We start from the raw sequence: 115343 nt of genomic DNA, 5'->3' as shown, positions 1-115343 counted from the left end.
ACAACAATACGGAACATATCCAGGCTATGGAGGTTATTATCCGTCTCACCATCACTACCCATATCATCATCATTATCCACATTATCCGCATTATCCATATCACCATCATTATCCGCACTATCCACACTATCCGCATTATCCGCACTACCCATATGGTCATTATAGAGAATATTGATAAGCATATTAGGGGGCATGACGTGGTGAGTACAAGAGGAGATTTTTAAGGCGAAAGAGTCCTGTTTCGGGACTCTTTTTTACTTTGGCGCTTCTTGATATATCAACGAGTTGCCATGAGCGAAGAGAAACGACATCATGATGATGATGAGGTAGCAGCTCATTCGAACAAGAGAGGGCATTTTCACACTAGATCGTCGATTTTCCAAGAATGAGTTCAGCAATGTCCAGTATTAGCCTAACTTTGACAAAATGCGATCACAGCACTTGATATTCTCAAATGTACTATGGTATGTTCTTTCATGAACAAACAAAATATCAAAGTATAGAAAGGGACGTTTGATAATGGCAAAACAACAAATTGGCGTGATTGGGTTAGCTGTCATGGGAAAAAACCTCGCGTTAAATATTGAAAGCAGAGGGTATTCCGTTGCGGTGTATAACCGTTCGCCTGAAAAGACAGATGAATTTTTAAAAGAAGCGGAAGGAAAAAATATTGTCGGTACATACAGCATTGAAGAGTTTGTCAATGCACTTGAGAAGCCGCGGAAAATTTTATTAATGGTAAAAGCAGGAGCGCCGACGGATGCGACGATTGAACAGCTGAAACCGTATTTGGAAAAAGGTGATATTTTAATTGACGGTGGAAATACGTATTTCAAAGATACACAGCGCCGTAATAAAGAATTAGCGGAGCTAGGCATTCACTTTATCGGTACGGGCGTTTCCGGCGGTGAAGAAGGCGCATTAAAGGGTCCGTCCATCATGCCTGGCGGTCAAAAAGAAGCGCATGAGTTAGTACGTCCGATTTTTGAAGCGATTGCAGCAAAAGTGGATGGCGAGCCTTGCACAACGTACATCGGTCCGGATGGTGCGGGCCATTATGTGAAAATGGTGCATAATGGTATTGAATACGGAGATATGCAGTTAATCGCTGAGGCGTATTTCTTGTTAAAACATGTGCTTGGTTTAGGAGCACAAGAGCTTCATGAAATTTTTGCTGATTGGAATCAAGGAGAACTCAATAGCTATTTAATTGAAATTACGGCCGATATTTTTACAAAAATCGATGAGGAAACAGGAAAACCGCTTGTCGATGTCATTTTAGATAAAGCTGGTCAAAAAGGAACAGGAAAATGGACAAGCCAAAATGCGCTTGATTTAGGGGTACCGCTACCAATTATTACAGAATCGGTATTTGCGCGCTTTATTTCGGCGATGAAAGAAGAACGTGTCAAGGCAAGCCAACTTCTTTCTGGTCCGCGAGTGAAGCCGTTTGAAGGCGATCGTGCGCACTTTATTGAAGCGGTGAGACGTGCGCTTTATATGAGTAAGATTTGTTCGTATGCCCAAGGATTTGCACAAATGAAAGCTGCTTCTGATGAGTATAACTGGAACTTACAATACGGCAATATCGCGATGATTTTCCGCGGCGGTTGCATCATCCGCGCGCAATTTTTACAAAAAATTAAAGAAGCGTACGACCGCGATCCAGAGCTTCCGAATTTATTGTTAGACCCTTACTTCAAAGACATTGTCGAAAACTATCAAGAAGCGTTGCGCGAAATTGTCGCCATTGCGGTAACGCGCGGCATTCCAGTTCCGGCGTTTTCAAGCGCTCTTGCTTATTACGACAGCTACCGGATGGAAACATTGCCGGCGAATTTAATTCAGGCGCAGCGCGACTACTTCGGTGCGCACACCTATGAACGCGTCGATAAAGAGGGCATCTTCCATACGGAGTGGTTGGAGAAATAATGAAAGTCCCCTTATTGCACTATGCAATAAGGGGACTTTTTGTTTATAAGAATTTAATTCGTCTTACGAAAACAGAATAAAAGATAGATAGGATGGCAATGAGCATCTTACTGCACATTCTCCAACAACAACACTCGCGCTGGAGCAGCGTCCGTGCCAACGAGTTTTAACGGAGCTGCCACCATGAAGTATTGCCCTTCTGGAACGTCTTTGAGACGTAATCCTTCGATAACGATGACGTTGGCTGCGAACAATGTTTTATGGGTTGGATGTCCCGGTTGATTTCGTTCCACGCCTAATGCGTCAATGCCGACACCGCGCACCTTTTTCTCAGCAAGATACCGCGCCGCATCTTCGGCAACATAAATGAACTCGAAATTGAACGCATCTTCAAGGGAGTTTTTCGTTTTGAATAACACAAAATCTTGTTCTTGAATATCAAGGTTAGCGATGTTTTCTTTCGTAATTTTATCGTTTACATGAGTGAGATCGAACACTTTGCATGCGCCGACAAGATTTTCAAGAGGAATTGTTTCAAATGTTTCCCCGCCTTTTACCATATGAAGAGGGGCATCGATATGCGTTCCTGTATGTACGTCCATATCGATGCGGGATTCTGTTACATAGTCATTAGTAACAGTGGCTAATTTCGGTTGTTTTTCCGGCTTGTTTTTATATACTGGCATTCCTTCAAAAATCGGCGCGGTTACATCATATAGTTTCATTTTCGCTTACCCCTTTCGCCTTTTACTCATGATAGTGGATTGGCCACCAATGGAAGCCGTCTTTATGCAACAGTTCGTCAGCCGCTTTTGGCCCCATCGAGCCGGCTTCATAGTTCGGGAAGTCGACAGCTTTTGTGTTTTCCCATACTTCGGAAATCGGGTCGACAAAGCTCCAAGAAGCTGCGACTTCATCCCAATGCGTGAAATTCGTTGCATCGCCGCGCATGCAATCGTACAATAGTTTTTCATACGCTTCCGGAGTGTTGATGCCGTCGATGCAGTTGTTGCAGTAGTCGAGCTTGATAGGTGATGCTTTCATATTTTCGCCGCTTTTTTTCCCGTTTAAATGAAGCGTGATGCCTTCGTCCGGTTGAATGTGGATGACGAGCAAGTTTGGCTGAATGGTCTCGCTTGTCCGATAATACAAATTCATCGGTACATCCTTAAATTGGACGACAATTTTCGTTGACTTTTCCGTCATTCGTTTGCCGGTACGAATGTAAAATGGCACACCGGCCCAGCGGAAATTGTCGATCATCAGTTTCCCGGCGACGAACGTTTCTGTGTTCGAATTTGGATCGACATTATTTTCTTCGCGATAGCTGATCACTTCATTTCCTTTTACAATTCCTCTTCCATATTGACCGCGCACAAAATATTGATCGACTTCATCATGAGAAATCGGACGAAGCGCGCGAAGCACTTTCACTTTTTCGCTGCGAATGTCGTCAGTCGTCAATTTAATTGGCGGTTCCATCGCAAGAAGTGCCACCATTTGCAGCATATGGTTTTGTACCATATCGCGCAGCGCTCCTGAATGGTCATAGTAGCGTCCTCGATCTTCGACTCCGAGTGTTTCGCTTGATGTAATTTGGATATTTGAAATGAACCGGTTGTTCCACAGCGGTTCGAAAATCGCATTGGCAAAGCGAATAACTTCGATGTTTTGCACCATTTCTTTGCCGAGATAGTGGTCGATACGGAAAATCTCGCTTTCGGAAAACGCTTGACGAATTTCTGTGTTGAGCTGTTGTGCACTTTTTAAATCATGACCGAACGGTTTTTCGATGACAAGACGTTTCCAACCGTTTGTTGCGGTTAGTCCTTCCGATTTTAAACGGGAGGTAATCGTCCCGAAAAATTCTGGTGCCATCGCTAAGTAGAAAATGCGATTACCAGGGATGTTGTATGTCTTGTCTAAACGTTCAAGCAATGCTTTTAATTCTTGATAAGAAGCGGTGTCTGTCACGTCAAAAGGATGATAATAAAAATGAGAAACAAAGTGTTGGTCGCTCAATTCCTGCTTGGTAGAATCTTCGACCGATTGTTGGACATAATTCCGAAACTCATCATGGGATAGCGGGCGACGTGCTACTCCGACAACCGCAAACTCTTCAGACAATTTTCCTTTTTCGTATAGTCGATAAATGGAAGGAAATAGCTTGCGTTTCGCTAAATCTCCGGTAGCGCCAAAGATAACGATCAATGACTTCGGATTCATGTTGTTCACGATATGTACCTCGCTTCAGCTAAATTTATCTCTTCAAGTATTTAATTGTAGAGATTTCTGATGCTGAACGCAAACATTTTAGCACTAAATTGCAAAAGGATGTTGAAATTGTTCTATAAACATTGGTACGCTAACAACAGAAAAAACGGATAAGGAGTGGACGCGTTGGAATTGTTGTTTTTAGGAACGGGCGCAGGGGTGCCGGCAAAAGAGCGAAACGTGTCAGCGATTGCGTTGCAACTGCTTGAGGAGCGAGGAGCAACGTGGCTATTTGACTGTGGAGAAGCGACACAACATCAAATTCTGCATACATCGATTCGTCCGAGACGAATTGAAAACATTTTTATTACTCATCTTCATGGAGATCATATTTTTGGATTGCCTGGTTTGCTTGGAAGCCGCTCGTTTCAAGGGGGAGATACGCCGCTAGTGGTCTATGGCCCAAAAGGAATTCAATCGTTCATCGAAACAGCGTTAACGGTGAGTTCAACGCACATAAAATATGAATTGCATGTGGTGGAAATCGATGAAGGAGTTATTTTTGAAGACGAGCGGTTTATGGTCATTGCTAAGCGATTGGATCACGGGATGCCTTCGTATGGATTTCGCGTCGTCGAAAAAGATTTGCCGGGTACGCTTCTGGTTGACAAGCTACAGCAACTAGGCATTCGTCCTGGACCAATTTACCAACAAATTAAGCTCGGTAAGACGGTGGAGCTTGATGATGGAACGGTAATCGATGGACGTGACTTCGTTGGTCCGCCGCAAAAGGGGAGAATTGTCACTATTCTGGGCGATACGCGTTATTGCGAAGCGAGTATTGGACTAGCACAAGAAGCGGATGTTCTCATTCATGAGGCGACGTTTGGCGCAAGGGATGGAGAGTTAGCGTACGACTACTATCATTCCACGACAGTCCAAGCGGCAGAAGTGGCGAAGCGTGCCGGAGCGAAAAAATTGATTTTGACGCATATTAGCTCGCGTTATCAAGGAGCGATGTGCGATGAATTGCTCAATGAAGCGAAAGCAATTTTTCCAAACGTAGAACTGGCACGCGATTTTGCTTCGTTTTCCGTACCTCGAAAAAAATAGAGCTGCCGATTGTTCGGCAGCTTTTTTCAATAAAGATACGGTCTAGCTAGGCAGCTATCCTCTCACAATACTTCAGTTTTACTGCGGACTTTGTTCGTCTGTTCCCAGATCCTTCAGTGTGCGTTCGAGGATAGACGCCCCCGCTTTTTTTCATTACCATCCGCGTTCATATTGTACAGGTGCTTTAATCTCGACTCCGAGCTCTTTTGCAGCAGTGCGTGGCCAGTACGGGTTGCGCAACAATTCGCGTCCGATAAAGATTAAATCAGCACGCTCGTTGCGAAGGATCTCTTCTGCTTGCAATCCAGAAGTAATGAGACCGACCGCACCTGTGGCGATGTCAGCGCCATGGCGAATAGCTTCCGCAAACGGAACTTGATAGCCCGGATAGACGTTGATTTTTGCCGGGACCACAGCACCTGAGCTAACGTCGATTAAGTCTACGCCTTGCACTTTCATCCGTTTTGCGTACTCAACATAGTCTTTTACCGTTAATCCTTCTGGATGATAATCGGAAGCCGATACGCGAACAAAGAGAGGACCATCCCATACTTCGCGTACCGCGTCAATGACTTCGCTTAAAAAGCGATAGCGGTTTTCAGCAGTGCCGCCATATTCATCTTGTCGCTGGTTCGTTAGCGGAGATAAAAATTCGTTAATTAAATAACCGTGCGCAGCGTGGATTTCGATGATATCAAATCCCGCTTCTTTTGCGCGGCGTGCGCCGTTTTGGAACGCTTGAATCGTTTCTTCGATGTCTGATTTTGTCATTTCTTTTGGTATGCGCATTCTTTCGTTAAAGGCAATCGCCGAAGGAGCGAGAATCTCCCCAGTGACCTCAGCTTTTCGACCGGCGTGAGCGAGTTGAATCGCGGTTTTAGCTCCATGCTCTTTCATGAGAGATACTAATTCTTGAAAACCGCTAATATGTTCATCGCTCCAAATCCCTAAATCGCGCGATGAGATTCTTCCTTGGGCGGTGACGGCCGTTGCTTCGACGACGATTAATCCAACTTGGCCGACTGCGCGCGTAGGATAATGAATTTTATGCCAATTTCCTACTTTACCATCTTCAGTTTCGCAAGAGTACATACACATCGGTGACATGACAATCCGGTTTTTTAATGTGACTCCTCGTATTGTGTACGGTGAAAAGAGCAAGGTTTCCATTGTTTTCCCTCCAATGTATATCGGTTTTTCAGTTTGAATGATAACACGTCTAATTGGAAAAGAAAAACAATTTGCACTATTGATGAGTTCGCTCACTGTAAAAGCTGATCTTTCAATCGAAAGGGATTTTAAGCGGTTTGATAAATCTTTTTTCAGTGAATCAAGTGTAGGGGCATTACGACATATGGTTGACGTACCATCTAGTGGACAAGTCTTTCAAGATCTCTAAATGTTCTAAAAAACTATGTGTTGCTCCGTCGATCACTTTTAATCGAGAATCTTTAGACAAATATTGCATCCCTTGTTGCGATCTTTCTAAAAGAAGTAATTCTTCTTCATCCTTTTTACTATTTCCGTGGATGATGAGAACAGGGCACGTCACACGTTGCAGTAATTCAGGCTGGCGAATGTCTTCGAAATCCCTCAACATTTGCTTGTCAACAACGATAGTATGTCTCCATGTTCCTGTTCTTTGTATCGTGATATATCCTTTTTCTTTCAGTTCCTTCATTTGTTCTTTCGTAAAGTACTGCTCCCAATCATATTTCATTGCGTTCGTTAACGCTCCGGATAACACCATTGTTTTGATGTCAGATGTATAGCTTTTTAAACAGATGAGACTACCAAGACTATGGCCATAAAGACCGATTGTTTGATAGCCTCTTGATTTGACAAATTGAATGGCACTTTTTAAATCATCCACTTCTTTTTCCAATGTTAAGCGGTCGTCATCGCTTTCGCCACAACCGCTAAAATCAAAGGTGAGTACAGAAAATCCAGCTTTGGTAAACGCGTTAGCTAATATGTTAAATCTTCCATTTGAATTTTTATCTGAGGTAAACCCGTGCGCCATGACAATGATGGAAGTGGAAGAGGATCGATAAAAATGACCGACTAATGTTTGATTTCTTGAGTTGAGGAAACAAACGCGCTCTATCGTTTTTGTTCACTTCCTTCCATCAGCATCGAAATGTTGTTGATTTGAAAATGAAAGATAATTAACAATCCATCGGCGTTGTTTGTTTTAGCGTGATGAGGAAGCGCTGGTGTGGTTGATCGCTGTCGGAACAAGCGCTTTTCCTAATTCCGCCGATCGTTCGGTTGCACGCTTAATGCAGGCAATGACGGCTTCTTGATAATGATACTGTTCCAATACTTGAATGCCAGCTTCTGTAGTTCCCCCAGGGCTTGTTACTTCTTTGCGCAATACGGAAGGGGGCTTATTCGTTGTTTTTAACATTTGCGCCGCGCCGATGATCGTTTGTAAAATAAGCTCTTTAGCGATAGAACGATCAAGCCCGATTTCATTTGCTGCTTTTTCCATCGCCTCGACTAAATAGTACACATAGGCAGGTCCGCTTCCGGAAAGCCCGGTGACAGCATGCAGGTCGTCTTCGGAAACGACGGTGACGATGCCGACGGTACGAAAAAGTGTTTCGGCGATTGCTAAATGTTCTTCATTTGCAAAGCGCCCTAATGCCAGTGCCGTAGCCGATTGACCGATCGTTGCCGATGTGTTTGGCATCGCCCGAACAATGGAGACTTTTTTTCCGATAAGGGACATGATCGTATCTGTAGATACTCCCGCTAACACGGAAATAACGAGATGATGTTCAGAAACGTCAGTGGCAATAGATACAATCCCTTCCATCGCATCTTTTGGTTTCATTGCCAAAATGATGATGTCAGCTGCTTTTAGTGCTTTTTCTTTATTTGTTTCAATTTGTACCCCATATGTCTCTTTCATGTATCGAAGTCGTTCCTGATTACAGCGATTCGTCACGATAATTTGTTCAGGCCGGTACAATGTTTTCGTCATCCCCGCAATTAGTGCTTCTGCCATTGAACCGGCACCAATAAAGGCGATCGTCGTTTCTTTTTTCATGGTGACTCCTCCTTGTTCATGTTCAAATAAAAAAGACCTTTCGTCCTAGAAAAGGACGGAAGGTCTTATATTTCCGCGGTACCACCTTTTTTGGCTTTAACGGTATGAGTTGACCGTCGAAAGCCCGTCTTTGACCGATAACGCCGGTTTCGCGTTTAGGTTTTCCTAACAGCTCATGGGATAGGTTCAACCATCAAGAGGGTAATGAAACCTTCCAGCCTATGGGTCTCACTCTCTGATACCATTCATGGTTTACTGGTCCCACTCATCGCCAATTTGCAATCTTTAGTTTGTTTGCAATTATGCACTGAAAAAGGTAGTGTTGTCAATAGAAAGTTTCTTGATTTTCGCTAATTTTTCACGAATTATTCGAAAAAAATGACAAATGAAAGAAATCGGTGTAAACTGTAAAATACATATCGAAAAAAATGTTATTACGATATAATGCTAAAAGGAGAATCGACAAATGGAAAATGAAGATATTTATCGTTTCGTTGTCCCGACACCGTTTTCGGTCGGGAATGTGAACATGTATCTCATTAAAGGAGACAGTTTGACGCTTGTCGATGCCGGTGTGAAAACGGAAGAGGCGTGGCAATCATTCAAGAAACAATTGCATGAGCTCGGATATGAGCCGTCCGATATTGATCAAGTCATTGTAACGCACCATCATCCTGACCATGTCGGATTGCTCGATTATTTGCCTGAGGGAGTACCTGTGATTGGTCATGAAAAAGCGGATCGCTGGATTCGGCAAGATCCTGTCTTTTTTGATGAGCATCAGCGGTTTTTTGAGCAATTTTTTCTTGAATGTGGCGTGGAGCGTGCGTTTTTGGAAGAGATTCCGAATTGGCGCCGTTCTCTTCGCTATTCGTGCCGTCGTTCGCTGTCAGGAACGGTGAAAGAAGGAGATTCGCTTCCGGGACTGACGCATTGGAAAGTAATTGAAACGCCCGGCCATGCGCAAAGTCATATTGTGTTTTATCGAGAAACGGACGGATTGATGCTTGGTGGCGATCATTTGCTGCTGCATATTTCGCCCAATCCGATGTTAGAACCGCCTTTCGAAGGGGAAGCGGAGCGGCCGAAGCCATTATTACAGTACAATGCTTCGTTACTCAAAATGCGCAATTACGAGATTACAAGGGTAATGACTGGCCACGGGGAAGATGTACAAGATGTGAATTCACTCATTGAGAAACGGCTGGCGAAGCAACGAGAGCGCGCTGAACATGTGTTAGACATGCTAAAACAAGAGCCGCTCACCCCATTTCAAGTATGCCAACGACTTTTTCCAACCGCCTATGAACAAGAATTTATGTTAACGATGTCAGAAACAATTGGACAGCTTGATTATTTGGAGGACGTTGGGGCGGTCATAAAACAGAAAATCCAAAACCAATATGTATACGAGGCGGTGGAGGGATCGCATTGAGGCTAGAAGGGAAGCATATTGTCATTACCGGAGCGTCCAGCGGAATCGGGGAGCAAATTGCGTATGAGGTTGCCCGGCAAAAAGCGATTCCGATTTTGGTGGCGAGAAACAAAGAAAAGTTGGCAAATATGGCCAAACAGATTGAAACAGCATATCATGTTTCTTGCCGTTATTATTGCTTGGATGTGAGCGATATGGCGGCGGTGGAAACGGTGTTTCAGCAAATTTTTAACGATATTAAAACGATCGATGTGTTAGTGAACAATGCTGGATTTGGCGTGTTTAGAAACGTGGAAGAAATTGATTTGCAAGAGATGAAAGACATGTTTGAAGTCAATGTGTTCGGTTTAATTGCGTGTACGAAAATGGTGTACCCGCATATGATCAAACGAGGAAGCGGACATATTATCAACATCGCTTCACAAGCGGGAAAAATCGCGACACCAAAGTCAAGCGTGTATTCCGCTACTAAACATGCGGTGCTTGGATTTACGAACAGTCTGCGCATGGAAGCTGCACAACATGGAGTGTTTGTTACCACTGTAAATCCCGGGCCGATTCAAACCAACTTTTTTACGATTGCTGATGCGTCAGGAGATTATGTCAAAAACGTCGAAAGATGGATGCTTTCTCCTGAACATGTGGCTCGACGCGTCGTTGAAGTAATGATGACACCGACTCGTGAAGTGAATATGCCTATCTGGATGAATCTCGGCAGCAAAATGTACCAACTGTTTCCAACACTGGTTGAAAGGCTTGGCAAAAACGCCTTCTTCAAAAAATAAATCTCCTTGCGCACGGCAAGGAGATTTATTTTGTAAGATAATCATAAACGACATCGTGAACGATCTCATATAAATCTAGATTGGGCTGTTTTTGTTTTTCTAACATAATAGTCTGACAGAATTCGTACCATTCCGAGTTCGTAAGTGGAAAGGTCTCGATGTCATGACCATAATGAAGAAAACAGTTACGAATCAGTTTTTTGAGCCATTTTTCGTCCAAATGGTCCACTTCCTACTGTTGTAATGGGTTTGCGCGAACGACCGATTGAAAATTTCCTTTATGCAAGCCGTCACAGAACGGCATGTTTTGTGACAAACCACATCGGCATAAAGAAAATGTTTCTTTTGTTTCAAATTTATTGCCTTCTGCGTCGATTAATTCAACGTCACCTGTCACGCGAAATGAACCGTTGTCATTGACTTTAATTTGTACTTTCGCCATGTACATTGTCCTCCTTTATTCACTTATTCATTTTTGATAGTATAAATGGTGCGTATGTGAAATTCAATAAGCCATGACAAAATACGAAATAAAAGGGAGTAGACATCAACGTGAACATTGCATTTACAGATAAGGCAATCGAAAAACTGAAACCGATTTTAACAAGTACGAATAAACAGTTAAAATTAAAGTATGATACAGATGGTTGCGGATGCGTTGTCAGCGGGGTGACGGCGCTGTGGTTAGTCAAGCAAGCCGATGCAGACGATGTTGTCGTTGAGACGAATTACGTTCCGGTTTTGCTTGAAAAATCGCGCCTCGTATTTTTCGACGATGAAATGACGATCGATGTCGTTGAAGGAGCGGGATGCTTTCAGTTAAAAAGCCCAAGCCAAATTCTCAATCCGCGCATGTCGTTAGTAGAAATGAGTGAAAGCAATGAGTGATAAATTAAAACAAGTTGCCAATATTGCCAAACAGAAAACATGGGTATCGTTTTTGTACGGAAACGATCCATACAGTTTGCTTCATTGGTCGATTGCCGGCATATACCAAGAGCCAAAAGATGTATGGCTCTTGCAAGATGAGATGACATTTGAAACTAAAGAGTTTGCTACTCTTGATGAAGCGATTGAATGGATGGAAAAAAATATGAAAAACATTACGGAAATTCTATGATAAAACCGTAACCATTTTGGTTACGGTTTTTGTACATAAGGGTATTAAAAATTTCCTCTCTTCCTTGGATTGATCTACTTTTTTAAGGTACAGCGCAAACACTTGAACGGTCTGTTCTTCCATATATTCCTCGCACTCATATACTTTCTTTGGCGGCTCAAGCAAAATTTCCGCTGGACTTTGCATCATGCTCTCATTTCTCTTGACTATATACTAAGAGTTTGAAAATTATGTTATAATTAATTGCGGTATATTCGGAACATTATGTTGTTAAATTTTTGTAAGCGAATTCAAAATTGGTTATTTTATTCTTCTTTCACGTTAGGCATCGTTCGCATAATTGTCGCTTCCTGTTCATCCATTTGCTGTCCGCGCTCAAGACAAACTGTTTTGAATGATTTGTATTAAAGCTTCGATCTAAAAATTTCTTTTCTTAGGATAATAAATTTAATTAAAATGTTTAAAAACTTGGTTTCTTTTTTTTAGTTTTCTGACTATAATAATGAATGAGAACATTTTTTCATATTTAAATGAAATTTTGAAATATCATAATGAGATTGAACAAATATAACAGGGTGAAACTATGGAAAACAATAAATTATCACAAATCATTGAGGCGGCCAAGTTATATTACCAGCTTGATTACAATCAGCAGGACATTGCTAAAAAGTTGGGGATTTCTCGTCCCACAGTGTCCCGGTTGCTTCAGCAGGCAAAAAAGATGGGGATTGTCAAAATTGAAATTATAGATCCATCGGAAACGATGGAGGAATTGGCAGAACAATTGAAAGAAAAATATCAGCTAAAAAAGGCTTTTGTCGCTGCTGCATCACAAAATGAAGACGCGGCCGTTAAAACAGCGATAGGAAAACGAACGGCCGATTTTTTACATGAAATCGTAAGCGACGGTGACATCATCGGCGTGACGTGGGGGAGAACCCTTTACAATGTTGCGCTGGAATTAAAACATAAACCGGTCAAAGATGTCAAAGTGGTCCAATTAAAAGGAGGAGTAAGTCACTCCAAGATCAATACATATGTTTCGGAAATTGTTTATTTATTTGGGAAAGCGTTTGATACCATTCCACATCAACTACCTCTGCCGGCCATTGTCGATCATGTGGCGGTCAAAAAAGCGATCGAAGCAGATCGGCACATCCAAAAGTTGTTGGAATTAGGGAAAAGATCTAATATCGCCCTTTTTACAGTTGGAAGTGTGGACTTTAACTCTTTGCTGTTTCAATTAGGATATTTTAGTGATGAAGAATTGGAAATGCTGTCGAGGGAAGCGATAGGAGATATTTGTTCCCGATTTTTTGATAAAGATGGAAAAATTGTGAGTGAAAGTTTAAATAATCGAACAATCGGAATTGATTTAAGTGAATTGCAAAAGAAAGAGCATTCCATTCTTGTTGCTGGAGGAAAAAACAAAATTAAAGCGATTAAAGGAGCATTAAAAGGAAAATACGCCAATATTCTGATTACGGATCAATACACAGCCAGAGCATTGCTAGATGAAAAACATCAACTTGTATAATTGGACAAAATCACCCGTACTTAGTTTGTGCGGGTGGTTCATTTTTTAATGGGTATGCTAAGCGTTAGTTCTGAAAATACCGTTTCGAACATCACCAGATCGGTCGAAGTTCCAATTTCTTTCTTAGTGTCCGTTTTCGATTGGCCTGCCTTATCAAAATTTGAATGAAATTTTGATAAATTAATCAAGAAAAATAGTTTATTTTTTGACGGAATTAGAAAAATTAATGAAATAGTTTTACCTTTTTTCAAAAATATATTCACATTTGTTCAAACACCTGCTATAGTTATGGTGAACGCGATCGCGAATAAATCAAAAAAGGCTGGCAGCGACATGCAAAAGGTTTACTGATCCAGTGATCTGTTTGAAAGCGTTGTCACCGTTTCGTTTGGAGGGAAATGACATCATGAGATTTTTGTTTTTTGCCACTGGTTTGCTTCTTGTATTTATTTTGTCTTATCTTGTAAGTAATGACAAAAAGAATATTCGTTATCGGGCAATTTTATCTATGCTCGCCGTTCAAATCATTCTTACGTTTATATTGCTGAATACGAAAGCAGGTATTTTAATCATTAGTTTTATTTCAAAAATGTTTAATAAACTCATCGAGTTAGGCATAGACGGCGTGAACTTTGTTTTTGGTGGTTTGGAAAATAAAGGATCGTCCACGTTTTTCCTTAATGTTTTATTGCCTATTATTTTTATCTCGATCCTTATTGGAATATTGAATTACTTAAAAATATTGCCTCTTATTATTAAATACGTCGGTATGGCATTAAGCAAATTGAACGGAATGGGGAAATTGGAAAACTATATTGCTCTTTCATCCGCCGTATTAGGACAGTCGGAGGTTTTTTTGACAACCAAAAAACAAATCGGGCTAGTCTCGAAAAAGCGTCTTTATACTTTATGTACTTCTGCCATGAGTGCGGTCAGCATTGCCATCGTTGGTTCGTATATGACGATGCTTGAGCCAAAATATGTTGTCATTGCCATCATGCTGAATATCCTTTCTGCTTTAATCGTTGCTAATATTGTGAATCCTTACGAAGTCACGGATGAAGAAGATCTATTAATCGTAGAAGAAGATCATAAAATGAGCTTTTTCCAAATGATCGGCGAAAGCGTAATGGATGGATTGAAAGTCGCTGTGATTGTAGCGGCGATGTTAATAGGATTTATCGCTTTAATTAACCTTATTGATTATTTATTCACGATCATTTTCCATATTTCGTTCCAGACGATATTAGGATACATCTTTGCACCAATTGCCTTTTTAATGGGGATTCCTTGGGACGAAGCAGTCAAAGCAGGCAGCATTATGGCGACAAAATTAGTGACCAATGAATTTGTTGCGATGTTGAATTTTAAAGATATCGCTGGAACATTATCCGAGAAAACTGTTGGAATTGTATCTGTATTTCTTGTGAGTTTTGCTAATTTTAGCTCCATCGGGATTATCACAGGCTCCGTCAAAGCTCTTGATACAAAACAGGGAGATGTCGTAGCCAAATTCGGTATGAAACTTTTATATGGTTCAACACTCGCTTCGATGTTATCGGCAACGATTATGGGATTATTTTTATAAAACCGTTTTGTTTGTATCCTGCCATATTCGAGTTCGTTCGGCATGGAAGTTTTATATTTACACATTCATCTAATGGGAGGCACCTCTTTATGCGAATGGTCGATTTAATTGAAAAAAAACGCGATGGGAAAGAACTAACAAAAGAAGAAATAGATTTTATGATAAAAGGTTACACTGATGGTACCATCCCTGATTATCAAATGTCCGCCTTCGCGATGGCCGTATTTTTCAATGGAATGACACCTGATGAAATCGCGAACTTAACGATGGCAATGGTCGAATCCGGAGATCAGGTCGACTTGTCGGCCATAGAGGGAATAAAAGTGGATAAACACAGCACTGGAGGAGTAGGGGACACCACTACTTTAGTGTTGGCACCGTTAGTGGCATCATTGGGGGTTCCCGTTGCCAAAATGTCCGGACGCGGTCTTGGCCATACGGGAGGAACATTAGATAAACTTGAATCTATTCCTGGTTTTCATATTGAAATCAGCGAGCAAGAATTTTTTGATTTAGTCAATAAAAATAAAGTTGCAGTAATTGGACAGACAGGCAATTTGACTCCTGCGGATAAAAAACTATACGGATTACGGGATGTTACCGCTACCGTCAATTCCATTCCTCTTATCGCAAGTTCGATCATGAGCAAAAAAAATTGCTGCAGGCGCTGATGCGATTGTGCTGGATGTTAAGGTAGGAAGCGGAGCATTTATGAAAGATCTAGATTCCGCACGAAAATTGGCGAAAACAATGGTGGAAATCGGAAATAATGTGAATAGAAAGACAATGGCTGTTATATCCAATATGGACCAGCCTCTCGGATATGCGGTCGGCAACGCTCTAGAAGTAAAAGAAGCGATCGACACATTAAAAGGGCAAGGACCTGAAGACCTGTACGATCTATGTTTAACATTGGGCAGTCAAATGGTTGTATTGGCTAATAAAGCAAAAACGATTGATGAAGCAAGACAAATGCTAGAAGAATCCATTCGAAGCGGAAAAGCGCTCGAAAAATTTAAAACTTTTGTAGCAGCTCAAGGGGGCGACCCATCCGTTATTGATGATCCATCCAAATTGCCGTCTGCAAAATTCACGTTCGAAGTACCGGCAAAAGAAGACGGTTATGTTTCAAAAATTGTTGCAGAAAGTATTGGAACAGCCGCTATGCTTTTAGGAGCAGGAAGAGCCACAAAAGAATCAACGATTGATTTAAGTGTCGGTCTCGTGCTGCGGAAAAAAATCGGTGATAAAGTGGAAAAAGGCGAATCACTTGTAACTATTCACAGCAATACTGAATCAGTCGATGAAATCGTGAACCGGATTTATCACGCTTATACGATATCAAAAGAATTTGTAAAACCTGCTACGCTTATATATGACGAAATAACCGAATAAAAGACAAGGAGTTGACATAAATTGTTAAGAGAAAAAGCGAGAATGATTGATCACACTCTTTTAAAACCGGAAGCTACAAAAGAACAAATTGTAAAGCTTGCCGAAGAAGCCAAGGCCTATCATTTTGCTTCTGTTTGCGTTAATCCAACATGGGTTAAAACCGCTTATGAGATATTAAAAGATACGGATGTGAAAGTGTGTACGGTCATTGGTTTCCCTCTTGGGGCAACGACACCGGAAGTAAAAGCCTTTGAAACAAAAAATGCGATTGAAAATGGCGCGAGCGAAGTTGATATGGTTATTAATATCGGAGCCCTAAAAAGCGGGAATGATGAATTAGTCGAAAAGGATATTCGTGCCGTAGTAGAAGCTGCTAAAGGAAAGGCTTTGGTCAAAGTCATTATTGAAGCATGCCTTCTTACTGATGAAGAAAAAGTTCGTGCTTGTCAGTTAGCAGTGAAAGCTGGTGCAGATTTTGTCAAAACTTCGACAGGTTTTTCAACAGGAGGGGCTACTGTCGAAGACGTTGCATTAATGAGAAAGACAGTTGGACCAAACTTTGGCGTTAAAGCTTCTGGCGGAATTAGAACCGCAGATGATTTGTTGGCAATGGAGAAAGCAGGGGCCAACCGTATCGGGGCAAGCGCAGGTGTTCAAATTATAAATGGGGAAACAAGCACATCCAGCTATTAAAATTATTCATTGAGTGAGCAAATGGAAGCAGAATCATGATTGAAATGACAACTTCAAACAGAAGGGTCGGAACGAAATGGATAAAAATCAATTAATCAATGAAGCACTTTCCGGAAGAGAAAAAGCTTATGTTCCTTATTCCCGCTTTCAGGTAGGAGCAGCTATTTTAACAAAAGAAGGAAAAATTTATAAAGGGTGCAACATAGAAAATGCTTCTTATGGACTAACCAACTGCGCTGAACGCACTGCCATTTTTAAGGCCGTATCAGAAGGACAAAAAGAATTCGCCATGATGGCTATCGTTGCTGATACCGATGGTCCGGTATCTCCATGCGGAGCCTGCCGGCAGGTGATCGCGGAATTTTGTGACCCTGATATGCCCATCATTTTAGCTAATCTGAAGGGGAACATTCAAGAAACAACCGTTAAGGAATTACTTCCATTTGCCTTTTCATCCAAAGACATATAAGAAAAAACTGGACTGACCTACTTTTTTGCAATCAAACCCCTAAGCTGCCTGTTTCCTGAGTTTTACAGGAGACGGGCAGTTTCATTTTTGCTGAATTCGTATTGGATGATCATCATGAAAATCACCTTGTACCGTTTGTTTTACAATAGAGTTAATGAGATTTTACTTTTCTTGTGAATCGAATCATGAAATGCTTCGATGTTCCCATAAGAAAAACACCTCCAAACATTGATTTAGCTATACGTTCGATTCTGGAGGTGTTTTTCCTAGTTTCATTTTATGGGGCATTTCACCTTATTGAGGAGAGTTTTGTCTTTTCGTAGGATGGGCCGCTTTTTCCAATTCTTCTTTTGCGATGACCGGATTGACTGTATCGGCATTCGGTTTGCCTTTTTGTCCGCGATTTTTCGCCATAATGCTTAATCTCCTTTACATATTTGGATTTTTGCTATTATCATGAAGAAAAAATCATGTTTTTATTCATGGAGGGAATATCGTTGCAAAAACGTAAACAACAACCCGAAATGCAAAATAACGATAAAATGACATTAATGGATCACTTAAACGCTGATTTGTTTGCACAGCTCAAGGCGAAAAAGAAAGAGTTAGAAGCAGAACAACAGCGGAAAAAAGAAGAGGAAGAAGCGCGTAAACGCGAAGAGAAGCGGCGGCGCGAGGAACAAAAAACGTTTGAAGAGCTATTCAATGAAAGCAACTTAGATTGGCGGAAGTTTAAATAATCGAGATAGCCGCTGAATAAACAGCGGCTTGATCTGTTTTTATCGATGCAGTTCATAAATAGAAGATTTCGTATGTTGTTTTAACCATTCGTATTCTTCGGCTGTTAAGCTTGGAGAAGAAGCGGCCTCAACATTTTCAGCTAATTGCTCTACGCTGCTTGCGCCCGGAATCACTGCAGCGACAACCGGGTCGTATAAGCAAAATTGCAGTGCTGTCGCTGTAAACGAGCGGTTTTTGGCAGCTCGTTCTTTTAATGTTGGAAGAAGCGTCTTTAACTCCTCATATGTATAGTCAAGATAGCCGTTTTCTTTGATTGGATTGCTTGCGGCTTCTAACGGTCGTTCGGTAAGTAATCCTTTAGCGACAGGACCGCGGGCGATCACGCTAATTTGATGTTCGCGCAAAAGCGGAAACAACTCTTCCGGACGGCGGTCTAAAAGGCTATATTGCATCATGACGCTGACGATATTGGAACGTTTTACATATTCGCGAATAACATTGGGGCGAATGGAAGAAATACCGTAATAGCGAATGACTCCTTCTTGTTTTAACTCCTCAAATGCTTCAATCGTTTCATCAATCGGATCATCGATCGTTCCGCCGTGCAGCTGGTATAAATCAATGTAATCGGTTTGCAGGCGGCGTAAGCTTTCTTTGACTTCCTTTTTAATGTACGCTTTCGACGGGTCCCAAAACCATCCATCTTTTCCTTCTTCCCAACGATTTCCAACCTTTGTAGCAACGATGACTTGGTCGCGCTTTCCTTTGATTGCCTTGCCGACAAATTCCTCGTTCAAGCCGCGGTCGTAAAGGTCAGCGGTGTCTAGATAGTTAATGCCGCGTTCTAGTGCTTCATGAATGATGCGAATCGCTTTGTTTTCTTCTGTTCCGAGTGACATGCAGCCGAGCCCGATTTCGCTGACATATAAATCGGACGAACCGATGCGCCGTTTCTTCATTATTTTTTCCTCCTTGAAAAAAATGTTTTTAAAAACTAAGAAAGGATAAATTTTAAAGGATAACTACCAGAGCAAGCGCCTAGATCTCTTGTGCCAAATAACTTTCCTTCTTCAAATCTGCGGGGGAAGAAGCATTTGCCCATGGAGGGAGCCAGGATGGCGGCATTTCGCTGGTTGCTCACAAGACATGGGCAGTTTTTAGGCGGAATTAGGGCGCTTTTGCTTTTCTTAATTTTACAACGAAATGTAAAATTGTCTCAAACAATGTAGTACAATAAAGAGGAATTAATGTAGATGGGAGAGAGATGAATGGAACATTTAATCGAAAAAACGTTAGCGAAAGAAAAGATTTTTAGCGGCAAAATCATTGAAGTGTATGTCGAGGATGTGCAGTTGCCGAACGGAAAAACGAGCAAGCGGGAAGTTGTGAAGCATCCGGGGGCGGTGGCGGTCATTCCTGTAACGAATGAAGGAAAAGTCGTGCTTGTGCGCCAATATCGAAAAGCGATGGAGCGCGTATTAGTTGAAATTCCAGCGGGAAAATTAGAAAAAGGGGAAGAACCGCTGGCGACCGCACATCGAGAACTAGAGGAAGAAACAGGATATCGATGCGGCGCAATGCGTCATGTTGTTTCGTTTTATACCTCACCAGGTTTTGCTGATGAATTGATCCATTTGTATGTAGCGGAACAGTTAACGAAAGTCGAGAACGCGGCATCGCTGGATGAAGACGAATTTGTTGATGTATTAGAAGTGACGTTAGAGGAGGCATTGGCATTGCTAGAGAGACAGGAGATTTATGACGCAAAAACCGCCTATGCACTGCAATATTTACAACTGCAACGAGCGTTAGGAGCAAAGCATGAATAACTATTATGTTGATTTACATATTCATATTGGTCGCACCGCTTCAGGCAGACCAGTAAAAATTACGGGAGCGAAAACATTGACACTTGCAAATATTTTACGGGAAGCTTCCGAAGTAAAAGGATTGGATGTCATCGGCGTTATCGACTGTCATGTGCCGGAAGTTCTGGATGAGTTGGAGCATGTAATGGCGGCCCAAGGATGGACAGAGCATCGGGAGGGAGGCGTTTTCGCTGACAATGTGACGCTCATATTGGGAAGCGAAATCGAAGTATATGATGAGCATTGTCAAGGACCGATTCACGCGCTTGCGTTTTTGCCTACCATAGAGGCGATGCGCGCTTTTTCCGCATGGCTGCATAAGCGTGTCAAAAATATTTCGCTCAGTTCGCAACGAATGTACGGGACAGGACGCGAGCTGCAAGCGATAGTGAAGCAATTGGGTGGGTTATTTGTGCCGGCCCACGCCTTTACGCCGTTTAAAAGCCTATATGGAAAAGGTGTGAAGAAAAGCCTAACCGAAGTGTTTGACCCCGACTTCATCGATGCGATTGAATTAGGATTAAGTGCTGATACCGCGATGGCTGACCAAATTGCCGAATTGCATCGCTATCCGTATTTATCTAATTCAGATGCTCATTCGCTTCGCAAAATGGCGCGGGAATATCAAATGATGCGCATGGATGCTCCGACGTTTATGGAGCTAAAAAAAGCACTACAACACGAGAATGGACGCGCGATCATCGCAAATTACGGATTGAACCCGCGACTTGGAAAATATCATCGAACCACGTGTGAAAATTGTTTTTATCCAGTTCAGCCAAATGATGAGCGCTGTCCGGCATGCGGACATCACAAACAAATTAAGGGGGTGTTTGACCGCCTGCAAGAGCTCAAAACGAGCGATAGAGCCCCGCGCAGGCCTCCTTATATTTATCAAGTACCGCTTGAGTTTATTCCGGGACTTGGGACGAAAACGTATAAAAAATTGCTCGCCCACTTCGGCATGGAAATGTATGTATTGCACAAGGCATCAGAGGAGGAGCTAACAGAAGTCGTCGGAGAAAAGATTGCGAAACTCATTGTTCTTGCGCGGCGCGGCGAGCTCTTGATTCATGCGGGCGGCGGCGGAAAATATGGAAAAATCGCTTCTGAATAAGGAGCGATTTTTTTGTTTATGTCACCACTATCATCACTCATTCAAACGGCTTTTTTCTCTCTTTTCTCGTAAATGTGTCATAGATGCAATATTCTTTCATACAATCTACTAAGAGCATGATAGGAGGACGGAAAAGATGAGAAGACAGCCATTATTGAAATCAGCGCTTGCGTCGCATATGCGTGAACATGCTTCGATTTATTTATTTATCATTGTTTTATTTTTAATGGGTGTCATTTTTGGAGCGGTTGTTGTCAATAGTTTAAATTTTAGTCAAAAACAAGACCTATACTACTACTTGATGCAATTTTTTGGACAAGTATCAAAAGGAAATCTCGCCAGTGCCTATGATATGTTTCAACAAAGTTATTTTCATAACTTGAAATACGTAGGACTAATGTGGGTGTTAGGCATTTCGATTATTGGACTACCGATTATTTTAATCTTATTGTTTTTAAAGGGGATTGTTATCGGGTTTACGGTCGGATTTCTTGTTAATCAAATGGGATGGCAAGGATTTGTATTATCGTTTGTTTCGGTCATGCCCCAAAACTTCATTATTATCCCTGCTTTTATTATCATGGGAGTGGCTTCCGTTACATTTTCGTTAAAAATGGTGCGTAACCAATTTATGAAGCGAACGCATGAACCAATTTTTCCAATGATTATGCGCTATGCTTTGGTGATGGTGATAATCAGCGTTTCTTTACTCGCCTCCGCGTCCTTAGAAGCGTATGTATCTCCAGTATTTATGAAACAAGTCATTCAAATGGTTAATCACTGATAATTATTATCATTTAGTAACCATTTTATTTATTTTCTAATAATGATTTTACTTTGATACTTCCCTCTGTCTTTTGTTATAATGGTAGTTGAATGACGAGGGGAGGGAATAAACATGGAAGATCGAGTAGAAAGAATCAAAAAACTATTGCATACCGCTGGCTATAAATTGACACCGCAACGCGAGGCGACGGTGCGAGTCCTTTTAGAACATGAGGAAGATCATTTAAGTGCGGAAGATGTCTACCTCCTCGTTAAAGAAAAGTCTCCGGAAATCGGGTTAGCGACGGTCTATCGGACACTTGAGTTATTAACGGAGTTAAAAATCGTCGATAAAATTAATTTTGGGGATGGTGTATCGCGATATGACCTTCGACAAGAAGGAGCAGCCCATTTCCATCATCATTTAGTTTGTATTGAATGTGGATCGGTAGCGGAAATTCAAGAAGATTTGTTAGAGGAAGTAGAAGCGATTGTCGAGCGGGATTGGAAGTTTAAAATTAAAGATCATCGGCTAACATTTCATGGAATTTGTTACCGTTGTCAAGAAAAAAAGGATCAACAAGAGAAATAAAAAAACCTTTTCCAACGGGAAAGGTTTTTTTATGTATAAAATGAAAAAATTATGGCATATCCTCATACTAAGTACGTATCGTTAACGGACGGAGGAGAGCCGATGGTGAAAACATTATGGCAAGCGATTAAAGTGTTTCTTTTATTTACGGGCTGTACGATTTTATTTTATTATAGTATTATATGGATCAATAAAGAGTACGAGAACTATCATCGTTACGATGAGCCACAAGGATCAGCGATAAAAGTATCTACGGTAGAAGAGCCGCAAAATGAATGGCTTGATAGGTTACTATTTTTTTATCGCGATGGGGAGTAGAGAGCGTTGGAACATGAGATGAAAGATTTTCTTCATTATTTAACAGTGGAACGGAATTTGGCGAAAAATACGATTGTTTCGTATGAGCGCGATTTGAAAAAGTATGCCCATTACTTAATCCATGTTGAACAAGTTTGCTCGTGGAACGAAGTGTCACGCCTTCACATTATGCAATTTTTAAAGTTTTTAAAAGAAAAAGGAAGTTCCGCGAAAACGATCGCAAGGCATATTGCATCGATTCGCTCGTTTCATCAATTTCTTCTTCGTGAAAAAGTGACGGAACAAGATCCTTCCGTTCATATTGAATCACCGCAAATGGAGCGGACGTTGCCCAAAGTTCTATCAATGGAAGAAGTCGAGGCGCTGTTGGAGACGCCGAAAACGAATACGCCGTTTGGCATTCGCGATAAGGCGATGCTTGAGCTGTTGTACGCAACGGGCATGCGCGTCAGCGAGCTCGTTCATCTCAATGTAGCTGATGTACATTTGACGATGGGATTTGTCCGCTGTTACGGAAAAGGAAATAAGGAGCGAATTGTCCCGATCGGTAGCATGGCGCTAGACGCATTAAAGACGTATATCGAAACGGCGCGCCCGAAACTCATCGATCCGAAAAAGCGAGCGACCGATGCCTTGTTTTTAAACCATCATGGTGAACGCTTAACACGGCAAGGTTTTTGGAAAATTTTAAAAAAGTTAGCGAAGGAAGCCAACATTGAGAAAGAGCTAACACCGCATACGTTACGTCATTCGTTCGCAACCCATTTGCTAGAAAACGGCGCCGATTTACGCGCTGTGCAGGAACTATTGGGACATGCCGATATTTCCACGACGCAAATTTATACACATGTCACAAAAACGCGCTTAAAAGATGTGTATAAGATGTACCATCCACGCGCGTAATTCTGTTTCATCGTTTTTGAGGGAAAAGTCCGCTGTTCAAGAAAGGAGCGGGCTTTTTTTGACAAAGTAAGTTCTTTGTTGCTTCTTACTATGAAACCGTTTTATAATGAGGTTGTCAGACTTCTGACCAATGAATCATTTGCGTGTTTCCATGAAAGTTCGGGAATGATAGTAGGAGACATGACTTTTAAAATGGCAGGAGGAATTTACGTGAATCATACATATAAACGTGTGTTTTTAATTGTGATGGATTCGGTCGGAATTGGTGAAGCGCCAGATGCCGAAAAGTATAACGATAAAGGGGCAGATACGCTCGGACATATTGCTGAATATCGCGGTGGCTTGAACATGCCGAATATGGCGAAGCTTGGTTTAAGCAACATTCGCGAAATTAAGGGGATTCCAAAAGCGAAACAACCGCTTGCCTATTATACGAAAATGCAGGAAGCTTCTGCTGGAAAAGATACGATGACCGGACATTGGGAGATTATGGGGCTCAGAATCGATACGCCATTCCAAGTGTTTCCGAACGGTTTTCCGAAAGAACTTATCGATGAACTCGAAAAAAGAACAGGCAGAAAAGTGATTGGGAACAAACCAGCGAGCGGTACAGCGATTATCGAGGAGCTTGGAAAAGAGCATATGGAAACGGGGGCCCTTATTGTCTATACATCGGCGGACTCCGTATTACAAATTGCCGCTCATGAGGATGTTGTTCCGCTTGACGAGTTATACAGCATTTGTAAAATCGCTCGCGAGCTGACATTAGACGAAAAATATATGGTCGGTCGCGTCATTGCTCGCCCGTTCATTGGAAAGCCTGGTCAGTTTCAACGTACGGCAAACCGTCATGACTATGCGTTAAAACCGTTCGGTCGCACCGTGATGAACGAGTTAAAAGATGCCGGCTATGAAGTGATTGCGATCGGGAAAATTTCCGATATTTACGATAATGAAGGCGTAACGACATCGTTGCGGACAAAGTCGAATATGGATGGCATGGATAAACTTGTCGATACATTGCGTATGGATTTTACTGGTCTTAGCTTTGTAAATCTTGTTGATTTTGACGCACTTTACGGCCACCGCCGTGATCCAAAAGGATACGGCGATGCGTTGGAGGAATTTGATGCTCGCCTTCCTGAAGTGTTTGAATTGTTAAAAGACGATGATTTGCTGATCATTACTGCTGACCATGGGAATGACCCAGTGCATCATGGAACGGACCATACGCGCGAATATGTGCCGCTTCTTGTGTATAGTCCAAGCATGAACGGGGGAAATGAGTTACCGATTAGAAAAACGTTCGCTGATATCGGTGCGACGATTGCCGATAATTTCCGCGTGACGATGCCGCCACATGGCACAAGTTTTTTAGCGGATTTGAATAGGGAGGAGTATCAATGAATAAGCAAGCGATTGACAAAGCAGCGACGTATTTACAAGAAAAGTTTCCGACACCTCCTCAGATTGGCTTGATTCTTGGATCTGGACTGGGGGTGTTGGCGGAGGAAATTGAACAAGCGATCAAAATCCCATATGAACAAATTCCGGAATTTCCGGTTTCGACAGTGGAGGGGCATGCCGGTCAGCTTGTCTACGGTCAGCTTCAAGGAGCGACTGTCGTGGCGATGCAAGGTCGCTTCCATTACTATGAAGGGTATAGCTTTGATAAAGTAACGTTTCCGGTGCGCGTTATGAAAGCGCTAGGGGTCGAACAACTCATCGTGACCAATGCGGCTGGGGGAGTGAATGAACGCTTTCAACCGGGAGATTTAATGATTATTACCGATCATATTAATAACATGGGTAGCAATCCGCTCATCGGTCCAAATGATCCTGATTTAGGAGTACGTTTTCCTGATATGACCGAGGCCTACAGCAAGCGGTTACGGCAGCTTGCGAAAGACGTAGCTGATCGTTTAAACATTCGAGTGCAAGAAGGCGTTTATGTCGCCAATACCGGTCCGTCATATGAAACACCGGCGGAAATCCGCATGATTCGCACGATCGGCGGTGACGCTGTTGGAATGTCGACCGTGCCAGAAGTAATTGTGGCGCGGCATGCACAGATGGAAGTATTGGGGATTTCCTGCATTTCCAATATGGCGGCAGGGATTTTAGATCAACCGCTTACCCATGATGAGGTCATCGAAACGACGGAAAAAGTAAAAGCGGACTTTTTGCGTCTTATAAAAGCAATCGTGGCGGAAATGGCGAAAAAATAGAAAAAAGGTGATAGCATATGAGAATGGTTGATTTGATTGCGAAAAAACGCGATGGTTACGCACTTACAAACGAAGAAATTCAATTTATTATTAATGGGTATACAAATGGCGATATTCCTGATTATCAAATGAGCGCGTTTGCGATGGCTGTTTTTTTCCAAGGGATGACCGAAGAAGAAACAACTGCGCTGACGATGGCGATGGTTCATTCCGGAGATGTGATTGACTTATCGAAAATTAACGGCATTAAAGTTGATAAACATTCCACAGGCGGTGTCGGGGATACGACAACGCTCGTACTCGGTCCACTTGTTGCTTCCGTTGGTGTGCCGGTCGCAAAAATGTCGGGGCGCGGGCTTGGTCATACAGGAGGTACGATTGATAAATTAGAGTCGGTGCCGGGATTTCATGTGGAAATCGATAACGATGAATTTATTCAGTTAGTGAATAAAAACAAAATTGCTGTGATCGGGCAAACGGGGAACTTAACACCGGCTGATAAAAAGCTGTATGCTCTTCGTGATGTAACTGCAACGGTCAACAGCATTCCGCTTATCGCTTCCTCGATCATGAGCAAAAAAATTGCCGCAGGCGCTGATGCGATTGTTCTCGATGTCAAAACAGGTGCCGGGGCATTTATGAAAGAGTTAGACGGAGCGAGACAATTAGCGAAAGCGATGGTGGAAATCGGGAAACGTGTCGGGCGGAAAACGATGGCGATTATTTCCGATATGAGTCAACCGCTTGGATACGCCATCGGCAATTCGTTAGAAGTGAAAGAAGCGATCGATACGTTAAAAGGACAAGGTCCAGATGATTTAGAAGAATTATGCTTAACATTAGGTAGCCATATGGTGTATTTAGCGGAAAAAGCGTCTTCATTAGAAGAAGCGCGCGCCATGTTAGAAAAAGCAATCAGAGACGGCGATGCACTTGAAACGTTCAAAACATTTTTACGCGCTCAGGGAGGCGATGCGTCGGTTGTGGACGATCCTTCGAAATTGCCGCAAGCGAAGTATCAGTTTGAGTTAGAAGCAAGAGAAGATGGTTATGTAGAGGAAATCGTTGCCGATGAAGTCGGAACGGCGGCAATGCTTCTTGGAGCGGGACGGGCAACAAAAGAATCGACGATCGATTTAGCAGTTGGTTTAGTATTGCGGAAAAAAGTCGGTGATGAAGTGAAAAAAGGAGAGTCGCTCGTGACCATTTACAGCAATACTGAACATGTCGATGAAGTCAAACAAAAGCTAATCAACAGCATCCGCATCTCACCGAACCGAGTCACACGACCAACGCTAATTTATGATAAAATTTCGTAACAAAGAGGCTGATAGCAGCCTCTTTTTTTTATGGTCAAAATCCAATGAATTTATTTCATCTATTGTATAAAAATATATCATTTGGAAAAAATGGCATGTATAAAGAATGGAGGTTTGGGAGATGAAGAGATTATTCATTCGTTTATTTGTGCTTACATTTGCCTTTGCGCTTACGATTTCTGTCAATGTGCATGCGGAGGAAAAAGCCAAAAACGTTGACCTTGTTACGAGTGCTCGGTCAGCCGTTCTCATTGAGCGCGATACAGGAACGATTTTGTATGAAAAAAACGCGCATGAAAAACTATCGCCGGCAAGTATGACAAAAATTATGACAATGTTACTAATCATGGAAGCGATTGATAAAGGGGAACTCACCTTCAATGAAAAGGTGCGTACCAGTGAATATGCGGCTTCGATGGGGGGATCGCAAATTTTTCTAGAACCCGGCGAGGAAATGACCGTCGATGAGTTGTTGCGCGGTATTGCGATTGGTTCTGGAAACGATGCCTCGGTTGCTATGGCGGAGCGAATTGCCGGGTCTGAGGAAGCATTTGTGGACATGATGAACAAAAAAGCAAAGGAACTAGGATTAAAGGACACATCATTTAAAAACGCAACCGGCTTGCCAGCTCAGGGGCATTACAGTACCGCCTATGATATGGCGATGATGGCAAGAGAATTACTGAAATATGACAAAATTACAAAGTACACTGGAAAATATGAAGATTATTTGCGGGAAAATACGGACAAAAAATTTTGGCTTGTTAATACGAATCGACTTGTAAAGTTTTATCCGGGAGTGGACGGGCTGAAAACAGGATTTACTAATGAAGCAAAATACTGCCTAACTGCTACGGCGAAAAAAGATGGCATGCGCGTCATTGCTGTTATTTTTGGTGCTCCGACGTCAAAAGAGCGCAATGCCCAAATTACGAAAATGCTAGATTATGCGTTTAGCCAATATAAAACCCATCCGGTCTACAAGCGAAATGCAGTCATTACCAATGTCAAAGTAAGTAAAGGGAAGAGAAAAGAAGTTGAACTAGTGACGGCTGAACCAATCTCTGTTTTAACGAAAAAAGGAGCGTCCGTCGATCAAATTAAAAAAATTATTAAAGTGAAAGAAAACGTTAAGGCACCGATTCGAAGAGGGGACGAGCTCGGAACACTGATTTTAAAACAAGACGGTAAAGAGCTGTTGAAACGTCCGCTTGTGGCGAAAGAAAATGTAGCCGAGGCAAGCTGGTGGGATTTATTTAAGCGGACGTTACAATCATTTACGAAATCAGCGTAAGTGCTGTCAGTTTTTGTAGCCTGATTTCTACTTTTAGCGAATCGTCACTAGTTTTGTCACGAAGCAGGACTTCCAGCGCTTTTTAGCGAAACATTTCCCTATCCGAATGACAAGAGGGGGAAAGTGCAGTGAGTCTTGTAATGGACTTTGAAGTGAGACATGATGTATTGCTCATTCGACTTTCAGGAGAGTTAGATCACCATACTGCTGAAGAACTTCGTGCAAAAGTGACCGATATGATTGAAAAAGAACAAATTCGCCATATCGTGTTAAATTTAGAACATTTAACATTTATGGATAGCTCTGGCCTAGGTGTCGTTTTAGGGCGGTATAAGCAAATTAAAAACCTCGGCGGAGAAATGATCGTTTGCTCGATTTCTCCGACGGTGAAACGCTTGTTTGAAATGTCAGGACTGTTCAAAATTATCCGCCTTGAAAGCGATGAACAATTCGCATTAAAGACATTGGGGGTGGCGTAATGAGAAACGAAATGCACCTCCAATTTTCCGCACTCAGTCAAAATGAGTCATTTGCTCGTGTTACGGTTGCTGCTTTTGTCGCTCAGCTCGATCCGACAATGGATGAGCTAACTGAGATTAAAACGGTGGTGTCCGAGGCGGTGACAAATGCAATCATTCACGGCTATAACAATGACCCAAACGGTGTTGTGTACATTTCTGTCGTCATTGATGATGGAGTTGTCCAGATGACGATTCGAGATGAAGGTGTAGGAATTGCCAACATTGAGGAAGCACGTCAACCATTATTTACAACAAAGCCTGAATTAGAACGATCAGGAATGGGCTTTACGATTATGGAAAATTTCATGGACGAAGTTGTTGTTCATTCCGAAGTGAATAAAGGAACAACGATTCATTTAACGAAATACTTAACTAAGAGCAAAGCGCTATGTAATTAAGGGAGACATGCCTATGGATGTCGATGTCAAGCAAGATCAGACTCAGGTGAAAGATCATGAAATGAAGGAGCTTATCCGCCGTAGCCAAGAAGGGGACCAAGAAGCGCGAGATGAAATTATTGAAAAAAATATGCGGCTTGTATGGTCGGTTGTGCAACGGTTTCTCAATAGAGGCTATGAACCGGATGACTTATTCCAAATTGGCTGCATTGGTTTGTTAAAGTCTGTCGATAAATTTGACTTATCGTACGATGTAAAATTTTCCACGTATGCAGTGCCGATGATTATTGGTGAGATTCAGCGGTTTATCCGTGATGATGGAACAGTAAAAGTGAGCCGTTCACTAAAAGAAATGGGAAATAAAATTCGCAAAGCCAAAGACGAATTATCAAAAAAATACGGCCGCGTTCCGACTGTAACGGAAATTGCCGCCTATTTAGAGATTTCCCCTGAAGAGGTCGTTCTTGCTCAAGAAGCAAGTCGCTCGCCTACTTCCATTCATGAAACGGTCTACGAAAACGATGGCGACCCGATTACGCTTCTTGATCAAATTGCCGATCAAAATGATATATCATGGTTTGATAAAATCGCGTTAAAAAAAGCGATGGAAGAACTTGATGAACGGGAGCGGCTTATTGTGTATCTGCGCTATTACAAGGACCAAACGCAATCAGAAGTGGCATCTAGATTAGGCATCTCTCAAGTGCAAGTATCGCGGTTAGAAAAAAAGATTTTACAACAAATGAAAGAGAGAATGGATGGATAGCATCCATTCTTTTTTATTTTTATGAAACTATTGGTAATCCTTTGATGTCCGTATGATTGCTTTTTTGTCCAAACATACTAAAGAAAAGCGGAGGGCGCTGGTTTATCTTTATTGGTAAAACTCGCTGGTGGGTCCTCGAGGAGGTTGTTGTCGCCGCAGCGGGATTGAAGCGCCGCGATCCGATAGCGCCCTAGAGCTAGACAGTAAGAAAAGCGGAATTGGTCCGATTTCGCCTAAATACTGCCTACGTCCTGTAGGCAAGAGGCGAAATGTCACCATTCTAGCTCCCCTGAAGCCAAATGGTCTTCAACTTGCAGAGGTGCTTGTCACTTCAAGCGGAAGGGGGATTAGGCAAAAGAGAGCTAGATAATCCGAAAAGTGGAGTCATACAGTTTGGATTAAATGAAATTTTTGTCTTACATAAAAACTAACAGGCAGGATGTGATGCAGATGGAAAAAACCGTCTTTGTCAAATTGCGCCATCGCGTTCAAGTAAAACCAAATGCGACCGTCTCAATCGGGGACATTTCCCAACTTATAGGAAATGACCGTCACACGATTGAACGATTAAAAGAGATTCCTTTATATCGAATTCAACCGAGTGACAAAAATATTGTCATCCTTGATGTGATGCGAGTCGTCGATGCTATTGTTCACACGGATGCGTCTTTAGAGGTGCAAACGATTGGTCCTGCGCAAACGATTATCGAAGTCATCTATAAAAAGCGGAAATTTTCACTTGTTTATTTTTTGCTTGTCTGGTTGCTTCTTTTTATCGGCTCAGGAATGGCAATTATGAATTTTCACGAGGATGTCAGCATGCAGCAAGTGCACCAACGTCTTTATACGATGATTACTGGTGAGAAGATCGATAAGCCATTGTTGCTTCAAATCCCGTATTCACTTGGGTTAGGAATAGGGATGATTTTATTTTTTAATCATGTGTTTCGCAAGCGGATTAACGAAGAGCCTAGCCCCCTAGAAGTCGAGATGTTCAACTATCAACAATCGCTGGATCAGTACGTCATTTTACATGAAAACAAAGAGAGTATGAGGAGAATTGCCGACGATTGAAGCTATTTTTGTCATATTTATCGGCTTTGCAGGAGGGCTAGCAGTCGGAACAGGTTTTATCGCCTTTTTAGTTGTTCTTGGCGTCATCCCCCGCCTAACACAACTGACAAAAACAATGAAGTGGATTCACGCCTACGAATGGAGTGCTGTATTGGGGGCAGTCGTCGGCGGTTGGATGAGTTTGCGCAATTCCGTTTTATATACCTCGAAATATTGGCTTATTCCGATTGGGTTATTTCATGGTGTGTTTATTGGAATGTTAGCAGCCGCATTAACAGAAGTATTAAATGTATGGCCGATCTTAGCCAAACGGATCGGTGTCGCTGATAAAATCGTCGTTTTATTAATGGCCATTGTGTTTGGAAAAGTGTTTGGCTCGTTATTTCATTGGATTTATTTTATTGATCATTAATGATCAAGGAGGGATGCACGATGAAGTTAAAGGAAAACTACCAGCAAGCAGTCAAGGTGTTTCAGCCTAAACCGCCATATGTTTTGAATGGGATAAAAGCGTTTTTCATCGGTGGTTTGCTTTGTTTAGCAGGAGAGGCGTTGCAAAAAGGGTATGTTTTCTTATTTGATATGTCGTTACTAGAGGCTCAGCATCTTATGCTCCTTACCTTCATTTTTCTTGCTATTGTACTTACAGGTATAGGGATATACGACAGTTTTAGTCAATTTGCTGGTGCAGGGGCAACGATTCTCATCACAGGTTTTGCGAATGCTTTAGCTAGTGCAGCTCTGGAGCATCGAAGTGAAGGATGGATCACAGGAGTGGCGAATCATATGTTTAAAATTGGCGGCGCTGTTATTGTCTACGGGATCGTTGTGGCCTATCTCTTTGGAACGATTCATTTGATTTTTTAATGTGAAAGAGGGAGTTCCGATGAGGCTTGCCGGAAAACAAACATGGGTGTTTGAAAATGACGTCTATATTCAAGCAACTGGAACGGTAGTTGGTCCATTTGAAGCGGAGGGACCGCTCGGTTCTCAATTTGATGTAACCTATCGTGATTTGTATTGTGGTGGAAAAACATGGGAACTGGCAGAGCGTCGCTTAATGAAAGAAGCGATTGACATTTGCTTGCAAAAAGCAAACGTAACGGCCGATAATGTTGACTTTTTTTTAGCAGGGGATTTGTTAAATCAAAATGTGACGTCCAATTATACCGCTCGTGACATTCCCGTTCCATTTTTATGTATGTTTGGTGCCTGTTCCACCTCGATGGAAACACTGGCGGTAGGAGCGGCATTAGTAGATGGAGAATTTGCACGAACGGTCTTGACAGCGACAAGCAGCCATAATGCGACGGCAGAAAGGCAGTTTCGCTACCCGACAGAGTTAGGCGTTCAAAAACCGAAGACGGCCACATTTACAGTTACAGGAGGAGCTGCTGCACTGATAGGTCGTGAAAAAAGTTTATTTCGTATTTCTGCTGCAACAATTGGGAGAGTGATCGATGCCGGAATGAAAAATCCATTAGACATGGGCTCAGCGATGGCTCCCGCCGCTGCCGCTACCATTGAGCAACATTTTTTAGATTTAGGTGCTTCCCCAGATGATTACGATTTAATTGTGACTGGCGATTTATCGAAGGTAGGCAGCGTCATTGTAAAGGAACTGCTTAGCGAATCAGGCTATGATGTAGCAACTAATTACAATGATTGCGGTTTGATGATTTACCGACCTACTCAAGGAGTACTTGCTGGAGGCAGCGGGTGCGCTTGCTGCGCCGTGGTGACATACGCCCACTTATTAAAAGAAATGCAGCAAGGGAGATTTCAAAAAATATTGGTCGTTGCAACAGGAGCGCTTTTAAGTCCAACAATGATTCAGCAAAAACAATCAATTCCAGCGATTGCCCACGGAGTAGTCATTGAAGCGGTAAGGGGGTAAAAAAGCATGGATTATTGGATGGCGTTTTTGATCGGCGGTATGATTTGTGGAATCGCTCAACTAGTTATGGACATCGGGAAATTTTCACAAATTCATGTGATGAGTGGGCTTGTAATTGCTGGGGTCATTCTCGGAAGCATCGGTGCATATGATTCTCTTATCGACATCGCTGGAGCCGGCGCATTATTACCCATTAGCGGATTTGGCTACTTATTGATTAAAGGAATACTGTCTTACAAGATGGAAAATGGGTGGATGAGTATTGGATCCGGTATCTTCCAATTGGCGGGACTAGAGCTTTCGTTTACTATCGTTCTTTCCTTTTTCATCGCACTGATTTGTAAGCCGAAAGGATAATCAAGATGAAGCAAAGACGTGCCATTTTAGTCACAGACGGTGATGAGTTTGCATGGCGAACGATTCAATATATTGCTAAACAAATCGGTGGGCGCTGCATTTGTCGCTCGCACGGAAACCCGACAAAGTTAACAGGAGAACAATTGGTCGATCTCATTTTGCAAACCCCGTACGATCCAGTTTTTGTCATGTTCGATGATTGTGGAGCCATTGGAGAAGGAGCGGGGGAAAAAGCGCTCAAATATGTTGCAACACATGAACAAATCGAAGTGCTGGGAGCGATTGCCGTTGCATCTAATACGCATAAGCGTGAATGGACGAGGGTAGATGTCAGCATTGATTGTGACGGAATTTTAACTGAGTACGGGGTAGATAAAGACGGAGTACGCGAATGGGAAGTGGGGCGCATTAACGGAGATACCGTTTATTGCTTAGATCAACTCAATATTCCGATTATTGTCGGCATTGGTGATATTGGCAAAATGGGATATCGCGACCATGTGAAATACGGTTCCCCCATTACACGCAAGGCGGTGGAAATTATCCTAGAAAGGAGTGGATATGATGACAGCACAAACAAACAGCATTCCGATTTTCGAGAAACTTGTCGAGAATGAAAATTTTTTAAAACAAAAAATCGGGATTGGAACGAGTTTTGATTTAGGAATACGGAAAGTGAAAGTATTAAAAAAAGAAGTACATATTTATTATTGCACCGGTTTGTGTGATACGCAGTATTTGGTTGAATTGTTAAAACAGATAGTGCTCATTAATGACCATGAAAGACAAACGGCGCAAGCAAAACAAATTATTGAAAATCGTCTCGTTCACCAACAAGTCAGTCCGGTTGAAAATTTAGATGAGGCCGTTGATAAGTTATTGTCCGGGTTAATTATTATTTTAATCGAGGGAGAAGCGAGCGGATTTGTTGTCGATGTGCGCAGTTATCCTGGACGGCAGCCGCAAGAACCGGATACGGAAAAAGTCGTTCGTGGAGCCCGTGACGGATATGTCGAAAATATTATTGTGAATACGGCTTTAACGCGGCGGCGCATTCGTGATGAACGGCTTCGCTTTGAAATCATCCAAGTCGGAGAACGATCGAAAACAGATATATGTATTGCGTATATTAAAGATGTGGCTGACCCGGGACTTGTGGAATTAGTGAAAAAAGAACTTCAACAAATCAAAATTGACGGCCTTACGATGGGCGATAAGACGGTAGAAGAATTTTTAGTAAAGCAAGGGTACAATCCATACCCGCTCGTCCGTTACACGGAACGGCCGGATGTTGCGGCAACCCATCTTTTAGAAGGGCATGTCCTTATTATGGTTGATACGTCTCCCAGTGTCATTATTACGCCTACCACTTTGTTTCATCACGTTCAACATGCAGAAGAATATCGGCAAAATCCTGCTGTCGGGACGTTCGTGCGCTGGGTGCGCTTTTTAGGTATTTTAGCATCGCTATTCCTTTTACCACTTTGGACTTTATTTGTCATTGAGCCATCGTTATTACCAGACAAATGGGCATTTATTGGACCAAATAAGCATACGAATATTCCTGTCATCGTTCAAATATTTATTGCTGATTTTGGGATTGAGTTTTTGCGAATGGCAGCCATTCATACACCAACACCGTTATCGACTGCGATGGGCTTGATTGCAGCTGTGTTGATCGGGCAAATTGCCATTGATGTTGGATTATTTGTACCCGAAGTCATTTTGTATGTGTCTGTTGCTGCCATTGGCTCATTCGCCACGCCAAGTTATGAATTAAGCATTGCTAATAAAATTGCTCGGCTATTACTCGCATTAGCCGTTGCTTTATTTAAAGTACCGGGGCTTATCATTGGTACAACGATTTATTTGCTTTTTTTAATCCGCACTCGCTCGCTCAATACACCGTATTTATGGCCGTTTATTCCGTTTGATCCGGCAGCGTTTATGCAAATTGTTGTTCGACGCTCTGCTGCCGGTTCAAAAGTAAGACCGAGCATTGTTCATCCGCAAAACCGCCAAAAACAGCCGACATAAAATTGTAAAAATAAGTTGAAACTTTTGCAGAATTATGGTAAGTTATACGTAATCTTTTTTCCGCAGAAAAGGCAGTTAATCACCTTATGTTAACTGTCTTTTTTGCTTTCTATATGTATAAAAATTGATATCGTTGAATAGTTTATCTCGCAGGAATGAGGGATTCGCATGTTTTTCCATGGGACAAGTCGTGTCAATGATAAAGGACATTTAGAGATTGGCGGTGTCGATGCTGTTGAGTTGGCAAAAGAATACGGAACACCGCTGTATATTTATGATGTGGCGCTTATTCGCCAGCGTGCTCGCGCGTTTAAAGAGGCGTTTGAAAAACATGGAGTAAAAGCACAAGTAGCCTATGCCAGCAAGGCGTTTTCAACGATGGCGATGATCCAGTTGGTAGAAGAAGAAGGGCTTTCGCTTGATGTTGTCTCTGGTGGAGAACTGTATACAGCGTTAAAAGCAGGATTTCCTCCTGCGCGCATTCATTTCCATGGCAATAATAAAAGCCGTGATGAATTGGCGATGGCACTTGAGCATGGGGTAGGGTGCATCGTTGTTGATAATTTTTATGAACTGGAGCTGCTTGATGATTTAAGCAAGCAATACGGAGTAACTACCTTTATTTTGCTAAGGGTAACGCCGGGAATTGAGGCACATACACATGATTATATCTTAACGGGACAAGAAGATTCAAAATTCGGCTTTGATTTAAATAACGGGCAGGCAGACGAAGCGCTTGAAAAAGCATTAGCTTCGGCATCTCTGCATGTGTTGGGTCTTCACTGCCATATTGGTTCACAAATTTTTGAAACGACAGGTTTTGTATTAGCAGCACAGAAAATCTTTAAGAAAATCGGCAGCTGGAAAGAAAAATATAAATTTGTTCCGGAAGTCGTCAATCTTGGCGGCGGATTTGGGATTCGCTACACAAGCGAAGACGATCCAATTCCAGCTGCAATGTATGTGGAACAAATTATTCAAGAAGTCAAGAAGCAGGTTATCGAAATAGACATTGCAATGCCAGAAATTTGGATTGAGCCGGGACGTTCGCTAGTCGGTGATGCGGGAACGACAATTTATTCGATCGGTTCACAAAAGGAAGTGCCAAACGTTCGAAAATATGTTGCAGTGGATGGCGGCATGAGCGACAATATTCGTCCGGCGTTATATGAAGCAAAATATGAAGCGGTATTGGCTAACCGCATGCTTGATGAAAATGAAGAAGTCGTTGCAATTGCCGGAAAATGTTGTGAATCAGGAGATATGTTGATTTGGGATTTGCCGCTTCCAAAAGCGGAAGCCGGTGATTATTTAGCCGTATTTTGCACAGGTGCATACGGTTATTCAATGGCTAACAACTATAACCGTATTCCGCGTCCGGCTGTCGTCTTTGTGGAAAACGGGGAAGCTCAGCTTGTTGTGAAGAGAGAAACGTATGAAGATTTGGTGCGCCTAGATGTGCCATTGAAGGCAAAAGTAAATAAATAGGTCACGGGATGGGCCCGTGACCTATTTATTTTTGTTGATCTGTTGAGGTAAATGCTGATTTAATGGCATTCCAAATTTCTTTTAGAATGTCAATGATATTTTGGATAAACGTTTTTCCTTCTTCAGATTGTAAAAATGTCGAAAGTTTGTCTTTTGCTTTGCTTAATTGGTCATTGACTTGATTCCAATCAATGTTTAGGTTTTTCATTTTGTTAAATAAAGAAATTAAGCTGTTGATTTCATCTTCTGTTAAGGTGATCCCAAGATCATTGGCGACTTTTTCAATGATGGAACGCAAGTCCGCATCGGTTTTTGGCGGATTTTTGGCAATTTCTTCTTTTATTCCGGCAAGTAAGGCAACAGCTTTGTCATTGCCAATTGATTCGCCAAGCTTTGCCGTTTTGACCATTTCTTCATTGGCGACTTTTTTCACTTCATCCGGAATGACTTTGTCGGAAGACACTTCGTACGCTTTCATCAGCCCTGTTAAAGCGGCCGTTCCAGATACACGGAATGGAGCGGTAATATAAATTTTTGCATCTTTTACTCCGGCGGTAATGAGTGCGTTCGTGTACATTTCCTCCGTTACCCATGAGATGTTATGCGTTTCTACATCGAGCCCAGAGTCTTTCGGGCCGATCGTAATCATTGATGAGGAAATCGCTCTTGTCCCGATTTGCGCTTTTGGAACAACGCCATCTAGATATTTATGCTCTTCCGCATTGGAAACCGTAATTATTTGCGCATTTTCTGGAGCGTTCATTTCGCTTAATATTTGTTGTTTTTGTTGTTCCGTTAAATTTTCGCCTAATGTAATAATGACATCGCCTTCTGCTGCGTCCGCCGCCGCCATCGCCGGGTACATAAACAGCAGTGACGTTATAAACAATCCAATCAATGTGCGTTTCAAGAGAACAACCTCCTTTTCATTCTTCGTTGTTTTCCTTGTCACCATTCTTATTGTACATAGAATGGATGGAATATAGAAGCAAAATATAGTAGAATAAAAAAGCTCGTTTATTTAGACGATTCAAACAAGATGGAGGTTTCATCATGAAAAAAGCGTTAATTGAAATGGAAAATGGCGATCGTATCGTGATCGAATTATTCCCAAACGAAGCACCAGGAACAGTAGCTAACTTTGAAAAATTAGCAAACGAAGGATTTTATAACGGATTAACATTCCATCGCGTCATTCCGGGATTTGTTAGTCAAGGAGGGTGCCCGCGTGGAAACGGGACAGGTGATGCGGGTTACACGATTAAATGCGAAACAGATAACAATCCGCACAAACATGTGACAGGGGCGGTTTCGATGGCACATCGTGGCCGCGATACAGGTAGCTGCCAATTTTTTATTGTTCATGAACCTCAACCGCATTTAGATGGGGTACATACGGTATTTGGACAAGTAATTGAAGGAATGGATGCTGTGTATCGCATAAAACAAGGCGATGTCATGAAAGAAGTTAAAGTGTGGGAGGAAGAATAAGCTTCTGTTGAAAAAAGACTTAACAGATTAGCGGCTGTTAAGTCTTTTTTGTATAGCTAAAAAGCGAAAAAATGAACCGAAGCATTGATTTATTGGTTATTTATTATAAAGTAAGAACCACGGATAATGGTTTCTGTAAATTCAATTTTTACACTTAGGGAAATGGCGGAAGATACGACCCTAAGTGTTTTTATTGAAAGAATGAAATAGATGAGCAGAAGTTAGTCTAATAAAGGAAGAAATAGCAAACTGATAAGAAGAAGAATAGGTAGTGCCGTAAATACCCAAGCACCTGGCCGAGCAAAATTGACTGTCAAGCCAATCCCAAACCGTTTTTCTACAAAAAGGGATGGATCGTTGCGATTAAAATAAAACATCCCCCATTTCCAATACTCGTCATTATCGTAGTCAACCCAAAGTGTTTCTTCTCCTTTTTCAGTTGTGATTCGACTTCCACCCTGTCCGATTTTAAATGCTAGCCATAATATCCAAATGAATTGTGAAGCAAGTACGATGATAGTTGTTATCATAAGCGCAACTTTAGGAATGTGGGTGATAACAGCCAATTGAATAACGAAAAACAACGTAACCGTTAAAATCGAAGAGCCGATCATGAATAAAGACAAGTGACGTCTAAAAACAATATTTTGTTTTTTTGACTTTTCTGGATTCGCTGCGTTTAATTCTTGTTTCGCTTTTTTTATAGCCGTATTGACAGCCATCATTAGTATAGTGACAAATATTTGGACAATTGGCAAAATAGAAACAGTATATATCGATTTATTTGTATAACGGGTAACATTTCCTTGTAAATCAAAATGGGCCGGTAAACGATCAGGTAGTTTTGGATACGTGCCAATAGTGATTAAGATGGTTAAAAAGGAAATAAAAATAGGGATTAGAAACCATCCGTTTGAATAAACAAGGTGATTTTCCCTAAATTTTATATCGATAATGACACGTTCCTTCCGTTCTACCTTCCAGTTATACTCCTTTTTTAATTGTTTCATCCGTTTATGAAATGGGAGATAGATGAGAAAAGGAGTCAATATGAGCAGGAAGCCGAACAAAACAATAACTATCGCCATTATCGTTTCAGACTCAGGAAAAAATGGGAGAAAAAGGGTAGAGAGTAGCAATAAACTTGTGGTAATTCCTGCTCGGATGGCATACTGTTTTCGTAAATGTTTTATGACTGGTAATTGAGATGCTTCTTCTGGGATGGAGACCCCGAAGCATTGGGTCGGTTTTGTTAAATAAGGAATTGCTGAAAGTAAAATGATTGCAGGAAGAAAAGAAACAATCAAAAGAATCGCATCAGCAATAGACATTAACATTTGCCTCCCTTGAGTTCGATTTCTTCGAAAATTTCTGAACAAAGTGTTAAAAACTGACTTTTGGTTAAATGCCGACAAACGGATTCCATTGCCAAAGGCCGAAGAGAAGCAAATAATCGCTTATAAAACTTATCATCCGCTTTTCTTATTTCTTCGCTGTTAATGACAGCTCCTTTCTTACGGTGAATTTGAATGAAGCCCAGCTGTTTTAAATGTTGGTAAGCTTTGTTCACTGTAAGCATATTTACTCCTAAATCAGCGGCTAATGTTCGTACAGGAGGTAGTTTGTCACCTGGCTTTAATTCCCCGGTAGCAATGCCTTCTATAATAGCGTGAACAAGCTGCATGTAAATCGGAATGTCTGATTGAAAATCTAATTCGATCAACATAAAGTGTCCTCCTTAATATTATTGTTATACATATAGTATAACAAATAAAATAAAAAAATATATAATTTTCAGTAAAAAATTCTTTGGCCACAGATAGTATTTTTTTCGCGCTATAAACTAACTAGTAATAAATTAAAAATTGAAGTTTCCTATGTCCATTGCCCACAACAATTGGTTTGCTTTTGTTGGAACGATAAATGACTAAAGACTTTAACAGATTCGCTTCTATTAGGTCTTTTTTGTATAATTGAACTAAGAGGTGAAGCAAATGAATCGCAAAAATTGGCTGTTATTTTTTATTTTACTGGGAGCAAGTTTGCTCTGGGGGCTTGCATACTGGCTGTTCATTGCTGGCTGATGAGCATTTGAGAATAGACAAATGGCTTTATTGTGCTATAATGATAAAAAATTGAATATAGGGTATCCTTCGGGGCAGGGTGAAATTCCCGACCGGCGGTAATGAAACGAAAGCGTTTCTCAGCCCGCGAGCCGTATAGGCACGATCCGGTGCAATTCCGGAGCCGACAGTATAGTCTGGATGGGAGAAGGATCACACAGCACACGCAATGGAAAAGCTGCTTTCAAAGATTGCTGCTATTAGTGCATGCTTTTCAACCAGTACAGGCAACCTTTTGTTTGCTGTCGTGTCACGTTTGCACGTGATATTGATCGAACAACGAACGGTTTGGCGGACAAATTCATTTATCTGCAGACGTTCTTGTTCGATCAGGGGGGGGCGAACAGCTTTCTTTAGGAGACAGCTATATCACATTTGGTTATGTGCTGTTGTTTGACATTCAAAAAATGTAAATGTCATTGTGATTCTTACATAATCCTGCCCTAGGACTTTTGACCTAGGGTTTTCTTTATGCCAAAAAAGGGGGCGGACGTGATGCAACACGACGAACAGTATATGCGATTGGCCATTGAGTTAGCGAAAGCGGGAATCGGACAGACATCTCCGAACCCGGTCGTCGGTGCTGTTGTTGTGAAAGATGGGGAAATTGTCGGCTTGGGTGCGCATTTAAAAGCGGGGGAGCCACATGCGGAAGTTCACGCGATTCGCATGGCAGGAGAGAAAGCGAAGAACGCAACCGTGTATGTGACGCTTGAGCCATGCAGTCATTTCGGAAAAACGCCCCCGTGCGCGGATTTATTAGTGGACACAGGGGTCAAACGAGTCGTCATCGCAACAACAGACCCGAATCCGCTCGTTGCTGGAAAGGGAATAAAAAAACTGCAAAATGCAGGCATTGATGTAGAGGTTGGCGTGCTCAAAGAGGAAGCGGATGAGTTAAATCGCATCTTTTTCCACTATATCGCGACAAAAACACCGTTTGTCACGTTGAAATATGCGAGCAGCTTAGATGGGAAAATCGCGACGACGACCGGGGAAAGCAAATGGATTACATCGGAAGCAGCACGCCAAGATGCCCATCGTTATCGCGCTATGCATGATGCGATTCTTGTCGGAGTGAACACTGTGATTGCCGATAATCCAAGTTTAGCGGTGAGACTTCCCGAAGGAGGAAAAAACCCGATTCGCGTCATTTTAGATACGCACTTACGCACGCCGCTTGAGGCAAACGTCGTCAATGACGGAGCGGCAGAAACGTGGATTGTCGTTGGGAATCAAGTAAAAGAGGAAAGCATCATGCCATATCGCAGGCGAAATGTACAAGTGATAAAAATGAACGAAGCGAACATCGACATTCGTAAATTGTTAAAAGTGCTTGGCGAAAAGCGGGTAACGTCTTTGTTCGTCGAAGGGGGAGCCAGCGTGCATGGGAGCTTTCTTCAAGCAAAGGCAGTCAACGAAATGGTGGCGTATATCGCGCCGAAAATCATCGGTGGAAAAGAGGCACCAGGTCCTATTGGAGGCAGCGGCTTTGCAAGCATGGCTGATGTGATGAAACTAAAAATTAAAAGCGTCGAAACGATCGGGCCGGATATCAAAATTGTGGCCATACCAAATCAAAAGGGTGAGCGATGATGTTTACTGGAATTATTGAAGAAGTCGGTACGATTGAACAAATGAAGCAGTCGGGAGAAGCGATTGTCATCACGATTGGCGCAAAAAAAATTTTAGAAGATGTTCGGCTCGGTGACAGCATTGCTGTCAACGGGGTTTGCTTGACGGTCACTTCGTTTACGAACCGTTCTTTTACCGTTGATGTCATGCCGGAAACGGTGCGAGCGACGTCGCTGCGCACATTAACGCGAGGGGCAAAAGTGAACTTAGAACGAGCAATGGCGGCAAACGGACGGTTCGGTGGTCATTTCGTTTCTGGACATGTCGACGGAATTGGGGAAATTATTCGTAAAGAACCGGTGGCGAATGCTGTTTATTACGATATTAAAGTGCCGAAAGAGTTGCGTAAATATATGATTTTAAAGGGATCGGTGGCTGTTGATGGAACGAGCTTAACGATTTTCGGGCTCACCGATGACACCTTTACAATTTCACTGATTCCGCACACGCGCGCGGAAACGATTTTAGGCGACAAACAAGTTGGAGATATTGTGAATATTGAGTGTGACGTTATCGGAAAATATGTGGAACAGTTTCTTGCCAGAAAACAAGAACCGGAACAACGCTCACGCATTACTCTCGAATTTTTAAAAGAGCACGGTTATTAAGAAAAGCGGGGCGGCGAAATGCCGCCATCCTGGCTCCGCGGTGAGTAAATGTTCTTCGTCCACAGAAGTGCTTGCACTTCAAGGGAAAAGATTATTTGCCACAAGAGAGCTAGCCGCCGGGCTGGACAGTAAATCAAAATTTATCCTTTCATAGCTATTAAAAAAGGGGGGCTTGTATGTTCAACACGATTGAAGAAGCGATTTACGAATTAATGCAAGGAAATGTCATTATTGTTTGCGATGATGAGGATCGCGAAAATGAAGGAGATTTCGTCGCATTAGCGGAAAAAGCCACACCGGAAGTCATTAACTTTATGATTAAGTACGGACGTGGTCTTGTATGTGTTCCGATTACCGAGGAGCTCGCTGATAAGCTCGATTTAGCGCCGATGGTTAACCATAATACGGATTCTCACGGGACAGCATTTACGGTGAGCGTCGACCACAAATCAACGACAACAGGCATTAGTGCCTACGAACGGGCAACGACGATTCAGGAGCTTCTTAACCCGAATGCGAAAGCGAGCGATTTTAAACGTCCAGGTCACATTTTTCCGCTCGTTGCGAAAAAAGGGGGCGTGTTGCGTCGCGCTGGTCACACGGAAGCAGCGGTTGATTTAGCTCGTTTATGCGGAGCGAAACCGGCTGGAGTCATTTGCGAAATTATTAAGGAAGATGGAACGATGGCGCGCGTGCCGGACTTACGGCAAATCGCTGATGAATTTGATTTAAAAATGATTACGATTAAAGACCTAATTAAGTATCGAAACCGAAAAGAAAAACTGGTCAAACGTGAAGTCGAAATTACGCTTCCGACTGAATTCGGTGAGTTTAAAGCGATCGGATATACGAATTCAGTGGACGGAAAAGAGCATGTAGCACTTGTTAAAGGCGAAGTTATTCCAGATGAACCGATTCTTGTCCGCGTTCATTCCGAGTGCTTAACAGGCGATGTGTTTGGTTCGTATCGTTGCGACTGCGGTCCGCAGCTTCATGCTGCGCTTCGGCAAATTGAAGAAGAAGGTCGGGGCATTTTGTTATATATGCGTCAAGAAGGTCGCGGTATCGGCTTGATCAACAAATTGCGTGCGTATAAACTACAAGAGCAAGGATACGACACGGTAGAGGCAAACGAAAAGCTCGGTTTCCCTGCTGATTTGCGTGATTACGGAATCGGTGCACAAATTTTAAAAGATTTGGGCGTAACGAAAATGCGACTCCTTACGAACAATCCACGAAAAATTGCTGGGTTAAAGGGATATGACCTAGAAGTTGTAGAGCGTGTACCACTACAAATGCCGGTGAAAAAGGAAAATGAAAAATATTTAAAAACAAAATACGAAAAATTAGGCCATATGTTGCATTTTTAAGAAAACCTTGTCGCGATTTTGTAAAAATTGTATTATGATGAAAACAGTTAGCGGAAATGAATTTAGGAGGGGTTTTGGATGAGAATCATGGAAGGAAATCTAGTAGGTACGGGATTAAAAATCGGAATTGTCGTTTCACGATTTAATGAATTCATTACAAGCAAATTGTTGTCGGGAGCATTAGATGGTTTAAAACGACACGGTATTGAAGAACAGGATGTTACCGTGGCATGGGTGCCGGGAGCATTTGAAATTCCGCTTGTAGCGAAAAAAATGGCAGAATCGAAGCAATATGATGCAGTGATTGCCCTAGGTACGGTTATTCGCGGCGCAACAAGTCATTATGATTACGTGTGCAACGAGGTAGCCAAAGGAGTTTCCCATGCGTCGTTATCAACAGGAACTCCGGTCATTTTTGGCGTACTAACGACAGAGACGATTGAACAAGCGATTGAACGCGCCGGAACAAAAGCGGGCAATAAAGGTTGGGAAGCAGCGGTTAGCGCCATCGAAATGGCGAACCTTCTCCGTTCTTTTTCATAAACCATGTGTAAAAAGGCAATGAGGAGTTCACAATAATAACAAGAACGTTTATAATACGTAATGAGAAAACGACTTCCGTACTTTTCTGTCGAAGAAAAGTCTTGTCAGTAATGAGGGATTCTTTATGTTAATTCGTTACCGAAAAAATTACGAAAAAATCGCGATGGGTCTTCTGTCGTTTATGCCGACAGAAAAAGACTTAAAAAAGTTGCAGCAAACGATTAAACAGTACGAAACAGATGATGATTGGCAACTCTTTTTATGGAAAGAAGAGGAGGATATCATCGGCATTATTGGTATTTTAATGCGCGATGAAAATGTTGCCGAAATTCAGCATATTAGTGTCAATCCTTCGCACCGCCACCAAGGTGTTGGAAAACAAATGGTAAAAGCGCTGAAAGAAATGTTTCCTCACTACGTGTTTCAAGCAAACGAATTGACTGCTTCATTTTTAGATAAGTGTGAATAAGAGCATAGAGGCCGTCTATAAAGTAAAATGATTTACTTGTTAGACTGCCTCTTCGCTTTTTTCTTCTGTTCGCGTGCTTCTATGACATCGGAGCGGTCGCGCAACTTATGTTTATGCAGCAAAAATTCGTTATGAAGATCGCTTTCTTTTCCCCATACAAGCCCGCGCTCGCGGCATATCATCTGGCACGTTTTTAACAATTGAACGTCGAAAATCGGAAGTTCAATGCTTCGATACGGTTCACCTTTATCGAGCCGTTCGATGTAGTGCTGCAGTTGCTGTTTTAGCTGTGAATAATCCAGTCCTAACCGTTCGATTGCTGCTTTTTCCCCTTCGAGAAGCGACAGCGCTTTTTGCATCATTCGCCGCGCTCCTCGATCATTCCCGCGCCGATGATGGTACAGAGCCACAGCGATTTGAATAAGAACGACCCACACCTGTTTTCGTCCATCTTGTTTCCAATGCTCTTCTAGTATTTCGTGACATTCAAAATAATCACGGTCTGTGTGAAAATGAAGCAAATAGTCGATATAGGCGTTCGGATACATCATTACACGACCTTTCTATTCATTGTAATCGTATTGTATCATATTGTGCGTAGTGTGTAGGAATTTGAAAAATCATATTGGACAACGCTGTATTATCGTCTATACTTAACGGTAGTGTAGTTGAAAAATGGTGGGATGAATGTGCAATACAATGTAAAAATTGAGGCGTTTGAAGGTCCGCTCGACCTTTTATTGCATTTAATTAACCGCTATGAAATTGATATTTATGACATTCCTGTCGCGGAAATTACGGAACAATATATGGCGTATATTCATGCGATGCAAGAGCTTGAGCTTGATATTGCAAGCGAATATTTAGTGATGGCAGCGACGCTTCTTGCTATCAAAAGCAAAATGTTGTTGCCAAAGCATGAGGAAGAAAGATTGGATGAAGGAATGGAACCGATCGACGAGGATCCGCGGGAAGAATTAATGCAGCGGTTGTTGGAATATAAAAAATTTAAAGAAGCGGCACATGAACTAAAAAAGAGAGAAGAAGAGCGCGCGCTTTTATTTACGAAACCGCCGAGCGATTTAAGCGCCTATGCCACAGCTGTTGAAGTGGAAAAACGGCCGCTTGATGTGAATGTATACGATATGCTCGGGGCTCTTTCAAAATTATTGCGCCGGAAAAAATTACAAAAACCGCTTCATACGAAAATTACGCGTCAAGAGATTTCCATCGAAAAACGAATGGATGAAATTTTAAGCGAATTGCGAAGAACACGAAAGCGGAAAAATTTTTACGACTTGTTCCCTCACTATGACCGCGAGCATATTGTTGTGACATTTTTAGCGATTTTAGAACTCATGAAAAAAAACTTAATCATCATTGAACAAGAACGAAATTTTGCCGATATTTTCATCTCTAGCAACGAAAGGATGACACAAAATGGAGATGAGTGAATATAAAGCGATTGTCGAAGGATTATTATTCGCTGCCGGAGATGAAGGACTGTCGCTCAAACAAATTGCGTCCGTGCTTGATGTCAACGACGAACAAGCATTGACCATCATCGAGGAGCTCAAAGAGGATTATAACCAGCAAAGCCGTGGTATTCATCTTATTGAGCTGGCAGGCGTGTTTCAACTGGCGACAAAGAAAGAGCATGCTCCTTATTTAAAAAAGCTAGTTGAATCACCGGGTTCTTCGTCTTTATCGCAAGCAGCGCTCGAAACGTTAGCCATTGTTGCTTATCGCCAGCCGATTACAAGAGCGGAAATCGAAGAAATTCGCGGCGTAAAAAGCGATAAGCCGTTGCAAACGTTAATTGCCAAGGCGCTCGTGAAAGAAGTGGGAAGGGCGGAAGGAACAGGCAGGCCGATTTTATACGGAACGACAAAGGAATTTTTAGACTATTTTGGTTTAAAAACGTTAGAAGAGCTGCCACAGCTGCCGGAATTGAGTGAAGACGAAAACATGGAGCGAGAGGCGGATTTATTCTTTGAAAAATTTGAAGAAACTTTTAACGAACAGACGTGATTATGATAAGATAGAAGTAGCTTATTTTGTCTTTGTTCTCGCGGTTAAAGGGGGCTTAGTGTATGCGGATCCGCCGATGTCAAGGATACGAATTAGAAAAAGCGCAGCCGAATACGTCCGAAGACTTTTTTAATCGGTCGGAAGTGACGTTCGTGGAAGACGGAGATGAGAAGACACTGCATGTGTTATATGTACGTTATTTTGAAGAGGCATTTCCGTCCTTTACTCCATATGAACAAGACCCGATTTTTTCCGTTCAAGGGCGCGATGTCTATTTCAAGGATATTGTCGCACTCGTTTGCTTGTTGAAAAATCCAAGTTTCCGTCATCGCAAGCGTGTCTATGTCAATGAAGAAAAGGAATTCCGCCGCTATTTTGAGCATATTGAATTTACAAAGCTTCCCGAGATTTTTGCAGCCTTAGAAACAAAAGGAGAATATGAATTAACGTCACCTCTCCTTTTTATTACACAGCCATCTTAAACGGATATGGGGGTCTTTTCGTATGGGAAATTCCATCGTCATGAGCCAAACGAAACAAGTTGAAGCGTTTTTGCAACAAACGGTGAAAGCCATTTCTGACTACTTGAATGAAACGACGATTACTGGATTGCTCCATGAGCAAGAAGGTGGACGCAAAGCGTATTATGAACAATTGTTTTCGAATTTACGGCGCCTTGTTGTTTATTGTGAAGAAGGCTTAGAAGCATGCCGAGTTGTGTTAAGCGATGAGCCGTTTCGCAAAGCTGCGGCAGAAAAGGTCCTTTATCGCATTTATCATTCGTGCATTTCCGAATTTTTTGCGCCAAAAGGCGATACTTGGTATGAGGATAGCCGCTCAGCATACACAGGGAGAAATTCCATTAAATTCCGGCAAACGCCACCTTCTTCATTCAAAAACCTTCTCTCATCGCTCGAAAGTGGATTTCAAACGATTCGCGAGGAGCTCGAATTTTACGAGACTGATTATCGCACGAAAATCATTCAATCGAAATAACAATCGGAGCTGTCTCCTTATGTGTCGGGAGACAGCCGTTTTAATTTTTGTGCTTTTGTTTGTTAGCGTCCTGTACTTTTGAGCATCCAAACACTTCGATACGGGAGAAACGTTTGATTTTCAAAGCAGGCCTATACCGCTTTCATTTTTTACTCTGTTCTCGGTTTTATCGGGGTACAAGCTGGCTGGTTCACAACGTTTGTAGACTCTGCGAGCTTCTGCAAGTAATAACATTCTTCTCTTGCCATGTGGTCCGCCATGAGCGGTGTTAACACCCCTAATATTTCTTTGTTTAACTCCATCTCTTCTAATTCGTGTAAAAAGTTTTGGAAGATGACCATCTCTAATTCAATGTCCCGATGAAAGCGGGCTAATGCTGGGAAATCGTATAGATTCGTTCGCAAATATCCAGCCATCTCAATCGCTTTTAAGTAAAAGGCTTCCCATTCTTTTGTAAACGTATCACTTTGTTGCTTTAATTCTTTTTCGACGCTATCCAAATGATCGTTAATCGCCCCTGCGTGACCTGCAGCGTCAAGTAGCCATAGTAGGTCATGGTGAAGTGGATGAACGGCAGGAGGTAGTTTCCTCTGTACGAGATAGCTAGCGATTCGCAACCATTCATCCAGTTCGTTGACCATATGATTTAAAAACGATGGGGGCAAAGAAAAGCTGATTTTATCTGTTAACAATCTTTTTAGTAAATGAAGTTTAAATACCCGCAATTGTTCGCCTGCTTCTTTTCCCCGCTTAACAAGCTCTAGTAAACTTGCATATCCTCCACGTGCCTGTTCTAGCAGTTCATCAAACAGAAAAATAAATTGTTTGGCCCGTTTGATTTCATTTGTTTCTTTTTCAGCAAGGGATTCATCAATAAATCGGCAATGGTCGCCGAGAATTTGCATCCAAAATTGCAGCTCAAATGCCGCCTCTTGTTCAAAGGTTTTTTTCACTGTTTCTCACCTCGTTTTTATATGTATGAACATTGGTGAATTGGGGTGCGCAAAGACAAGAACGATTTTTAGGCTCACGGCATACGATATGGCGACAAACGAAGAGGAGGTTTTTTATGGAACAACAAGAACGTTTTCAACAATATGTCAATGACGTAATCGAATGGGGAAAACAAATGGAGCAGCGATATGCGGAGCGCGGCGAAGAAGAGATTCACGCTGATATTGAAGCGTTGCTCTCTCGCCTTAAACAACATGAAGAGGTATGGACAGAAGAGGACATTTACGACATTCAAACAATGGTGGATGATTTGTATGAAAAAGCAGAGCGAAGGGAAGACAGAGATCGTCAAGGGCGTGTTCCGATCGGCGGCCATAAGCTTCCGCCGCTTCCGTATCGATATGATGCGCTTGAGCCGCATATTTCGGAGGAAATTATGCGCCTTCATCATACGAAGCATCACCAAAGTTATGTTGACGGATTAAATAAAGCGGAAAAAATGATGCAAAAAGCGCGAGAAACGAATGATTATGAATTGTTAAAGCATTGGGAGCGAGAAGCAGCGTTTCACGGCTCCGGCCATTACTTACACACGATTTTTTGGAACAATATGACACCGAAAGGAGGGGGAGAACCGCGCGGAGGATTGTTGGAGCGAATTAAGGCCGATTTTGGCAGTTTTGAGAGATTTAAAAGACATTTTACGGAAGCAGCCAAAAGCGTCGAAGGGGTCGGCTGGGTGATTCTTGTCTGGTCGCCACGCTCACACCGATTGGAAATTTTACAAACGGAAAAGCATCAATTGATGACGCAATGGGATACGGTTCCGTTACTTGTGTTAGATGTGTGGGAACATGCGTATTATTTGCAATATAAAAATGACCGTACCGCTTATATTAACAGTTGGTGGAACGTCGTTCATTGGCGGAATGTGGAACAGCGTTTTGAACAAGCGAACAAGCTTCGGTGGAGACCATTTTAAGTTGATAGCGGGAAGGAATTTCCTTCCCTTTTATGCGGTTAGATGAGACTTGTACATTTTCAAGCATATCCATTCATTTTGTGCATACACTTGTACAAAACGGAAAAAGGGATGGGATTACATGGAGCTAGGGAAACGGTGTATGGTACTCATCATAGCGCTTACCATGTTTTTTTCATGTATTCCGAACAAAACAGAAGCAGTCGGAGAAGTTAGCGCGCAAAGTGCGATTTTAATGGAGCAACATTCGGGACGAGTACTATTTGAAAAAGACGCACATACGAAGAGACGCATTGCAAGCATCACCAAAATTATGACGGCCATTTTAGCGATTGAATCGGGAAAAATGGACGAAACGGTAACGGTGAGCTCTCGTGCTGTTCGTGCGGAAGGATCGTCCGTTTATTTGAAAGAGGGAGAAAAAATCAAGTTGCGCGATCTCGTATATGGACTGATGCTTCGTTCGGGGAATGATGCGGCAATTGCTATCGCTGAATATGTCGGGGGAAGCGTTGAAGGTTTTGTGTTTTTGATGAACCAAAAAGCGGCAGAAATCGGAATGAGAGATACTGAGTTTGCGAATCCCCACGGATTAGATGATGCGGAGAATCATTACTCTACCGCCTACGATATGGCGTTATTAATGCAGTATGCGATGCAGAATAAAGAGTTTCGGAAAATTGCAGGAACAAAAGTATATCGTGCCCCCAATCCCGGGGAAAAATGGGATCGAGTCTGGCGCAATAAAAATAAATTGCTCACGAAACTTTATGAGTATTGCACAGGGGGAAAAACGGGATATACGAAACGAGCGAAACGCACGCTCGTCACGACTGCTTCCAAAGACGGTTTAGATTTAATCGCGGTGACGCTGGATGCACCGGATGACTGGAATGACCATATTGCAATGTACGAATACGGGTTTGAAGATTATGTCATCGCCAAAGTAGACGACAAACGGATGATCAACAAAATTAAGGATGACTTTTATCATAATAAGATTCGCGTGAGCCGCGATTTAATGTATCCTGTGACAGAAGAGGAAATGAAACAGCTACATGTTAAGATTCAACTCATCAAACCAAAAAAAGAATGGAAGAAAGATGAACGCGATATCCCTGACGTTGTTGGCAAAGCGGTGCTTTATTTAGACGACGAAGCGGTTGATGAGGTACCAATTTTGTACGAGCATTCATCAAATGCTGTGTCTAATGATTCGATTGGGAAGTTATTTTTCTTTTTAGGTGTGGGGAACGATGGTTAACGTAATTTGGGTAATGATGGCGATTATCGGAATTTTCTTTGCGATGGCCCATGGAACGATGGATGAAGTGAACGAAGCGGTATTTAAAGGTGCAAAAGAAGCGGTGACAATCAGCATCGGTATGATTAGTATTTTAGTGTTTTGGCTTGGATTGATGAGAATTGCAGAGGAAGCAGGATTGCTTGCTAAGCTTTCTAATTTATGTAAACCATTTGTTCGCCGCCTTTTTCCAGAGGTGCCGGCAAACCATCCGGCGATGGGGTATATCGTCTCGAATATGATTGCGAATATGTTTGGTCTGGGGAATGCCGCAACACCGATCGGAATTAAAGCAATGGAAGAGCTGAAAAAATTAAATGGCTATAAAGACGAGGCGAGCCGCTCAATGGTCACATTTTTGGCGATTAACACGTCAAGCATTACGCTTATTCCGGCGACGGTTATTTCGATTCGGATGACATATGGCTCTGCGGCTCCTGGAGACATTATCGGCACGACTCTTGTTGCTTCCACCATTTCCACGATTGGTGCCATTTTCATCGATCGATATTATTATTGGAAGAGAGTGCGGAAAGGTGGGAAGAGGAGATGAGCCTGATTCAGCTAATTTCCATTTGGCTGATCCCTGTCACCATTGCCTTTATTCTTTTATATGGGACGTTTAAAAAAGTGCCGACATATGAAGCGTTTGTCGAGGGGGGAAAAGAAGGCATTCAAATCGCCTTTTCCGTGATTCCGTATTTAGTCGGCATGCTTGTATCGATTTCGATTTTTCGAGCCTCCGGGGCCTTGGACTATATAATGAATTTCATTGAGCCGCTCGTTAAAACGATTGGCATTCCCGTAGAAGTCGTGCCGCTGGCGATGATTCGCACCATTTCCGGCACAGCCGCTTTAGGCATGACGACCGATTTGATTGCCACATACGGACCGGATTCGTTTATCGGTCGGCTTGCGTCGACGATTCAAGGGAGTACGGAAACAACGTTGTATGTGTTAACCGTTTACTTTGGCGCTGTCGGTATTAAAAAGATGGGAGATGCGTTGAAAGTAGGGATTTTAGCCGATATCCTTAGTTTTATCATTTCGTTTTTTATTGTATTATTTGTATTTGGTAGATAGGAAAAGCAGAGAAGAGCCGTTAAGTGCAATGGACAAATATTCTTTCTTTGAAGAAGTGCCTGCATTGCCGAGAGGGCGGGGGTGTTTTCGAGTTACATAAAGCATCACTTTTTAAATCATATTTTGGGCAAGTGTGGCATGGAAGACAACTAGCTGCGAGCCGGGCAAAACGGTTTTTCGTTAAAATGGCTGCGTTCTTCACCTTTAAAAAAGTGACCTACCTGTGAAGTGACCCCTGTCAAGTAGACAGGAATAAAAAAGCACATTTAAGCAGCCTGAGTCCTATATTCATAAGGACTCAGGTTATTTCACTTCTTTTGGAAACGTTGATGGTTATAAAAACGAATATATTGGTGTACGGCATCCTTCACCTCTTCGGCCGTGCGGAAAGAGTACAGATGGAAACATTCTGCCTTGAAATGGCTGAAGAAGTTTTCCATGCAGGCATTGTCCAAACCGTTTCCTTTTCTGGACATACTGGCCTTTATATTGTATCTTTTTAGTAGGTTGTTGTATTGACGGGATGTATACGGGAACCCCTGATCACTATGTAGGAGGAGTCCATTTACATTCCGTTTTTTTATGGCCTTTTTTAGCGTGTCGATGACCAGTTTGATGTCATTTCTTTGACTGATATGATAGGCCACGATTTCATTGTTGTATAGATCTTTAATGACGGACAAATAGAGCTTTTGCCCATTAAAAATGAAATAGGTAATATCTGTCACCCACTTCTCGTTTGGCTTTGATGCGTGGAAATCTCGGTTTAGATGATTGTCCGAAATCACATAAGGCTCTTTCTTTCCGTAATAAGGCCGTTTCTTCCGAATCACCGCCCGGATTCCCATCTCCCTCATCAGCCTTTGTACTCGTTTATGGTTGATATCCAGTTTGTATTTCCGTTTCAGCCAAACTTTGACTCTCCGATACCCGTAGATTCCTTTCACTTCTTCATGGCACTCTTTGATTTTTTCCTTTAGCTGCTCGTCTTCCAAGTGCTTCCGAGAAGGGCGTTCCTGTCGTTTTACCCACTTGTAATATCCGCTTCGAGACACGCCTGCTATAGTTGAATCGAACTATAACACCCAGCCATTTCTTGAATGATCGCGAACTTCTTATGAGCTGGTACTGCTTCCATTCCCCCTTTCACCTCTTTAAGAGCTTTTTTAGCATCTCTACTTCCGCCTCAAGACGCTTGATTTTCGTTTCAGGATCTTCCGGACGAGTTCTTGGTCTTCCTTTGCCTGGTCCTTTTGCCTTTCCTCGTTTTTCCTCTAGCCCTTTCATTCCTTCCTGTTCATAGCGTTTCACCCATCGACGTACCATGGAATGACTAATTCCCAATTCTTTTGCCACCGCTTTGTATCCCATGCCCTCTTTCAAATATAAATCCACAGCTTTCTTTTTAAACTTTGCATCATATGTTTTTCGTATTTTCCCCATAGAAAAATCCCCTCCATAGTAGACAGATTAATGGGCTTTCTTTTTTCTGTCTACTATAAGGGGATCATATCACTGTTGGGTTGCTTTTTTTGTTTGTCGAAAAAAGGTGTGTATGATAAAAAATAGTGAGGGGACATGCTTGTATCTTTTTCATGGAAAGAGTAAGATGATTGAAGAGGTGACAACAACAATGGAACGATTGCAAAAAGTAATTGCACATGCAGGAATTGCATCAAGACGAAAAGCGGAAGAGCTTATTTTACAAGGAAAAGTGAAAGTGAACGGTCAAGTTGTGACCGAACTTGGTGTAAAAGTAGGTCCTCAAGATAAAATCGAAGTGGAAGGTATTCCGGTTGAGAGGGAAGAACCGGTTTACTATCTTCTTTATAAGCCGCGCGGTGTCATTTCCAGCGTCAAAGACGAAAAAGGCCGGAAAGTGGTTACCGACTTTTTTGAAGGACTTGATAAGCGCATTTACCCGATTGGACGATTAGATTATGATACGTCAGGGTTATTATTGTTGACGAACGATGGCGATTTCGCGAACCTTTTGATGCATCCTCGCTATGAAATCGAAAAAGTGTATATTGCCAAAGTGAAAGGAATTCCGACACGAGAGCAACTAAAGCAACTAGAGAAAGGTATTATGCTTGAGGATGGCATGACGGCGCCGGCGAAAGTGAAAATGCTTTCACTCGATAAGCGAAAGCAAACGGCCATTATTGAAATACGCATTCATGAAGGACGCAACCGCCAAGTGCGCCGTATGTTTGAAGCGATCGGCTGCCGGGTAATGAAATTGAAGCGGGAACGTTATGCGTTTCTCGATTTAAAAGGGCTCAATCCTGGAGATTACCGAGAGCTATCGCCACATGAAGTCAAACAACTTCGTGCACTGGCCTTATCCGGCGGCAGGAGGTAAATTTTTCTTACGTTGTCACATAACATTCATATAATTTTCATGTTGACAACCGTGAATATTGCTATAATGGAAAATGGAATATTTTGATTTCAGGAGAGTCAGAACAATGAAAAAACAACGACTTGTTGTGCGAACTGTGATTTTATTATTGCTTCTGAGCGCAGTGGGCTATACGATTTATTCCAACTTTTTTACCGAAAAAACAAGCATCAAAGTTGGTGCCACCGCTCCCGATTTTGTGCTAACGGATTTGAATGGGAAATCCCATCGCCTTTCCGACTATCGCGGTAAAGGAGTATTTTTGAACTTCTGGGGAACGTGGTGTAAGCCGTGCGAACGAGAAATGCCGTATATTAACCGGCAGTATGAAGCGTATAAACAGCAAGGGGTCGAAGTATTGGCTGTAAATGTCGGCGAACCGAAATTGAGCGTACAAAAATTTATCGACCAATTTGGTTTAACGTTTCCGGTTGCAATTGACCGGGAAGATCAAGTGATGAATGCCTATGACATCGACCAGCTGCCGGCAACATTTTTAATTGACAAGAACGGGAAAATTAAAAAGATTATTACCGGAACGATGACAGAAGAGATGGTTCAGCAATATATGGAAAGCATTAAACCATAGGGAGTTTTGGCAATGGAACAAGTAAAATGTGAATGTGGTCACGTCAATCCGCACGGGACTGTTTTTTGCGAATCGTGCGGAAAGCCGCTCGAAGAGGATACATCGAAAAAATTATTGGACATGCGTTATGAGGGAAGTGCGCGCCGTTCGCAAACGTATAATAAAACAATCATTGATAAAATTTGGAATTTCTTTTCTTCCGTCAAAGTCGGCGTCTGGCTCATTGTAATTACGCTCGTTGCATCCGCGATCGGAACGATTTTTCCACAGGAAATGTATATTCCGCCGAACGTCAGCCCTGCCGAATATTACAAAGACCAATATGGTTGGGCTGGGAAGCTTTATTATGAGCTTGGTTTCAATAATTTGTACGGCTCTTGGTGGTATATGCTTCTGATTGCTTCCATCGGCGTATCGCTGGTCATCTGTAGTTTAGACCGCGTCATTCCGCTTTATCGCGCTTTACAAAAGCAAGGGGTAACACGCCATCCGACGTTTTTGCAGCGCCAACGTTTATTTAGTGCTTCACAGGTGGCTGATGAAAACCGAGTATTCAGCCAAATGAAAGAGCGATTAATCAAGCGCCGCTATCACGTTCGTGAGGAAAACGGTAACATTTTGGCGGAAAAAGGACGTTTTTCGCGTTGGGGACCGTATGTGAACCACATCGGCTTAATCATTTTTTTAATCGGTGCGATGCTTCGCTTTGTCCCGGGCATGTATGTCGATAAAGTGCTTTGGATTCGCGAAGGTGAGACAAAAGAAATTCCGGGTACAGGCGGAAAGTATTTTTTGAAAAACGAAAAATTTATTTTTGAAGTGTATGAGAAAGGAAAAGATAACGAAGTATTTAATGCAGCCATCGATCGTGTCGGAAACGGAACTGTGGCGAAAACGTATCAAACGAACGTTGTGCTTTATAAGCGCGTTGGTCCGATTGTGCCGGGGGAAGAGCCAAAATTAAAAAAAGTAAAAGAGTACAACATTCGCGTTAACGAACCGCTGAAATATGACCATTATGCCTTATATCAAGTCGATTTTAAAATGAACGAACCGAATAAAATGGCGTTTAATTTAATTGATAAAGCGACCAATCAATCATTTGGTACGGTAACAGTTGATTTACATAATCCGCAATCTTCTTACAACCTTGGAAATGGTTATCGTGTTGAGCTATTAAGCTATTTCCCGGACTTTTATTTTGATGATGACGGAAATCCGGCGACAAAATCAAAAATTCCGAATAACCCGGCGTTTGTGTTTAAAATGATTACTCCTGACAAACCAAAAGGGGAAGTCAGCTTTGTCGCAATTCGTCAGACGATTGAGCCATTTGGAAATAACAAATATAAAATGGCGTTTGCCGGACTTGATACGAGAAACGTCTCTGGCTTGACGGTGCGTCGCGATTTTACATTATGGATTTTAGGAATCGGCGGAGTCATTTTTATGATCGGGCTTATTCAAGGAATGTACTGGAATCATCGCCGCATTTGGTTGCAGCGGGTGAATGGTGAAGTATGGCTGGCCGCACATACGAATAAAAACTGGTTCGGATTGAAAAATGAAATGAAGCATATCATCGAAGGAACAGGATTAGCGATGCCAATCGACCAAGCGGAAGTGGAGAAGAAAGCAGCGCAAGGAGGAGACAGGAATGGCGCAACTAAGTAGTACACTGCTTTATATCGCGTTTATTCTCTATTTAATCGGAACGTTCTTTTTTGGCGGAGCGATTCGCGACAAAAAGGAGAAGCCGAGCACCAATCGCTGGTCAATGCTCGGAATTGTCATTACGATTGTCGGTTTTGTTTCGCAATTGGGCTACTTTATTACAAGATGGATTGCCGCTGGGCATGCGCCGGTTAGTAATTTATTTGAATTCACCACGTTTTTTGGAATGATGCTTGTCGGTGCCTTTATCATTATTTATTTTATTTATAAAATAAGTGTCCTTGGCTTGTTTACATTGCCGGTCGCGCTGCTAGTGATTGCCTATGCAAGCATGTTTCCGCGCGAGATTACACCGCTTATCCCGGCATTGCAAAGTGACTGGTTACACATCCATGTCACAACAGCGGCAGCTGGGGAAGCGATTTTAGCCGTTAGCTTTGCGGCAGGGCTCATTTATTTAATTCGCGTCGTTGACCAATCGAAGCCAAGCAAACGCACGTTTTGGTTGGAAGTCATTATGTTCTGTTTAATTACGACACTCGGGTTTGTCGCCGTCTCAACGGCATTCAGCCTTGCTGATTATGAAGCGAAATTTACGTGGGTGGATAAAAATAAACAACAAGCGGAAGTCGTATACGATATGCCAGCACTTGTCGGACCGCATAAGGGAACGTTAGAAAAAGAAAGTGCTGATCGCTTTGAGCCGCTTGTTCATATGCCGGCCATCATTAATGCGAAAAAATTAAACACAGTGATTTGGTCATTGATCGGTGGAACGGTTCTTTATTTGTTGTTGCGTCTTGTATTGCGGAAACGTATCGCCGCAGCATTACAGCCGCTTGTGAAACATGTGAATTTAGATTTGACCGATGAAATTAGTTATCGCGCTGTCGCAATTGGCTTTCCAGTGTTTACCCTTGGAGCATTGATTTTTGCCATGATTTGGGCACAAATTGCATGGACGCGCTTTTGGGGATGGGACCCGAAAGAAGTTTGGGCATTAATCACGTGGTTGTTTTATGCTGCATTTTTGCATCTTCGCTTATCAAGAGGATGGCATGGTGAAAAATCGGCATGGCTTGCCGTCATTGGTTTTGCGATTATTATGTTTAACTTAGTTGCGGTCAACTTGGTCATCGCTGGCTTGCATTCGTATGCTGGTTCGTAACTATCACGAAGCCAATTCGTGCAATCCCAATGGGATGTTACATCACGATCCATGTTTGAAAAGTCAGCTGTCATGAAAACCTAGACAAAGGGGATGTCTCATCGTTTTGTGGGACATCCTTTATTTATAAATAGAAAATGTAGATAAAAGAGGAGCACTTTTGTAAAATAGTGAACAAGGGAGGATGTTCATGATGGATAAACAAGTAAAAATTTTAGTTGTCGATGACGAGGAACGTATCCGGCGCTTATTAAGAATGTATTTAGAGCGTGAAAATTATCTCATTGAGGAAGCGGATAATGGCGACGATGCACTCAAAAAAGCGCTGGAAAACGATTATGACGTGATCTTGCTTGACTTAATGCTGCCGGGGAGGGACGGCATTGAAGTATGTAAAGAAATTCGTGAAAAGAAAACAACGCCGATTATTATGTTGACCGCAAAAGGAGAGGAAGCGAATCGAGTTCAAGGGTTTGAAGTAGGAACCGATGATTATATTGTCAAACCGTTCAGCCCGCGTGAAGTCGTATTGCGCGTTAAAGCGCTTTTACGCCGTGCGGTCAACGCAACATATGTACCAACGGATACCACTGCGAAAGACATTCTTGTCTTTCCGCATTTAACAATCGATAATGATGCTCACCGCGTCACAGCAGATGGGAAAGAAGTGAGCTTAACGCCGAAGGAATATGAACTATTATTATTTTTGGCAAAATCACCCGATAAAGTGTTTGATCGAGAACAGCTCTTAAAAGAAGTATGGCATTACGAATTTTTTGGAGACTTACGCACCGTGGACACACATATTAAACGCCTTCGTGAAAAATTAAATAAAGTGTCTCCGACGGCGGCAAAAATGATTGTGACCGTCTGGGGAGTTGGCTATAAATTCGAGGTTGTGAACGAATGATGTGGTTTTGGCGCAGCGTTGTCGGGAAATTATGGTTTACTATTTTATTGCTTGTCTCGTTTGTTCTTTTTATTTTAACGATTCTCCTATTAAAATTTTTTGAAAACTACCATGTTCAAGAAGCGGAAAAAGAGTTAACGCAATTGGCAACAAAAGTATCAGAAGTCATGCACGAACATACGGATGAAGAACTCGGGCGTTCCATTGCATGGACATTAGTCGGCGATATGTCGAAAGCGGTCATTATCGCTGATCAAGTCCATTATTGGTATTCGCCCGCAAACACCCGGCTGCGCGACTTGCCATTATCGCTTATTCAAAAGGATGACGATTTACAAAAGGTATTAACCGAACGAAAGCAAGTAAAAAAGAAAATGTATTTGCCGAACATTCAAGTCGGTGATGACCGTTATGGTCAATTGCTTATTGTCGGCGTACCGCTTGAGACAGCAGATGGGAAACACGGGGCGGTATTTATTTACCAATCGTTGCAAGCGGTTGAAGATACGACGCAGCAAACGAAGAAATTAATCTTTCTGGCTGCATTCATCGCTATTGTATTGACGACGATTTTTGCGTTTTTCCTATCGACGCGCATTACGGCTCCGCTTCGGAAAATGCGTCAAGCTGCGTTTGAAGTTGCTCGCGGCAAATTCGATACGAAAGTGCCGATTTTAACTCATGATGAAATCGGAGAGCTGGCGATGGCGTTTAACCAAATGGGAAGGCGCCTGCAATTTAACATCAATGCGTTAAACCAAGAGAAAGAGCAGTTAGCGAGCATTCTGAGCAGCATGGCAGATGGTGTCATTACCTTTAATCGCGACGGGGAAATTTTAATTACAAACCCACCGGCAGAGCGATTTTTGCAAGCGTGGTATTTTGAACAGGGAAACGAGGCTGAGGTGATGGCTCCACTGCCGCCGCAAGTGAATGAGCTGTTCGCTCGCGTCGTCGGTGAAGAGAAAGAGCAGATGACGGAATTGACGCTGCAAGGACGAACATGGGTTATTTTAATGTCACCTCTTTATAACCAGACCGCTGTTCGCGGAGCAGTGGCGGTATTGCGCGATATGACGGAAGAGAGGCGTTTGGACAAGCTGCGGAAAGATTTTATCGCCAATGTTTCTCATGAGCTGCGCACGCCGATTGCGATGTTGCAAGGATATAGCGAAGCCATTATTGACGATATTGCTGCGACCGATGAAGAAAAGAAAGAAATGGCGAAAGTCATTTATGATGAATCGTTACGAATGGGGCGTCTCGTCAATGACCTGCTTGATTTAGCCCGCATGGAAGCAGGACATATAACGTTAAATTATAAAACTGTTCAGCTTGCTCCATATATTGAGCGCATTATTCGGAAATTCCAAGGATTGGCGAAGGAAAAACAAATCAATTTATCGGCTGAATGGAAAGATGAAAACATCGAAATGACGATTGATCCTGACCGCATTGAACAAGTGTTGACGAACTTAATTGATAACGCCATTCGCCATACAGATGAAAACGGGACGGTGAAAGTAATCGTCGAGCGAAGCGGGGACGGGGTCACAATTCATGTTCAAGATTCCGGTTCCGGCATTGCGGAAGAGGATTTGCCGTTTATATTTGAGCGGTTTTATAAGGCGGATAAAGCGCGTACCCGCGGTCGTTCCGGAACAGGGCTAGGTCTTGCGATCGCGAAAAATATCGTTGAAGCGCATAAAGGAATGATTTCCGTGCATAGTAAGCTCCATGAAGGTACGACGTTTACGTTTTACTTGCCAAATGCAACACACGAATCGTAGACGGAAAGCCCTTGCTTTGATGCGGGGCTTTTTCTTTAGCAAGAAAAAGTCTGTGTTCAAGAATGTTGCTGATTTTTTCTTAAACTAATGGAGCCAGTCAGTTTATAATAAAGCTATTAGAATGATGGGTGGATGAATGATGGATAACGCAGTCTTTGTTGCTGTTTTCACCAGTTTTATGGGTGCATTTGTTTGTATTGTAGCTGCTATTAAAATAAGACAAAATAAATCGAAATAATGGCTTGTATACAATAAAGAAATCAGTTGTCAGCACATTCTTCAGCAAGGTTAAAAAAGGAAGTCTATATTATTTTCTATTAAAAACCAATGCTGTTTAACAGGACGATTAAAAGGAGGAAGGAATGCCTTTGATTTCTGAATATTTTCAGCATATTCATAAGTTGCTAGTGGCTGTTGAAAAAGAGGAAAAAGAAACGCTGCTCATCGCTGCGAAGAAAGTATCAGAGTGTATCCAAAGAGCTGGCATTATTCAATTATTTGGCTGCGGGCATTCCCATTTGTTAGCGGAAGAAGTGTTTTATCGCGCCGGCGGGCTTGTTCCGATTAAACCGATATTGATTGAATCGTTAATGCTTCATGAAGGCGCTGTTCGCTCATCGCAGTTGGAGAAGGAAACAGGATATGCTCGTACATTTTTAGAAAAGGAAGATATTCGAAAAGAGGATGTTGTTTTTGTCATTTCCAATTCTGGACGCAATCCGGTTCCCATTGATGTTGCATTATGGGCGAAACAATGTGGAGCATATGTGATTGGGATCACGTCATTACAGTATTCAAAAGCGCTTCCATCGCTTCATTCAAGTGGAAAGCATTTATGGGAATGCGTTGACCTCGCGATTAACAACTATTCAGTAAAAGGGGATGCCGTTTTAACACATCCTCATGTTTCTGTTCCGTTTGCACCAACATCGACCATCATCGGCGCTGCGATTTTGCATGCGATTTTCGCTGAAGCAATCGTCATGATCGCGGAACACGGAAAAGAGACGCCGATTTTTGTAAGCGGCAATCTTCAGGAAGGACAGGAACATAATCAGAAGCTCATTGAAATGTATCGTGACAGAATTCAACTGCTGCGTTGATCAACAATTTTTGCTTTTTGCTGTCAACAGACGGGTTTGCAGACAATATTTAAAAATAGTCCAAGTGGTATAGACAACTAGTTGATATAATGTTAAGATCAAATCAGAAAGAGGGTGTGGCATGATGAATCGACTTTTTCTGAAGAACGCAACCGTTTATGCGGAAAAGGAACGAATCGAGCAAGGATATGTGCTCGTGGAAGGAGAAAAAATCGTCGATATCGGTCCAATGTCATCGCAGCCAGATGTAAACGGAGCAACTGTCATTGAGCTTGATTCTCATCATTTTGTTGTGCCTGGATTCATTGATGTTCACATTCATGGAGCAGCCGGAGCAGATGTGATGGATGCGACAACAGATGCGCTACAGACGATGGCTACGGTACTGCCAAAGGAAGGAACAACAAGCTTTCTTGCAACGACGATGACGGCTTCTTCCGATCTGATCGAGCGGGCGTTGCAAAATACGGCACACTACATTCAGTTTCATAATCGCCCAGGAGAAGCGGAAGTGATTGGAATTCATTTAGAAGGACCATTTATTTCTCCAAAACGGGCTGGAGCCCAACATCCGAGAAATATTATGGAACCAAATATTCAGTTGTTCAAAAAATGGCAAGAGGCCGCAAATGGATATATTCGCCTTGTGACATTAGCGCCGGAAGAGAAAAATGGATTGGAATTAACCGCCTATTTAAAAGAACACGGTGTTGTCGCTTCGATCGGTCATTCTGACGCCATCTATGAAGAAGTGAAAGCGGCGATTCAGGCGGGGATTACGCATGCCACTCATTTATTTAACGGTATGCGCGGCATTCATCATCGTGAGCCGGGAGTTGCTGGAGCAGTGCTCATGCATGATGAGGTGCTCTGTGAAATTATTGTTGACGGCATTCATGTAGCTCCTGAGATGGTAAGATTTGCTTACCGCAATAAGGGAAGTGATGGAATGGTATTAATTACCGATGCGATGCGTGCAAAATGCCTCGGAGCAGGAGTATATGAACTAGGCGGCCAAGAAGTAATCGTTCAAGGGGAACAGGCCACATTGCAAGATGGAACGCTGGCAGGAAGTATTTTGAAATTAAAGGATGCTGTCAAAAAAATGATAGAGTTTACCGGTTGTACCCTTGAGGACGTCATTCGCATGGGATCGTGGAACCCGGCTAAACAATTAGGCATTCTTGAACGAAAGGGGAGCATTCGCGCCGGCAAAGATGCGGACCTTGTTGTGCTGAATCAAGAATATGAGGTAGTCATGACATTTTGTCGCGGCAAACTCGCATATTCGAAATAGGAGGGGTCTGTCGTGAAACTCATGGAAGTAAAAGATTACAAGGAAATGAGTGAAAAAGCGGCGAAAATCATTATTGAACAAATAAAGAAAAAGCCGAATTCCGTTCTCGGCTTAGCAACAGGAGAAACAGTGCTCGGAACGTATGCAGCATTAGCGGACGATCATCGCCGAAACGGAACATCGTATGAACGTGTCCATACTTTTAATTTGGATGAGTATCTTGGCCTAGGACCGGATCATCCAAATAGTTACCACTATTACATGAACCGTCATCTTTTTTCTCATATTGATATTCCTGTGTCACAAACATATATTCCGAACGGGCTTGCCGATGATGCGGAAGCAGAATGCAAGCGTTACGAGAATTTGATTGATGAGGTAGGTGGAATCGATCTACAACTATTAGGGATTGGGCGAAACGGACATATCGGTTTTAATGAACCAGGAACGCCGTTTTCTACGGTAACGCATGTCGTCGAGTTGGCTCCATCCACACGCCAAGCGAACGCCCGCTTTTTTCCTACGCTAGAAGACGTACCAGGCAAGGCCATTACAATGGGAATTGCAACGATTATGAAAAGCGGACACATCATTTTACTTGCATCAGGAAAGACAAAAGCGCCGATTATGGCCCAACTCTTTGAAAAAGATGTGACACCGCTAATTCCTGCGTCCGTTTTAAAAACGCATCCAAATGTCACGATCATTGCTGATCAAGAAGCATTATCGCTTGTGAGAGATGAGCAGCGAAAGGTGTATGCGATATGATTAACAAACATTCTCCTCTTCCGATTTATTATCAGCTTGAACAAGGGATAAAAGAAATGATCGAAAAACAGCAGCTTAAACCAGGAGAAATGATTCCGTCTGAGCGGGAGCTTGCTGAAACGTACGACATTAGCCGGATGACGGTTCGTCAAGCGATCAATAATTTAGTAAACGACGGCTATTTAGTGAGAAAGCGAGGAAAAGGCACGTTTGTCGCTGCGAAAAAAATCGAACAGCCGTTAAAAGGATTGACGAGTTTTTCTGAAGACATGAGAGCTAGAGGGATGGACCCGGGAACGAATGTGCTTGACTTTCATATTATTCCTGCCGATCAATCATTAGCCCAGCAGCTCGACATTCGCGAAGGGGCGGATATTTATGAAATTCGCCGTATCCGTTTAGCTGATCAGTTGCCGATGGCTTTAGAAACGTCGTACTTGCCCTGCGCGCTCGTACCCGGTTTAACGCGGGGGATTGTAAGCGGTTCCGTCTATGAGTTTATTGAAAATAAATTAGGATTAACGATCCGCTCGGCGGTGCAAGTATTAGAAGCATCGGTGGCGCGGAAAGTAGAGGCAAATCTTTTACAAGTGAAAGAAGGAGCACCGGTTTTATCCATTCAGCGAAATAGCTATTTAGAAAATGGACGACCATTGGAAGTGGTCAGATCGATTTACCGAGGTGACCGTTACAAATTTACGATCGAAATGGAACGGTAGAAGGGCAAGTTACTTGCTTTTCGATAAAGAATGACAAAAAGAGGGGGAATATATGATGTTAGGATTTTTACAGCGCCTTGGAAAAGCGCTAATGCTGCCGATTGCCGTTCTTCCTGCGGCGGGGTTATTGCTTCGTTTAGGGCAACCGGATTTATTGGATATTCCGTTTATCGCAGCAACAGGAGATGCTGTTTTCTCCAACTTGCCTTTATTGTTTGCGATTGGGGTAGCAGTCGGATTTGCAAAAGATGGGAATGGTGCCGCTGCGTTAGCCGGCGCGGTTGGTTATTTTGTGTTAACAAAAGGAGCTACAGCGATTAATAAAGACATTAATATGGCGGTATTAGGGGGGATTCTTTCAGGAGTTGTCGCTGGTCTTTTATATAATCGCTATCATAATATTAAGCTGCCGGACTGGTTGGGGTTTTTTGGCGGAAAACGGTTTGTGCCGATAGTTACTTCTCTGGTGATGCTTGTACTAGCATTGATTTTCGGGTATGTATGGCCGCCAATTCAAGATGGAATTAACGCAGTTGGCAAATGGATTATTGGCGCTGGCGCGTTAGGAGTTGGTATTTTTGGCTTTTTGAATCGTTTGTTAATTCCGATTGGATTGCATCATGTGTTAAACAATTTAGTATGGTTTGTCTTTGGAGAGTTTAACGGAAAAACAGGAGATTTAGGCCGTTTCTTTGCGGGGGACCCTAGTGCCGGCATTTTTATGGCTGGGTTTTTCCCAATCATGATGTTCGGTCTTCCGGCAGCGGCGCTGGCGATGATTGCTGCAGCGAAAAAAGAGCGTCGTAAAGAGATAGCCGGTGCGCTTATCGGGGTTGCATTTACATCGTTTTTAACGGGAATTACAGAACCGATTGAGTTTTTGTTCATGTTTTTATCGCCGTTGCTTTATTTTATACATGCCATTTTAACAGGTCTTTCGCTGACGATTGCGACGATGTTAGGCATTCACCACGGATTCAGCTTTTCAGCGGGAGCCATTGACTATTTCTTAAACTTAGGCATTGCCCAAAGACCATATTTGTTGTTAGTACAAGGAATCATTTATGGAATTATTTATTTTGTTGTCTTTTACTTCCTTATTAAAAAGCTTGACCTAAAGACACCGGGACGCGAAGATGAAGGCGAAGAGATGGAAAATCGTACAGTGCAATCTGAAGGCAAATATGAAAATCTTGCCGCAAAGTACATGGAAGCGTTAGGCGGAAAAGACAATGTAGCGCAAATTGATAATTGCGTCACACGTTTACGTCTAAAAGTCAATGATATGTCAAAAATCAATGAAAGTGAGCTAAAACAATTAGGAGCCAAAGGTGTTATTCGTCTCAACCAAACGGATTTGCAAGTGGTCGTTGGCACGGATGTTGAATTTGTGGCGAATGAGATGAAAAAACTATAAACTTTGCAAGCCTTGGCTGTTTATCTGAACAGCCAAGGGCTTTTTATAGTCTGGGATTAGGGGAAATCGAACGAGTTATTTTTCGCTTTCTTTTTAATTACACATAAAAGGAGTATCCTTATGAAACGCTTGTTAGATTGTACTGCTTCTGATTTTCGCAATATGAATGGAAAACAATTGAAACAATCGATTAAAGCGTCTGAGGGAAGAGTAATTGTTTCGGAAATCATTGGGGCGTTTGCGCCGCTTTATCCAGCAGTGACAAATGCAGAAATAGCTGCCGCTTTTGGCGCTGATTTACTGTTATTAAATTTTTTTGATGTGTTTGCACCGCATTTTAATGGTTTAGATATGAACGAGCCTGATCAAATTGTAAAACGCCTTAAGGAGTTAACAGGGCGTCCGATTGGTGTCAATTTGGAGCCTGTCGATCCGAACGCTAAACAGTTAGAAGGCTTAACATCGCTTCCTAAAGGGAGATTGGCGACGGAGGAATCGTTGCAGGAAGCGAAGCAGTTAGGTTTTGATTTTGTTTGCTTAACAGGCAATCCTAAAACAGGCGTTACCAATGATGAAATTGCCAAAGCGATTGAAAAAGCGCGTTCCGTCTTTGGTGATGATGGCTTGATTATTGCCGGAAAAATGCATGGAGCAGGCGTTGCCAATGAAACAGGGGGAAGCATCGTTTCCGAAGAAGTAATGGAACGCTTTATTAACGCCGGGGCTGATGTTATTCTTATGCCATCGCCAGGAACTGTCCCAGGGGTGACATTAGAAAAAACGGAAAGGCTTGTTCGTTTTGCGCATGAAAAAGGAGCGCTAGTCATGCTGACAATCGGCACAAGCCAAGAAGGGGCGGACGAGCATACGATCCGTCAAATTGCACTTACAAGTAAAATGGCCGGAGCTGATTTATATCATATTGGGGATGCTGGTTACCATGGCATTGCCATTCCAGAAAACATTATGACGTATTCGATTGCCATTCGCGGCAAACGTCATACATACATTCGTATGGCGAGCTCTCCGTTGCGGTAAATGAATCACCAATTCCAGAAAGAAAGTGAGAACCTAACCACACTATGGAAGTGAAATACTTTCATAGTGTGGATTTTTCTTTTAATTTATATTGTTTGGGAGGAAGATCTTCATGATAAGGCATAAAACGTGGCAAAAAACGCATACATACTTTTTGTTAAGGATTTTGATCGAGGAGATCTAAACTACTTTCGCCTAGCTTTGAATATATAAATATGACTTGATATTTCGACTTCCCAAGCAGCACACCCTAAGCGATGGAGAACTTCCTCTTTGTGACTACCTTTTCAACTGCGAAATAAAGAATTGTTATTCTTAACGATCATGTTATGACGTGTAACTGTTTCATCCGTTAGTATAAATTGTCTATTCGTTCTAATATTTCAAAAGCGATTTCCATTGTTTATCAATACCGAATGGATCTTTATTTCATGATGAATGTTTTCTGTTTTCTTTCGGTTTGGTTTAATGGACGCATCACCGGAGAAGTAGATGAATGTATGTTCACGATGTTCTTGAAGTGCGTGCAAGCTAGTTCAAAAGTTTTCTATATAAAAGATCTATCCGCTCTTTTTGGGTCTTCTAACGAATGAATATCAGTTGATATTGGTATCTCACCATTTCATTCCTTATAATCCAAATATTTAACTATAAATAGAATGGAAATTAAGATTTATTTTAGTTATTATTTTCATACTATTCATAACCTTTGGTGCTGATAAGAGTACCTGCTACATGTCGAGTAATTTCTAAAAATCAACATATGACTTACTGGTATTTGTCTAAACATGTTGGTGTGATGTTGAATAAACTACCAGCATAAAGAACGAAAGGGGGAGAGAGAATGAGTACAGAGTGGAGAGGTTTTTCCAGTAGTGGAAATAACCGTTCTAATAGTCACAGTCGTTCGGATTCAGATAGCCGTTCAAAAGCAAATGTCGATTTTGAGTCCGAGAATGATTTGAAAAATAATACAGAATTAGATAATGACAATGATTTGAAAAATATAGACCGCAATACAAACATCGCAAAAGTTACTAACAGCGGAAACTCAAAAGTAGATCTTGATATTAAGGTGGATTCTGATTCTACGGCAAGAGTGCGTGCGCGTACAGAATCTGAACAAGATCAAGAGCAAGAACAAGAGCAAGAAGACTAATAACTAATAGTTGTAGTAAAACAATATAGCATAGGTGGGATAGTTTCTATCCCACTTTAAATTGTATTTCTGGGGGAAGGATATGTTATGGAAAATATAAATGATCATCAAACTTCTTTAAGGAATTTAGGAAATTTATCCTCATTAGGGAAGATATCTTCTTTTGATAGCCATTCAAATGCATCACAAATTGGCCATAGCGGGAACTCTGATGTTGATATTAATATAAATGTTCAAGTTGATACAATGCCAATTGCCTTTGCCATTCTATGTTCATTATTAGCTACTAAACAACTAACAAACGAAGAGTTTGATTTAGCTGTTCGGAAATTAGAGGCTCTATCAAATAATTACAAAAAATCCAATCATATAAGAGAAGTAAACGATGTATCTAAAGTTAAACTGTTAAATCAAAGCAAATGGGGAAGGTAATATGTAGTCACCTTCCCCTATTTACATAGGTAACGAATATTTATTTGATTGATTTTTATGAGGATATATTCTAATATTCCGCTCTGTTTGAAATGGCTTCTTGCTTTTGAGAGGTATAAAAATCAGCGTACGACCTAATGGCATTTGTCCAAACTTTTACTTATTTGTTTGAATAAATTAACTATATAACAAATGGAAGGAGAAGAGATAATGAGTAAATTATGGAAAAATTTATCTGAAAATGATAATAACCAATCTATTAGCCGTAGCCGTTCAAATTCAGACTCAGATAGCCGTTCAAAAGCAGATGTTGATTTTGAATCTGATAACGATTTAAGAAGTAATACAGAATTAGATAATGACAATGATTTAAAAAATGTAGACCGCAATACAAACATCGCCAGAGTCGCCAACAGTGGCAACACGAGAATAGATCTTGATATTAAGGTGGATTCGGATTCTACGTCAAAAGTGCGTTCGCGTGCGGAATCTGAACAAGACCAAGAGCAAGAACAAGAATTCGAAGACTAATCATATCGGGAGCTGTCTCTTAATTGATGAGATAGTTCCTTTTTTGATTTTGAACATTAGCAAGGAGTTTTGACATTGGAATAAAGGTCTGACTCAACTTTGCACAACCACTCAAGTGCTTTATCAGCTGTTTCGATAGCCCCTAAACTCTACATCCTTTGAATTCAAGAACTGACATAGATGGAGTCTTTTAGTTACACAACGGGGCATTAAAAACATTTTACATATGTCGAAAATCTGTATTTTATATAGAATTGTTTGATAAGGGTATTGTCATGTTTGGATTATAAAATCAATTGGAAAAATTAACGATTATTATGTTATGCATGTTATAATGAGCATGTCTGTGTTTAGCACAAATGAGGAGAGGTGGAATAACATGTTTGGAAAAGTCGCTGCTGATGTGCTTGGATTAAGTGATGTAGGGGCTGTGATTAAACCGGAGAACTATGATAAAGTTGATGCCGACGATTATGTGATGCATGAAGATGGGGAGAAAATTTACTTTTTGATTAAGTCAAAGTCTGATGAGTATTGCTTTACGAACAAAGCGCTTATTCATCTTGACGGAACGAGCGCAACAAGCAAAAAGCGCACGCTTCGCCGTTATGATTACAGCAAGCATCGCATTTCTGATGTGACATTGGAAACAGCGGGTACGGTCGATTTAGATGTGGAAATTAAATTTAAAATCGGTTCTGAACAATACTCGATTGATGTGCATAAAAAGCATATCGAAGAAGTGAAAGATTTATATAAGGCATTGCTGAAAATCGCAGAAATCTGCCACGAAAACGAAACGACATTAGACTATGCTCGCCAAAGTCTAGAGTTAGCTTCTACAGTTTTAAGCCGCATTGCAAGTACACCAAATGATTTAGCGGAACAGTTCAAAGAGCTCAACCAAATTGCATTTCATTGGTTAGTTGACACGAAAAAACAATATACGGTAAAAGATTTTGGATTTGTGTTTGAGCGTTATATTCATAATTGATGATTATCCAAACACTCGGATCGGATTCGATTCGAGTGTTTAGGTTTGAATGATATCGCACCAGCTTCTTATTTTTTTATTGTCAATGATGGTCATTTGCATTAATATATAACTGTAAATTGTTCGACAAATTCACACAATTTTATATCATGGCAGAAAAGGTGTCGAACGGGCGCGGTGTATTGCCCTAGTAGACTTAATAGGGAATCTGGTGAAAGTCCAGAACTGTCCCCGCAACTGTAAATGCGGACGAAATGAAATCACCACTGTGCCGTGTGATGGCGAAAGCTGTTACCTGCATGGGAAGGTTCAGAGTAGGATGATGCATGAGTCAGTAGACCTGCCTTTGCTGCCGAATGTTTCCTATCTTCGGGGAGTGAGATGGTGAAACGACGAATGAATGTTTACATATCAAGCATTTCTATATTTTGTCGTTTCTTACTCATTCCTAGATAGGAATGGGTTTTTTATTTATACATCAATCAGAGAGGAGAATAAACATGAAGCAGTGGAAGTATTATGTGATGTTTCTTGCTTTTCTATTAACATTCGGGCTGCTGGTCGGATGTAATAGCGAAAACGCGAACAATGAAACAACTGCCAAAAAGCAAGAAGCAAAAACAGAAGAAGCAGTATTTCCGGTGACGGTAAAAGACGGATTAGGAGAAGAAGTGACGATCCAGTCCGAGCCAAAAAAGATTGTTTCGTTGATTCCTAGCAACACAGAAATCGCCTATGCGTTAGGATTAGGTGAGAAAATCGTTGGTGTGAGCGATTTTGACAACTATCCGGAGGACGCCAAAAAGAAAGAAAAAATCGGCGGCACAGATTTCAATGTCGAGAAAATTATTTCTCTGAAACCTGATTTAGTGCTTGCGCATGCTTCAGGTGCCCATAACTCCAAAGATGGATTACAACAATTGAAAGATGCAGGAATTACCGTATTGGTTGTGAACGATGCCAAAACGTTTGATGATGTGTATCATTCGATTGAATTAATCGGAAAAGCAACAGGGACGACGAAAAAAGCACACGAGATCATTGAAAATATGAAAACAAAGCTTGAGGCGATTAAAGAAAAAGCAAAAAGCATAAAAGAGAAAGATCAATTGAAAGTATGGGTCGAAGTATCACCGGCACCGGAAATTTATACGGCCGGAAAAGGAACATTTATCGATGACATGTTAAAGGTGATTTCAGCGAAAAACGTGGCTGGTGATCAAGAAGGCTGGCCGATGTTTACGGAAGAAAAAGCAGTTGCTTTAAATCCTGATGTCATTATTACAACATATGGAGATTATGTAAAAGATGCGACGAAGCAAGTGATGTCTCGTCCTGCTTGGAAGGACGTTCCAGCTGTGAAAAATAAACGGGTGTACGATGTGAATTCTGATTTAGTCACACGTCCAGGTCCGCGTCTTGTCGAAGGGGTAGAGGAACTTGCTAAAGCGATTTATCCAGAAGTCTTTCAATAATGCAGCGATTTACGCGGTGACGGTCGTCGTTGTGATCGTTTCTCTTTTGTTAGGGATATCGATAGGCTCTCTATCGATTCCCTTTTCTACTATTATTGATATTTTTTTATATCAATGGTTTGGAACTCCATTGAATAGCGATATTCCTACCAATCTTGTTCAAATCGTCATGGAGATCCGCTTGCCGCGTGTTGTATTGGCATTCTTGGTAGGCGCTTCGCTCGCACTGGCGGGCGCGGCATTTCAAGGGCTGTTGAAAAACGCACTTGCTGATCCGTATACGCTTGGCGTTTCTTCCGGGGCTTCCGTTGGGGCGGTCATTGTGCTCTTCTTCGGTATTCAATTGCCGTTTGTCGGCACGTTTACATTGCCGATTGTCAGTATTCTATTTGGGCTTTGTACGCTGTTTCTTGTGCTTTTGTTTACAAGAGCGGTCGAACGGAAGATGTCGGTTGAAACGATCATTTTAGCTGGAATTATGTTTGGTGCGTTTTTTAGTGCGCTTATTTCGCTCATGATTGCGTTGACGGGAGAAGAATTGCGGCAGATTATTACATGGCTGATGGGAAGCGTGGCGATGCGAGGCTGGAATTATACGATGATGACGTTGCCGTTTTTTCTTATCGGTTCTTTGTTATTGTTATGGAATTCTCGTGAGCTCAATGCGTTTGCGTTTGGAGAGGCAACAGCGGCTCACATCGGTGTTGATGTCATGAGGAGAAAGCTTGTTATTTTAACGGGCGCTTCGCTGTTAACCGGCTCTGCGGTAGCCGTTTCTGGCACGATCGGTTTCGTTGGCTTGGTCATTCCCCATATGATTCGATTAGTATGCGGTCCGAATCATCGCTTGCTTTTACCATTGTCGCTTTTGTATGGCGGTGCGTTTCTTGTCCTTGCTGATTTGGCCGCGCGAACGATCATTTCGCCGCGCGAACTGCCGATAGGTGTCATTACTTCCTTGATTGGTGCTCCGCTATTTGCAGTGTTATTTTTTAAAAGAATGAAGAGAAAGACGTGATGAATGTGCTCGAAGTGAATAACGTGTCTTATCGTTATCATGACAAAATGGTATTGCAAGATGTGACGTTTACCGTTCAAAAAGGGGAATTGTTTGGCATTCTAGGACCGAACGGCAGCGGAAAAACAACGTTATTAAAGTTGTTAAGCAAGGAACTGTCACTACAAACCGGAATGATTTTTCTCAATGGAAAGCCGCTTGTTTCGTTTTCACAAAAAGAATTGGCACGGCTTGTTGCCGTATTGCCGCAAAGCGTCGATACGACGTTCGGTTATACGGTAAAAGAAACGGTCGAGCTTGGTCGTTATGCTCATCAAGGCAGCCTTTTTCCAAAATGGACAGAGGGAGATGAGCGGGCAGTGATAAAAGCGATTGAGCAAGTGGAGCTGCTTGACAAAATGGAAGAAGGGATCGACCAGTTAAGCGGAGGGGAACGGCAGCGCGCATATTTAGCGCGGGCGCTTGCGCAAGAGCCTGACATATTGCTTTTAGATGAGCCGACCAATCATATGGATATTGCCCAGCAAATGAAATTATTAGATCGTCTTTCCAAATGGACAAAAGAAAAAAGGTTAACGGTGATCGCTATTTTTCATGATATGAATTTGGCAAGCTTATATTGTGATCGCATTCTTTTCCTTAAGCAAGGAAGCGTTATCGGTGTGAGTGAGCCGAATGATATGATCGAAGAATCGACATTGCGAAACGTGTTTGGCGCTCCAGTGAGGCGTCAAGCCCATCCCGTTGTGCCCAATCCAATTGTAACGTTTTTGCCAGAAATTGAGCTTCCGGAAAGGGAAAAGGAACTTCGTGATCGTTTGACGATAGAAAAGAGCCATGAGCGGATTGTTGTTACGACTTCCCAACCGTTTAAAGTGTTATCATCGTCGCTTGTGGGAGCTGGCTTTCAATGGGCGACTCATTTTGTGAACCGCCATGTGTCGAAGGATTATCGATGCGATGATGCTGAAGAGGAAATGAAGCAGTATTTACGGTCGCATACGTTGGACGTGAAGCGGACGATCGGGATGATGACAGCGGTTTGTTTAGAAGACGCTGCCTATGTATATCGGAAAGAAGAAACGTTTTCGCTGTTTACGATTGTTACAGCAGGGATTGGAAATGCAGTCGATGCTGCGAAAGCGTGGGAGAGGGACGAGTCTGCTAAAGGAGTCGGCACGATTAACATTATCGTGTTCATTGACGGAACGTTGATGGACGCCGCCTATGTGCAAGCGATGATGACGGCAACGGAGGCAAAAACGAAAGCGCTGTATGACGAGCGTATCCTTGATCCAAAAACGAACACGATGGCGACGGGAACTTCGACCGATTGTATCGCGATTGCTGCTTCACAAATGAATACCGTCTTTGACTACGCTGGCACGATTACACCACTTGGCAAAGCGATCGGTCGTTCTGTCTACGAAGCAACGAGAGAAGCGCTTCGCCGATATCAACAGCGAAGAGGGGACGATCAATGATTCATCATCTTTTTGCGATTATGCTGGCGGTGGCGCTTGATTGTTGGCTTGGCGATCCGCGTTGGCTCCCGCATCCTGTGCGGGGGATGGGGGCGCTCATTGCCTACTTTGATCGACATTTCAATCGCGGGCGCGGTCGGCGGCTAAAAGGAATATTCACCGTCGCAAGCCTTTGTCTCATTATATATGCGATTAGCTTTTTTCTCGTGTATACTAGTTATCGAATTACTACAGGATTGGGCATTGTCATAGAAGCGTTTCTTATTTTCACGACGATCGCAACCAAAAGCTTAAAAGAGGCTGCTTGGAATGTGCTTGTGCCGCTTGAACAAGGTGATATAGAGAAGGCACGAAAAGAACTGAGCATGATCGTTGGACGAGATACGGAAAATCTTGATGAGCGGGAAATTGTGCGCGCCTGTGTCGAGACAGTTGCGGAGAATACAAGCGATGGCATTACCGCTCCGCTTTTTTACGCGCTTCTTGGCGGTGCCCCTTTGGCGCTTGCGTATCGTGCCGTCAATACGTGTGATTCCATGCTTGGTTATAAAAATGATACATATCGCGATTTCGGATGGGCGTCGGCACGCTTAGATGATGTGTTCAACTATATACCGGCACGGTTAACGGCGATCGTTATGGTGCTTGTCAACAGGGAAAGACGTATTCGTCACTGTTTGAAGTTGCTCATGCGAGATGCGCACAAACATCCAAGCCCAAACAGTGGTTGGGGAGAGGCAGCAATGGCAGCACTGCTTGGTGTGCAACTTGGAGGAACAAATACGTATAAAGGAGTTGTATCTCATCGCCCGAACATCGGGGATCCGCTCCATCAGTTGAGGAAAGAGCATATTCGCCAATCGGTAAGCGTCATGATTCGCACTGTTTTCGCTTTTATCGTTTTGCTTTGGATAGGAGGGATCATCATTGAATTTACCGTCTCATGGGGCTAATCCTCATCAATTATATGAACGCATCGGATTTCCGGTTCCAAAAATGTGGATCGATTTTAGCGTCAATACGAATCCGTATTCGCTGCCGCTTTCAGCGTGGCCGACGCAAGCGGAATTTTGCCGCTGGGCAATGGAGTATCCCGACCCTGATGCTTCGGAGCTAGTCAGTTACCTTACTCGTTCTGAACGTGTTTCCAAAGAACAGTTGTTCATCGGAAATGGCGCTTCGCAATGCATTTATCTACTTGCACAATTATTTTCCAGGAAAAGAATCGGCATCGCTGAACCGACGTTTTCTGAGTATCGCCGGGCGTGTGAGGCCAATGGTTGCTCCATTTTTTCAATTGTTTCCGATGAAGAAAGCGATTGGACATATGAACAAAGTAAGCTGCTAGAGTTCCTAGAGCAAGTCGATGTGTTCTTTTTTTGCCATCCAAACAATCCAACGGGAACAGTGATGAAAAAAGAACAGTTATATTCACTTTTAGAAGCGGCAGACCAAGCCAATACGTTTGTCGTGATTGATGAAGCGTTTTATCATTTTTGGCTTGAAGCGTTTACTGCTATAGAATGGATTGATTTGTTTCCTCGTCTCATCGTTATTCGCTCGCTTACAAAAATGTATCATTTAGCTGGTGCGCGTATCGGGTACATTGTAGCCAATGAGGAGATCATTCAAAAGGTAAAAGCACTGCAACCGCCGTGGAGCGTCAGCCAAGTGGCACAACGGCTCGCGCTGCATTTTTTACCGATGAATGAGTTTGTGGCCCATACGAAGCGAATGATTGCCTGTGAGCGTGAACGAATCAAAGCGGTTTTGCAAGAAACAGGCTATTACGTGTCGCCATCGGTTGTGAATTTTTATTTATTGCGAGCGTCACATCTTTCGACGGAGAAACTGTTATATGATTTATTGAAAGAGGGGATGATTCCGCGCCATACAATGAATTTCCATAGTCTTGACGGAAAGTATTTGCGTTTAGCAGTCAAAACAAAAGAAGAAAATGATCAATTATTACATGTATTAACAAGGTGGTCGCGATGATCGTCTTTATTAGCGGCGGTGTTCGCAGCGGAAAAAGCGCGATTGCTGAGGAGTATGTGAGAAAACTCGCTTCTTGTGAAAATGTCGTTCATTATATTGCCACTGCCCAAGCAGTTGATGACGAAATGAAAATGCGTATTGCCTATCATCAAGAACAGCGCGCCCGGCAATCACTTCGATGGATGACATGGGAACGATCGGTGGGATTACACGAACTTGCTACTCGGTTTGGTTCCAATGATGTCGTATTGCTCGATTGTTTAACGAATTTGTTGGCGAATGAATTGTTTAGCGATGAAGGTTGGAAACAAGAAGATACTTGTTTTCAAAAAGCAAGGGGGATTTTCGAGGCAGTCGTGCAGCTCGCGGCTCACAGTAAAGCGCTTGTCATCGTTTCTAACGAGTTATTTTCCGGCAGTGTGCCTGAAGATATGGGGACATACCATTTTATGAAAACGCTTGGCTGGCTGCATCAACAAATTGTTACAAGAGCCTCTATAGCGATTCTCGCTCAACATGGCATTCCACTTGTGAAAAAAGGAGAGGCCGTTTGATGAAAACGATATGGCATGGGTGGCTGTTGTCATTGCAGTTTTTGACAGTGATTCCGATCCGAAAAGAAATAAACTGGCAACCAGCGACAGCAAGATGGTCGGTGCGCTGTTTTCCGATTGTCGGACTATTGATCGGCGGGATACTGGCGGGGTGGTATTCATTTTTTTCTTCCTTCACTTCTGTTTCGCCTTTGTTTCTTTCAATTTCGCTTTTGTGGTTGTCCATTTTTTTGTCTGGAGGTCTGCACGCGGACGGATGGATGGATGTGAGCGATGCGTTTTTTTCCTATCGGGATGTCACGCGAAGACAAGAGATTATGAAGGACTCTCGCGTCGGGGCGTTCGCCGTTTTATCGATTATGTTTCTTTTATCATTTCGCTTTTTATTTATGTATGAAACGATAGGATCTCATGTATCTGTTATGTTTTTTGTTTTGATTCCGCTCTTGTCGCGTGGCTTTATGGCATTGCTTCTCATATATGGTCGCTTGGCGAAAGCAACTGGAATGGCAGCAGCATTTCGCGAGCATGTGTTCAAGCGCGATGCGTATGTCGTTATCGCTATTTTGCTCTTTTGGCTTGTGAGTATTAGCGTTGGAGTCCCTTATGTATTTGAGAAGCTTGTTATGTTGACGGCGGGAGCGCTTGTTTGCTTTTTGGGAGCACGATCGTTTTGTGAAAAACAATTTGGCGGTATTACCGGTGATATGCTCGGGGCGTTTGTAGAAGGAGTGGAGACGTGGCTATGGTTCATCATTTGGCTATTACATTTCTTCGACACGGTATAACGAAAGAAAATGAAGAAAAGCGATATATTGGTTTTACCGATGTGCCGCTTGCCGAACATGAAATTGTCCGACTTCATGAGGCAGGGATCCGTTTATATCCAAGCGCGGATTTCATTGTGTCGAGTGATTTAATACGTTGTCGACAAACGTGCGAGATCTTGTTTCGTAGCAGCGACGTACTTGTGTACGAAACGGAGGAATGGCGTGAAATTCATTTTGGTGATTGGGAGGGAAAAACCTTCGCTGAGTTGAAAGAAATAAAAGAGTATCAGCAGTGGTTGCAATCATCGTTTTCTGTGGCTCCGCCGAACGGGGAAAGTTATGCCGAGTTTCAAGCACGGATCGAAACTGCATTGGCACGTACGGTGGAGCTCGCCGGACGAGTAGGTGCTCGTCATGTAACCGTAGTCACACATGGTGGTCCCATTCGATATGTGCTCGAACGTTATGCCCCGATTCAGCGTTCGTTTTGGGAATGGACGGTTCCGTTTGGCGGTGGGTTCACGTTGGAGTCGACGCTTGAGCGATGGAGGGAAAAAAAGCGATGCATTTCATTGTCGGAGGTGCTTTTCAAGGGAAGAGAAAATGGGCACGCCAATATTATAGATTAGATGAAATCGAATCATGGATGTGGTGCAATGGCTATGAAAGAGAATATGTTTTACCTGATGCGAATACACTCAAACAAATCATTATTTTGGAAGGATTAGAAGCATCGATTCGACGTACGCCGAGTCGCACTCATTGGGAACATGTTTTTCAAATGTGGCACGATTGGGAGCAAGGAGATAACGAGCGAACAGTCGTATGGATTGGCTGTGATATTACTCAAGGAATTGTACCGCTGACAAAAGAGGAGCGAAACTGGCGTGATGTAACGGGGTGGTGTTACCAAGAGTTGGTGAAACGATGTGAGCGTGTCGATCGCGTTTGGTGCGGATTAGTTGAACGAATAAAATAAAGGAGGAAAGTTCTAAATGAGATTGTATACACGGACAGGGGACAAAGGGACAACGAGTCTCATTGGCGGACGCGTTGATAAAGATCACTTGCGTGTCGAGGCGTACGGTACGTTAGATGAAGTGAATTCGTTTGTCGGGCAGGCGATAGCGTTATTGGAAGGAGAGAAATTCCAAGACATTTATGCGGAACTACAAAAAATTCAACATGAATTGTTTGATTGCGGCGGTGACTTGGCGATTATCAATCAGAAACTTCCATACAAAGTGACAGCGGAAATGGTCACATTTTTAGAAAATCGAATCGACGAATACATTAAGGAAGCGCCGCCGCTTGAAAAGTTTATTTTGCCGGGCGGCTCAAAAGCAGCAGCAGCAATTCATGTAGCGCGAACGGTGACGAGAAGAGCGGAACGCTGCATTGTATCGTTAAGCAAAGCAGAACCGATTAACGATATCGTTTTGCAATATGTAAATCGTCTGTCCGATTACTTTTTTGCTGTTGCTCGCGTCATTAATGCACGCTTAGGAGTAAAGGATGTGGAATATGAACGAAGCGCGATTGTGTTTCGCGATAAGGAGGAAAAATAATGCGGGATATAAAGAAATTTACGGTTGTCATTTTGTTTGTTAGCTTATCGGTCATTGGCTCGCTATTGAAGCTGCCGACAGGGCTTGGCAGCGTTGCGTTAGATAGCGCACCAGCACTCGTTGCAGCGGCGCTCTTTGGACGAAATAACGGCGCGCTCGTGGCTGCTGTTGGTCATCTGTCAGCGGCGTTTTTTGCCGGGTTTCCGCTAGGTGTGTTTCATTTGCTTGTGGCAATAGAAATGGGGTTGCTTGTTTATGGATTTGGTTGGCTGTTTCAGCATCATTGGAAAAAGGCAGCCTATATATTCTTTTTTATCGGTAATGCGTTTCTCGCTCCGCTTCCATTTATCTTTTTCATGGGCAGCGCATTTGTGATGGCGCTCTTTCCGTCGCTGATTATGGGAACAATGGCGAATGTCTTAGTTTCTTTTGCTGTCATTCCTTCTCTTGTAAAACTTCCAATGATCGACAGTAGGAAGATGCCGCATGCGTGACGTACTGTTTTTGCCACTTTATCAAGATGAAGAGCTTGTTATCGCGGCGGATGGCTCTGCAGCTATTGGGCTGAAAGAAGCGGATATCGTTCATGTTCCATATGAAACAGTCGCGTATTTCGCAGCACGCGTCGCCTTAATGGAAGTGATGTGTGTCGGTGCGGCTCCGCTTGCGGTTGTCTTGCAAAATTTCGTTCACAATGAGGTATGGGAAGCGCTTTGTACCGGAATTCGCACGGCTCTTGGCGAGCTGCATCTCGATCTTCCGATTGTTGGAAGCACCGAGTCCAATTTTCCGACATTGCAATCGGCAGTCGGGATGACGGTCATTGGTATGGTTCACAAAGCGCAAAAACGAATCGGAACAACACCATCGGACGCGAAGTTCGCCGTTATCGGGGAGCCGCTTGTCGGCGATGAGGTGATGGAGCGACGTGATCGCGTCTTACCGCTATCCTTGTTTCGCCAATTGCTACATAGGACTGATATTTATGAACTTGTCCCCGTTGGTTCGAAAGGAATTTTCTATGAGCTCCAAGGATTACTCGACGACAACAGCCTTCAATCCTCACAATGTTCTTGCGCATTACCGCTACATGCTTCATCAGGCCCAGCTACTTCGTTAATAATTAGTTTTGACCCAAATGGAGAAGAAGAAATTAAGCAAATGGCCAGAGACTACTTTTTTCCTATTGAGATAACCTCGTAAACTAGTAAAAAAGGAAGAATATTCCGCAATATTCTTCCTTTTTCGTTATGGAAATTTTAAGATAGATGTAACAAAACTATTTGTCTTATCGACAGATGTAGTAGAACGGGAGGAAAAAGGATGGATTCCGTTTTTGAGGAGTTGTATGAGAAGTACCATCAAGATCTCTTTAATTTTTTATTTTATATGGTACGAAGCCGTGAGCAAGCGGAAGACCTTGTTCAAGAAGTATATATAAAAGTATTGCGCTCCTATGAGCGATTTGAAGGAAAAAGCAGTGAAAAAACATGGCTGTTGTCTATTGCGCGGCATGTGGCGATCGATTTTTTTCGTAAACAAAAAAGTTGGCGGCAAAAAATTATCAAAAAACTTGATTGGACTGCTGGGCAGGTTCGTGATACACAACCGCTGCCAGAGGAAATCGCCATTCAAAAAGAAGAGATTCAGCTCATGTATCGCTGCCTTGGTCGCTGTACCATTGATCAACGCCTTGTGATTGTGCTCCGGTTTATTCAAGCGCTATCCATAGCAGAAACAGCTGAAGCGCTTGGCTGGACGGAAAGTAAAGTGAAAACGACACAACATCGGGCGTTAAAAGCGTTAAGACAGCACATGGAAGAAGAAGCAGCGAAGGGAGGAATGCAGCTTGAAACAGTCTCGATGGAGTGAACAATGCCTCCAGCATGTACTACAACAAATGCCACTCATCCAAGACAGACGTTCAAAGGAAGAAATTTATAGTCAAGTGTCATCAGCACGTAAAAGAGAACGGAGGAAAGTCTGGATCATTTCGTCGATGGCTTCGATCGCTGCAGCATTCTTATTTGTCATCATTAGTCTATCGAACATGCCTGCTTTACAGCCAAAACGGGAACATGTCATTAAAAAGAAGAACGAAGCAATAGCAATAATCCCGCTGCGAGCGCAAGACCATTCTCAAGAAAGTCAAGCGATCATTCAAGCTGATCAAAGAGATGTCGTGCAGTCGCGTCTTGTGACGAAAGAGGAATTACATGATCAAGATGTGGTTGTTTTCGGCATTCCTGATGTGAATGAACAAACGGTAATTCCGGTTAGTGTGTTTGTTGCGAAGGGAGAACAGTTGTCTCAACAAATAGAAAATGCGCAGTCCCAAGTAATGGGAGAAGAGTGGGGGTTATCAGACAACTTGTTCGATCGTATAATTATTTCTCCTTCTCATAATCAGAAAGGATTATGGGTTGTTCGTGTACCAAAGGCGCACTCTGCTTTATCAGGTGGTTCGGCAAGCGAAGTCATGTTTCTTTCGAGTATTGAGGAGACGGTGCGCTGGATGGGCGGAACGAGCGTGCAATTTTTTACTGAAAACCAAAAGGGAATCGATCTTCCGAATACAGGACATGTTGAATGGCTAAAAATCCCGCAAAAGAAACGTGCTTACTATTTCTATCAATTGGATCGTTCTCATCCTTTGTTTCTTGCTCCATCACCAAAGGAATTTTCAACGTTTCAAGCAGCGTTAGAGCACATGAAAACTGCAAGCGACGATCCGTTTCGTCCCTCCATTCCAAAGCAGGTAAATATTGCGATGGTTCAACCGCAACAAGGCGGAGTAGTGGTTCAATTTACAAGCGATTCACGACTGGATGAGTCTCCCGCTATACAGTGGATGTTGGAAGCCATTTTATTAACGGCAAAAGAGTTTGGGTTTCAATTTGTTACGTTTACCGGCGGAAATGTAAGCCGAATCGGTCCGTATGCTTTTGATGAAAAAATTGCTGTGCCTGTTGCCCCGAACCCAATGCCGATCAAGTAACAACCCCCTCATCGATAAGATGGAGGCTCTGTTACAATTTTGTTAAAATCGCCTGAACCAAGTTCTAATTGCTCCTGTCTTCACATAATACATATATGGTCAAAACATTAACAGGGGGGAAAACTACATGGATGATATCATGAAGCGATTGCTTGTAGTGGCGGGAATGGCGATTTGTATTCGATTGTTATTTATGGTCGGCTTGGCAAATTAACCTTTTGAAAATTCATTAAAATCATTGTCCTCTCACTTTTGCGTGAGATATAATGAGAGAAACTAGTGGGAGGCGATGCTTGGATGTTAACAGACTATCATAATCATCTGGAAAGAGGAACATTGACGCTAGATTATTTAAAGCAATTTACTGATGAGGCAGCACGGAAAGGAATTCAACATTTCGGCATTTCCGAACATGCCTATCATTTCTATCAAACGAAAAACATTCTTTCTAATCCGTGGGTCGATGAGCGAAGATATTATGATATGAAAGACTATGTTCGTTTATTTCATCAGGCGTGGGACGCAGGTATCGATGTAAAGATGTCGATTGAAATGGACTATACGCCGGGCAAGCATGAGGAAATGGCAGCGTTTATTCAATCGTATGAGTTTGATTACGTCATCGGTTCTATTCATTGGGTCGATGATTTTGGTATTGACTTGGCAGAATACCGCAAAGAATGGGAACGTCGAGATTTGTATGATACATATCGCAAATACTTTGATCAAGTTGTCACATTAGCTGAGTCGAACTTATTTGATATTATTGGTCATTTAGATTTAGTGAAAATTTTTAAGTATGTCCCGGAAGATGAAGAATTTTTGCTCGAACAATATGACCGGGCGACCACTGCACTTGCCAATTCGAAAACGTGTGTTGAAATTAGTACAGCAGGATTGCGCAAACCGGTTGGTGAACTCTATCCTGACAAACGGCTGTTAAAAATGTGTTACGACAAAGGGATTCCAATCGTTCTTTCATCTGACGCTCACGTTCCAGAGCATGTCGGTGCTGATTTTGACCAAGCGATTGCCCTAGCGAAAAGCGTTGGATATACCGAACTGATGACGTTCCATAAAGGAGAGAGAAAAGCTGTACCACTTGGGTGAGAATAAAGGGGAAGCGTTCCAATTTCGATTAAAACTTGACTACGTCCTGTGGGCAAACGGCGAAATGCCTCCATCTTGGCTTTACGATAGCCAAATGTTCTTCGACTGTAGAAGTGCTTGCATTTCAATGGAGAAGGTGATTTAGCACAAGAGAGCTTGTTGCCGAAACTAGACAAAATTACCGCTGATAGGGAAAAAGGAATGGGGAGTCCCCATTCCTTTTTCTATGAATCTTTTATACTTCTAATTTTTTTACAGTTTCAATATCTTCAATCTTGGATAATGTTTCTAAAAGTGCATCATCTAGCGGTTTATCTAATGATAGCATCATAATCGCTTTTCCGCCTGCCTGCTGACGCCCTACTTGCATTGTTGCAATATTGACTTGATGTTCCCCTAACACGTTTCCGACTTTCCCGATCATTCCCGGTCGATCTTGATGCTCAATGTAAAGAAGATACCCTTCAGGAGCAAAGTCAATAGCAAACCCGTTCAAATGCACAATACGGTCGCCATAGTTTGGAATATGGGTTCCTTTAATCGTAAACGTGTTCTGTTCCCCATGCACAGTGAACGAAATACAATTGGCATAGCCGTGTGTTTCATTAGAAAATTTTTCTCCGAACGTAATGCCGCGCTCTTTGGCGATCATGGCTGCATTGACTTCATTGACGGTGGAGGCGACGCGCGGTTTTAAAAAGCCAGCAAGCAAGCTGCGCGTAATATATGTTGTTTCTAAATCGGCCACTGTTCCTGCATACGTAACCGTTACTTCTTGGACAGGCACATTCATATATTGTGATGCGATCATGCCCATCTTTTTCGCCAGATTATAGAAGGATTGAATTTTTTCGTAAATATCCTTCGATAAGGTTGGAAGATTAATAGATGAAGTGACCGGTTTCCCTTCTAAAAATTGCAACACTTCTTCGGCGACTTGTGTCGCCACGTTCAGCTGCGCTTCGACGGTTGATGCCCCTAAATGAGGGGTGACAATGACGTTATCAAGCGAAAGAAGCGGATGATCTCCCGGTGGTTCTTGTTCAAATACGTCAAGTGCGGCACCGGCTACATGCCCGTTTTTCAAAAACTTGACTAACGCTTGCTCGTCAATAATTCCTCCACGCGCACAGTTGATAAGATATACGCCTTTTTTCGTTTTGGCTAGATTTTTTTCGCCAAGCAACCCTTTTGTTTCCTTCGTCAATGGAGTATGTACGGTAATAATATCCGAAACAGCGAGCACTTCATCGAGTGTACAGACGGAAACTCCAAGTTTTTCAGCACGTTCTTTTGTTAAAAACGGATCGTACACATGCACTTTCATGCCGAATGCACGCGCACGCTTGGCAACTTCGGAGCCGATACGGCCAAATCCGATCACACCTAAATGCTTACCGTGCAGCTCGGTACCAACAAACACCGAGCGATTCCATTCACGCGACTTTACAGAAATATGCGCTTGCGGAATATGACGGACAAGGGAAGCCATCATCGCAAACGTATGCTCCGCTGTAGAAATCGTGTTCCCATTGGGCGCATTAATGACGACGACTCCATGCTTTGTCGCTGCGTCGACATCAATGTTATCCACACCTACGCCGGCGCGACCAACGATTTTTAAGTTTGGCATTTTAGAAAGCAACTCTTCTGTTACTTTTGTAGCGCTTCGAACAAGCAGTGCATCGAATTCATGAAGGCGGTCTTCGACTTCTGTGACATGTTTTTGGACGATTTCAATATGTTCGGATTTTTGTAGAGGGGCTAATCCTTCTTCACTAATTGAGTCAGAGACTAAAACGCGAAACACAACGTGTGCTCCTTTCTCTTTCAAGAATTTTAAATTTCTGATAATTTATCATATGAAAAGTCGTCTGTCAATGAAATGAGAAGAAGTCATACCAATGTAAACGTTTTTATCAAAAATGTTCGGAAATTAAGAAAAACAGAGTCGATTTGCCTAATGGTGCCGAGGGTTTACTGCTCTGTGGGAGAAGGTTATTTGGTAGAATATAGAAGGTAAAAGAGAAGGGGAACAAAAAGACAACCAAGTTGAGCAATGTCAACTTGGTTGTCGCGTCTTATTTATTTTTGTTTTCATTGTAGCGAGCGATGCATTCTTCAATCAATTTGGCTGCTGCTTCTGGGCCTTCCCATGTACCGATTTCTGTTCTCTTGCCTTGTAAATCTTTGTAGCGCTCAAAGAAATGAGCAATTTCTTTTAATTTATGTTGTGGAAGGTCTTCAATGCTGCGAACTTCATCAAAGCGAGGATCTTCGACAGGAACACCGATTAATTTCGCATCCTCTTCGCCGCTGTCGACCATATTCAAATAGCCGATGACACGAGTATCAATGACACAACCAGGGAACGTCGGATTGGTAGTGATGACTAAAATATCAAGTGGATCGCCATCTAATGCAAGCGTGTTTTCTAAGTAACCGTATTCAGCTGGATAAAACATTGGCGAGAATAAGACGCGGTCTAGTTTAAAGATCCCACGTTCTTTATCAAACTCATATTTGTTTTGGCTGCCGGTAGGGATTTCAATAAACGCTTCGACAATTTTGTTTTCAAAAGCCATCGACAATTTCCTCCTTAATAAATATGTATGCTTTTCTTATTATAGAATATGAGGCAAACAGTAGCAACAATTGGTTAGAAATTGTGTAAGTAAAGTTTTGGTGAGCGGTTTTTGATCAACTTTGCTAAGCTGTTGCTTGTTTTTCCACGCTCATGCTTGGCTTGTGAGAAAAAGTATACATTTACCCATATTCATAAATCTTTAATTTAATATTTTCAGCTTAATAAAATATCAATGATCCGTTATAATGAAGCTAAAAAATAGAATAGATCTATCTTCGGGGCAGGGTGAAATTCCCGACCGGCGGTGATGAAACATCTTTGTTTCTAAGCCCGCGAGCCTAAAAGGCAGGATCTGGTGCGAGTCCAGAGCCGACAGTATAGTCTGGATGGGAGAAGATGGAGGTTGGTAACGTTCGAAAAATAAGCAAACCGAACGTTTCTTTAGCATGCCGTAAAGCTTCTTCCTCATGCAAATGCATGGGGATTTATCTTTTTCTGGCGCTAAAGAAGCCTTCCTCTTTTTCTTGAGATGGATCTAAATCCTAGAAAAGAAAAGGAGAGAAGAATATGCAAGAAAAACGTAATGTAAAAAAACTTGTTGCTGTCGGAACATTTTCCGCTATTGCCTATTTGTTGATGATGCTGAATTTTCCGCTTCCAATGCTTCCAACGTTTCTGCTCATTGATTTCAGCGAAATCCCGGCTCTTCTAGCAGCGATTATGTTCAGTCCGATAGCGGGCGTTGCGGTGGAAGCGATTAAAAATTTGCTGCATTACTTTATTCAAGGAAGCGGCACCGGCATTCCCATTGGCAGCTTGCGAATTTTCTCGCGGGAGTGTCGTTTATTTTACCGGCTGCTTATTTATTTCAAAAGTTCCGTAATTCAAAAGGCTTGACGTATGGATTAGCCTTAGGAACTGTGATTATGACATTAATGATGAGCATACTAAATTATTATGTCATTTTACCAGCATATACGTTTTTCCTTAACGCTCCGGCTTTATCATCTCAACAAGCGAGAGAGTTAATCGTAACTGGCATTTTGCCGTTCAATATGATTAAAGGCATCACGATTACTATCATTTTTATGATGTTGTTTGCAAAAATGAAGCCGTGGATTCAACGTCAAATGGCTGTATAATATAAAAAAGCCCCTTTACCAGCCGTTAAAGGGGCTTTTTCCTATTTTACTCAAACTTATTTGGATCTCCGTCGAACGGCTCGTCTGCCACTTTAATAGAGTCAGTAGGACAGCCTTCAAACGCATCCATCATGTCATCAATTAAAATATCTGGCACTTCGATGATTCCTTGGTTATCATCAAGGGTAACATACGCGATTCCTTCATCATCATAGTCATAAATATCTGGAGCAGCCGCGCCACATGCCCCACATGCAATACAGGTTTCTTTGTCAACAATTGTATACTTTGGCATGAGTAAAAACCTCCCCGAGTTCGATTTGCAACGGATTCCATTACGTTATGTAACTGGAAACGTGTTTCTCATACTTTATAATAAAGATGTTTTACAAACTTTTCAATAGAAAAGTCGAATGGAAGAGTGCGTTCCATGGCTAGAATGACCGTTTTTAGTTTGTCCATTTTTTAATGATTGAAACAGGAAAACATTTCGCAGGAAACGTTTCGACATTTTTGTTACAATCAACGTATACATAACCAGATTGAGTGGAGGAGCGAAGCGGATGAAAAGCGATTATGGATCGTTCCTTCTTCTATTTTGTTTGCAGAGATTGAATGGCGAGCGTTCCTTATCAGCTTTGTACCATTTGTTTTCCGGGAAAAAATCGTCACAAACATTGCAGGATAGTAAATGGTTTCGACTTGAGCGCTTTTTTGGCGTTTGGAAAGAGCTAGAGCTGCATGAGATTGAAGCGGTTGTACGCAAATTTGTTGAAAAGCAATGGGTGGTTCCTACAGCCGAGCGTTCTTATCTATTGACGAGAAATGGGAAAGACCAGCTTGAACAATGGTTGCAACAATCATTTTTCCCAATTCATTTGAACGGTTGGAAATATCATTCGTCGGAAATGCTGTTTTGGTATCGCCTTTCGCTTCTTGTACAGACGCTGTCGAATGTGATTCATCGCCGTACATTTGAGCCAATTCATCGCCATGAGGAGACATTTGTTTGGGTGAAGCGATACCTTTTTGCGCAAAAGCGGAGCACTCGCGAGTTAGCTGGCTCCCTTTATGAAGACATACGAACACTGCTTGCTTCCATTTCCGAAGAAGAAGCGACGGTGTTTACCTTGCGCTTAACGAGTTTTGAACGAATTGGCTGGACGAATGAACAGTTGGCGGTTTTTTTGAAAAAAGATCCGATTTATATTCGTTTTATGTTTCAGCACGTATTGCATTATATAATGGAAAAAGTGGAAACGGACAAGCTTTCTTTTCCTACTTTATATGAGTTGCTTTGTGATATCTCTCCATCTATTCCATTGACGCTGTCAGCACAAAAGACATATGAATGGCTGCGGAAAGGAAAAACGATCGACGAAATTGCGCGGTTGCGCCGTTTAAAGCGAAGCACCATTGAAGATCATATTGTGGAAATTGCTGCGAACATCGATGAATTTTCTATTGAACCGTTTGTGAATCAAAAGCGTGCATCACAAATTATGGAGGCCGTACAACGATTGCAAACAAGAAAATTAAGACAGATTCGTGAAGCGGTTGGTGAAAATATCCATTACTTTGAAATTCGTCTTGTGTTGGCGAAGATAGGGGATGTATATGAACCTTGAGATGTTGTTAGAAGAAAAGTTCGGCTACCGTTCGTTTCGAACGGGACAGCGGGAAATTATCGAAGATGTGATGAGAGGACGCCATGTACTGGCAATGCTGCCTACAGGTGGTGGAAAGTCGCTTTGCTATCAGTTACCCGGTTATCTCTTGCCTGGAAGTGTGCTTATTATTTCGCCTCTTGTTTCGCTGATGGAAGATCAAGTGAGTCAGCTACGCCAGCGAGGAGAAAAGCGGGTGATCGCGTTAAATAGTTTTCTAGACAGCGATCTCAAAAGAGCTGCGTTCTCCAATCTTTCGTATTTTCGCTTTATTTATGCATCGCCGGAAATTTTGCAGTCACCTCCGCTTATGCAAGCGTTAAAGAATGTGAAAATTTCGTTGTTTGTTGTTGATGAAGCTCATTGTATTTCGCAATGGGGGCATGATTTTCGACCTGATTTTTTAAAACTAGGAGACATTCGCAAGCTGGTAGGCTCTCCGCCGTGTTTAGCGTTAACGGCGACCGCACCTCCGGAAGTGATGGACGATATTGTTCGTACGCTTCAACTGGATGAAGTTCAGCGGCATATTTACTCGATTGACCGTCCGAATATTGCTATAAAGGTCGAGAAAATGGATTCTGTCGAAGAGAAAGTCCGTCAGCTTATTCACTATGCAAAAACATTGCAAAGCCCCGGTCTCATTTATTTTTCGAGCCGGCAGTGGGCAGAAATCATCGCGAGACGATTGCAAGAAGAAGGGATCGAAGGAGTCGCATACTATCATGGCGGCATGGATGCAGAGCAGCGCATGCTGATCCAGCAACAATTTTTGCGTGATCAACTGCAAATCGTGTGCTGTACGAATGCGTTTGGAATGGGCGTGAACAAAGCAAATATTCGCTTTGTCATTCATTTTCATTTTCCGGGGCAACTAGAAGCCTATTTGCAAGAAATCGGCCGGGCAGGCCGCGATGGAAAACATAGTATCGCCATTTTGCTATATACCAATGGCGACGAGGACATGGTACAATCTCTTATGGAGATGGAATTACCTACGGATGCACAAATAAAGCAATTATGTGAATCGTTATTGACCAATGCCCAAGATGCAAGCGAGTGGAAGCAACAATTGAGCGCACAACTTGGCCTTACGGAAGTACAGTGGCGCATCCTTGATTATTTTTTTGAGACAGAAGGAGTGTTTTCTTCGCTCTCGTCGCTGACTCGTGATGATGTACAATTGCTATCTGCGAAGTTATGCAAAAGAATAGAAGAAAGAAAACGATGGAAACGAAAAAAATTACACCAAATGCTATCGTGGTTATTTCATTCTACTTGTCGCCGCGAATGGATCGTTCGTGCTTTTCATCAACAGCTTGAACAAACACCATATGCCTGTTGTGACCGATGCGGCTTTTCACTGGATGATTACCTTTATAAACAAAAAATAGAAAAAGCGTGGACGTTCCATAGTTGGGAAGAGGAGTTGAAGCGAATTTTCTTTATGAAATGAGGCGTTTTCATGAAGCGACAAAGCGAGCAAATACGAGCAATGAGCGACCGGGAAGTGCTTATTCATTTATATATCACCCAATTGTTGCTGCTAGGGATAGCCTTTATCATTGGCCTGATTCTTTTTGATTGGTCGTCCTTTGAGCGCCTTTGGCACATCCATATACCGACAATTGTCGGATATGGGGGTGGTAGCGCTTTACTTGTCTTAATTGTTGATTTTTTGTTTATGCGCTATTTACCGAAAGAGTGGTATGATGATGGTGGTGTGAATGAAAAAATTTTCCAAAAATGCTCCATCCCCCATATTTTTCTCTTATGTTTGTTGATTGCATTCAGTGAAGAGTTGTTATTTCGTGGTGTCATTCAAACGAATTTTGGGCTTATTGCGGCAAGTGTGATTTTTGCCCTTTTACATGTTCGCTATTTAGCAAAATGTTTTTTATTTATCATGGTTATGTTGTTAAGCTTTTTTCTTGGTTACATATACGAGATCACAGGCAGCCTTTGGGTGACGATAGTTTCCCATTTTCTGATTGACTTTGTATTAGCTGTGAATATTCGCCTAGATTACCTTCAAAAGAAGCGCCAAGAAGATTGAGGTGAACAAAGAGTGGAACAACAAAATGCTTATGATCAAGCCGAACATCTACGAAACCAAGTGAACGATTGGAAACAACGGATAGATGAGCAGGACGCATTATCGCTCCCGCCGCGCAGCGAAGTACATAAGCAAAAGCAAACGAAAAAAAGAGTCAAGTGGAAGCTGAAATATCCGGTCATTCGTTTACTGACGCTCTTTTTTATTTTGCTCCCGATTTCGATTTTAAGTATTTATTATTTACATGACGACAAGCCATCGCTTCATGTTGTCACAATGGACACCAATAGCAGCTATGAACCGATTGATATCGTCAATCAGGAAGAGGAGCAAGCACCTCCTGTTAAACAGACCAAAGTGAGTAAAGAGAAACAAACAGAAAAAGAGCAGTCTGAAACAGGCTCTTCATCGCGTTCCACTGGCAAAAAAGAAGATGTCATTACTCATACGGTTCAAGAAAACGAAACATTATTTAGCATTGCGATGAAATATTATCAAAGCGCTGAGGGAATGGATATTATTAAAAAATGGAACCATTTAGAGAGCTCACAACTGCATAAAGGACAAGTATTACAAATTCCTTTAGTCGATACCGGAAAATAAGGATACTATCAGTGACTAAAGATACTGTAACGATTAGAGGATGCCATGTTCAATAGAAGAGCATATATCCTCTTTTTTCATTATTATTAGATGTTGAAATGTAGTCTCTTATTATTTAAAGAATGTGTGTTTGTTTTGGTAGAAAGTGGGGAACACAGCCTACAAGCGGGGGTTGAGACCGAGCGTAAAAATGGACGATAACAGCGAAGACGCTCTTCGAATCGTTGAAATGAAACATCAAAAAGTTAGAGGACGAAAATAAGCAATTGCGAGAACAGTTGAAAGTAGTTGATATAGAAATTTATAAACGGTTGAATCAACTTTATTTTTGAAGCTGAAAAGAGAGGTTAAAATTACCAGTTTTTTATGTTAAAATGGTTTTAATTTAGTTAGGAGAGGTGAGTTTAGTTGAGGAACGTAGAGCAGAGTACAAAATTAGATTTAGAACGAATCGTTTTTATTGGCAGAACGTTTGAAGAGTATATGGACATGTTTTCTCTTTCAATGGAGGAGCTAAAGGGCAAGAAAATACTAGATTGTCCGGCAGGGGCATGTTCATTTACGGCATTAGGTAACAAATTAGGATTAGACGTAACCGCATGTGATATTGCCTATTATCATTCGGTGGAAGACCTTGAACTTAAAGGTTTGCAAGACATTGAACATGCGATGGAACACATGGAAAAAGCGAAAAATAATTATATTTGGGATTATTTCGAAGATATAGAAGGACTCAGAAAACATCGGTTGAGTGCATTAAAAGATTGTGTGAACGATATGAGGGAGTCTAACGGACGATACGTTCCAGTTACTTTACCTTCTTTGCCATTTAAAGATGCGGAATTTGATGTGATTCTTTCAGCACATTTTCTATTTATGTATGCGGATCGATTAGATGATCAATTCCATATAACAACGCTAAATGAGTTATTAAGGGTTTCGAAAGAGGAAATTCGCATTTTTCCTTTAGTAGATTTAGAAGGGAAACGATATACGCATTTAGATCATTTAGTCAGTTACCTCATAGAAAATGGATGTACGGTTGAAGAGGTCAAAGTTCCATATGAATTTCAGAAAAACGCTCATTCGATGTTAAAAATAAAAAAAAGGTAACAGGAAGGGACAAACGTTCAACGTTGTTCTTTTTCTGTTGAATATAAAATCAGCCTGCTTTTCGAATGAAAGGCAGGCTGATTCTTTGAATTAAAAGAATGATAGGTAAATCTTAATTCAACATACGAAATCAGTTAGCTCAATGAAAACGAAACGTAATGTGTTTAAAACGTATTACATACAGATTCAAAGATTCAAGATTGAATAATTTCGTTTAATCTCTTTCATTAAAGATAAAAGGCCCCGCCCTTCTTTTTTATTAAAAAGATATAGACGTTTTTTTATTAAAAGTCAAAATTATCCGGGTCTGGACCGACTCGATGATTTTGATTCAGTCCATCAATTCGCTTCATATCTTCTTCCGTTAACTCAAAATCAAATACCGATGCATTTTCAACAATTCGATGTTCTTTTGTCGTTTTTGGAATAGTTACAACACCGTTTTGTAAGTCCCACCGTAAAATGACTTGAGCAACAGATTTGTTATACTTATTTGCGATCTCTTGGAGAACTTCATTATCTAGTAATTGGCCTTGCATTAATGGAGACCAAGCTTCCAGCTGAATTCCATGTTCCCGACAAAACGCCTGAAGTTCTTTTTGGGTTAAACGTGGATGGTATTCCACTTGGTTCACCATTGGCTTAATTTCTGCGTCTTTCATCAAATCTTCAAGATGATGGATTTGAAAATTACTTACTCCAATAGCTCTTACTCGTCCTTCTTTATAAAGAGTCTCTAATGCTCTCCATGCATCTTTATACTTACCTTCTACAGGCCAATGAATGAGGTATAAATCTAGATACTCTAAACCAAGTTTTTTTAGGCTCGTTTCATAGGCTGCTATGGTAGATTCGTATCCTAAATCGGTATTCCAAACTTTCGATGTCACAAATAGATCTTCTCTAGAAATGCCAGCTTCTTTTATCCCTTCACGGATACCTTGTCCGACTCCCACTTCATTTCCATAAATAGCTGCTGTATCAACGCTGCGATAACCATGTTTAATGGCTGTTTTTACAGCATGAACTAACTCAGGACCGTCTTCTACTTTAAATACCCCGATACCAAACCAAGGCATTTTTACACCGTTATGCAAAGTTGTTGTATCTTGTAAATTTTTTGCAACCATAAATTGACCTCCTAATTGTTATAAATTGAAATTGGATTCGAACTGTATTGCTTTTTCGTAAGGATCTATCACCTCCCTTCAAGCAACGTTCGACCATGCTGATTTAGGGGAATTGATCAGAAGGCAAAGGATCGTTGTTATTCATTACATTGTATAAACAGATTTTGGCTATAATGTTTATTTTTCGAAAGGTTGGGTTTTTGGTATTTCTCTTCTTGATCTAAAAAAGAGTACTTTCTACACTATACTTTTTTTGATCTTTTTGCTCTAGGGCGCGACTCCAACCTGTTAAGATAACAGCTCCAAGAACCATTAATCCCCCTATCCATGGTGTATGAATGAGCCCAATCGAATCGGTGATCATACCACCCAAGTAGGAGCCAATAGCGATTCCAGCGTTAAATGCTGCAATATTAATCGCAGAAGCTACGTCTACTGCCCCCGGTACAAAACGTTCAGCCAGCATCACTACATATACTTGCAGTCCCGGAACGTTCATAAAAGCTAACAGCCCCATTAAGATGATCGTAATGAATGCAGCTGCCTTGAATGGAGCCGTGAAGGTTAAGATACAGAGCACAATGGCTTGCACAATAAACATATAAAATAATGCGCCAATCGGGTTTTGATTAGATAACTTTCCACCCATTACGTTACCAATCGCAATGGCAACTCCATAGACAAGCAGAATAACAGCAACCGTTCTCTCACTAAATCCAGTTATATCTTGAAGGAGTGGAGATAAATACGTAAAGACAACGAATGTACCTCCATATCCTAAAGCTGTAATGATAAATAAAAGTAATAAACGACCGTTTGTCAAAAGTTTGAACTGATCGCCAAATGTGGTACGAGCACCTTTTCGCAAATTCGATGGAACAAGAATACTGTTAGCGATGAAAGCAATCATGCCGACAACAACAATAAATATGAAAGCAAGTCTCCAACCGAATTGCTGCCCAATGAATGTGCCAAAAGGTACACCCGTAATCGTTGCTACAGTGAGGCCCGTGAACATAATGGAAATAGCACTAGCTCTGCGATTTTCTGGTACTAAACTGGCTGCGATCGTGGAGCCAATTGACATAAATACCCCATGTGAAAAGGCTGAAAGCACACGAGCAACTAGCAAAACACCTATGCTAGTGGCGCTAGCAGCAATGCTATTACCGATAATAAAAATAATCATAATCCAAAGTAATAAAGATTTGCGTGACATATTCGATGTCAAAGATGTCAGGATCGGTGCTCCAAATGTTACCCCTAACGCATATAAGGAAACGGTCAGCCCTGCTGTTGAAACAGAAACTTGTAAATCTTCAGATATAAGTGGTAATAGTCCTACACTAATAAATTCTGTTGTCCCAATGGCAAATGCACTTACTGCTAATGCCAGCAATGCCAATGTACTTCGCTTTTTATCTAAAGTCATTTTTTCGCCTCCTAATCAATTGTTTCAATCATTGCAAACAAACTATATAAATAAAAGAGTATGGTTAAAACCGGCCGGCAAATGTTATTATGATATATATAAAACACTTAGGAAAGTACGTACTTTTAAGTAATATAGATACTTAAAGGTGATATAGATACTTTTTAGTACCTATCGATTAGGAGGGAGAATGATGAAAAAAAAGAAATACAATATTCCAGTTGAAGCAACACTAGAAGTGATAGGAGGAAAATGGAAATGTGTGATCCTTTGCCATCTAACACATGGCAAAAAACGTACAAGTGAGCTGAAACGTCTTATGCCAGGCATTACACAAAAAATGTTAACTCAACAATTAAGAGAATTAGAAGAAGATGGAATTATTAATCGCATTGTTTATAATCAAATTCCTCCAAAAGTAGAATATGAGCTCAGTGAATATGGATGGAGTTTAAAAGATATTTTAGACTCTCTATGTGCATGGGGAGAAAAACATATTACCAAAGTATATGGTGATAAATTTGCTGTGTTAGAAGAGAGCGTTTTAAATGATAGACTCAAATAACATACATTGAATAGATTGGACGCTTTAATTCAAAAAAATCCTATGATCTCAGCTTTTGGCTTATTGAGAATATAAAAAACAAAAATGCAACTTCACTGCGTTGGAGTTGCGTTTTTTTGTTAATTTACAAAGAGTACGTTAAAACTTAAAAGAAGTTGTAAAAATATATCTTTATTAATACAGATTTGTTAAAGTTTTTGTTTAATATTGCTGGCCATTAGTCATCTATTGCTGCACTCCGCGGCACCAAGAAGTATAGAAACTACGCAATCCCATGGGATTTGAGAATCAAAGTTATGTTCATAAGGTAACACCATAATGATTATGTACTATATAAAAGTATTGCATGTTGTGATTTAATTCCATGTTGGTTTTTGGGAAAGCACCACAGAAGCTAACGGGTGGTGATAATTTTCCTAGTGTAGCTGCCTTTGTAAAAATCCTAAAGCATTGCACTACATTGAATAATAAAAAGTAGCCGCATATAATGTTAATTTTGATCGGTTAGTTTCTTTTTTGTGCCGTTTTTACGATGTAATAGAGACAAACATTCATTCATGGTTCTAATTAAGAAGGCTCGTACATAATGTTACAGTAAGTAATGGATTTATAGAGAAGGAGATTCAGTTGCGATGGATGATCGATTTTTGGGAGAGATCGATGGGGTAACCAAACAAATGTTGCTTGGAGTTATTGAGAAAAAGGAAAAGTGGGATCGGCTAAAAATGAGGGTAAAAATGTTGCAAGCTGTGACATTTTTAGGATTTTTGACGTTTTTCCTCTATATCATTTTTTACGTCGTTGCCCCAAGCAAGACGATCGCATCTATAATAACAATGTTTTTTGAGAGCGGGAAACATTTGTATATATTGTTGCTGCTGTTTACGTCATATTGGGGAGTATTGTTTTTGAAAAAAAAATGTGATAAAGCAGAGGAAGAATTTCATGCACTTCGTTGTGAAATTATTCAAAAAAGCACCGACTTGTGGAAAGACGAGCGAGCGTGGAAAGAGAGACATAAGCTGTTTGAAATGATAAAGGAAAAATACGACATTAACTTATATTATGAACATGGCTGAATGGTTTGCCATTCAGCCATGTTATGAATGCTAGAAAAATTTTTTTCGGTCGCGTTCTTCTTTTAAAATTTCCACGGCTTCCCGGAATCGCTGGGAATGAATAATTTCACGCTCACGCAAAAAGCGAAGGCCGTCGTTTAAATCAGGGTCATCGCTCATGTTAATAATCCATTGGTATGTGGCTCGCGCTTTTTCTTCAGCAGCGATATCTTCATATAAATCGGCGATCGGATCTCCTTTTGCTTGAATGTAAGTGGCTGTAAATGGTACCCCTGCTGCATTGTGATAAAAAAGCGCGCGGTCGTGGTCGACATAATGCGGTGCAATCCCCGCTTCTTTCAGTTGTTCTGGGGTGGCATCTTTTGTCAATTTGTATACCATCGTTGCAATCATTTCTAAATGAGCTAATTCTTCTGTTCCGATGTCTGTTAATAACCCGATCACTTTATCGGGAATGGAGTAGCGCTGATTTAGATAGCGAAGCGCTGCTGCCAGTTCTCCATCCGCTCCGCCATATTGCTCAATTAAATATTTTGCTAGTTTTGGATTGCATGTACTAACTCGCACCGGATATTGTAGCTTTTTTTCATAAATCCACATGCTAGTTCCCCCTCTATTGCCGTATGATTCAGTTAAACCTGCCAAGGCCAAGGAGTGTCATCCCAATTCCATGGATAGTTCGAATAGCTATTTCCATATTGCTGAAGAGGTCCATAAGCGGCTTCATATTGTTTTTTTAGTTTCTTCCGCTTTTGAGCGAGTTGATTAAACTGTTGAATCGCTTGGTAATCGGTAGGATGGGTGTCGAGGTAAAGTGTCAATTCAACGAGGGCAAAATCAACGGCTTGCAGTTGCTCAAGGAGTTCGTAATATTCTTTCGGCATTTGTTTCATAGTCCATCACCTTTGTTGTTTACTTCATAAGGGCCGTAGTACGGATCATAAAAAATTTTCCAAAGTGTTCCTTTTTTTAAGGCTTCGTGAAGTGAAAATTGCGGTAAATTTGGTGGCTGGAATCCTACATATAAGTTCGGAGCGGTGACATATGTTTTCACGTGAATGGGTGGACATGGATCGAATGGGCTTACATATGGCATATATTGTTTCCGCGTTGTAAACATGAGCAAACCTCCTTTGTTACAAATCTTCAGTTTATGTGTATGAATCTTTTTTTTATTCATGCCTTCCTTTTTCGATGAATACATGTTAACAAGGGGGAACACTCAATGCGATTTCGTTTACTATGTGTGATAACAGGATTTATTTGCGGGTATTTAATGATAAAATGGACGCCGAATGTAACACCGTTTGTTTTTACAACTTTTATTACAGAATTTTTGTTTAATCCACTTCGCTCTTTTTTAGCGATGGTCTGTTTTCTTATTGGCTTTTTGGCGAATGCTGTATTAATTCGGTCTCTCATTGAAGGCATGACCCATCTGTTACGCCGAAAGCAAATGAAGTGGGGACAATGGTTTATGAGTTGTGGGGTGATACCGAGCTTTTACTCTTTATTTCAATGGAATACGGTCCTCACTATGTTGTTTTTCATTTTCTCGCTGATTTATGGTATCATATCGATAGATTTGCAGCGCGATCGTCGTTACAATCAATAGTTCTAGGAGGCGCTATGTTTATCGGTTTTCTCTTTCTTTTTTTATGCTTGTTTATTTATATGTGGTGGGAAGCGCATCGAAACCGTGTCGTTGAGGTGGAGTTATCATTTGTAAATTTTCCAAGCAGTTTCCATGCGTTTACCATTTTTTTTATTTCTGATCTTCATCGACGCACATTATCCGATACCATTGTCCGTCGAGTGAAGGGAAAAGCGGACATCGTTCTTATTGGGGGCGATTTGACGGAAAAAGGAGTACCTTTTGCGCGCGTAAGGAAAAATATTCGTCAGCTCAAAGCAATCGGTCCGATTTATTTTGTATGGGGCAACAATGATCATGAAGTGAGTGAGTACGAGCTGGAAAAGCTGTTACTAGAAGAAGGAGTTCATATTTTAGATAATCGTGCGGTGATATGGACATCGGGGGAAGGGGAAAAAATAGCCCTTCTTGGGGTGGATGATATTAGCAAACGACGCGACCGCCTCGATGCTGCCCTTCTTCATGCTAGCGAAGGATCGTTTCGAATTCTTGCTTCCCATAATCCCGAGATTGTCCGAAAAATTCGTCCAGAGCATCATATTTCACTCGTGTTAAGCGGTCATACACATGGAGGACAAATTCGGTTTTTCACGTTTGGGCTTTACGAAAAAGGGGGCATGAAACAGGTGAATGGAACGACGGTATATGTAAGCAATGGATATGGAACGACAAATGTTCCGCTTCGCCTCGGCGCTCCTGCGGAAACGAATTTGATTACGATCCGCCGTTGGGAGGAAAACGATGTTAATAGATAAAGGCAAATACAATATTAAAGCGGTTTCGACAATGCTTGGCATTCAGCCCGGAACGCTGCGGGCATGGGAACGTCGGTATCAGGTGATTGCTCCGAAGCGCACGGCTTCCGGTCATCGCTTATATACAGATGAGCAAGTCGAAATTTTAAGGAAGTTAGTTGCAAAAGTAAACGAAGGGTTGACGATTCGGCAGGCGGTTGCCTTAGTGATAGAGGAAAGCAAAGATCCGATACCTTCGTTCACTAAAGGCGACGAGGTTGCTAAGAAATTGGACGAGCTACTGCAATCGTTTATTTTGTTCGATGAACAGCGAGCTCACGCTTCGTTGAGCTATTTATTCAGCGTTTATACTGTTGAGACAGTAGTGACAGATGTTCTTCCCTCTTTATTATGTCACATCTATCTTTGGCGAATACAGAAAAAAATGACAAGTGCGCATGAACAGTTTGCCCGCTCTTTTTTACGCTCAAAACTTGGAGCGATTGTATTGAATATTCCGATCGTTTCTCAATGTCCAAAAGCTGTTTCTATTCTTGGGCCCAATGAGACAGATGAACTCATATTATTAATATTTACAGCCTTTCTTCGCTTAAAAGGAATCCATGCCATTTATATAGGGGGAGATGTTTCTGAATCTGATTTTCTGGCGATGCTAAATGATGCGAAGCCGACTTTTCTTTTTTTCTCTTGTATGAATTTTGACCATATCGAAAAAATGAATGAACTTGTTAGCAGGCTGCGTGACCAAGCTCCTGATATTACCATTGGTCTAATTGGAGAAGCGGCAGCGTCACATCCATTTTATGTTGGAAAAGTGAAGGAACAATGGGAAAAATGGCTGGCTCAACGCATTGATGAACAAAAATAGCAATATGGAAACACATAATGCTTGTCTAAATGATGAAAAACGATGTAAACTCATTAATAATAACAAAAGAACCATTTGCAAATGATTTCATACAATAAACATAAGAGATGGCTGTGTAGGTAAGGAGGGTCGTTGATGCGTCTTGAACGCTTAACCCACAATAAAATTAAAATTTTTCTCACGTTTGATGATTTAATGGATCGCGGCTTAACGAAAGAGGATTTATGGAAAGATACGTTTAAAGTCCACCAGTTGTTTCGAGATATGATCGAGGAAGCAAGTGAGGAACTCGGCTTTGAAGTAAATGGGTCTATCGCGGTCGAAGTATACTCTTTACCGGCACAGGGAATGGTTGTAATCGTAACAAGCGATGGCCAATATGATGATGTAGAGGAAGAATTTGCTGATGATTATATCGAAATGCAGGTAACGCTCGATGAGAGTGATGACATATTTTACGAATTTCAAACGTTTGAAGATGTCATTCAGCTCGCCCATCGTCTTTATGCGATCGGTTGCCTAGACGGTACATTGTATTCGTACCATAATCGCTTTTATTTGCATGTATCAGAGGAACCGCCTGTTAATATCGATAACTTTATCGCGATATTAGCAGAGTTTGGGAGCCCTTCAACGATAACCATTCATCGTGTTCAAGAATATGGAAAAAAAATCATTGATCATCGAGCCATTGAACAACTCGTTCGCTATTTTCCTGCTAATTAGAGAATGTTCGGTCAAACTCCTATTGGAGAGGGAGTTTGACCTTTTGCTTAATAAGAAATTTTAATGGACATATTATCTATCTTCAGTGCCCGATCAGTTTGCTTTTGAATCATCAACATCGATGCAACATTTGTATAAAGCATGACTTGAACGTGATGTTTGAGATCTCCGCAAGCGCTTCCACAAAAAAACACTTGTCTGTCGCGGGAGAGGGGCTAGGATGTCGACATTTTGCCGTTTGTCCACAGGATGCAGGCAGTTTTTAAGCGAAATCAGAATGCTTGCGCTTTTCTTTTTTCTTAATGAAAGGTTGGCATTATAAATGCATTCGGTTTTCGTGCTCTGGTGATGGATATCATACTCCGCAAATATTATTTTTCTAGAAAATGTTATGCATGTGCGTATAAATCAACAGACTGTAAAGCTGTAAAGGAAAAGAAAGGGATTTGTTGATATAAAAAAGATGTAAACGATTACAAATACGATGAGAACGAGAAAAATTTTAATTTTTTTTCTTTGCATAAAGAGGTGGAAGGTGTATACTATGACATGAAAGGTGGACAATATCAAATATCACAGTGACTTGTATGGGAGGTTTACGTATGGTAGCCGACAAGCATACCAGCGAAGAAAAGCATGAAGAAAAGCATGACGTCTTAAAGGCGACGCAAATCGTCATACATAGAGCGTTAGAAAAGCTCGGATATCCTGAAGAGGTATATGAGCTATTGAAAGAGCCGATTCGCATGCTAACAGTGAAAATTCCTGTGCGCATGGATGACGGTACTGTGAAAATTTTCACCGGCTACCGCGCCCAACATAACGATGCGGTTGGACCAACAAAAGGGGGCATTCGTTTTCATCCAAATGTAACTGAACGAGAAGTAAAAGCGTTATCTATTTGGATGAGTTTAAAATGCGGAATTGTTGATTTACCTTACGGTGGAGGAAAGGGTGGCATCGTTTGCGACCCTCGCAATATGTCGTTCCGTGAGCTAGAGCGATTAAGCCGTGGATACGTTCGTGCAATTAGCCAGATCGTCGGTCCGACAAAGGATATTCCGGCGCCAGACGTGTTTACGAATTCGCAAATTATGGCATGGATGATGGATGAGTATAGCCGCATTGACGAATTTAACTCACCGGGATTCATTACGGGAAAACCGCTTGTGTTGGGTGGTTCACACGGTCGTGAAACAGCAACAGCCAAAGGGGTTACGATTTGCATTCGTGAAGCGGCGAAAAAGCGCGGCATTGATTTAAAAGGCGCGCGTGTAGTTGTTCAAGGATTTGGTAATGCTGGAAGCTTTTTAGCGAAATTCATGCATGATGCTGGAGCGAAAGTCATCGGTATTTCCGATGCCTACGGTGCGCTTTACGATCCAAATGGATTAGATATTGATTATTTGCTTGATCGTCGGGATAGCTTTGGAACTGTGACGAAGCTATTTAAAAATACGATTACGAATAAAGAATTGCTTGAACTAGATTGCGATATTTTAGTGCCAGCTGCGATTGAGAATCAGATTACGGAGGAAAACGCTCATAATATTAAGGCGAGCATCGTTGTAGAAGCAGCGAATGGTCCAACAACGCTCGAAGCTACAGAAATTTTAACACAACGAGGTATTTTAATCGTTCCAGACGTGTTAGCGAGCGCAGGTGGAGTGACTGTTTCTTATTTTGAATGGGTGCAAAATAACCAAGGATATTATTGGTCTGAAGAAGAAGTAGAAGAAAAGTTAGAAAAAGTGATGGTGAAAGCGTTTAATAACGTATATGAAACGGCACAGACGCGCCGCGTTGATATGAGATTGGCAGCGTATATGGTCGGAGTTAGAAAAATGGCCGAGGCATGCCGTTTCCGCGGATGGATTTAAGCGAGTGAACATATTTGCAACATATGAAAAAATCTCCTATCATTTTGATGATAGGAGATTTTTTACGTACGATTAAGGAGTGAAGAACGATATGAAGGATGAAAAAATCATCATCGTTGGGGGAGGGCCTTGTGGACTCGCGGCCGCGATTGCGTTACAAGATGTCGGCTATCAGCCGTTAGTGATAGAGAAAGGGAATATTGTCAACTCCATTTATCATTATCCAACCCATCAAACGTTTTTTAGTTCGAGTGACCGATTAGAAATCGGCGGGGTACCATTTATTACTGAAAACCGAAAACCAAAACGAAACCAGGCGCTCGCGTACTATCGCGAAGTCGTCACACGAAAACAAATTCGCGTTCAGACGTTTGAAAAAGTCGAACAAGTGGCCAAGCAAGAGGATGGAACGTTTATTGTGAAGACAACAAAAGGAGAATATCGCGCTGAATATGTGATTGTCGCTACCGGCTATTACGATCATCCGAATTATATGAACGTGCCGGGAGAAAATTTACCGAAAGTGACGCACTATTTTAAAGAGGGACATCCATATTACAATACCGATTGCGTGGTGATTGGCGGCAAAAATTCAAGTGTTGATGCCGCATTGGAGCTTGTGAAAGCAGGGGCTCGTGTCACTGTTTTATATCGAGGAAGCGAATATTCGTCAAGCATTAAGCCATGGATTTTGCCAGAGTTTGACTCGCTTGTTCGTCAAGGGATCATTCACATGGAGTTTAATGCTCATGTGAAAGAAATTACGGAAGACTCGGTGATTTACACAGTAGGAGAAGAAGTGAAAACGATTAAAAACGACTTTGTGTTTGCGATGACGGGGTATCATCCTGATCATGAATTTTTAAAGAAAATGGGAGTTGGAATTGACGCAGAAACAGGACGTCCTCTTTATGATCCTGAGACGATGGAAACAAATGTGCCAGGCATTTTTATTGCTGGTGTCATTGCGGCAGGAAATGATGCGAATGAAATTTTTATTGAAAACGGCCGATTCCACGGACAGCAAATTGCGGCTTGTATTGTCAAACGCGAGCAAGCAAAATAATAAGGAGTAAACAGAAAAGCCGCTCAAGAAATCGAATTCTGAGCGGCTTTTGTTTTTAATCGATACCTAGAAAAGAAGAAGCGTTGCAAAAAACACCTTTTCCTCTTGATCAGCGTTGTTGTGGGGAAGAATGTTTGCTTATCGCATTATTCCATAAACATTTCTTGTAACTGTTGAGGATCGTTCGTAAGTTCAAGGGCAACGAGCAATTTAATGCGTGCTTTTTGCCCGCTTAAGCCGTTGGAGAAGATGACACCCATTTCTTTCAGTTGTTTGCCGCCTCCCTCATAACCGTATATATCTTGGACGATGCCGTTAAAACAGCGGGAGACAAGCACGACCGGAATGTTCGCTTCTAGAAGAGAGCGCACGCCTGTTGCAGCTCGTGGAGGCAAGTTTCCCTGCCCTAATGCTTCAATGACAACGCCATCGAGCGGCAATGTTTGAATTGCTTGGAAAACACTTTCATCCATGCCAGCATATGCTTTTAACAGAATGACGTTTTTTGTGATTTGTTGAATCGGGTATGTGGTTCGTTTCGTTGGTGCATGATGAAAAAACACGCCGCGTTTTGTAACGATACCGATTGGTCCGTATTGCGGACTTTGAAATGTTGCGATATTTGAGGTATGGGTTTTTGTGACATTTTTTGCCGTGTGGATTTCGTCATTTAATACCACTAATACGCCTTTTCCGCAAGCTTCATCGCTTCCGGCCACTTTCACGGACGAAATTAAATTATAAAGCCCGTCTGCGCCAATTTCATTACTCGAGCGCATCGCCCCGGTAACAACAATCGGTACGTTCGCCTGAACGGTTAGGTCTAAAAAATACGCTGTTTCTTCTAACGTATCGGTTCCATGGGTAATGACAATTCCTTCGATTTGTTCTTTTGCTACTTTTTCTTCAATCTTATTGCGCAATACAAGCATTTCCACCGGTGTAATGTGTGGTGACGGCAAGTGAAATAACTCTTCGACTTGAATGTCGCCGAGATTTTTTAGTGACGGAGTTGTATCGTGAAGAGGGTTGGTTTCATGCGGTCGGACAGCTCCTGTCTTTTCATCTTCTTTCATCGAAATTGTTCCACCAGTATGAATGATTAAAATTTTTTTCATCGTTTTCCCCCCAATATGATCAAAAACAGAAATAAATGTCATTTTCAATAATCATAATCTCATGTTACCATAAAGATAAAAAGAACGGATAGAAACGAGGATCTGTATGTTAACGTTAATTTCTGCTGGTGTTGCTCCAGGTGTTGCGTTACTTAGTTATTTTTATTTAAAAGATGAATATGAAACAGAGCCGCTTTCTCTTGTGTTGCGCACATTTTTATTCGGAGCGATTCTTGTTTTTCCGATTATGTTTATTCAATATGTCCTTCATGTGGAAGGAATTGTGACGGCCAAATTCGCACAGGCGTTTTTCGTCTCAGGGCTTCTTGAAGAGTTTGTAAAATGGTTTGTTGTGTATTTTTTTATTTTTGATCATCATGAATTTGATGAACCATATGATGGAATTGTTTATAGTGCGAGCGTGTCGCTTGGATTTGCGACAATGGAAAATATTTTATATTTGTTCGCTAACGGCGTTGAGTTTGCGGTGACAAGAGCGGTGTTGCCTGTGTCAAGTCACGCGTTGTTTGCCGTCATCATGGGATTTTATTTAGGAAAAGCAAAATTTTCTAACTGGAAGCACCGTTATGTCTTCTTTTCCTTTTTATTTCCGCTTTTGTTGCACGGGACGTATGATTTTATTTTACTAACGCAAGAAAAATGGGGATATTATATGGTGCCATTTATGTTATTTTTATGGTGGCTGGCGCTTCGCAAAGTGAAGCAAGCCAAAGGGCTGCATTACCACGAAGTCGCCTCCCCAGCAAAAAGCCAAGTCTAAACGACTTGGTTTTTTTTTGTATAAAAAGGCAGTTTGAACAAAAAATAGGGATAAAAACTATTAGGATAGAAAAGGAGGGTTCTTTATGTTGGGGAAGGCGAAACGCTATCCAATTGTTATGTTTTTGTTCGCTTTTTTATTGGTATACGAGCTGCCTACAGAAAAAGCAAGCGCATTTTCCAATCAAGTGATTCAGCGCGGTGCGGTAGGTGACGATGTCATTGAGTTACAAGCACGTTTACAATATATCGGCTTTTATAATGGAAAAATCGATGGGGTATTCGGATGGGGAACGTATTGGGCTGTGCGTAACTTTCAATATGAATATGGTTTGCCAGTCGATGGACTTGCCGGCGCAAGCACAAAAGCAAAGCTAGTGAAAGTGTCTAGGTATCACGAACAATTCGTAAAAGAACAAATTCGAAAAGGAAATTCCTTTACACATTACGGTGGCAAGCCGCTAAGCCAACAGGTGAAACGAGGCGGCGGTTCAGCACGCGCTTCTACGAGAGTAACGGCCGCCAATGTGCCGAAAGGATTTTCGCAAAATGATATTCAACTTATGGCCAATGCTGTTTATGGGGAAGCGCGCGGGGAGCCTTATATCGGTCAAGTTGCTGTGGCAGCGGTCATTTTAAACCGACTTGATCATCCGTCGTTTCCACATACGGTAGCAGGGGTCATTTTCCAACCGGGGGCGTTTACGGCTGTCGCTGATGGACAAATTTGGCTGACACCGAATGAAACGGCGAAAAAAGCAGTTCTTGATGCGATTAACGGTTGGGACCCTACAGGTGGAGCAATTTATTATTTTAATCCAGCAACGGCGACGAGCAGTTGGATTTGGAATCGCCCGCAAATTAAACAAATTGGCAAGCATATTTTTTGTAAATAAACTAGGAGGTGAACGACATGTTACGGGTGCTATTAATTGGTGTATTGTCACTTGGGGTTGTTGGAACCGCTTATTGGGGATATCGTGAACATCAAGAAAAAAACGCGGTTTTATTGCATGCTGAAAACAACTATCAGCGTGCCTTTCATGATTTAACGTATCAAATTGATTTATTGCACGATAAAATTGGAACGACGCTCGCAATGAATTCGCGTGCTTCGCTTTCTCCGGCGCTCGCTGAAGTGTGGCGAATTGCTTCAGAGGCGCATTCGGATGTAGGGCAGTTGCCACTTTCGTTACTTCCTTTTAATAAGACTCAGCAGTTTCTTGCGCAAATTGGTGAATTTAGCTATCGAACGGCGATTCGTGACTTAGAGAAAGAACCGTTAACAAAAGGAGAATATCAAACATTGCGAGCGCTTTATAAAAGTGCTGCGAATATTCAGCAGGAACTTCGCAATGTACAACATTTAGTATTACAAAATAATTTGCGTTGGATGGACGTCGAGCTTGCGCTGGCGACAGAGAAACAACCTAGTGATAACATCATCATTGATGGATTTAAGGCAGTCGAAAAAAATGTTGAATCAGCGGATTTCGGTCCGACTTTTACAAGCTTAGAAAATAAAGAAAAAGGATTTGTCCGCGTTAGCGGAAAATCGATTACAAAGGAAGAGGCGAAGCACGTCGCCGTTTCCTTTTTAGGGCTAAAAGGGACAGAAAAAATCAAAGTAGTTCGCAGTGGGAAAGGAGCGGATGAACGCTTTTATAGCTTAACAATTCACGATCCAAAAACGAATGCTGATACGTATATCGATATTACGGAAAAAGGCGGCTATCCGATTTGGGTCATTGACAGCCGTCCGATTAAAAAACAAAAGATCAGCGTACATGAAGCGGCAGTGAAAGGGATGGAGTTTTTAAAGAAGCATAAATTTACGAACCTAGAGCTATATGATAGTACACAATATGATAATGTTGCTGTTCTTACGTTTGTAACCAATGAAAACGGTGTTCGCATTTATCCGGAAGCGATAAAGATGAAGGTGGCTCTTGATGATGGAAAGATCGTCGGCTTTTCTGCGCGCGACTATTTATCCTCGAACATCAAGCGTCCTTTGCCAAAACCGGCATTAACGGTCGAACAGGCAAGAACGAAAATCAATCCAAATTTAAAAGTGATGGAACAGCGTCAAGCGATCATCACGAATGATATGAATCAAGAAGTACTCTGTTATGAATTTTTAGGGACATTGGGTGACGATACGTATCAAATCTTTGTTAACGCGAAAACTGGTACGGAAGAGAAAGTAGAAAAACTACAAGGCGTGGAACAACTTTATGATTAAAGGAAAAGCTTGTCATCAGCTTTTCCTTTTTGTTTAATTAAGATAAAGAGACCGCCATGAATGCGAGGGGGAAACAAATGATAAAAATTGGGGATACTTTAACTCTTGAATCAACAAATGGAAAAGAGGTACATGAATATAAATGTAAAGTCATTGACGTTTTTCCGAACCATGTACATATTGATTATCCCGTGAATATGAAAACAGGAAAAACGGTGTTTTTATTAAATGGAATGCAATTTAAAGCAAGTTTTGTTGGAAAAGATGACAATCTTTATTTGTTTGACACCGAAGTAACGGGAAAAGTGCGCGATCCAGTTCCAATGGTTGTTCTTTCATATCCGGGAGAAGAACAGCTCGTTCGCGTTCAGCGCCGTCAATACGTTCGGGTAGAAGCAAACGTAGATGTCGCGATTCATCCGCTTCATGGTGAATTTTCACCGTTTACAACGATGACGACGGATATTAGCGCAGGGGGAGCTGCCATTGTTCTGCCGCAGCAGGTTCAGCAGTTTTTACCGGGGATGGTTGTAGAAGCTTGGCTTGTGTTATGTATGAAATCGGGAGACTACCATTATTTAAAACTACCGGCGAAGGTCATTCGCGTTTTTCAAGCGGAGTGCAGCGATGTCTATCGAGCATCGTTACAATTTCTCACGATGTCTCCGCAAGAGCGGTTATTGCTCATTCGTTATAGTTTTGAGCGGCAATTAGAACTACGCCAAAAAGAAGAATAAATGAAGCGTTCATGTGCAATAATAGGGACAAAAACGGAAGTCGGGTGTGTAGGGATGAAACGAATCGAACAGCTATTGTTAAAAGTAGTTGTCATTCAATTTATTTTTTTATTTATTGCACAATGCTTGCTGCTATACACGCCGCTTGCTCCCTATTTAGGAAAAGTGTATGAATATGAAGGGGTCAGTAAGCAAGAAAAAACAAAAACAATGGAAACAATCGTCGACCAGTGACGGTTCATATGATAAAATATCATCGGAGTACGCAGGAATTTCCTGCTTTTTTCTTTGATAAAATAGATTTGAACGAATTGTGGGTGGTTTTATGATGAGTAAACGAATATCGATTGCGATTGATGGGCCAGCAGCGGCAGGAAAAAGCACTGTCGCTAAAATTTTGGCGGAAAGACTTTCTTATCTTTATATTGATACAGGAGCGATGTACCGAGCGCTGACGTATCGTGCCTTGCAAGAAGGAATTGACCTTGACGATGAAAAGGCATTAATTGCTTTATTAAAAGATACATATATTGAGTTAAAGCCATCAGAGCGCGGACAACTTGTGTTTGTCAATGGGGAAGATGTGACCAACATTATTCGCAATGAGAAAGTAACGAATTCTGTATCGATCGTTGCTAAGCATCCGCTAGTGCGCCAAGAAATGGTTGCACGCCAGCGCGCCTTAGCGCAGCATGGGGGGGTAGTGATGGATGGCCGCGATATCGGTACACATGTCCTTCCACATGCAGAAGTGAAGATTTTTTTAAAAGCATCTGTAGAAGAAAGGGCACAGCGCCGTCATGCTGAAAATATTGCAAGGGGCTTTGAATCCGATCTAGAAACGTTAAAAGAGGAAATAGCCCGTCGCGACAAAATTGATTCAGAACGGAAGGTAGCCCCGCTCAAAAAAGCGGAAGATGCTGTTGAAATTGATACAACTTCTTTATCGGTTGACGATGTCGTTAATCGCATTATGGAAATTGTAGATGAAAGGACGGGGTGACATTGGATTTTTATTCCTTTGCCAAAGGAGTAGTAAAAGGAATTTTAAAGCCCCTTTACCGTGTTGAAGTGATTGGGATAGAACAGTTTCCAAAGGAGGGAGGAGTGCTCCTTTGTGCAAACCATATTAGCAACCTTGACCCTCCGATTGTTGGAATTACGGCTCCTCGACCGATTCATTTTATGGCAAAAGAGGAGTTGTTCCATGTACCGGTATTGAAAAACTTGATTTCTTCGTTACACGCATTTCCAGTCAAACGAGGAATGAGCGATCGCCAAGCGTTGCGAGTCGGATTAGATGTTTTAAAGCAAGGACATGTATTAGGAATTTTCCCGGAAGGTACGCGAAGCAAGGACGGAAAATTGCAGAAGGGGCTATCCGGAGTTGGCTTTTTTGCATTACGGACAAATGCAGCCGTTGTCCCTTGTGCTATCATCGGACCATATCGACCGTTTAAAAAATTGAAAGTTGTTTACGGAGCTCCGATTCATATGGAGCCGCTTCGCGCGAAAAAAGCTTCCCCTGAGGAAGCAACGGATTATATTATGGACCATATTCAAGCGCTTTTGGACCAATATCAGTAAGCATTCGCTTACATGTCTTTTGTGAAAATATGGTATAATAAATAGAAAAAGCGGTCCTTCGGGAAAATCATAACGTTTTTTTGTTTGGACATGATATAGTTAAGCAGGGAACATGTTCCAACTCTACGGATGTTTGGTAAATCTGTATGGACCGTCAGTCGACTAAGGAGGGTTAAGAATGGTAGAGGACATGAATTTAGAAGTGAAGGTTTATAAGGTAGGTGACATCGTTCAGGGAAAAGTCGTCAAATTAGAAGACAAGCAAGTGCTTGTCGATATTGAGGGAAGCAAGCAAAGCGGTATTATTCCGATTAGCGAATTATCGAGCCTTCATATCGAGAAAACGAGCGATGCCGTTTCTGTAGGTGACGAAATTACCGCTAAAGTAAAAAAAGTAGAGGAAGGCACGAACGAAGAAGAAGGGCTGTTAATCTTATCGAAAAAAGCCGTAGATGCTGATCGTGCTTGGGAAGAGTTAGAAAGAAAATTTGCTAGCGGTGAAACGTTCGATGTCGTCGTCAAAGACATCGTCAAAGGTGGGCTTGTCGCTGATGTAGGGATACGTGGATTTATTCCAGCTTCACTCGTCGAGCCTCATTTTGTTGAAGACTTTTCCGATTATAAAGATCGTCCGCTTGCTGTCAAAGTCGTGGAATTGGATCGTGAGAAAAATCGCGTTATTTTATCGCATCGTGCTGTTATTGAACAAGAGCAAGAGGAACAGAGAAAACAAGCATTTCGTCGCTTAGAACCGGGCCAAGTGCTTGAAGGGACTGTGCGGCGCATCGCGGATTTTGGCGTATTCGTCGACATTGGTGGATTTGACGGGCTTGTACATATTTCTCAACTTTCCCATACGCGTGTCGCTCATCCATCCGATGTAGTTCAAGAGGGTGAGAAAGTAAAAGTCAAAGTGCTTTCTGTTGATGAAGAACATGGCCGCATCTCCTTATCAATTAAGGATGCATTGCCGGGTCCGTGGGAAGGTATTGGTGAAAAAATCGCTCCTGGCGATGTGGTAACAGGCAAAGTAAAACGATTAGTTCCATTTGGAGCGTTCGTCGAGATTTTCCCGGGTGTGGAAGGATTAGTGCATATTTCGCAAATTTCAAATAAGCGTATCGGCACTCCACACGAAGCGTTAAAAGAAGGAGAAGAAGTAAAAGCGAAAGTGCTCGAAGTCAACGAGGCGGAGCACCGCATTTCCCTCAGCATTCGCGAGTTAACTGAAGAAGTGGCTGCTGAGGAAGATTATAGCCAGTACACAAAGCCATCTAACGAGTCAAAAGGATTCCAGTTAGGCGAAGTGATCGGTGAACAGTTAAAAAAATTAAAATAATGGTGGTAACGTAATGAGCAGGGCGAGACGAAAAATCGAACATATCGCGCACGCGCTTTCTACTGGTTCAGTAGGGAAGCATGGTTTCGACGACATCGTTTTTGTGCATCAAAGCCTGCCTAATCTGCGTACAAATGATATTGACTTACGTACAACCTTAGGCGAACTTACGTTAAGTTCGCCTCTTTTTATCAATGCGATGACCGGCGGGGGCGGACGAGCAACGTTGGAAATTAACAAAGGGCTAGCGGAAGCGGCGAAAGAATGTCGTATTGCTATGGCGGTCGGTTCACAAATGGCGGCGCTCAAGGATGCAAACGAACGCCCTTCTTTTGAAATTGTGCGACAAGTAAATCCGAATGGAGTGATTTTTGCTAATATTGGAAGTGAAGCAACGGTTGAGGATGCCAAGCGTGTGGTCGATATGATTGAAGCGAACGGCTTACAAATTCATTTAAATGTCGTTCAAGAACTTATCATGCCAGAAGGGGATCGCGATTTTACAGGAGCGTTAAGACGGATTGAACAAATCGTAAGACATGTCGACGTTCCTGTCATTGTCAAGGAAGTTGGCTTTGGCATGAGTAAAGAAACAGCTGTACAGCTAGCGGATGTAGGTGTTATGATCGTCGATGTTGGTGGATTTGGCGGAACGAATTTTGCCCGCATTGAAAATCAAAGACGTTCCGCTATATTATCGTATTTTAACGAATGGGGGATTTCGACAGCTGCGTCCATTGTCGAAGTTTCCCAAACGGTTCCCCATCTTTCTGTCATTGGCAGCGGCGGTGTACGCACCGCCTTTGATGCCGCTAAAGCGATTGCTTTAGGAGCAGCGGCTGTTGGCGTTGCTGGTTCGTTTTTAAAATTATTGATAGAAGAAGGAGTCGCATCATTAGTGGAGGAAATTCATGCGCTGCATACCGATTTATCATTGATTATGAGCGCACTTGGGGCGAAAACGATTGAGGAATTGCGGCGCGTTCCGCTTGTTATTCGCGGTGACACGCATCATTGGTTAACGGAAAGAGGATTTGACACGAAAGTATATAGTTGTCGATAACCCCCTTCATCCCGATGACTAAAATTCACGGGATGAAGGGGTTTTTTAATGAAATGGGCATAGATAGGAGGTGTTTATCTAATGCATAAAGAAAGGCAAATACCGGTTCTATCTGTTTTTCTCAGAAATGAGAAACTCTCCACTTTTTTATATGCCTATATAACTTTATTGTCAGAAAAATGATTATCTCATTTTAAAAAGGGAAAAATAGAGGTTGAGAACGTCTACCGTTAGAAAGAAGGGAATTGTATGTTTTTTTTTTAAGAAAGCAAGAAAAAAACAAACAGCTAAGAACCAACAAGAGCAAAAACAGCAGAGCCAAAATCAGCAACAGCAGGATTTTCTTTCTACCGATTTAGATCAAAATCTACAAGAACTGCAAAACATCTATCAAAATTGTATGGATGTCGTTTTTCGCCCATTTAAAATTGGTGGGAAAACAAAAGCTGCCCTTATCTATATCGACGGTTTAGCTAACATCGAAGAAATCGATGCGAGCGTACTCATCCCTTTGATGAAAGAAAATAATGCCAAGGAGAATGAGAATACCGACCAGCTAATTCCTGTCTATCATATACTAGAACAAAAATTGACCGTTTCGAAGGTAGAGAAGGTACAGACGATTACAGCGTGCATTGAACATATCTCTGACGGAAACCCGGTTTTGCTTATCGACCAACAAAGCGAAGGATTCGCATTAGGTTTGTCAAATTGGGAAAAACGTTCCATCGAAGAACCAACGGGGGAATCCGTGATAAGAGGACCTCGGGAGGGATTCACCGAATCATTAGGGACTAACCTTTCTTTATTGCGCAGAAAAATAAGAAGCCCACAGCTAAAAATGAAATCAATGAAAATAGGGGAGTATACCCAGACCGAAGTGGTCATCTCTTATATTGAAGGAATTGCCGATCAAGCATTGATCCGAGAAGTAGAGAGCCGGCTTAACCGTATCAAGGTAGACGGAATTTTGGAAACGAGCTATATTGAAGAGTTCATCGAGGACAATCCTTATTCCCCGTTTCCTCAAGTATTGGATACCGAACGTCCTGATGTTGTAGTGGCGAGTCTGCTTGAAGGACGAGTGGCGATTCTTCAAGATGGCACTCCTTTCGCTTTGATTGTACCGGTTTCTTTTTATTCCTTACTGCAATCAAGTGAAGATTACTACCAACGATTTTTAATCAGCACGGTAATCCGCTGGATGCGTTATATATTTCTCTTGATATCGCTTTTGCTGCCGTCATTGTATGTGGCGATCCTGACCTTTCATCAGGAAATGATTCCTACTACGCTTTTGATTAGCATAGCTGCTTCTCGGGAGATGATTCCGTTTCCGGCACTGGTTGAAGCGTTACTTATGGAAGTGGTATTTGAGGCCTTACGTGAAGCGGGATTGAGGCTTCCTAAACAAGCGGGTGCTGCTGTTAGTATCGTTGGTGCTCTGGTGATTGGGCAAGCTGCGGTCCAAGCAGGGCTTGCTTCTTCTCCACTGATCATGGTGGTTGCATTAACAGGAATCGCCTCTTTTACCATTCCCCGCTATACGACCGGAATAGCATTAAGGATGCTGCGCTTTCCCATGATCTTATTGGCAGGGACGTTAGGGCTTCTCGGGATTATGCTCGGGCTGCTCATGATTCTTACTCATATGGCGACGCTTCGTTCTTTCGGCGTTCCCTATTTATCTCCTATGGCTCCAATGCAAGTGAGAGAAATGAAAGACGTGTTGATACGCGCACCTTGGTGGAAGTTAAATACGCGTCCCCGTTTAACGAGAACAGATAACATCCAACGGCAAGGTCCGGATCAGAAACCAGATCCTGATTACGGAAATGACAAGACGAGTAAAGGAAAAGGAGGATCATGATGATGATTGAGAAAGGAAAAATATCTGCCATGCAAATGGGAATAATGATGTATCCTACTATCACCGCAACAGCCATTCTCTTAGTCCCTGCCATCACTGCCCGATATGCGAAGCAGGATATGTGGCTTTCTCCCTTCTGGGCTTCTCTCATTGGCTTTCTGACAGTTTACATTGCTGTTCAGTTACATCATCTCTATCCGCAAAAAACCCTCATTGAGTACAGTGAGGATATTCTCGGCAAGTTTCTAGGGAAAGCGATTGGATTTATCTTTTTATTTTTCTATTTGCATGCAAATGGAATTATTATCCGAGAGTATGGCGAATTTGTTGTAGGTAACTTTCTTAGTCATACTCCATTAGTCGTTGTAATGGGAAGTATGATTCTCGTATGCTCCTTTGCCGTTCGTAGCGGTGTGGAAGTGATAGGCCGGCTTGCGGAAGTGATTGTACCTGTTGTGATTATCCTGATATTGACCAATATTATCCTGTTGATCCCGGATATGAAAGTAGAGAATATGTTTCCAATCATGGAAAAGGGAATAATGCCTTCGCTCATGGGGGCGATCATCCCGCAAGGTTGGTTTACTGAATTCCTCCTCATCGCTTTTCTGCTTCCTTACGTTGACGATCGCAATAAAGGAAAGAAATGGGGCATGATCTCGGTCACCGCCGTCATGTTGACTTTATCTCTCATCAACATTGCCGT

At 42.0% G+C, this 115343-nt stretch carries 127 protein-coding genes, 2 pseudogenes, 3 riboswitches and 1 other annotated feature (2 of these 133 only partly in view); of the genes and pseudogenes, 104 read left to right on the top strand and 25 right to left on the bottom strand.

Annotated elements, in window-relative coordinates; translation table 11 throughout:
• Window positions 1-175, top strand: the 3' portion of a protein-coding gene (locus tag ISX45_RS09750) for a hypothetical protein (RefSeq protein ID WP_194518860.1). It extends 8 nt beyond the left edge of the window; the window shows 175 of its 183 coding nt (coding positions 9-183); its start codon lies beyond the left edge, outside the window; the stop codon is at window positions 173-175.
• A 344-nt stretch (window positions 176-519) separates the two neighbouring features.
• Window positions 520-1932 (top strand): NADP-dependent phosphogluconate dehydrogenase, encoded by a 1413-nt coding sequence (gene gndA / locus ISX45_RS09745; RefSeq protein WP_181554304.1) that lies wholly within the window; start codon window positions 520-522, stop codon window positions 1930-1932.
• 107 nt (window positions 1933-2039) lie between these two features.
• Here the strand turns inward: gndA and ISX45_RS09740 are convergent, their stop codons facing one another.
• Window positions 2040-2657 carry a cyclase family protein gene (locus ISX45_RS09740; protein ID WP_194518859.1) on the bottom strand — a complete coding sequence of 206 codons (618 nt, stop codon included), beginning with the start codon at window positions 2655-2657 and terminating at the stop codon, window positions 2040-2042.
• Window positions 2658-2679: 22 nt separating this feature from the next.
• Window positions 2680-4158 (bottom strand): glucose-6-phosphate dehydrogenase, encoded by a 1479-nt coding sequence (gene zwf / locus ISX45_RS09735; protein WP_233414460.1) that lies wholly within the window; start codon window positions 4156-4158, stop codon window positions 2680-2682.
• Window positions 4159-4332: 174 nt separating this feature from the next.
• Here zwf and rnz point away from each other — a divergent pair, with 174 nt between their 5' ends.
• The gene (gene rnz / locus ISX45_RS09730) at window positions 4333-5259 is read left to right on the top strand and encodes a ribonuclease Z (RefSeq protein WP_194518857.1); all 927 of its coding nucleotides are present in this window, start codon (window positions 4333-4335) and stop codon (window positions 5257-5259) included.
• Between the two features lie 153 nt (window positions 5260-5412).
• Here rnz and namA read toward each other — a convergent pair whose 3' ends face one another.
• From namA to proI, 3 genes are all read right to left on the bottom strand, one after another.
• The gene (namA, locus tag ISX45_RS09725) at window positions 5413-6429 is read right to left on the bottom strand and encodes an NADPH dehydrogenase NamA (protein WP_194518856.1); all 1017 of its coding nucleotides are present in this window, start codon (window positions 6427-6429) and stop codon (window positions 5413-5415) included.
• 175 nt (window positions 6430-6604) lie between these two features.
• Window positions 6605-7288 (bottom strand): alpha/beta hydrolase family protein, encoded by a 684-nt coding sequence (locus ISX45_RS09720; RefSeq protein ID WP_267240214.1) that lies wholly within the window; start codon window positions 7286-7288, stop codon window positions 6605-6607.
• A gap of 165 nt (window positions 7289-7453) precedes the next feature.
• Window positions 7454-8314 carry a pyrroline-5-carboxylate reductase ProI gene (proI, locus tag ISX45_RS09715; RefSeq protein WP_194518854.1) on the bottom strand — a complete coding sequence of 287 codons (861 nt, stop codon included), beginning with the start codon at window positions 8312-8314 and terminating at the stop codon, window positions 7454-7456.
• Window positions 8315-8362: 48 nt separating this feature from the next.
• Window positions 8363-8592 (bottom strand) — a binding site (T-box leader).
• Between the two features lie 188 nt (window positions 8593-8780).
• On the opposite strand from proI, the gene ISX45_RS09710 reads away from it, so the two are divergent.
• Both ISX45_RS09710 and ISX45_RS09705 read left to right on the top strand, forming a co-directional pair.
• The gene (locus tag ISX45_RS09710; protein WP_181554297.1) at window positions 8781-9749 is read left to right on the top strand and encodes an MBL fold metallo-hydrolase; all 969 of its coding nucleotides are present in this window, start codon (window positions 8781-8783) and stop codon (window positions 9747-9749) included.
• On the top strand, window positions 9740-10534 hold the full coding sequence (locus ISX45_RS09705) for an SDR family NAD(P)-dependent oxidoreductase (protein WP_309505598.1): 795 nt from the start codon (window positions 9740-9742) through the stop codon (window positions 10532-10534). The genes ISX45_RS09710 and ISX45_RS09705 overlap by 10 nt, the downstream gene beginning before the upstream one ends.
• 25 nt (window positions 10535-10559) lie before the next feature.
• Here the strand turns inward: ISX45_RS09705 and ISX45_RS09700 are convergent, their stop codons facing one another.
• Both ISX45_RS09700 and ISX45_RS09695 read right to left on the bottom strand, forming a co-directional pair.
• Complete coding sequence (locus ISX45_RS09700; protein ID WP_228485529.1) at window positions 10560-10763, bottom strand: YqzH family protein; 204 nt, start codon at window positions 10761-10763, stop codon at window positions 10560-10562.
• Between the two features lie 3 nt (window positions 10764-10766).
• Window positions 10767-10976 (bottom strand): CDGSH iron-sulfur domain-containing protein, encoded by a 210-nt coding sequence (locus tag ISX45_RS09695; RefSeq protein WP_194518853.1) that lies wholly within the window; start codon window positions 10974-10976, stop codon window positions 10767-10769.
• A 110-nt stretch (window positions 10977-11086) separates the two neighbouring features.
• Here ISX45_RS09695 and ISX45_RS09690 point away from each other — a divergent pair, with 110 nt between their 5' ends.
• On the top strand, window positions 11087-11422 hold the full coding sequence (locus ISX45_RS09690; RefSeq protein ID WP_181554293.1) for an iron-sulfur cluster biosynthesis family protein: 336 nt from the start codon (window positions 11087-11089) through the stop codon (window positions 11420-11422).
• Complete coding sequence (locus ISX45_RS09685) at window positions 11415-11654, top strand: DUF2552 family protein (protein ID WP_181554292.1); 240 nt, start codon at window positions 11415-11417, stop codon at window positions 11652-11654. The genes ISX45_RS09690 and ISX45_RS09685 overlap by 8 nt, the downstream gene beginning before the upstream one ends.
• Here the strand turns inward: ISX45_RS09685 and ISX45_RS09680 are convergent.
• Complete coding sequence (locus ISX45_RS09680) at window positions 11649-11843, bottom strand: hypothetical protein (protein ID WP_194518852.1); 195 nt, start codon at window positions 11841-11843, stop codon at window positions 11649-11651. The two genes, ISX45_RS09685 and ISX45_RS09680, sit on opposite strands and share 6 nt — an antisense overlap.
• A gap of 394 nt (window positions 11844-12237) precedes the next feature.
• On the opposite strand from ISX45_RS09680, the gene ISX45_RS09675 reads away from it, so the two are divergent.
• The 6 genes and pseudogenes from ISX45_RS09675 (at window position 12238) to ISX45_RS09650 (ending at window position 18076) form a co-directional block, all read left to right on the top strand.
• Window positions 12238-13191 carry a DNA-binding transcriptional repressor DeoR gene (locus ISX45_RS09675; RefSeq protein ID WP_181554291.1) on the top strand — a complete coding sequence of 318 codons (954 nt, stop codon included), beginning with the start codon at window positions 12238-12240 and terminating at the stop codon, window positions 13189-13191.
• Window positions 13192-13597: 406 nt separating this feature from the next.
• Window positions 13598-14779 carry a NupC/NupG family nucleoside CNT transporter gene (locus tag ISX45_RS09670; protein WP_181554290.1) on the top strand — a complete coding sequence of 394 codons (1182 nt, stop codon included), beginning with the start codon at window positions 13598-13600 and terminating at the stop codon, window positions 14777-14779.
• An 89-nt stretch (window positions 14780-14868) separates the two neighbouring features.
• Window positions 14869-16174 (top strand): annotated as a pseudogene (locus ISX45_RS09665) (pyrimidine-nucleoside phosphorylase).
• A 42-nt stretch (window positions 16175-16216) separates the two neighbouring features.
• On the top strand, window positions 16217-16867 hold the full coding sequence (deoC, locus tag ISX45_RS09660; RefSeq protein WP_181554844.1) for a deoxyribose-phosphate aldolase: 651 nt from the start codon (window positions 16217-16219) through the stop codon (window positions 16865-16867).
• Window positions 16868-16943: 76 nt separating this feature from the next.
• The gene (locus ISX45_RS09655) at window positions 16944-17336 is read left to right on the top strand and encodes a cytidine deaminase (protein ID WP_194518851.1); all 393 of its coding nucleotides are present in this window, start codon (window positions 16944-16946) and stop codon (window positions 17334-17336) included.
• A 524-nt stretch (window positions 17337-17860) separates the two neighbouring features.
• Entirely contained in the window at window positions 17861-18076 is a 216-nt protein-coding gene (locus ISX45_RS09650; RefSeq protein ID WP_228485722.1) for a YqkE family protein, read from the top strand.
• A 39-nt stretch (window positions 18077-18115) separates the two neighbouring features.
• Here the strand turns inward: ISX45_RS09650 and ISX45_RS09645 are convergent, their stop codons facing one another.
• On the bottom strand, window positions 18116-19036 hold the full coding sequence (locus tag ISX45_RS09645) for an aldo/keto reductase (protein ID WP_181554287.1): 921 nt from the start codon (window positions 19034-19036) through the stop codon (window positions 18116-18118).
• Between the two features lie 309 nt (window positions 19037-19345).
• Between ISX45_RS09645 and ISX45_RS09640 the strand changes: the two genes are divergently transcribed.
• The 21 genes from ISX45_RS09640 (at window position 19346) to lysA (ending at window position 37019) form a co-directional block, all read left to right on the top strand.
• Complete coding sequence (locus ISX45_RS09640; RefSeq protein WP_194518850.1) at window positions 19346-19906, top strand: NUDIX domain-containing protein; 561 nt, start codon at window positions 19346-19348, stop codon at window positions 19904-19906.
• Window positions 19899-21062: an endonuclease Q family protein gene (locus ISX45_RS09635; RefSeq protein WP_194518849.1), complete on the top strand. Its 1164-nt coding sequence runs from the start codon at window positions 19899-19901 to the stop codon at window positions 21060-21062. The genes ISX45_RS09640 and ISX45_RS09635 overlap by 8 nt, the downstream gene beginning before the upstream one ends.
• 136 nt (window positions 21063-21198) lie before the next feature.
• On the top strand, window positions 21199-21846 hold the full coding sequence (spoIIM, locus tag ISX45_RS09630; protein WP_181554284.1) for a stage II sporulation protein M: 648 nt from the start codon (window positions 21199-21201) through the stop codon (window positions 21844-21846).
• 114 nt (window positions 21847-21960) lie between these two features.
• Window positions 21961-22419, top strand: coding sequence for a ferric iron uptake transcriptional regulator (gene fur / locus ISX45_RS09625; protein ID WP_181554283.1), 459 nt, complete (start codon window positions 21961-21963; stop codon window positions 22417-22419).
• A 105-nt stretch (window positions 22420-22524) separates the two neighbouring features.
• Window positions 22525-22737: a YqzK family protein gene (locus ISX45_RS09620; RefSeq protein WP_181554842.1), complete on the top strand. Its 213-nt coding sequence runs from the start codon at window positions 22525-22527 to the stop codon at window positions 22735-22737.
• Between the two features lie 6 nt (window positions 22738-22743).
• Complete coding sequence (gene xerD, locus ISX45_RS09615; protein WP_181554282.1) at window positions 22744-23640, top strand: site-specific tyrosine recombinase XerD; 897 nt, start codon at window positions 22744-22746, stop codon at window positions 23638-23640.
• Between the two features lie 210 nt (window positions 23641-23850).
• Window positions 23851-25047, top strand: a complete 1197-nt coding sequence (deoB, locus tag ISX45_RS09610) for a phosphopentomutase (RefSeq protein WP_194518848.1) — start codon at window positions 23851-23853, stop codon at window positions 25045-25047.
• Complete coding sequence (locus tag ISX45_RS09605) at window positions 25044-25868, top strand: purine-nucleoside phosphorylase (RefSeq protein ID WP_194518847.1); 825 nt, start codon at window positions 25044-25046, stop codon at window positions 25866-25868. The genes deoB and ISX45_RS09605 overlap by 4 nt, the downstream gene beginning before the upstream one ends.
• Before the next feature lie 17 nt (window positions 25869-25885).
• Complete coding sequence (locus ISX45_RS09600) at window positions 25886-27187, top strand: pyrimidine-nucleoside phosphorylase (RefSeq protein WP_194518846.1); 1302 nt, start codon at window positions 25886-25888, stop codon at window positions 27185-27187.
• Window positions 27188-27308: 121 nt separating this feature from the next.
• A complete protein-coding gene (locus ISX45_RS09595; protein ID WP_194518845.1) occupies window positions 27309-28481 on the top strand; it encodes a D-alanyl-D-alanine carboxypeptidase family protein in 1173 nt (390 codons plus the stop codon).
• Between the two features lie 140 nt (window positions 28482-28621).
• Complete coding sequence (gene spoIIAA / locus ISX45_RS09590) at window positions 28622-28960, top strand: anti-sigma F factor antagonist (RefSeq protein ID WP_220129365.1); 339 nt, start codon at window positions 28622-28624, stop codon at window positions 28958-28960.
• Entirely contained in the window at window positions 28960-29400 is a 441-nt protein-coding gene (spoIIAB, locus tag ISX45_RS09585; protein WP_194518844.1) for an anti-sigma F factor, read from the top strand. Before spoIIAA ends, spoIIAB begins: the two co-directional genes overlap by 1 nt.
• A gap of 13 nt (window positions 29401-29413) precedes the next feature.
• A complete protein-coding gene (sigF, locus tag ISX45_RS09580; protein WP_181554275.1) occupies window positions 29414-30166 on the top strand; it encodes an RNA polymerase sporulation sigma factor SigF in 753 nt (250 codons plus the stop codon).
• Between the two features lie 450 nt (window positions 30167-30616).
• Complete coding sequence (locus tag ISX45_RS09575; protein WP_181554274.1) at window positions 30617-31240, top strand: stage V sporulation protein AA; 624 nt, start codon at window positions 30617-30619, stop codon at window positions 31238-31240.
• Complete coding sequence (locus tag ISX45_RS09570; protein ID WP_181554273.1) at window positions 31227-31652, top strand: stage V sporulation protein AB; 426 nt, start codon at window positions 31227-31229, stop codon at window positions 31650-31652. The genes ISX45_RS09575 and ISX45_RS09570 overlap by 14 nt, the downstream gene beginning before the upstream one ends.
• 20 nt (window positions 31653-31672) lie before the next feature.
• Entirely contained in the window at window positions 31673-32107 is a 435-nt protein-coding gene (gene spoVAC / locus ISX45_RS09565; RefSeq protein WP_194518843.1) for a stage V sporulation protein AC, read from the top strand.
• A 19-nt stretch (window positions 32108-32126) separates the two neighbouring features.
• A complete protein-coding gene (gene spoVAD / locus ISX45_RS09560) occupies window positions 32127-33137 on the top strand; it encodes a stage V sporulation protein AD (protein ID WP_194518842.1) in 1011 nt (336 codons plus the stop codon).
• Between the two features lie 6 nt (window positions 33138-33143).
• Entirely contained in the window at window positions 33144-33494 is a 351-nt protein-coding gene (locus ISX45_RS09555) for a SpoVA/SpoVAEb family sporulation membrane protein (RefSeq protein ID WP_181554270.1), read from the top strand.
• Window positions 33495-33499: 5 nt separating this feature from the next.
• A complete protein-coding gene (locus ISX45_RS09550; protein ID WP_194518841.1) occupies window positions 33500-34111 on the top strand; it encodes a stage V sporulation protein SpoVABEA in 612 nt (203 codons plus the stop codon).
• Window positions 34059-35531, top strand: coding sequence for a spore germination protein (locus ISX45_RS09545; protein WP_181554268.1), 1473 nt, complete (start codon window positions 34059-34061; stop codon window positions 35529-35531). The genes ISX45_RS09550 and ISX45_RS09545 overlap by 53 nt, the downstream gene beginning before the upstream one ends.
• A 168-nt stretch (window positions 35532-35699) precedes the next feature.
• A complete protein-coding gene (gene lysA / locus ISX45_RS09540; RefSeq protein WP_194518840.1) occupies window positions 35700-37019 on the top strand; it encodes a diaminopimelate decarboxylase in 1320 nt (439 codons plus the stop codon).
• 25 nt (window positions 37020-37044) lie between these two features.
• Here the strand turns inward: lysA and ISX45_RS09535 are convergent, their stop codons facing one another.
• The gene (locus ISX45_RS09535) at window positions 37045-37884 is read right to left on the bottom strand and encodes a DUF1002 domain-containing protein (protein ID WP_228485721.1); all 840 of its coding nucleotides are present in this window, start codon (window positions 37882-37884) and stop codon (window positions 37045-37047) included.
• Between the two features lie 185 nt (window positions 37885-38069).
• Here ISX45_RS09535 and ISX45_RS09530 point away from each other — a divergent pair, with 185 nt between their 5' ends.
• A complete protein-coding gene (locus ISX45_RS09530; RefSeq protein ID WP_181554841.1) occupies window positions 38070-38510 on the top strand; it encodes a peptidylprolyl isomerase in 441 nt (146 codons plus the stop codon).
• Between the two features lie 221 nt (window positions 38511-38731).
• Here the strand turns inward: ISX45_RS09530 and ISX45_RS09525 are convergent, their stop codons facing one another.
• Both ISX45_RS09525 and ISX45_RS09520 read right to left on the bottom strand, forming a co-directional pair.
• Window positions 38732-39841, bottom strand: a complete 1110-nt coding sequence (locus ISX45_RS09525; protein ID WP_194518838.1) for a DUF1648 domain-containing protein — start codon at window positions 39839-39841, stop codon at window positions 38732-38734.
• Window positions 39841-40236, bottom strand: a complete 396-nt coding sequence (locus tag ISX45_RS09520) for a GntR family transcriptional regulator (protein ID WP_181554264.1) — start codon at window positions 40234-40236, stop codon at window positions 39841-39843. Before ISX45_RS09520 ends, ISX45_RS09525 begins: the two co-directional genes overlap by 1 nt.
• Window positions 40237-40655: 419 nt before the next feature.
• Window positions 40656-40790: riboswitch (FMN riboswitch) on the top strand.
• 338 nt (window positions 40791-41128) lie between these two features.
• Here ISX45_RS09520 and ribD point away from each other — a divergent pair.
• From ribD to ISX45_RS09495, 5 genes are all read left to right on the top strand, one after another.
• Complete coding sequence (ribD, locus tag ISX45_RS09515) at window positions 41129-42229, top strand: bifunctional diaminohydroxyphosphoribosylaminopyrimidine deaminase/5-amino-6-(5-phosphoribosylamino)uracil reductase RibD (RefSeq protein ID WP_194518837.1); 1101 nt, start codon at window positions 41129-41131, stop codon at window positions 42227-42229.
• A complete protein-coding gene (gene ribE / locus ISX45_RS09510; RefSeq protein ID WP_181554840.1) occupies window positions 42229-42876 on the top strand; it encodes a riboflavin synthase in 648 nt (215 codons plus the stop codon). Before ribD ends, ribE begins: the two co-directional genes overlap by 1 nt.
• A gap of 176 nt (window positions 42877-43052) precedes the next feature.
• On the top strand, window positions 43053-44246 hold the full coding sequence (locus ISX45_RS09505) for a bifunctional 3,4-dihydroxy-2-butanone-4-phosphate synthase/GTP cyclohydrolase II (protein ID WP_181554262.1): 1194 nt from the start codon (window positions 43053-43055) through the stop codon (window positions 44244-44246).
• A gap of 78 nt (window positions 44247-44324) precedes the next feature.
• A complete protein-coding gene (gene ribH / locus ISX45_RS09500; RefSeq protein ID WP_181554261.1) occupies window positions 44325-44789 on the top strand; it encodes a 6,7-dimethyl-8-ribityllumazine synthase in 465 nt (154 codons plus the stop codon).
• A gap of 124 nt (window positions 44790-44913) precedes the next feature.
• A complete protein-coding gene (locus ISX45_RS09495) occupies window positions 44914-45258 on the top strand; it encodes a GNAT family N-acetyltransferase (protein ID WP_194518836.1) in 345 nt (114 codons plus the stop codon).
• Window positions 45259-45290: 32 nt separating this feature from the next.
• Here ISX45_RS09495 and ISX45_RS09490 read toward each other — a convergent pair whose 3' ends face one another.
• Complete coding sequence (locus tag ISX45_RS09490; protein ID WP_194520677.1) at window positions 45291-45806, bottom strand: DUF309 domain-containing protein; 516 nt, start codon at window positions 45804-45806, stop codon at window positions 45291-45293.
• Between the two features lie 135 nt (window positions 45807-45941).
• Between ISX45_RS09490 and ISX45_RS09485 the strand changes: the two genes are divergently transcribed.
• From ISX45_RS09485 to ISX45_RS09470, 4 genes are all read left to right on the top strand, one after another.
• A complete protein-coding gene (locus ISX45_RS09485; protein ID WP_181554259.1) occupies window positions 45942-46712 on the top strand; it encodes a segregation/condensation protein A in 771 nt (256 codons plus the stop codon).
• Window positions 46699-47289 (top strand): SMC-Scp complex subunit ScpB, encoded by a 591-nt coding sequence (gene scpB / locus ISX45_RS09480; protein ID WP_181554258.1) that lies wholly within the window; start codon window positions 46699-46701, stop codon window positions 47287-47289. The genes ISX45_RS09485 and scpB overlap by 14 nt, the downstream gene beginning before the upstream one ends.
• A 62-nt stretch (window positions 47290-47351) precedes the next feature.
• The gene (locus ISX45_RS09475; protein WP_194518835.1) at window positions 47352-47771 is read left to right on the top strand and encodes a hypothetical protein; all 420 of its coding nucleotides are present in this window, start codon (window positions 47352-47354) and stop codon (window positions 47769-47771) included.
• Between the two features lie 22 nt (window positions 47772-47793).
• A complete protein-coding gene (locus ISX45_RS09470; protein WP_194518834.1) occupies window positions 47794-48285 on the top strand; it encodes a YpuI family protein in 492 nt (163 codons plus the stop codon).
• 149 nt (window positions 48286-48434) lie between these two features.
• Here ISX45_RS09470 and ISX45_RS09465 read toward each other — a convergent pair whose 3' ends face one another.
• Window positions 48435-49238, bottom strand: a complete 804-nt coding sequence (locus ISX45_RS09465) for a DUF2935 domain-containing protein (protein WP_194518833.1) — start codon at window positions 49236-49238, stop codon at window positions 48435-48437.
• 116 nt (window positions 49239-49354) lie between these two features.
• Here ISX45_RS09465 and ISX45_RS09460 point away from each other — a divergent pair, with 116 nt between their 5' ends.
• From ISX45_RS09460 to ISX45_RS09445, 4 genes are all read left to right on the top strand, one after another.
• Window positions 49355-50221 carry a superoxide dismutase gene (locus tag ISX45_RS09460; RefSeq protein ID WP_194518832.1) on the top strand — a complete coding sequence of 289 codons (867 nt, stop codon included), beginning with the start codon at window positions 49355-49357 and terminating at the stop codon, window positions 50219-50221.
• A gap of 121 nt (window positions 50222-50342) precedes the next feature.
• Complete coding sequence (locus ISX45_RS09455; protein WP_194518831.1) at window positions 50343-51485, top strand: D-alanyl-D-alanine carboxypeptidase family protein; 1143 nt, start codon at window positions 50343-50345, stop codon at window positions 51483-51485.
• Window positions 51478-52077: a nucleoside recognition domain-containing protein gene (locus tag ISX45_RS09450; RefSeq protein ID WP_194518830.1), complete on the top strand. Its 600-nt coding sequence runs from the start codon at window positions 51478-51480 to the stop codon at window positions 52075-52077. The genes ISX45_RS09455 and ISX45_RS09450 overlap by 8 nt, the downstream gene beginning before the upstream one ends.
• Window positions 52074-52607 carry a spore maturation protein gene (locus tag ISX45_RS09445; protein ID WP_181554251.1) on the top strand — a complete coding sequence of 178 codons (534 nt, stop codon included), beginning with the start codon at window positions 52074-52076 and terminating at the stop codon, window positions 52605-52607. Before ISX45_RS09450 ends, ISX45_RS09445 begins: the two co-directional genes overlap by 4 nt.
• A gap of 308 nt (window positions 52608-52915) precedes the next feature.
• Here the strand turns inward: ISX45_RS09445 and ISX45_RS09440 are convergent, their stop codons facing one another.
• A complete protein-coding gene (locus ISX45_RS09440) occupies window positions 52916-53662 on the bottom strand; it encodes an IS3 family transposase (protein ID WP_194518829.1) in 747 nt (248 codons plus the stop codon).
• Between the two features lie 91 nt (window positions 53663-53753).
• A complete protein-coding gene (locus tag ISX45_RS09435) occupies window positions 53754-54050 on the bottom strand; it encodes a transposase (protein ID WP_194518828.1) in 297 nt (98 codons plus the stop codon).
• A 190-nt stretch (window positions 54051-54240) separates the two neighbouring features.
• Between ISX45_RS09435 and rluB the strand changes: the two genes are divergently transcribed.
• The 31 genes from rluB to ISX45_RS09280 all read left to right on the top strand — a co-directional run bounded on the left by rluB (window position 54241) and on the right by ISX45_RS09280 (window position 83575).
• The gene (rluB, locus tag ISX45_RS09430; RefSeq protein ID WP_194520676.1) at window positions 54241-54972 is read left to right on the top strand and encodes a 23S rRNA pseudouridine(2605) synthase RluB; all 732 of its coding nucleotides are present in this window, start codon (window positions 54241-54243) and stop codon (window positions 54970-54972) included.
• A 106-nt stretch (window positions 54973-55078) separates the two neighbouring features.
• Entirely contained in the window at window positions 55079-55600 is a 522-nt protein-coding gene (resA, locus tag ISX45_RS09425; protein WP_181554250.1) for a thiol-disulfide oxidoreductase ResA, read from the top strand.
• Window positions 55601-55612: 12 nt separating this feature from the next.
• Window positions 55613-57274: a cytochrome c biogenesis ResB family protein gene (locus ISX45_RS09420; protein WP_181554249.1), complete on the top strand. Its 1662-nt coding sequence runs from the start codon at window positions 55613-55615 to the stop codon at window positions 57272-57274.
• A complete protein-coding gene (ccsB, locus tag ISX45_RS09415) occupies window positions 57258-58442 on the top strand; it encodes a c-type cytochrome biogenesis protein CcsB (RefSeq protein WP_181554248.1) in 1185 nt (394 codons plus the stop codon). Before ISX45_RS09420 ends, ccsB begins: the two co-directional genes overlap by 17 nt.
• A gap of 193 nt (window positions 58443-58635) precedes the next feature.
• Window positions 58636-59352 (top strand): response regulator transcription factor, encoded by a 717-nt coding sequence (locus ISX45_RS09410; protein WP_181554247.1) that lies wholly within the window; start codon window positions 58636-58638, stop codon window positions 59350-59352.
• Window positions 59352-61142, top strand: coding sequence for an ATP-binding protein (locus ISX45_RS09405; RefSeq protein ID WP_194520675.1), 1791 nt, complete (start codon window positions 59352-59354; stop codon window positions 61140-61142). Before ISX45_RS09410 ends, ISX45_RS09405 begins: the two co-directional genes overlap by 1 nt.
• A gap of 368 nt (window positions 61143-61510) precedes the next feature.
• Entirely contained in the window at window positions 61511-62245 is a 735-nt protein-coding gene (locus ISX45_RS09400) for an SIS domain-containing protein (protein ID WP_194520674.1), read from the top strand.
• A 124-nt stretch (window positions 62246-62369) separates the two neighbouring features.
• Window positions 62370-63542 (top strand): N-acetylglucosamine-6-phosphate deacetylase, encoded by a 1173-nt coding sequence (nagA, locus tag ISX45_RS09395; RefSeq protein WP_194520673.1) that lies wholly within the window; start codon window positions 62370-62372, stop codon window positions 63540-63542.
• A gap of 21 nt (window positions 63543-63563) precedes the next feature.
• Window positions 63564-64310, top strand: a complete 747-nt coding sequence (gene nagB / locus ISX45_RS09390; protein ID WP_407649759.1) for a glucosamine-6-phosphate deaminase — start codon at window positions 63564-63566, stop codon at window positions 64308-64310.
• Window positions 64307-65029, top strand: a complete 723-nt coding sequence (locus ISX45_RS09385; RefSeq protein ID WP_194518826.1) for a GntR family transcriptional regulator — start codon at window positions 64307-64309, stop codon at window positions 65027-65029. The genes nagB and ISX45_RS09385 overlap by 4 nt, the downstream gene beginning before the upstream one ends.
• Window positions 65030-65084: 55 nt before the next feature.
• Window positions 65085-66446, top strand: a complete 1362-nt coding sequence (nagE, locus tag ISX45_RS09380) for an N-acetylglucosamine-specific PTS transporter subunit IIBC (protein ID WP_194520672.1) — start codon at window positions 65085-65087, stop codon at window positions 66444-66446.
• 120 nt (window positions 66447-66566) lie between these two features.
• On the top strand, window positions 66567-67484 hold the full coding sequence (locus ISX45_RS09375; protein ID WP_194518825.1) for a DUF7916 family protein: 918 nt from the start codon (window positions 66567-66569) through the stop codon (window positions 67482-67484).
• An 844-nt stretch (window positions 67485-68328) separates the two neighbouring features.
• Window positions 68329-68643: a hypothetical protein gene (locus tag ISX45_RS09370; protein ID WP_194518824.1), complete on the top strand. Its 315-nt coding sequence runs from the start codon at window positions 68329-68331 to the stop codon at window positions 68641-68643.
• An 87-nt stretch (window positions 68644-68730) separates the two neighbouring features.
• Complete coding sequence (locus tag ISX45_RS09365; RefSeq protein ID WP_228485528.1) at window positions 68731-69075, top strand: hypothetical protein; 345 nt, start codon at window positions 68731-68733, stop codon at window positions 69073-69075.
• Between the two features lie 210 nt (window positions 69076-69285).
• A complete protein-coding gene (locus ISX45_RS09360) occupies window positions 69286-69606 on the top strand; it encodes a hypothetical protein (protein WP_194518823.1) in 321 nt (106 codons plus the stop codon).
• A 379-nt stretch (window positions 69607-69985) separates the two neighbouring features.
• Complete coding sequence (locus tag ISX45_RS09355) at window positions 69986-70600, top strand: PH domain-containing protein (RefSeq protein WP_194518822.1); 615 nt, start codon at window positions 69986-69988, stop codon at window positions 70598-70600.
• A gap of 142 nt (window positions 70601-70742) precedes the next feature.
• Window positions 70743-70962: riboswitch (cobalamin riboswitch) on the top strand.
• Between the two features lie 138 nt (window positions 70963-71100).
• Window positions 71101-72075, top strand: coding sequence for an ABC transporter substrate-binding protein (locus tag ISX45_RS09350; protein WP_194518821.1), 975 nt, complete (start codon window positions 71101-71103; stop codon window positions 72073-72075).
• Window positions 72056-73093, top strand: a complete 1038-nt coding sequence (locus ISX45_RS09345; RefSeq protein WP_374058286.1) for a FecCD family ABC transporter permease — start codon at window positions 72056-72058, stop codon at window positions 73091-73093. The genes ISX45_RS09350 and ISX45_RS09345 overlap by 20 nt, the downstream gene beginning before the upstream one ends.
• Complete coding sequence (locus ISX45_RS09340; protein WP_194520671.1) at window positions 73093-74577, top strand: adenosylcobinamide amidohydrolase; 1485 nt, start codon at window positions 73093-73095, stop codon at window positions 74575-74577. Before ISX45_RS09345 ends, ISX45_RS09340 begins: the two co-directional genes overlap by 1 nt.
• A complete protein-coding gene (cbiB, locus tag ISX45_RS09335; protein ID WP_194520669.1) occupies window positions 74577-75530 on the top strand; it encodes an adenosylcobinamide-phosphate synthase CbiB in 954 nt (317 codons plus the stop codon). The genes ISX45_RS09340 and cbiB overlap by 1 nt, the downstream gene beginning before the upstream one ends.
• Entirely contained in the window at window positions 75505-76575 is a 1071-nt protein-coding gene (gene cobD / locus ISX45_RS09330) for a threonine-phosphate decarboxylase CobD (protein ID WP_194518820.1), read from the top strand. Before cbiB ends, cobD begins: the two co-directional genes overlap by 26 nt.
• Window positions 76572-77129 carry a bifunctional adenosylcobinamide kinase/adenosylcobinamide-phosphate guanylyltransferase gene (locus ISX45_RS09325; RefSeq protein WP_181554235.1) on the top strand — a complete coding sequence of 186 codons (558 nt, stop codon included), beginning with the start codon at window positions 76572-76574 and terminating at the stop codon, window positions 77127-77129. Before cobD ends, ISX45_RS09325 begins: the two co-directional genes overlap by 4 nt.
• On the top strand, window positions 77129-77917 hold the full coding sequence (locus tag ISX45_RS09320) for an adenosylcobinamide-GDP ribazoletransferase (RefSeq protein ID WP_194518819.1): 789 nt from the start codon (window positions 77129-77131) through the stop codon (window positions 77915-77917). Before ISX45_RS09325 ends, ISX45_RS09320 begins: the two co-directional genes overlap by 1 nt.
• The gene (locus ISX45_RS09315; RefSeq protein ID WP_194520670.1) at window positions 77875-78528 is read left to right on the top strand and encodes a histidine phosphatase family protein; all 654 of its coding nucleotides are present in this window, start codon (window positions 77875-77877) and stop codon (window positions 78526-78528) included. The genes ISX45_RS09320 and ISX45_RS09315 overlap by 43 nt, the downstream gene beginning before the upstream one ends.
• Window positions 78462-78878 carry a bifunctional adenosylcobinamide kinase/adenosylcobinamide-phosphate guanylyltransferase gene (locus tag ISX45_RS09310; RefSeq protein ID WP_194518818.1) on the top strand — a complete coding sequence of 139 codons (417 nt, stop codon included), beginning with the start codon at window positions 78462-78464 and terminating at the stop codon, window positions 78876-78878. Before ISX45_RS09315 ends, ISX45_RS09310 begins: the two co-directional genes overlap by 67 nt.
• Before the next feature lie 16 nt (window positions 78879-78894).
• Window positions 78895-79467 (top strand): cob(I)yrinic acid a,c-diamide adenosyltransferase, encoded by a 573-nt coding sequence (locus tag ISX45_RS09305; protein WP_194518817.1) that lies wholly within the window; start codon window positions 78895-78897, stop codon window positions 79465-79467.
• A complete protein-coding gene (locus tag ISX45_RS09300) occupies window positions 79467-79961 on the top strand; it encodes an ECF transporter S component (RefSeq protein WP_194518816.1) in 495 nt (164 codons plus the stop codon). Before ISX45_RS09305 ends, ISX45_RS09300 begins: the two co-directional genes overlap by 1 nt.
• Window positions 79954-80670 carry an AIR synthase related protein gene (locus ISX45_RS09295; protein ID WP_194518815.1) on the top strand — a complete coding sequence of 239 codons (717 nt, stop codon included), beginning with the start codon at window positions 79954-79956 and terminating at the stop codon, window positions 80668-80670. Before ISX45_RS09300 ends, ISX45_RS09295 begins: the two co-directional genes overlap by 8 nt.
• A 120-nt stretch (window positions 80671-80790) precedes the next feature.
• A complete protein-coding gene (gene sigX, locus ISX45_RS09290; RefSeq protein WP_194518814.1) occupies window positions 80791-81339 on the top strand; it encodes an RNA polymerase sigma factor SigX in 549 nt (182 codons plus the stop codon).
• Window positions 81317-82465 carry a UDP-glucose 6-dehydrogenase gene (locus tag ISX45_RS09285; protein WP_194518813.1) on the top strand — a complete coding sequence of 383 codons (1149 nt, stop codon included), beginning with the start codon at window positions 81317-81319 and terminating at the stop codon, window positions 82463-82465. The genes sigX and ISX45_RS09285 overlap by 23 nt, the downstream gene beginning before the upstream one ends.
• Window positions 82466-82762: 297 nt before the next feature.
• Window positions 82763-83575 carry a histidinol-phosphatase gene (locus tag ISX45_RS09280; RefSeq protein WP_181554227.1) on the top strand — a complete coding sequence of 271 codons (813 nt, stop codon included), beginning with the start codon at window positions 82763-82765 and terminating at the stop codon, window positions 83573-83575.
• A gap of 235 nt (window positions 83576-83810) precedes the next feature.
• Here the strand turns inward: ISX45_RS09280 and serA are convergent, their stop codons facing one another.
• Window positions 83811-85385 (bottom strand): phosphoglycerate dehydrogenase, encoded by a 1575-nt coding sequence (serA, locus tag ISX45_RS09275; RefSeq protein ID WP_181554226.1) that lies wholly within the window; start codon window positions 85383-85385, stop codon window positions 83811-83813.
• Between the two features lie 271 nt (window positions 85386-85656).
• Window positions 85657-86160, bottom strand: a complete 504-nt coding sequence (locus tag ISX45_RS09270; RefSeq protein WP_181554225.1) for an inorganic diphosphatase — start codon at window positions 86158-86160, stop codon at window positions 85657-85659.
• Between the two features lie 269 nt (window positions 86161-86429).
• Window positions 86430-86564, top strand: a riboswitch (FMN riboswitch).
• A gap of 228 nt (window positions 86565-86792) precedes the next feature.
• Here ISX45_RS09270 and ISX45_RS09265 point away from each other — a divergent pair.
• Window positions 86793-87304 (top strand): annotated as a pseudogene (locus ISX45_RS09265) (ECF transporter S component).
• A 46-nt stretch (window positions 87305-87350) separates the two neighbouring features.
• Here ISX45_RS09265 and ISX45_RS09260 read toward each other — a convergent pair.
• Window positions 87351-87599 (bottom strand): ferredoxin, encoded by a 249-nt coding sequence (locus tag ISX45_RS09260; protein WP_194520573.1) that lies wholly within the window; start codon window positions 87597-87599, stop codon window positions 87351-87353.
• Window positions 87600-87867: 268 nt separating this feature from the next.
• Here ISX45_RS09260 and ISX45_RS09255 point away from each other — a divergent pair, with 268 nt between their 5' ends.
• From ISX45_RS09255 to ISX45_RS09235, 5 genes are all read left to right on the top strand, one after another.
• A complete protein-coding gene (locus ISX45_RS09255) occupies window positions 87868-88932 on the top strand; it encodes a YpbB family protein (RefSeq protein WP_181554222.1) in 1065 nt (354 codons plus the stop codon).
• The gene (locus ISX45_RS09250) at window positions 88922-90427 is read left to right on the top strand and encodes a RecQ family ATP-dependent DNA helicase (protein WP_194520572.1); all 1506 of its coding nucleotides are present in this window, start codon (window positions 88922-88924) and stop codon (window positions 90425-90427) included. Before ISX45_RS09255 ends, ISX45_RS09250 begins: the two co-directional genes overlap by 11 nt.
• 9 nt (window positions 90428-90436) lie before the next feature.
• The gene (locus ISX45_RS09245; RefSeq protein ID WP_194520571.1) at window positions 90437-91027 is read left to right on the top strand and encodes a CPBP family intramembrane glutamic endopeptidase; all 591 of its coding nucleotides are present in this window, start codon (window positions 90437-90439) and stop codon (window positions 91025-91027) included.
• 12 nt (window positions 91028-91039) lie between these two features.
• Window positions 91040-91630 carry a LysM peptidoglycan-binding domain-containing protein gene (locus tag ISX45_RS09240; protein WP_194520570.1) on the top strand — a complete coding sequence of 197 codons (591 nt, stop codon included), beginning with the start codon at window positions 91040-91042 and terminating at the stop codon, window positions 91628-91630.
• Between the two features lie 408 nt (window positions 91631-92038).
• Window positions 92039-92743: a class I SAM-dependent methyltransferase gene (locus ISX45_RS09235; RefSeq protein ID WP_194520569.1), complete on the top strand. Its 705-nt coding sequence runs from the start codon at window positions 92039-92041 to the stop codon at window positions 92741-92743.
• 284 nt (window positions 92744-93027) lie between these two features.
• On the opposite strand, the gene ISX45_RS09230 is transcribed toward ISX45_RS09235, so the two are convergent.
• Window positions 93028-93873 (bottom strand): aldo/keto reductase, encoded by an 846-nt coding sequence (locus ISX45_RS09230; protein ID WP_181554217.1) that lies wholly within the window; start codon window positions 93871-93873, stop codon window positions 93028-93030.
• Between the two features lie 220 nt (window positions 93874-94093).
• Window positions 94094-95305, bottom strand: a complete 1212-nt coding sequence (locus ISX45_RS09225) for an MFS transporter (RefSeq protein ID WP_194520568.1) — start codon at window positions 95303-95305, stop codon at window positions 94094-94096.
• Window positions 95306-95498: 193 nt separating this feature from the next.
• Here ISX45_RS09225 and ISX45_RS09220 point away from each other — a divergent pair, with 193 nt between their 5' ends.
• Entirely contained in the window at window positions 95499-95870 is a 372-nt protein-coding gene (locus ISX45_RS09220; protein WP_181555861.1) for a winged helix-turn-helix transcriptional regulator, read from the top strand.
• Window positions 95871-96502: 632 nt separating this feature from the next.
• On the top strand, window positions 96503-96949 hold the full coding sequence (locus tag ISX45_RS09215) for a YpbF family protein (RefSeq protein WP_181555862.1): 447 nt from the start codon (window positions 96503-96505) through the stop codon (window positions 96947-96949).
• Between the two features lie 30 nt (window positions 96950-96979).
• On the opposite strand, the gene ISX45_RS09210 is transcribed toward ISX45_RS09215, so the two are convergent.
• Genes ISX45_RS09210 through ISX45_RS09200 form a run of 3 tightly spaced genes read right to left on the bottom strand, consistent with a single transcriptional unit; the run spans window position 96980 to window position 98069 of the window.
• Window positions 96980-97549, bottom strand: a complete 570-nt coding sequence (locus tag ISX45_RS09210) for a manganese catalase family protein (protein WP_181555863.1) — start codon at window positions 97547-97549, stop codon at window positions 96980-96982.
• A 32-nt stretch (window positions 97550-97581) separates the two neighbouring features.
• Entirely contained in the window at window positions 97582-97842 is a 261-nt protein-coding gene (locus ISX45_RS09205) for a spore coat protein CotJB (RefSeq protein ID WP_181555864.1), read from the bottom strand.
• Window positions 97839-98069 carry a spore coat associated protein CotJA gene (locus ISX45_RS09200; RefSeq protein WP_194520567.1) on the bottom strand — a complete coding sequence of 77 codons (231 nt, stop codon included), beginning with the start codon at window positions 98067-98069 and terminating at the stop codon, window positions 97839-97841. The genes ISX45_RS09205 and ISX45_RS09200 overlap by 4 nt, the downstream gene beginning before the upstream one ends.
• 105 nt (window positions 98070-98174) lie before the next feature.
• On the opposite strand from ISX45_RS09200, the gene ISX45_RS09195 reads away from it, so the two are divergent.
• The 6 genes from ISX45_RS09195 to ISX45_RS09170 all read left to right on the top strand — a co-directional run bounded on the left by ISX45_RS09195 (window position 98175) and on the right by ISX45_RS09170 (window position 103898).
• Window positions 98175-98564, top strand: coding sequence for a hypothetical protein (locus ISX45_RS09195; RefSeq protein WP_181555866.1), 390 nt, complete (start codon window positions 98175-98177; stop codon window positions 98562-98564).
• Between the two features lie 14 nt (window positions 98565-98578).
• Window positions 98579-99358, top strand: coding sequence for a metallophosphoesterase (locus ISX45_RS09190; RefSeq protein WP_181555867.1), 780 nt, complete (start codon window positions 98579-98581; stop codon window positions 99356-99358).
• Complete coding sequence (locus tag ISX45_RS09185; RefSeq protein WP_194520566.1) at window positions 99345-100226, top strand: MerR family transcriptional regulator; 882 nt, start codon at window positions 99345-99347, stop codon at window positions 100224-100226. The genes ISX45_RS09190 and ISX45_RS09185 overlap by 14 nt, the downstream gene beginning before the upstream one ends.
• Window positions 100227-100361: 135 nt before the next feature.
• The gene (locus ISX45_RS09180; protein ID WP_181555869.1) at window positions 100362-100952 is read left to right on the top strand and encodes a genetic competence negative regulator; all 591 of its coding nucleotides are present in this window, start codon (window positions 100362-100364) and stop codon (window positions 100950-100952) included.
• A 602-nt stretch (window positions 100953-101554) separates the two neighbouring features.
• Window positions 101555-102832: a Glu/Leu/Phe/Val family dehydrogenase gene (locus tag ISX45_RS09175; RefSeq protein WP_194520565.1), complete on the top strand. Its 1278-nt coding sequence runs from the start codon at window positions 101555-101557 to the stop codon at window positions 102830-102832.
• 91 nt (window positions 102833-102923) lie between these two features.
• Window positions 102924-103898, top strand: a complete 975-nt coding sequence (locus ISX45_RS09170; RefSeq protein ID WP_181555871.1) for a YpdA family putative bacillithiol disulfide reductase — start codon at window positions 102924-102926, stop codon at window positions 103896-103898.
• Between the two features lie 146 nt (window positions 103899-104044).
• Here the strand turns inward: ISX45_RS09170 and ISX45_RS09165 are convergent, their stop codons facing one another.
• On the bottom strand, window positions 104045-105016 hold the full coding sequence (locus tag ISX45_RS09165) for an asparaginase (protein ID WP_181555872.1): 972 nt from the start codon (window positions 105014-105016) through the stop codon (window positions 104045-104047).
• Window positions 105017-105122: 106 nt separating this feature from the next.
• Here ISX45_RS09165 and prsW point away from each other — a divergent pair, with 106 nt between their 5' ends.
• The 11 genes from prsW to ISX45_RS09110 form a co-directional block, all read left to right on the top strand.
• Window positions 105123-105797 carry a glutamic-type intramembrane protease PrsW gene (prsW, locus tag ISX45_RS09160; RefSeq protein WP_194520564.1) on the top strand — a complete coding sequence of 225 codons (675 nt, stop codon included), beginning with the start codon at window positions 105123-105125 and terminating at the stop codon, window positions 105795-105797.
• A 118-nt stretch (window positions 105798-105915) separates the two neighbouring features.
• Window positions 105916-106692: a spore cortex-lytic enzyme gene (sleB, locus tag ISX45_RS09155; protein WP_228485719.1), complete on the top strand. Its 777-nt coding sequence runs from the start codon at window positions 105916-105918 to the stop codon at window positions 106690-106692.
• A gap of 17 nt (window positions 106693-106709) precedes the next feature.
• Window positions 106710-108041 (top strand): germination protein YpeB, encoded by a 1332-nt coding sequence (gene ypeB / locus ISX45_RS09150; RefSeq protein ID WP_181555875.1) that lies wholly within the window; start codon window positions 106710-106712, stop codon window positions 108039-108041.
• Between the two features lie 77 nt (window positions 108042-108118).
• Window positions 108119-108778, top strand: coding sequence for a flagellar brake protein (locus ISX45_RS09145; RefSeq protein WP_181555876.1), 660 nt, complete (start codon window positions 108119-108121; stop codon window positions 108776-108778).
• A gap of 54 nt (window positions 108779-108832) precedes the next feature.
• On the top strand, window positions 108833-109012 hold the full coding sequence (locus ISX45_RS09140; protein WP_181555877.1) for a YpfB family protein: 180 nt from the start codon (window positions 108833-108835) through the stop codon (window positions 109010-109012).
• 94 nt (window positions 109013-109106) lie between these two features.
• Window positions 109107-109781 carry a (d)CMP kinase gene (cmk, locus tag ISX45_RS09135; RefSeq protein WP_181555878.1) on the top strand — a complete coding sequence of 225 codons (675 nt, stop codon included), beginning with the start codon at window positions 109107-109109 and terminating at the stop codon, window positions 109779-109781.
• Window positions 109778-110365 carry a lysophospholipid acyltransferase family protein gene (locus ISX45_RS09130; protein WP_181555879.1) on the top strand — a complete coding sequence of 196 codons (588 nt, stop codon included), beginning with the start codon at window positions 109778-109780 and terminating at the stop codon, window positions 110363-110365. The genes cmk and ISX45_RS09130 overlap by 4 nt, the downstream gene beginning before the upstream one ends.
• Window positions 110366-110543: 178 nt before the next feature.
• Window positions 110544-111704, top strand: coding sequence for a 30S ribosomal protein S1 (rpsA, locus tag ISX45_RS09125; RefSeq protein WP_181555880.1), 1161 nt, complete (start codon window positions 110544-110546; stop codon window positions 111702-111704).
• A 13-nt stretch (window positions 111705-111717) separates the two neighbouring features.
• The gene (gene fni / locus ISX45_RS09120; RefSeq protein WP_194520563.1) at window positions 111718-112767 is read left to right on the top strand and encodes a type 2 isopentenyl-diphosphate Delta-isomerase; all 1050 of its coding nucleotides are present in this window, start codon (window positions 111718-111720) and stop codon (window positions 112765-112767) included.
• A 214-nt stretch (window positions 112768-112981) separates the two neighbouring features.
• Window positions 112982-114637 (top strand): spore germination protein, encoded by a 1656-nt coding sequence (locus ISX45_RS09115; RefSeq protein WP_407649738.1) that lies wholly within the window; start codon window positions 112982-112984, stop codon window positions 114635-114637.
• 2 nt (window positions 114638-114639) lie between these two features.
• Window positions 114640-115343, top strand: the 5' portion of a protein-coding gene (locus tag ISX45_RS09110) for a GerAB/ArcD/ProY family transporter (protein WP_194520667.1). Its footprint extends 406 nt past the window's final position; 704 of the gene's 1110 nt are visible here — the first part of the coding sequence; the start codon lies at window positions 114640-114642; its stop codon lies off the right edge, out of view.

The organism is Thermaerobacillus caldiproteolyticus (assembly GCF_015326725.1).
Taxonomy (GTDB): domain Bacteria; phylum Bacillota; class Bacilli; order Bacillales; family Anoxybacillaceae; genus Thermaerobacillus; species Thermaerobacillus caldiproteolyticus.
The sequence above is the reverse complement of the archived record's forward strand: the minus strand, read 5'-3'. Positions and strand labels throughout refer to the sequence as shown.

Bases quoted from the DNA above. Each gene is read 5' to 3' on its own strand.
- ISX45_RS09435 (WP_194518828.1), bottom strand. From the start codon at position 54,050: ATGGGGAAAATACGAAAAACATATGATGCAAAGTTTAAAAAGAAAGCT.
- sigX (WP_194518814.1), top strand. From the start codon at position 80,791: ATGGATTCCGTTTTTGAGGAGTTGTATGAGAAGTACCATCAAGATCTC.
- ISX45_RS09405 (WP_194520675.1), top strand. From the start codon at position 59,352: ATGTGGTTTTGGCGCAGCGTTGTCGGGAAATTATGGTTTACTATTTTA.
- ISX45_RS09470 (WP_194518834.1), top strand. From the start codon at position 47,794: ATGGGAAATTCCATCGTCATGAGCCAAACGAAACAAGTTGAAGCGTTT.
- ISX45_RS09365 (WP_228485528.1), top strand. From the start codon at position 68,731: ATGGAAAATATAAATGATCATCAAACTTCTTTAAGGAATTTAGGAAAT.
- ISX45_RS09655 (WP_194518851.1), top strand. From the start codon at position 16,944: ATGGATAAAAATCAATTAATCAATGAAGCACTTTCCGGAAGAGAAAAA.
- ISX45_RS09555 (WP_181554270.1), top strand. From the start codon at position 33,144: ATGGATTATTGGATGGCGTTTTTGATCGGCGGTATGATTTGTGGAATC.
- ISX45_RS09295 (WP_194518815.1), top strand. From the start codon at position 79,954: ATGCGTGACGTACTGTTTTTGCCACTTTATCAAGATGAAGAGCTTGTT.
- nagB (WP_407649759.1), top strand. From the start codon at position 63,564: ATGGAAGTAAAAGATTACAAGGAAATGAGTGAAAAAGCGGCGAAAATC.
- ISX45_RS09600 (WP_194518846.1), top strand. From the start codon at position 25,886: ATGAGAATGGTTGATTTGATTGCGAAAAAACGCGATGGTTACGCACTT.
- ISX45_RS09250 (WP_194520572.1), top strand. From the start codon at position 88,922: ATGAACCTTGAGATGTTGTTAGAAGAAAAGTTCGGCTACCGTTCGTTT.
- ISX45_RS09605 (WP_194518847.1), top strand. From the start codon at position 25,044: ATGAATAAGCAAGCGATTGACAAAGCAGCGACGTATTTACAAGAAAAG.
- ISX45_RS09525 (WP_194518838.1), bottom strand. From the start codon at position 39,841: ATGTCTATTGCTGATGCGATTCTTTTGATTGTTTCTTTTCTTCCTGCA.
- gndA (WP_181554304.1), top strand. From the start codon at position 520: ATGGCAAAACAACAAATTGGCGTGATTGGGTTAGCTGTCATGGGAAAA.
- zwf (WP_233414460.1), bottom strand. From the start codon at position 4,158: ATGAATCCGAAGTCATTGATCGTTATCTTTGGCGCTACCGGAGATTTA.
- ribD (WP_194518837.1), top strand. From the start codon at position 41,129: ATGCAACACGACGAACAGTATATGCGATTGGCCATTGAGTTAGCGAAA.
- ISX45_RS09420 (WP_181554249.1), top strand. From the start codon at position 55,613: ATGGAACAAGTAAAATGTGAATGTGGTCACGTCAATCCGCACGGGACT.
- sleB (WP_228485719.1), top strand. From the start codon at position 105,916: ATGTTTTTGTTCGCTTTTTTATTGGTATACGAGCTGCCTACAGAAAAA.
- ISX45_RS09710 (WP_181554297.1), top strand. From the start codon at position 8,781: ATGGAAAATGAAGATATTTATCGTTTCGTTGTCCCGACACCGTTTTCG.
- ISX45_RS09635 (WP_194518849.1), top strand. From the start codon at position 19,899: ATGAATAACTATTATGTTGATTTACATATTCATATTGGTCGCACCGCT.
- ISX45_RS09325 (WP_181554235.1), top strand. From the start codon at position 76,572: ATGATCGTCTTTATTAGCGGCGGTGTTCGCAGCGGAAAAAGCGCGATT.
- lysA (WP_194518840.1), top strand. From the start codon at position 35,700: ATGTTTTTCCATGGGACAAGTCGTGTCAATGATAAAGGACATTTAGAG.
- ISX45_RS09175 (WP_194520565.1), top strand. From the start codon at position 101,555: ATGGTAGCCGACAAGCATACCAGCGAAGAAAAGCATGAAGAAAAGCAT.
- ISX45_RS09230 (WP_181554217.1), bottom strand. From the start codon at position 93,873: ATGGTTGCAAAAAATTTACAAGATACAACAACTTTGCATAACGGTGTA.
- rluB (WP_194520676.1), top strand. From the start codon at position 54,241: ATGGAACGATTGCAAAAAGTAATTGCACATGCAGGAATTGCATCAAGA.
- ISX45_RS09185 (WP_194520566.1), top strand. From the start codon at position 99,345: ATGTTAATAGATAAAGGCAAATACAATATTAAAGCGGTTTCGACAATG.
- deoC (WP_181554844.1), top strand. From the start codon at position 16,217: ATGATTGATCACACTCTTTTAAAACCGGAAGCTACAAAAGAACAAATT.
- ISX45_RS09140 (WP_181555877.1), top strand. From the start codon at position 108,833: ATGAAACGAATCGAACAGCTATTGTTAAAAGTAGTTGTCATTCAATTT.
- ribE (WP_181554840.1), top strand. From the start codon at position 42,229: ATGTTTACTGGAATTATTGAAGAAGTCGGTACGATTGAACAAATGAAG.
- nagA (WP_194520673.1), top strand. From the start codon at position 62,370: ATGAATCGACTTTTTCTGAAGAACGCAACCGTTTATGCGGAAAAGGAA.
- ISX45_RS09550 (WP_194518841.1), top strand. From the start codon at position 33,500: ATGAAGCAAAGACGTGCCATTTTAGTCACAGACGGTGATGAGTTTGCA.
- ypeB (WP_181555875.1), top strand. From the start codon at position 106,710: ATGTTACGGGTGCTATTAATTGGTGTATTGTCACTTGGGGTTGTTGGA.
- ISX45_RS09685 (WP_181554292.1), top strand. From the start codon at position 11,415: ATGAGTGATAAATTAAAACAAGTTGCCAATATTGCCAAACAGAAAACA.
- ISX45_RS09270 (WP_181554225.1), bottom strand. From the start codon at position 86,160: ATGGCTTTTGAAAACAAAATTGTCGAAGCGTTTATTGAAATCCCTACC.
- ISX45_RS09170 (WP_181555871.1), top strand. From the start codon at position 102,924: ATGAAGGATGAAAAAATCATCATCGTTGGGGGAGGGCCTTGTGGACTC.
- ISX45_RS09640 (WP_194518850.1), top strand. From the start codon at position 19,346: ATGGAACATTTAATCGAAAAAACGTTAGCGAAAGAAAAGATTTTTAGC.
- ISX45_RS09695 (WP_194518853.1), bottom strand. From the start codon at position 10,976: ATGGCGAAAGTACAAATTAAAGTCAATGACAACGGTTCATTTCGCGTG.
- ISX45_RS09385 (WP_194518826.1), top strand. From the start codon at position 64,307: ATGATTAACAAACATTCTCCTCTTCCGATTTATTATCAGCTTGAACAA.
- ISX45_RS09545 (WP_181554268.1), top strand. From the start codon at position 34,059: ATGACAGCACAAACAAACAGCATTCCGATTTTCGAGAAACTTGTCGAG.
- ISX45_RS09680 (WP_194518852.1), bottom strand. From the start codon at position 11,843: ATGATGCAAAGTCCAGCGGAAATTTTGCTTGAGCCGCCAAAGAAAGTA.
- ISX45_RS09190 (WP_181555867.1), top strand. From the start codon at position 98,579: ATGTTTATCGGTTTTCTCTTTCTTTTTTTATGCTTGTTTATTTATATG.
- ISX45_RS09350 (WP_194518821.1), top strand. From the start codon at position 71,101: ATGAAGCAGTGGAAGTATTATGTGATGTTTCTTGCTTTTCTATTAACA.
- ISX45_RS09315 (WP_194520670.1), top strand. From the start codon at position 77,875: ATGGTTCATCATTTGGCTATTACATTTCTTCGACACGGTATAACGAAA.
- ISX45_RS09255 (WP_181554222.1), top strand. From the start codon at position 87,868: ATGAAAAGCGATTATGGATCGTTCCTTCTTCTATTTTGTTTGCAGAGA.
- ISX45_RS09210 (WP_181555863.1), bottom strand. From the start codon at position 97,549: ATGTGGATTTATGAAAAAAAGCTACAATATCCGGTGCGAGTTAGTACA.
- nagE (WP_194520672.1), top strand. From the start codon at position 65,085: ATGTTAGGATTTTTACAGCGCCTTGGAAAAGCGCTAATGCTGCCGATT.
- sigF (WP_181554275.1), top strand. From the start codon at position 29,414: ATGGATGTCGATGTCAAGCAAGATCAGACTCAGGTGAAAGATCATGAA.
- ISX45_RS09360 (WP_194518823.1), top strand. From the start codon at position 69,286: ATGAGTAAATTATGGAAAAATTTATCTGAAAATGATAATAACCAATCT.
- ISX45_RS09450 (WP_194518830.1), top strand. From the start codon at position 51,478: ATGGTTAACGTAATTTGGGTAATGATGGCGATTATCGGAATTTTCTTT.
- ISX45_RS09490 (WP_194520677.1), bottom strand. From the start codon at position 45,806: ATGTATCCGAACGCCTATATCGACTATTTGCTTCATTTTCACACAGAC.
- ISX45_RS09260 (WP_194520573.1), bottom strand. From the start codon at position 87,599: ATGCCAAAGTATACAATTGTTGACAAAGAAACCTGTATTGCATGTGGG.
- ISX45_RS09200 (WP_194520567.1), bottom strand. From the start codon at position 98,069: ATGTTTACAACGCGGAAACAATATATGCCATATGTAAGCCCATTCGAT.
- spoIIAB (WP_194518844.1), top strand. From the start codon at position 28,960: ATGAGAAACGAAATGCACCTCCAATTTTCCGCACTCAGTCAAAATGAG.
- ISX45_RS09215 (WP_181555862.1), top strand. From the start codon at position 96,503: ATGGATGATCGATTTTTGGGAGAGATCGATGGGGTAACCAAACAAATG.
- fur (WP_181554283.1), top strand. From the start codon at position 21,961: ATGGAAGATCGAGTAGAAAGAATCAAAAAACTATTGCATACCGCTGGC.
- scpB (WP_181554258.1), top strand. From the start codon at position 46,699: ATGGAGATGAGTGAATATAAAGCGATTGTCGAAGGATTATTATTCGCT.
- ISX45_RS09375 (WP_194518825.1), top strand. From the start codon at position 66,567: ATGAAACGCTTGTTAGATTGTACTGCTTCTGATTTTCGCAATATGAAT.
- ISX45_RS09535 (WP_228485721.1), bottom strand. From the start codon at position 37,884: ATGTACCCGGCGATGGCGGCGGCGGACGCAGCAGAAGGCGATGTCATT.
- ISX45_RS09740 (WP_194518859.1), bottom strand. From the start codon at position 2,657: ATGAAACTATATGATGTAACCGCGCCGATTTTTGAAGGAATGCCAGTA.
- spoVAC (WP_194518843.1), top strand. From the start codon at position 31,673: ATGAAGTTAAAGGAAAACTACCAGCAAGCAGTCAAGGTGTTTCAGCCT.
- ISX45_RS09165 (WP_181555872.1), bottom strand. From the start codon at position 105,016: ATGAAAAAAATTTTAATCATTCATACTGGTGGAACAATTTCGATGAAA.
- ISX45_RS09595 (WP_194518845.1), top strand. From the start codon at position 27,309: ATGAAGAGATTATTCATTCGTTTATTTGTGCTTACATTTGCCTTTGCG.
- ISX45_RS09475 (WP_194518835.1), top strand. From the start codon at position 47,352: ATGCGGATCCGCCGATGTCAAGGATACGAATTAGAAAAAGCGCAGCCG.
- ISX45_RS09225 (WP_194520568.1), bottom strand. From the start codon at position 95,305: ATGACTTTAGATAAAAAGCGAAGTACATTGGCATTGCTGGCATTAGCA.
- namA (WP_194518856.1), bottom strand. From the start codon at position 6,429: ATGGAAACCTTGCTCTTTTCACCGTACACAATACGAGGAGTCACATTA.
- ccsB (WP_181554248.1), top strand. From the start codon at position 57,258: ATGGCGCAACTAAGTAGTACACTGCTTTATATCGCGTTTATTCTCTAT.
- proI (WP_194518854.1), bottom strand. From the start codon at position 8,314: ATGAAAAAAGAAACGACGATCGCCTTTATTGGTGCCGGTTCAATGGCA.
- ISX45_RS09410 (WP_181554247.1), top strand. From the start codon at position 58,636: ATGGATAAACAAGTAAAAATTTTAGTTGTCGATGACGAGGAACGTATC.
- ISX45_RS09320 (WP_194518819.1), top strand. From the start codon at position 77,129: ATGAAAACGATATGGCATGGGTGGCTGTTGTCATTGCAGTTTTTGACA.
- ISX45_RS09495 (WP_194518836.1), top strand. From the start codon at position 44,914: ATGTTAATTCGTTACCGAAAAAATTACGAAAAAATCGCGATGGGTCTT.
- ISX45_RS09340 (WP_194520671.1), top strand. From the start codon at position 73,093: ATGAATGTGCTCGAAGTGAATAACGTGTCTTATCGTTATCATGACAAA.
- ISX45_RS09305 (WP_194518817.1), top strand. From the start codon at position 78,895: ATGAGATTGTATACACGGACAGGGGACAAAGGGACAACGAGTCTCATT.
- ISX45_RS09300 (WP_194518816.1), top strand. From the start codon at position 79,467: ATGCGGGATATAAAGAAATTTACGGTTGTCATTTTGTTTGTTAGCTTA.
- ISX45_RS09180 (WP_181555869.1), top strand. From the start codon at position 100,362: ATGCGTCTTGAACGCTTAACCCACAATAAAATTAAAATTTTTCTCACG.
- ISX45_RS09505 (WP_181554262.1), top strand. From the start codon at position 43,053: ATGTTCAACACGATTGAAGAAGCGATTTACGAATTAATGCAAGGAAAT.
- resA (WP_181554250.1), top strand. From the start codon at position 55,079: ATGAAAAAACAACGACTTGTTGTGCGAACTGTGATTTTATTATTGCTT.
- ISX45_RS09195 (WP_181555866.1), top strand. From the start codon at position 98,175: ATGCGATTTCGTTTACTATGTGTGATAACAGGATTTATTTGCGGGTAT.
- ISX45_RS09445 (WP_181554251.1), top strand. From the start codon at position 52,074: ATGAGCCTGATTCAGCTAATTTCCATTTGGCTGATCCCTGTCACCATT.
- ISX45_RS09460 (WP_194518832.1), top strand. From the start codon at position 49,355: ATGGAACAACAAGAACGTTTTCAACAATATGTCAATGACGTAATCGAA.
- cmk (WP_181555878.1), top strand. From the start codon at position 109,107: ATGAGTAAACGAATATCGATTGCGATTGATGGGCCAGCAGCGGCAGGA.
- ISX45_RS09245 (WP_194520571.1), top strand. From the start codon at position 90,437: ATGAAGCGACAAAGCGAGCAAATACGAGCAATGAGCGACCGGGAAGTG.
- ISX45_RS09675 (WP_181554291.1), top strand. From the start codon at position 12,238: ATGGAAAACAATAAATTATCACAAATCATTGAGGCGGCCAAGTTATAT.
- spoIIAA (WP_220129365.1), top strand. From the start codon at position 28,622: ATGGACTTTGAAGTGAGACATGATGTATTGCTCATTCGACTTTCAGGA.
- ISX45_RS09220 (WP_181555861.1), top strand. From the start codon at position 95,499: ATGAAAAAAAAGAAATACAATATTCCAGTTGAAGCAACACTAGAAGTG.
- ISX45_RS09575 (WP_181554274.1), top strand. From the start codon at position 30,617: ATGGAAAAAACCGTCTTTGTCAAATTGCGCCATCGCGTTCAAGTAAAA.
- fni (WP_194520563.1), top strand. From the start codon at position 111,718: ATGAGCAGGGCGAGACGAAAAATCGAACATATCGCGCACGCGCTTTCT.
- ISX45_RS09310 (WP_194518818.1), top strand. From the start codon at position 78,462: ATGCATTTCATTGTCGGAGGTGCTTTTCAAGGGAAGAGAAAATGGGCA.
- ISX45_RS09645 (WP_181554287.1), bottom strand. From the start codon at position 19,036: ATGAAGAAACGGCGCATCGGTTCGTCCGATTTATATGTCAGCGAAATC.
- ISX45_RS09355 (WP_194518822.1), top strand. From the start codon at position 69,986: ATGTTTGGAAAAGTCGCTGCTGATGTGCTTGGATTAAGTGATGTAGGG.
- ISX45_RS09670 (WP_181554290.1), top strand. From the start codon at position 13,598: ATGAGATTTTTGTTTTTTGCCACTGGTTTGCTTCTTGTATTTATTTTG.
- ribH (WP_181554261.1), top strand. From the start codon at position 44,325: ATGAGAATCATGGAAGGAAATCTAGTAGGTACGGGATTAAAAATCGGA.
- ISX45_RS09485 (WP_181554259.1), top strand. From the start codon at position 45,942: ATGAATGTGCAATACAATGTAAAAATTGAGGCGTTTGAAGGTCCGCTC.
- prsW (WP_194520564.1), top strand. From the start codon at position 105,123: ATGTTAACGTTAATTTCTGCTGGTGTTGCTCCAGGTGTTGCGTTACTT.
- ISX45_RS09520 (WP_181554264.1), bottom strand. From the start codon at position 40,236: ATGTTGATCGAATTAGATTTTCAATCAGACATTCCGATTTACATGCAG.
- ISX45_RS09205 (WP_181555864.1), bottom strand. From the start codon at position 97,842: ATGAAACAAATGCCGAAAGAATATTACGAACTCCTTGAGCAACTGCAA.
- ISX45_RS09145 (WP_181555876.1), top strand. From the start codon at position 108,119: ATGATAAAAATTGGGGATACTTTAACTCTTGAATCAACAAATGGAAAA.
- ISX45_RS09455 (WP_194518831.1), top strand. From the start codon at position 50,343: ATGGAGCTAGGGAAACGGTGTATGGTACTCATCATAGCGCTTACCATG.
- spoIIM (WP_181554284.1), top strand. From the start codon at position 21,199: ATGAGAAGACAGCCATTATTGAAATCAGCGCTTGCGTCGCATATGCGT.
- ISX45_RS09650 (WP_228485722.1), top strand. From the start codon at position 17,861: ATGCAAAATAACGATAAAATGACATTAATGGATCACTTAAACGCTGAT.
- ISX45_RS09280 (WP_181554227.1), top strand. From the start codon at position 82,763: ATGTTAACAGACTATCATAATCATCTGGAAAGAGGAACATTGACGCTA.
- rpsA (WP_181555880.1), top strand. From the start codon at position 110,544: ATGGTAGAGGACATGAATTTAGAAGTGAAGGTTTATAAGGTAGGTGAC.
- spoVAD (WP_194518842.1), top strand. From the start codon at position 32,127: ATGAGGCTTGCCGGAAAACAAACATGGGTGTTTGAAAATGACGTCTAT.
- ISX45_RS09370 (WP_194518824.1), top strand. From the start codon at position 68,329: ATGAGTACAGAGTGGAGAGGTTTTTCCAGTAGTGGAAATAACCGTTCT.